103 protein-coding genes, 4 tRNA genes and 1 pseudogene (1 of these 108 only partly in view) are annotated in these 109,766 nt (G+C 72.9%); 47 read left to right on the top strand and 61 right to left on the bottom strand.

Going from position 1 to position 109,766, the window contains the following annotated elements; all coding sequences use genetic code 11:
- Positions 1 to 51: 51 nt before the first annotated feature.
- From secF to pgsA, 17 genes and pseudogenes are all read right to left on the bottom strand, one after another.
- Positions 52 to 1,032, bottom strand: coding sequence for a protein translocase subunit SecF (gene secF, locus CXR44_RS11235; RefSeq protein WP_101785194.1), 981 nt, complete (start codon positions 1,030 to 1,032; stop codon positions 52 to 54).
- Between the two features lies 1 nt (position 1,033).
- Positions 1,034 to 2,821 (bottom strand): protein translocase subunit SecD, encoded by a 1,788-nt coding sequence (secD, locus tag CXR44_RS11230; RefSeq protein WP_180903326.1) that lies wholly within the window; start codon positions 2,819 to 2,821, stop codon positions 1,034 to 1,036.
- Between the two features lie 127 nt (positions 2,822 to 2,948).
- On the bottom strand, positions 2,949 to 3,347 hold the full coding sequence (yajC, locus tag CXR44_RS11225) for a preprotein translocase subunit YajC (protein WP_245899065.1): 399 nt from the start codon (positions 3,345 to 3,347) through the stop codon (positions 2,949 to 2,951).
- 212 nt (positions 3,348 to 3,559) lie between these two features.
- Positions 3,560 to 4,591: a Holliday junction branch migration DNA helicase RuvB gene (gene ruvB, locus CXR44_RS11220; protein ID WP_101785192.1), complete on the bottom strand. Its 1,032-nt coding sequence runs from the start codon at positions 4,589 to 4,591 to the stop codon at positions 3,560 to 3,562.
- Between the two features lie 388 nt (positions 4,592 to 4,979).
- A complete protein-coding gene (gene ruvA, locus CXR44_RS11210) occupies positions 4,980 to 5,600 on the bottom strand; it encodes a Holliday junction branch migration protein RuvA (protein ID WP_101785188.1) in 621 nt (206 codons plus the stop codon).
- 416 nt (positions 5,601 to 6,016) lie between these two features.
- Positions 6,017 to 6,511, bottom strand: a pseudogene (ruvC, locus tag CXR44_RS11205) (crossover junction endodeoxyribonuclease RuvC); the annotation flags it as partial.
- Positions 6,512 to 6,727: 216 nt separating this feature from the next.
- Positions 6,728 to 7,939 (bottom strand): GNAT family N-acetyltransferase, encoded by a 1,212-nt coding sequence (locus tag CXR44_RS11200; protein ID WP_245899064.1) that lies wholly within the window; start codon positions 7,937 to 7,939, stop codon positions 6,728 to 6,730.
- Positions 7,940 to 7,951: 12 nt separating this feature from the next.
- Positions 7,952 to 9,691 (bottom strand): sugar ABC transporter permease, encoded by a 1,740-nt coding sequence (locus CXR44_RS11195; protein ID WP_144069926.1) that lies wholly within the window; start codon positions 9,689 to 9,691, stop codon positions 7,952 to 7,954.
- 70 nt (positions 9,692 to 9,761) lie between these two features.
- The gene (locus tag CXR44_RS11190; RefSeq protein WP_101785184.1) at positions 9,762 to 10,514 is read right to left on the bottom strand and encodes a YebC/PmpR family DNA-binding transcriptional regulator; all 753 of its coding nucleotides are present in this window, start codon (positions 10,512 to 10,514) and stop codon (positions 9,762 to 9,764) included.
- 3 nt (positions 10,515 to 10,517) lie between these two features.
- On the bottom strand, positions 10,518 to 11,096 hold the full coding sequence (gene pdxT, locus CXR44_RS11185; protein WP_144069925.1) for a pyridoxal 5'-phosphate synthase glutaminase subunit PdxT: 579 nt from the start codon (positions 11,094 to 11,096) through the stop codon (positions 10,518 to 10,520).
- A gap of 97 nt (positions 11,097 to 11,193) precedes the next feature.
- Positions 11,194 to 12,903, bottom strand: coding sequence for an alkaline phosphatase D family protein (locus CXR44_RS11180; protein WP_101785182.1), 1,710 nt, complete (start codon positions 12,901 to 12,903; stop codon positions 11,194 to 11,196).
- Positions 12,904 to 13,047: 144 nt separating this feature from the next.
- Positions 13,048 to 13,980, bottom strand: a complete 933-nt coding sequence (gene pdxS, locus CXR44_RS11175; RefSeq protein ID WP_101785442.1) for a pyridoxal 5'-phosphate synthase lyase subunit PdxS — start codon at positions 13,978 to 13,980, stop codon at positions 13,048 to 13,050.
- A 209-nt stretch (positions 13,981 to 14,189) separates the two neighbouring features.
- Positions 14,190 to 15,215, bottom strand: a complete 1,026-nt coding sequence (locus CXR44_RS11170; protein ID WP_245899063.1) for a DUF3048 domain-containing protein — start codon at positions 15,213 to 15,215, stop codon at positions 14,190 to 14,192.
- Between the two features lie 63 nt (positions 15,216 to 15,278).
- On the bottom strand, positions 15,279 to 15,821 hold the full coding sequence (locus CXR44_RS11165; RefSeq protein ID WP_101785178.1) for a hypothetical protein: 543 nt from the start codon (positions 15,819 to 15,821) through the stop codon (positions 15,279 to 15,281).
- A 34-nt stretch (positions 15,822 to 15,855) separates the two neighbouring features.
- The gene (locus CXR44_RS11160) at positions 15,856 to 16,986 is read right to left on the bottom strand and encodes a glycosyltransferase family 4 protein (protein WP_101785176.1); all 1,131 of its coding nucleotides are present in this window, start codon (positions 16,984 to 16,986) and stop codon (positions 15,856 to 15,858) included.
- Complete coding sequence (locus CXR44_RS11155) at positions 16,983 to 17,891, bottom strand: phosphatidylinositol mannoside acyltransferase (RefSeq protein ID WP_101785174.1); 909 nt, start codon at positions 17,889 to 17,891, stop codon at positions 16,983 to 16,985. Before CXR44_RS11155 ends, CXR44_RS11160 begins: the two co-directional genes overlap by 4 nt.
- Complete coding sequence (gene pgsA / locus CXR44_RS11150) at positions 17,888 to 18,490, bottom strand: phosphatidylinositol phosphate synthase (protein WP_180903308.1); 603 nt, start codon at positions 18,488 to 18,490, stop codon at positions 17,888 to 17,890. The genes CXR44_RS11155 and pgsA overlap by 4 nt, the downstream gene beginning before the upstream one ends.
- Positions 18,491 to 18,724: 234 nt before the next feature.
- Here pgsA and CXR44_RS11145 point away from each other — a divergent pair, with 234 nt between their 5' ends.
- Together CXR44_RS11145 and CXR44_RS11140 are read left to right on the top strand one after the other, a co-directional pair.
- Entirely contained in the window at positions 18,725 to 20,875 is a 2,151-nt protein-coding gene (locus CXR44_RS11145; protein WP_180903307.1) for an elongation factor G-like protein EF-G2, read from the top strand.
- A 120-nt stretch (positions 20,876 to 20,995) separates the two neighbouring features.
- Entirely contained in the window at positions 20,996 to 22,558 is a 1,563-nt protein-coding gene (locus CXR44_RS11140; protein WP_101785171.1) for a glycoside hydrolase family 10-like protein, read from the top strand.
- A 105-nt stretch (positions 22,559 to 22,663) separates the two neighbouring features.
- Here the strand turns inward: CXR44_RS11140 and CXR44_RS11135 are convergent, their stop codons facing one another.
- Positions 22,664 to 23,194 (bottom strand): HIT family protein, encoded by a 531-nt coding sequence (locus CXR44_RS11135; protein WP_342748537.1) that lies wholly within the window; start codon positions 23,192 to 23,194, stop codon positions 22,664 to 22,666.
- A gap of 225 nt (positions 23,195 to 23,419) precedes the next feature.
- Here CXR44_RS11135 and CXR44_RS11130 point away from each other — a divergent pair, with 225 nt between their 5' ends.
- The 3 genes from CXR44_RS11130 to hypF are packed head-to-tail and all read left to right on the top strand — an operon-like array spanning position 23,420 to position 27,245.
- On the top strand, positions 23,420 to 24,262 hold the full coding sequence (locus CXR44_RS11130) for a HypC/HybG/HupF family hydrogenase formation chaperone (protein ID WP_101785167.1): 843 nt from the start codon (positions 23,420 to 23,422) through the stop codon (positions 24,260 to 24,262).
- Positions 24,259 to 24,987, top strand: coding sequence for a D-sedoheptulose-7-phosphate isomerase (locus tag CXR44_RS11125; protein ID WP_245899062.1), 729 nt, complete (start codon positions 24,259 to 24,261; stop codon positions 24,985 to 24,987). The genes CXR44_RS11130 and CXR44_RS11125 overlap by 4 nt, the downstream gene beginning before the upstream one ends.
- A complete protein-coding gene (gene hypF / locus CXR44_RS11120; RefSeq protein WP_101785165.1) occupies positions 24,984 to 27,245 on the top strand; it encodes a carbamoyltransferase HypF in 2,262 nt (753 codons plus the stop codon). The genes CXR44_RS11125 and hypF overlap by 4 nt, the downstream gene beginning before the upstream one ends.
- 154 nt (positions 27,246 to 27,399) lie before the next feature.
- Here hypF and hypE read toward each other — a convergent pair whose 3' ends face one another.
- The 13 genes from hypE to CXR44_RS11060 are packed head-to-tail and all read right to left on the bottom strand — an operon-like array spanning position 27,400 to position 37,513.
- The gene (gene hypE / locus CXR44_RS11115) at positions 27,400 to 28,530 is read right to left on the bottom strand and encodes a hydrogenase expression/formation protein HypE (protein WP_101785164.1); all 1,131 of its coding nucleotides are present in this window, start codon (positions 28,528 to 28,530) and stop codon (positions 27,400 to 27,402) included.
- Entirely contained in the window at positions 28,527 to 29,654 is a 1,128-nt protein-coding gene (hypD, locus tag CXR44_RS11110; protein ID WP_101785162.1) for a hydrogenase formation protein HypD, read from the bottom strand. Before hypD ends, hypE begins: the two co-directional genes overlap by 4 nt.
- A gap of 9 nt (positions 29,655 to 29,663) precedes the next feature.
- Complete coding sequence (locus CXR44_RS11105) at positions 29,664 to 29,936, bottom strand: HypC/HybG/HupF family hydrogenase formation chaperone (RefSeq protein ID WP_101785160.1); 273 nt, start codon at positions 29,934 to 29,936, stop codon at positions 29,664 to 29,666.
- The gene (locus tag CXR44_RS11100) at positions 29,914 to 30,279 is read right to left on the bottom strand and encodes a hydrogenase maturation nickel metallochaperone HypA/HybF (RefSeq protein ID WP_101785158.1); all 366 of its coding nucleotides are present in this window, start codon (positions 30,277 to 30,279) and stop codon (positions 29,914 to 29,916) included. Before CXR44_RS11100 ends, CXR44_RS11105 begins: the two co-directional genes overlap by 23 nt.
- A gap of 6 nt (positions 30,280 to 30,285) precedes the next feature.
- Complete coding sequence (locus CXR44_RS42135; RefSeq protein ID WP_397019219.1) at positions 30,286 to 30,393, bottom strand: DUF6893 family small protein; 108 nt, start codon at positions 30,391 to 30,393, stop codon at positions 30,286 to 30,288.
- Positions 30,394 to 30,404: 11 nt separating this feature from the next.
- Positions 30,405 to 31,334 (bottom strand): hydrogenase maturation protease, encoded by a 930-nt coding sequence (locus tag CXR44_RS40815; RefSeq protein WP_245899061.1) that lies wholly within the window; start codon positions 31,332 to 31,334, stop codon positions 30,405 to 30,407.
- Positions 31,331 to 32,368 carry a hypothetical protein gene (locus CXR44_RS11090; RefSeq protein WP_101785156.1) on the bottom strand — a complete coding sequence of 346 codons (1,038 nt, stop codon included), beginning with the start codon at positions 32,366 to 32,368 and terminating at the stop codon, positions 31,331 to 31,333. The genes CXR44_RS40815 and CXR44_RS11090 overlap by 4 nt, the downstream gene beginning before the upstream one ends.
- The gene (locus CXR44_RS11085) at positions 32,368 to 33,024 is read right to left on the bottom strand and encodes a DUF6084 family protein (protein WP_219601736.1); all 657 of its coding nucleotides are present in this window, start codon (positions 33,022 to 33,024) and stop codon (positions 32,368 to 32,370) included. Before CXR44_RS11085 ends, CXR44_RS11090 begins: the two co-directional genes overlap by 1 nt.
- Before the next feature lie 4 nt (positions 33,025 to 33,028).
- The gene (locus CXR44_RS11080) at positions 33,029 to 33,253 is read right to left on the bottom strand and encodes a hypothetical protein (RefSeq protein WP_101785154.1); all 225 of its coding nucleotides are present in this window, start codon (positions 33,251 to 33,253) and stop codon (positions 33,029 to 33,031) included.
- A 12-nt stretch (positions 33,254 to 33,265) separates the two neighbouring features.
- On the bottom strand, positions 33,266 to 34,057 hold the full coding sequence (locus CXR44_RS11075; RefSeq protein ID WP_180903306.1) for a DUF5947 family protein: 792 nt from the start codon (positions 34,055 to 34,057) through the stop codon (positions 33,266 to 33,268).
- Positions 34,058 to 34,080: 23 nt separating this feature from the next.
- Positions 34,081 to 34,623: a nitrogen fixation protein NifU gene (locus CXR44_RS11070; protein ID WP_101785152.1), complete on the bottom strand. Its 543-nt coding sequence runs from the start codon at positions 34,621 to 34,623 to the stop codon at positions 34,081 to 34,083.
- Positions 34,624 to 34,629: 6 nt separating this feature from the next.
- On the bottom strand, positions 34,630 to 36,423 hold the full coding sequence (locus CXR44_RS11065; protein ID WP_245899060.1) for a nickel-dependent hydrogenase large subunit: 1,794 nt from the start codon (positions 36,421 to 36,423) through the stop codon (positions 34,630 to 34,632).
- A 16-nt stretch (positions 36,424 to 36,439) separates the two neighbouring features.
- On the bottom strand, positions 36,440 to 37,513 hold the full coding sequence (locus CXR44_RS11060; protein WP_101785150.1) for an NADH-quinone oxidoreductase subunit B family protein: 1,074 nt from the start codon (positions 37,511 to 37,513) through the stop codon (positions 36,440 to 36,442).
- A 209-nt stretch (positions 37,514 to 37,722) separates the two neighbouring features.
- Here CXR44_RS11060 and CXR44_RS11055 point away from each other — a divergent pair, with 209 nt between their 5' ends.
- Positions 37,723 to 38,439, top strand: a complete 717-nt coding sequence (locus tag CXR44_RS11055) for a PIG-L deacetylase family protein (protein WP_219601735.1) — start codon at positions 37,723 to 37,725, stop codon at positions 38,437 to 38,439.
- Positions 38,440 to 38,493: 54 nt separating this feature from the next.
- Here the strand turns inward: CXR44_RS11055 and thrS are convergent, their stop codons facing one another.
- The 3 genes from thrS to CXR44_RS11040 form a co-directional block, all read right to left on the bottom strand.
- Positions 38,494 to 40,458 (bottom strand): threonine--tRNA ligase, encoded by a 1,965-nt coding sequence (gene thrS / locus CXR44_RS11050; protein WP_101785148.1) that lies wholly within the window; start codon positions 40,456 to 40,458, stop codon positions 38,494 to 38,496.
- An 89-nt stretch (positions 40,459 to 40,547) separates the two neighbouring features.
- Positions 40,548 to 41,153 carry a glycoside hydrolase family 25 protein gene (locus tag CXR44_RS11045; protein ID WP_180903305.1) on the bottom strand — a complete coding sequence of 202 codons (606 nt, stop codon included), beginning with the start codon at positions 41,151 to 41,153 and terminating at the stop codon, positions 40,548 to 40,550.
- 61 nt (positions 41,154 to 41,214) lie between these two features.
- Entirely contained in the window at positions 41,215 to 42,108 is an 894-nt protein-coding gene (locus tag CXR44_RS11040) for a TIGR03564 family F420-dependent LLM class oxidoreductase (protein WP_101785144.1), read from the bottom strand.
- An 80-nt stretch (positions 42,109 to 42,188) separates the two neighbouring features.
- Here CXR44_RS11040 and pgm point away from each other — a divergent pair, with 80 nt between their 5' ends.
- The 4 genes from pgm to CXR44_RS40810 all read left to right on the top strand — a co-directional run bounded on the left by pgm (position 42,189) and on the right by CXR44_RS40810 (position 46,690).
- A complete protein-coding gene (gene pgm / locus CXR44_RS11035) occupies positions 42,189 to 43,820 on the top strand; it encodes a phosphoglucomutase (alpha-D-glucose-1,6-bisphosphate-dependent) (protein ID WP_101785142.1) in 1,632 nt (543 codons plus the stop codon).
- 108 nt (positions 43,821 to 43,928) lie between these two features.
- Positions 43,929 to 45,167 carry a hypothetical protein gene (locus CXR44_RS11030; protein WP_101785140.1) on the top strand — a complete coding sequence of 413 codons (1,239 nt, stop codon included), beginning with the start codon at positions 43,929 to 43,931 and terminating at the stop codon, positions 45,165 to 45,167.
- A 20-nt stretch (positions 45,168 to 45,187) separates the two neighbouring features.
- On the top strand, positions 45,188 to 45,889 hold the full coding sequence (locus tag CXR44_RS11025; protein WP_101785138.1) for a DUF2786 domain-containing protein: 702 nt from the start codon (positions 45,188 to 45,190) through the stop codon (positions 45,887 to 45,889).
- A gap of 39 nt (positions 45,890 to 45,928) precedes the next feature.
- Complete coding sequence (locus tag CXR44_RS40810; protein ID WP_101785136.1) at positions 45,929 to 46,690, top strand: HD domain-containing protein; 762 nt, start codon at positions 45,929 to 45,931, stop codon at positions 46,688 to 46,690.
- 21 nt (positions 46,691 to 46,711) lie between these two features.
- Here the strand turns inward: CXR44_RS40810 and CXR44_RS11015 are convergent, their stop codons facing one another.
- From CXR44_RS11015 to CXR44_RS11005, 3 genes are read right to left on the bottom strand one after another with little or no spacing between them, the layout of a single operon-like run.
- Positions 46,712 to 46,975 (bottom strand): DUF4031 domain-containing protein, encoded by a 264-nt coding sequence (locus CXR44_RS11015; protein ID WP_101785134.1) that lies wholly within the window; start codon positions 46,973 to 46,975, stop codon positions 46,712 to 46,714.
- The gene (locus tag CXR44_RS11010; RefSeq protein ID WP_101785132.1) at positions 46,972 to 47,742 is read right to left on the bottom strand and encodes an HAD family hydrolase; all 771 of its coding nucleotides are present in this window, start codon (positions 47,740 to 47,742) and stop codon (positions 46,972 to 46,974) included. Before CXR44_RS11010 ends, CXR44_RS11015 begins: the two co-directional genes overlap by 4 nt.
- A 19-nt stretch (positions 47,743 to 47,761) precedes the next feature.
- Positions 47,762 to 48,931 (bottom strand): cytochrome P450, encoded by a 1,170-nt coding sequence (locus CXR44_RS11005; protein WP_101785130.1) that lies wholly within the window; start codon positions 48,929 to 48,931, stop codon positions 47,762 to 47,764.
- A 188-nt stretch (positions 48,932 to 49,119) separates the two neighbouring features.
- Here CXR44_RS11005 and CXR44_RS11000 point away from each other — a divergent pair, with 188 nt between their 5' ends.
- The 3 genes from CXR44_RS11000 (at position 49,120) to CXR44_RS10990 (ending at position 53,219) form a co-directional block, all read left to right on the top strand.
- Positions 49,120 to 50,403 carry an alpha/beta fold hydrolase gene (locus CXR44_RS11000; protein ID WP_101785128.1) on the top strand — a complete coding sequence of 428 codons (1,284 nt, stop codon included), beginning with the start codon at positions 49,120 to 49,122 and terminating at the stop codon, positions 50,401 to 50,403.
- 110 nt (positions 50,404 to 50,513) lie between these two features.
- Positions 50,514 to 51,476, top strand: a complete 963-nt coding sequence (locus CXR44_RS10995) for an MBL fold metallo-hydrolase (protein ID WP_101785126.1) — start codon at positions 50,514 to 50,516, stop codon at positions 51,474 to 51,476.
- A 6-nt stretch (positions 51,477 to 51,482) separates the two neighbouring features.
- The gene (locus CXR44_RS10990) at positions 51,483 to 53,219 is read left to right on the top strand and encodes an FAD-dependent monooxygenase (RefSeq protein WP_101785124.1); all 1,737 of its coding nucleotides are present in this window, start codon (positions 51,483 to 51,485) and stop codon (positions 53,217 to 53,219) included.
- A 32-nt stretch (positions 53,220 to 53,251) separates the two neighbouring features.
- Here CXR44_RS10990 and CXR44_RS10985 read toward each other — a convergent pair whose 3' ends face one another.
- From CXR44_RS10985 to CXR44_RS10960, 6 genes are all read right to left on the bottom strand, one after another.
- Complete coding sequence (locus CXR44_RS10985) at positions 53,252 to 53,710, bottom strand: glycoside hydrolase N-terminal domain-containing protein (protein ID WP_245899059.1); 459 nt, start codon at positions 53,708 to 53,710, stop codon at positions 53,252 to 53,254.
- A 57-nt stretch (positions 53,711 to 53,767) separates the two neighbouring features.
- Entirely contained in the window at positions 53,768 to 53,980 is a 213-nt protein-coding gene (locus CXR44_RS10980) for a hypothetical protein (protein ID WP_101785120.1), read from the bottom strand.
- Between the two features lie 253 nt (positions 53,981 to 54,233).
- A complete protein-coding gene (locus tag CXR44_RS10975; protein WP_101785118.1) occupies positions 54,234 to 55,295 on the bottom strand; it encodes an alpha/beta fold hydrolase in 1,062 nt (353 codons plus the stop codon).
- Positions 55,288 to 56,697: an amidase gene (locus CXR44_RS10970; protein WP_101785116.1), complete on the bottom strand. Its 1,410-nt coding sequence runs from the start codon at positions 56,695 to 56,697 to the stop codon at positions 55,288 to 55,290. The genes CXR44_RS10975 and CXR44_RS10970 overlap by 8 nt, the downstream gene beginning before the upstream one ends.
- A 28-nt stretch (positions 56,698 to 56,725) precedes the next feature.
- Entirely contained in the window at positions 56,726 to 57,907 is a 1,182-nt protein-coding gene (locus CXR44_RS10965) for a hypothetical protein (protein WP_101785114.1), read from the bottom strand.
- On the bottom strand, positions 57,907 to 58,806 hold the full coding sequence (locus CXR44_RS10960; protein ID WP_101785112.1) for a nitrilase family protein: 900 nt from the start codon (positions 58,804 to 58,806) through the stop codon (positions 57,907 to 57,909). Before CXR44_RS10960 ends, CXR44_RS10965 begins: the two co-directional genes overlap by 1 nt.
- A gap of 124 nt (positions 58,807 to 58,930) precedes the next feature.
- On the opposite strand from CXR44_RS10960, the gene CXR44_RS10955 reads away from it, so the two are divergent.
- Entirely contained in the window at positions 58,931 to 59,947 is a 1,017-nt protein-coding gene (locus CXR44_RS10955) for a LacI family DNA-binding transcriptional regulator (RefSeq protein WP_101785110.1), read from the top strand.
- A 123-nt stretch (positions 59,948 to 60,070) separates the two neighbouring features.
- Here the strand turns inward: CXR44_RS10955 and CXR44_RS10950 are convergent.
- Positions 60,071 to 60,145: transfer RNA gene (locus tag CXR44_RS10950), tRNA-Val, on the bottom strand.
- 432 nt (positions 60,146 to 60,577) lie between these two features.
- Here CXR44_RS10950 and CXR44_RS10945 point away from each other — a divergent pair.
- Entirely contained in the window at positions 60,578 to 60,994 is a 417-nt protein-coding gene (locus CXR44_RS10945) for an SsgA family sporulation/cell division regulator (RefSeq protein WP_020547189.1), read from the top strand.
- 63 nt (positions 60,995 to 61,057) lie between these two features.
- On the opposite strand, the gene CXR44_RS10940 is transcribed toward CXR44_RS10945, so the two are convergent.
- A complete protein-coding gene (locus CXR44_RS10940; protein ID WP_245899058.1) occupies positions 61,058 to 61,666 on the bottom strand; it encodes a DUF305 domain-containing protein in 609 nt (202 codons plus the stop codon).
- 80 nt (positions 61,667 to 61,746) lie between these two features.
- Between CXR44_RS10940 and CXR44_RS10935 the strand changes: the two genes are divergently transcribed.
- Positions 61,747 to 63,138 carry an LVIVD repeat-containing protein gene (locus CXR44_RS10935; RefSeq protein WP_101785107.1) on the top strand — a complete coding sequence of 464 codons (1,392 nt, stop codon included), beginning with the start codon at positions 61,747 to 61,749 and terminating at the stop codon, positions 63,136 to 63,138.
- A gap of 12 nt (positions 63,139 to 63,150) precedes the next feature.
- Here CXR44_RS10935 and CXR44_RS40090 read toward each other — a convergent pair whose 3' ends face one another.
- The 4 genes from CXR44_RS40090 to CXR44_RS10915 form a co-directional block, all read right to left on the bottom strand.
- The gene (locus CXR44_RS40090) at positions 63,151 to 64,941 is read right to left on the bottom strand and encodes a serine/threonine protein kinase (protein WP_245899057.1); all 1,791 of its coding nucleotides are present in this window, start codon (positions 64,939 to 64,941) and stop codon (positions 63,151 to 63,153) included.
- An 87-nt stretch (positions 64,942 to 65,028) separates the two neighbouring features.
- A complete protein-coding gene (locus tag CXR44_RS10925; protein ID WP_101785105.1) occupies positions 65,029 to 65,859 on the bottom strand; it encodes an aminotransferase class IV in 831 nt (276 codons plus the stop codon).
- Entirely contained in the window at positions 65,860 to 66,861 is a 1,002-nt protein-coding gene (locus tag CXR44_RS10920; protein WP_425437407.1) for a chorismate-binding protein, read from the bottom strand. It lies immediately after the preceding gene.
- Positions 66,837 to 67,754, bottom strand: a complete 918-nt coding sequence (locus tag CXR44_RS10915) for a LysR family transcriptional regulator (RefSeq protein ID WP_245899056.1) — start codon at positions 67,752 to 67,754, stop codon at positions 66,837 to 66,839. The genes CXR44_RS10920 and CXR44_RS10915 overlap by 25 nt, the downstream gene beginning before the upstream one ends.
- 57 nt (positions 67,755 to 67,811) lie before the next feature.
- Between CXR44_RS10915 and CXR44_RS10910 the strand changes: the two genes are divergently transcribed.
- Positions 67,812 to 69,011 (top strand): Rid family hydrolase, encoded by a 1,200-nt coding sequence (locus tag CXR44_RS10910; RefSeq protein WP_101785099.1) that lies wholly within the window; start codon positions 67,812 to 67,814, stop codon positions 69,009 to 69,011.
- A gap of 16 nt (positions 69,012 to 69,027) precedes the next feature.
- On the opposite strand, the gene hutH is transcribed toward CXR44_RS10910, so the two are convergent.
- Entirely contained in the window at positions 69,028 to 70,578 is a 1,551-nt protein-coding gene (gene hutH / locus CXR44_RS10905; RefSeq protein WP_101785097.1) for a histidine ammonia-lyase, read from the bottom strand.
- A 14-nt stretch (positions 70,579 to 70,592) separates the two neighbouring features.
- A complete protein-coding gene (locus tag CXR44_RS10900; protein WP_101785095.1) occupies positions 70,593 to 71,306 on the bottom strand; it encodes an ArsR/SmtB family transcription factor in 714 nt (237 codons plus the stop codon).
- A 303-nt stretch (positions 71,307 to 71,609) separates the two neighbouring features.
- On the opposite strand from CXR44_RS10900, the gene CXR44_RS10895 reads away from it, so the two are divergent.
- The 9 genes from CXR44_RS10895 (at position 71,610) to CXR44_RS10855 (ending at position 79,092) form a co-directional block, all read left to right on the top strand.
- A complete protein-coding gene (locus CXR44_RS10895; protein ID WP_219601733.1) occupies positions 71,610 to 72,107 on the top strand; it encodes a hypothetical protein in 498 nt (165 codons plus the stop codon).
- A gap of 33 nt (positions 72,108 to 72,140) precedes the next feature.
- Positions 72,141 to 72,212: transfer RNA gene (locus CXR44_RS10890), tRNA-Gly, on the top strand.
- Between the two features lie 15 nt (positions 72,213 to 72,227).
- Positions 72,228 to 72,298 (top strand) — tRNA-Cys (locus CXR44_RS10885).
- Positions 72,299 to 72,304: 6 nt separating this feature from the next.
- A tRNA-Val gene (locus CXR44_RS10880) sits at positions 72,305 to 72,379 on the top strand.
- A 129-nt stretch (positions 72,380 to 72,508) separates the two neighbouring features.
- Positions 72,509 to 74,569 (top strand): ABC transporter ATP-binding protein, encoded by a 2,061-nt coding sequence (locus CXR44_RS10875; protein ID WP_245899055.1) that lies wholly within the window; start codon positions 72,509 to 72,511, stop codon positions 74,567 to 74,569.
- Positions 74,569 to 76,392: an ABC transporter ATP-binding protein gene (locus CXR44_RS10870; protein WP_101785093.1), complete on the top strand. Its 1,824-nt coding sequence runs from the start codon at positions 74,569 to 74,571 to the stop codon at positions 76,390 to 76,392. The genes CXR44_RS10875 and CXR44_RS10870 overlap by 1 nt, the downstream gene beginning before the upstream one ends.
- Positions 76,393 to 76,832: 440 nt before the next feature.
- Positions 76,833 to 77,069 carry a hypothetical protein gene (locus tag CXR44_RS10865; RefSeq protein ID WP_101785091.1) on the top strand — a complete coding sequence of 79 codons (237 nt, stop codon included), beginning with the start codon at positions 76,833 to 76,835 and terminating at the stop codon, positions 77,067 to 77,069.
- Positions 77,066 to 77,554: a Clp protease N-terminal domain-containing protein gene (locus CXR44_RS10860; protein ID WP_101785089.1), complete on the top strand. Its 489-nt coding sequence runs from the start codon at positions 77,066 to 77,068 to the stop codon at positions 77,552 to 77,554. Before CXR44_RS10865 ends, CXR44_RS10860 begins: the two co-directional genes overlap by 4 nt.
- A 425-nt stretch (positions 77,555 to 77,979) precedes the next feature.
- Complete coding sequence (locus tag CXR44_RS10855) at positions 77,980 to 79,092, top strand: serine hydrolase domain-containing protein (protein WP_101785087.1); 1,113 nt, start codon at positions 77,980 to 77,982, stop codon at positions 79,090 to 79,092.
- A 212-nt stretch (positions 79,093 to 79,304) separates the two neighbouring features.
- Here the strand turns inward: CXR44_RS10855 and CXR44_RS39345 are convergent, their stop codons facing one another.
- Genes CXR44_RS39345 through CXR44_RS10845 form a run of 3 tightly spaced genes read right to left on the bottom strand, consistent with a single transcriptional unit; the run spans position 79,305 to position 81,717 of the window.
- Positions 79,305 to 79,454 carry a hypothetical protein gene (locus CXR44_RS39345; RefSeq protein ID WP_180903304.1) on the bottom strand — a complete coding sequence of 50 codons (150 nt, stop codon included), beginning with the start codon at positions 79,452 to 79,454 and terminating at the stop codon, positions 79,305 to 79,307.
- On the bottom strand, positions 79,451 to 81,400 hold the full coding sequence (locus CXR44_RS10850; RefSeq protein ID WP_101785085.1) for a beta-galactosidase: 1,950 nt from the start codon (positions 81,398 to 81,400) through the stop codon (positions 79,451 to 79,453). The genes CXR44_RS39345 and CXR44_RS10850 overlap by 4 nt, the downstream gene beginning before the upstream one ends.
- Positions 81,397 to 81,717 (bottom strand): ABC transporter permease family protein, encoded by a 321-nt coding sequence (locus CXR44_RS10845; protein WP_101785083.1) that lies wholly within the window; start codon positions 81,715 to 81,717, stop codon positions 81,397 to 81,399. Before CXR44_RS10845 ends, CXR44_RS10850 begins: the two co-directional genes overlap by 4 nt.
- A gap of 165 nt (positions 81,718 to 81,882) precedes the next feature.
- Here CXR44_RS10845 and CXR44_RS10840 point away from each other — a divergent pair, with 165 nt between their 5' ends.
- The 7 genes from CXR44_RS10840 to CXR44_RS10810 all read left to right on the top strand — a co-directional run bounded on the left by CXR44_RS10840 (position 81,883) and on the right by CXR44_RS10810 (position 89,620).
- Entirely contained in the window at positions 81,883 to 83,370 is a 1,488-nt protein-coding gene (locus CXR44_RS10840; RefSeq protein ID WP_219601732.1) for a PhoX family protein, read from the top strand.
- A gap of 123 nt (positions 83,371 to 83,493) precedes the next feature.
- Entirely contained in the window at positions 83,494 to 84,474 is a 981-nt protein-coding gene (locus CXR44_RS10835; RefSeq protein ID WP_101785079.1) for a D-alanyl-D-alanine carboxypeptidase family protein, read from the top strand.
- A gap of 63 nt (positions 84,475 to 84,537) precedes the next feature.
- Complete coding sequence (locus tag CXR44_RS10830) at positions 84,538 to 85,212, top strand: NAD-dependent epimerase/dehydratase family protein (RefSeq protein ID WP_101785078.1); 675 nt, start codon at positions 84,538 to 84,540, stop codon at positions 85,210 to 85,212.
- A gap of 186 nt (positions 85,213 to 85,398) precedes the next feature.
- Positions 85,399 to 86,478 carry an LLM class flavin-dependent oxidoreductase gene (locus CXR44_RS10825; protein ID WP_101785076.1) on the top strand — a complete coding sequence of 360 codons (1,080 nt, stop codon included), beginning with the start codon at positions 85,399 to 85,401 and terminating at the stop codon, positions 86,476 to 86,478.
- A gap of 59 nt (positions 86,479 to 86,537) precedes the next feature.
- Entirely contained in the window at positions 86,538 to 87,176 is a 639-nt protein-coding gene (locus CXR44_RS10820; RefSeq protein WP_101785074.1) for an FMN reductase, read from the top strand.
- Between the two features lie 83 nt (positions 87,177 to 87,259).
- A complete protein-coding gene (locus CXR44_RS10815) occupies positions 87,260 to 88,030 on the top strand; it encodes a chitosanase (protein ID WP_101785072.1) in 771 nt (256 codons plus the stop codon).
- 126 nt (positions 88,031 to 88,156) lie between these two features.
- A complete protein-coding gene (locus tag CXR44_RS10810; RefSeq protein ID WP_101785070.1) occupies positions 88,157 to 89,620 on the top strand; it encodes a hypothetical protein in 1,464 nt (487 codons plus the stop codon).
- Here the strand turns inward: CXR44_RS10810 and CXR44_RS41655 are convergent.
- A complete protein-coding gene (locus CXR44_RS41655; protein WP_281260261.1) occupies positions 89,605 to 89,736 on the bottom strand; it encodes a hypothetical protein in 132 nt (43 codons plus the stop codon). The genes CXR44_RS10810 and CXR44_RS41655 overlap by 16 nt on opposite strands.
- 140 nt (positions 89,737 to 89,876) lie before the next feature.
- Here CXR44_RS41655 and CXR44_RS10805 point away from each other — a divergent pair, with 140 nt between their 5' ends.
- From CXR44_RS10805 to CXR44_RS10785, 5 genes are all read left to right on the top strand, one after another.
- Positions 89,877 to 90,164, top strand: coding sequence for a hypothetical protein (locus CXR44_RS10805; RefSeq protein ID WP_101785068.1), 288 nt, complete (start codon positions 89,877 to 89,879; stop codon positions 90,162 to 90,164).
- Positions 90,165 to 90,290: 126 nt separating this feature from the next.
- Entirely contained in the window at positions 90,291 to 92,222 is a 1,932-nt protein-coding gene (locus tag CXR44_RS10800) for a fumarylacetoacetate hydrolase family protein (protein ID WP_101785066.1), read from the top strand.
- Between the two features lie 17 nt (positions 92,223 to 92,239).
- On the top strand, positions 92,240 to 92,659 hold the full coding sequence (locus CXR44_RS10795; protein WP_101785064.1) for a DUF6463 family protein: 420 nt from the start codon (positions 92,240 to 92,242) through the stop codon (positions 92,657 to 92,659).
- 86 nt (positions 92,660 to 92,745) lie between these two features.
- On the top strand, positions 92,746 to 93,300 hold the full coding sequence (locus CXR44_RS10790) for a TetR/AcrR family transcriptional regulator (RefSeq protein WP_180903303.1): 555 nt from the start codon (positions 92,746 to 92,748) through the stop codon (positions 93,298 to 93,300).
- A gap of 6 nt (positions 93,301 to 93,306) precedes the next feature.
- On the top strand, positions 93,307 to 94,509 hold the full coding sequence (locus CXR44_RS10785) for an FAD-dependent oxidoreductase (RefSeq protein WP_101785060.1): 1,203 nt from the start codon (positions 93,307 to 93,309) through the stop codon (positions 94,507 to 94,509).
- Between the two features lie 28 nt (positions 94,510 to 94,537).
- Here CXR44_RS10785 and CXR44_RS10780 read toward each other — a convergent pair whose 3' ends face one another.
- The gene (locus CXR44_RS10780; RefSeq protein WP_180903301.1) at positions 94,538 to 94,978 is read right to left on the bottom strand and encodes a MarR family winged helix-turn-helix transcriptional regulator; all 441 of its coding nucleotides are present in this window, start codon (positions 94,976 to 94,978) and stop codon (positions 94,538 to 94,540) included.
- Between the two features lie 89 nt (positions 94,979 to 95,067).
- Here CXR44_RS10780 and CXR44_RS10775 point away from each other — a divergent pair, with 89 nt between their 5' ends.
- Positions 95,068 to 95,610 (top strand): GNAT family N-acetyltransferase, encoded by a 543-nt coding sequence (locus CXR44_RS10775; RefSeq protein WP_101785056.1) that lies wholly within the window; start codon positions 95,068 to 95,070, stop codon positions 95,608 to 95,610.
- A gap of 79 nt (positions 95,611 to 95,689) precedes the next feature.
- On the opposite strand, the gene CXR44_RS10770 is transcribed toward CXR44_RS10775, so the two are convergent.
- Genes CXR44_RS10770 through CXR44_RS10760 form a run of 3 tightly spaced genes read right to left on the bottom strand, consistent with a single transcriptional unit; the run spans position 95,690 to position 99,214 of the window.
- On the bottom strand, positions 95,690 to 97,744 hold the full coding sequence (locus CXR44_RS10770) for a bifunctional aldolase/short-chain dehydrogenase (protein ID WP_245899054.1): 2,055 nt from the start codon (positions 97,742 to 97,744) through the stop codon (positions 95,690 to 95,692).
- Positions 97,744 to 98,910: an L-rhamnose isomerase gene (gene rhaI / locus CXR44_RS10765; RefSeq protein WP_219601731.1), complete on the bottom strand. Its 1,167-nt coding sequence runs from the start codon at positions 98,908 to 98,910 to the stop codon at positions 97,744 to 97,746. Before rhaI ends, CXR44_RS10770 begins: the two co-directional genes overlap by 1 nt.
- A complete protein-coding gene (locus CXR44_RS10760) occupies positions 98,903 to 99,214 on the bottom strand; it encodes an L-rhamnose mutarotase (protein ID WP_101785050.1) in 312 nt (103 codons plus the stop codon). Before CXR44_RS10760 ends, rhaI begins: the two co-directional genes overlap by 8 nt.
- A gap of 209 nt (positions 99,215 to 99,423) precedes the next feature.
- On the opposite strand from CXR44_RS10760, the gene CXR44_RS10755 reads away from it, so the two are divergent.
- The 7 genes from CXR44_RS10755 to CXR44_RS10725 all read left to right on the top strand — a co-directional run bounded on the left by CXR44_RS10755 (position 99,424) and on the right by CXR44_RS10725 (position 105,038).
- Complete coding sequence (locus CXR44_RS10755; RefSeq protein ID WP_101785049.1) at positions 99,424 to 100,791, top strand: rhamnulokinase; 1,368 nt, start codon at positions 99,424 to 99,426, stop codon at positions 100,789 to 100,791.
- Positions 100,779 to 101,783: a LacI family DNA-binding transcriptional regulator gene (locus CXR44_RS10750; protein ID WP_101785047.1), complete on the top strand. Its 1,005-nt coding sequence runs from the start codon at positions 100,779 to 100,781 to the stop codon at positions 101,781 to 101,783. The genes CXR44_RS10755 and CXR44_RS10750 overlap by 13 nt, the downstream gene beginning before the upstream one ends.
- 38 nt (positions 101,784 to 101,821) lie before the next feature.
- Positions 101,822 to 102,418, top strand: a complete 597-nt coding sequence (locus CXR44_RS10745; protein WP_101785045.1) for a hypothetical protein — start codon at positions 101,822 to 101,824, stop codon at positions 102,416 to 102,418.
- Positions 102,419 to 102,588: 170 nt separating this feature from the next.
- Positions 102,589 to 103,308, top strand: coding sequence for a type 1 glutamine amidotransferase (locus tag CXR44_RS10740; protein WP_101785043.1), 720 nt, complete (start codon positions 102,589 to 102,591; stop codon positions 103,306 to 103,308).
- Positions 103,309 to 103,510: 202 nt separating this feature from the next.
- Positions 103,511 to 104,200: a YbaB/EbfC family nucleoid-associated protein gene (locus CXR44_RS10735; protein WP_101785041.1), complete on the top strand. Its 690-nt coding sequence runs from the start codon at positions 103,511 to 103,513 to the stop codon at positions 104,198 to 104,200.
- A gap of 26 nt (positions 104,201 to 104,226) precedes the next feature.
- Positions 104,227 to 104,562 (top strand): hypothetical protein, encoded by a 336-nt coding sequence (locus tag CXR44_RS10730; RefSeq protein ID WP_101785039.1) that lies wholly within the window; start codon positions 104,227 to 104,229, stop codon positions 104,560 to 104,562.
- Positions 104,559 to 105,038 (top strand): hypothetical protein, encoded by a 480-nt coding sequence (locus CXR44_RS10725; protein ID WP_144069923.1) that lies wholly within the window; start codon positions 104,559 to 104,561, stop codon positions 105,036 to 105,038. The genes CXR44_RS10730 and CXR44_RS10725 overlap by 4 nt, the downstream gene beginning before the upstream one ends.
- Positions 105,039 to 105,080: 42 nt before the next feature.
- Here the strand turns inward: CXR44_RS10725 and CXR44_RS10720 are convergent, their stop codons facing one another.
- Both CXR44_RS10720 and CXR44_RS10715 read right to left on the bottom strand, forming a co-directional pair.
- Positions 105,081 to 108,713: a putative adhesin gene (locus CXR44_RS10720; RefSeq protein WP_101785035.1), complete on the bottom strand. Its 3,633-nt coding sequence runs from the start codon at positions 108,711 to 108,713 to the stop codon at positions 105,081 to 105,083.
- Between the two features lie 318 nt (positions 108,714 to 109,031).
- Positions 109,032 to 109,529 carry a hypothetical protein gene (locus tag CXR44_RS10715; protein ID WP_101785033.1) on the bottom strand — a complete coding sequence of 166 codons (498 nt, stop codon included), beginning with the start codon at positions 109,527 to 109,529 and terminating at the stop codon, positions 109,032 to 109,034.
- Positions 109,530 to 109,628: 99 nt separating this feature from the next.
- Between CXR44_RS10715 and CXR44_RS10710 the strand changes: the two genes are divergently transcribed.
- Positions 109,629 to 109,766, top strand: the 5' portion of a protein-coding gene (locus CXR44_RS10710) for a catalase (protein ID WP_101785031.1). Its footprint extends 1,494 nt past the window's final position; 138 of the gene's 1,632 nt are visible here — the first part of the coding sequence; it begins with the start codon at positions 109,629 to 109,631; the stop codon falls past the right edge of the window.

Raw genomic sequence — 109,766 nt, 5'->3', positions numbered from 1 at the left:
GGGGGCGCCCCCCCGGGCCCCCCCCCGCCCTGCAACGCCCTGGTCTGTGGTTCAGCCCTTGGCCACGGCGGCGCTCTTGGCGCCCTTGCCGCTCTGCGAGGCCAGGCGCTTGGCGATGGCCTGGTACTTCGGCTCCCGCTCCTTGAGGGTGACCAGCAGCGGCGTGGCCACGCACAGCGAGGAGTAGGTGCCGACGATCATGCCGACGAACAGCGAGAGCGACAGGTCCTTCAGCGTGCCCGCGCCGAGCACGGTGGTGCCGATGAACAGGATCGCCGCCACGGGCAGGATCGCGACCAGCGAGGTGTTGAGCGATCGGATCAGCGTGTGGTTGAGCGCGTTGTTGGCCGCCATCGAGTAGGTCTGCTTGGACGTGGTGCCCAGCTTGGCCGTGACCTCCTTGATCATGTCGAACACCACGACCGCGTCGTAGAGCGAGTAACCGAGGATGGTCAGGAAGCCCAGCAGGGTGGCCGGGGTGACCTCGAAACCGGACCAGGCGTAGACGCCGGCGGTGATGACGAGGTCGTGCAGCAGCGCGACGATCGCGGCCAGCGCCATCTTCGGCTCGAACGCCATCGACAGGTAGAGGATGATCGCGAGCATGAAGACGCCCAGGCCGATCCAGGCCTTCTGCGACACCTCACCGCCCCAGGACGCGCCGATCGACTGGACGTCGACCTGGCTGACCGGGACGTTGTAGTCCTTGGCGATGGCGTTCTGGACGGCGAGGCTGGTGTTCTCGGGCAGGGTCTCGGTGGTGACCCGCCAGCGGTCACCGGCCGTCTGCACGATCGGCTGGTGCACGCCCTGGTCGCGGAAGCCCTCACGGACCTGCTCGATGGTGGCGGTCGGCGCCTTGAACGAGAAGACCGACCCGCCCTTGAACTCGACGCCGAGGTTGAGCCCGTTGATCAGCAACCCGGCGAGGGAGACGATCAGCAGGAAGCCGGACAGGCCGTACCAGAGCTTCCACTTGCCGACGAAGTCGACATCGATCTCGCCTCGGTAGAGGCGACGCCCCAGTCCCATGTCAGGCCTCCTGCGGGGTGGTCGGGCGGCTCGAGCCGGTCGGCTGCACGCTCATGCGTTCGGCGTCGATGCCGGACAGCGGGTGTCCCTTGGCGAAGAACTTCAGCCTCGCCAGCAGCGCGATGAACGGCTTGGTGAACATGAACACCACGACGATGTCGATCAGCGTGGTCAGGCCCATGGCGAACGCGAACCCGGCGACACCGCCCACCGCGAGGGCGTAGAGCACGACCGCGGCGATGAACATGACGGCGTCGGCGATCAGGATCGTGCGCCGGGCGCGGACCCAGGCCACCTCGACGGCCGCGCGCAGCGTCCGCCGCCCCTCCTTCATCTCGTCGCGGATGCGCTCGAAGTAGACGATGAAGGAGTCGGCGGTGATGCCGATCGAGACCACCAGGCCGATGATGTGCGGCAGCGACAGCCGGAACCCGGCGTTGTGACCGAGCACGACGACGGCCAGGTAGGTGAGGATCGAGGCGACGACGAGGCTCAGCACGGCCACGATGCCGAGGCCGCGGTAGTAGAGCAGGCAGTAGACGACCACGAGCGCCAGGCCGATGATGCCGGAGATCAGGCCGCCCATCAGCTGGTCCTGGCCCAGCGTGGAGGAGACGGTGTCGATCGAGCTGCGCTCGAACTTGAGCGGCAGCGCGCCGTACTTGAGCTGCTCGGCCAGGTCGGTGGCGCTCTTCTGGTCGAAGCCGCCGGTGATCTCGGCCCGGCCGCCCGGGATCGGGCTGATGATGTTGGGGGCGGTGATCACGACGCCGTCGAGGACGACGGCGACCTTGTTGCGCGGCTCCTGCGAGTTGAAGGCCGCCGAGGTGAGCTTGCTCCACTCGCCCGCGCCCTTGCTCTTGAAGTCGAGCTGGACCACCCACTCGGTGCTGCCCTGGCGCACACCGGCCGAGGCGGTGTCGATGTCGGTGCCGACGACCTTGGCGACGTCGAGCACGTACTTGAAGCTGCCGTCGCTCTCACACGCGGCGTACTGCTTGTTGGGGTCGTCCTGGACGCCCTGGCCGCGGCTCTTCGGGTTGGCGCAGTCGAGGCTGTTGAACTGCTTGAGCACCGCCGGGTCGACGCCCTCGGTGTTGACGCCGGGGTCCTGCTGCTGCGGCGTGGCCGTCGGGCTCGGGGTGGGGGTGGCCTTGGCGTCCTGACCCCGCTTCTGCCCGGTCTGCTGGTCCTCGGGCTGCTTCTGCTTCGGGTCCTGCTGCTTCGGGTCCTGCTGCTTCGGGTCCTGCTGCTTGGCGTCCTGCCGGGCGCGGGTGGCCGTCGGCGTGGGATCGGGCGCCTGCGCGGTCAGCGCCGACGACAGGGCCTTGCCCGTCGGGGAGGCGCTGGGCGTGCCCGCGGCGGGTGACCGGGGGCTCGACGGCTCCGTACGTGCCGACTTCGACGGCGAGGCCGCCGGCTCGGGCGACGCGGAGCCCGACGGAGCGGCGCTGGGTGTCGCCGGCTGCGTGGTGAGCTCCTGCGGAAGCTGCGTGGCCTCCATGGCGAGCACCTGGCGGAAACGCAGCTCCGCCGTGGTCGCGACCAGCTTGATGGCCTCGCTCTGCCCGACGCCCGGGATGGAGATGATGATGTTGTCGCCGGACTTGGCGACCTCCGCGTCGGAGATGCCGGTGCCGTTGACCCGGTCGCGGATGATGTTGACCGCGCGGTCCAGGATCTCCTCGGGGGGAGCCGCACCGTTCTGAGTCACGGGTGAGAGTGTCACCGTCGTGCCGCCGGCGAGGTCGAGTCCCAGCTTCGGCGTGAACGCCTTCTGCAGGAACATCGTCCCGCCCAGGGCGAGGATGAGCGCCAGGAGCAGCAGGAGCGTCCGCCCCGGCTTACTGTGGCTGCTGGTCGGTCGGGCCACTGGTCGTCTGTTCTTTCGGATAGAGGTTTGTCGCAGAGCCTAGTCAGGACTTCCTGGTGTCGTGTCCGTCGTTGCGCTCCGCGGTGTCGTCGTCCTTGCCACCGGTCTCACCGGCCGCCGGCTGGTCCGCGGCCAGGTCCGTGCTCTCACCGGCGGTCTCGTCGGCCGCCGCCTCGGGCTCGCCCGGCGTCACCACGCGGCCGATCGCGGCCTTCACCCAGCGGGTCTCGATGCCGGGGGCGACCTCGAGGACCACGTCCTCGTTGTCGACGGCGACCACGGTGGCGAACAGGCCGGTCGTGGTCATCACCCGGGTGCCGGGAGTGAGGCTGTTCTGCATCTTGACCGCCTCCTGCTGCCGCTTGCGCTGCGGGCGAATCAGCAGGAAGTAGAACACCACCACCAGAAGAATCAGCGGCAGGATACTTCCGAGTTGCTCCATGAGAGGCGACCTTCCAAAGTCGTTCAAGAGGTTGACACCGGCCTCGCGCCGGAAATTCCACGCGTAGCGTCGGGGCCGCGCCGCTCAGCCCATCAGCCTACACAGCCAGCCAAGCCACGGAGTGTAGGCGCTTGTTGCGAAACGCGGCAACGAGGCAGCGTTTCGGCGCGCGGAGAAGTTCCCTATTCGAAACGGTTGCAACCGTTCTGTAATCAGTCGAAAAGTGCCGCTCCGAACGCATCCGGTGGCGGCGTCATACCGAGATGGTGCCAGGCCGCCGCGGTGGCGACCCGGCCGCGCGGGGTCCGGGCCAGGAGTCCCTGCCGGACGAGGAACGGCTCGGCGACCACCTCGACCGTCTCCGGCTCCTCCCCCACCGCCACCGCGAGCGTCGACAGGCCCACCGGCCCGCCGCCGAACTTGCGCAGCAGCACGCCGAGGACCGCCCTGTCGAGCCGGTCGAGCCCTTCGGCGTCGACCTCGTACAGGTCGAGGGCGGCGGAGGCGATGTCGCGGTCGATGACGCCGTCGGCGCGGACGTCGGCGAAGTCGCGGACCCGGCGCAGCAGCCGGTTGGCGATGCGCGGGGTGCCGCGCGAGCGGCGGGCGATCTCGTGGGCGCCCTCGGCGGGCAGCGTCAGGCCGAGCAGCCTGGCCGACCGCTGGAGCACCTGTTCGAGCTCCGCCACCTCGTAGAAGTCCATGTGGGCGGTGAAGCCGAACCGGTCGCGCAGCGGCGCGGGCAGCAGCCCGGCGCGCGTGGTGGCGCCGACGAGGGTGAACGGCGCGATGTCGAGCGGGATGGCGGTGGCGCCGGGGCCCTTGCCGACGACGATGTCGACGCGGAAGTCCTCCATGGCGAGGTAGAGCATCTCCTCGGCCGGGCGCGCCATCCGGTGGATCTCGTCGATGAACAGCACCTCGCCCTCGGCGAGGGTGGACAGGATGGCCGCGAGGTCGCCGGCCCGTTCGAGCGCGGGCCCCGAGGTGATGCGCAGCGGGGCGCCCAGCTCGGCCGCGATGATCATGGCGAGGGTGGTCTTGCCGAGCCCCGGCGAGCCGCTCATGAGCACGTGGTCGGGTGGGCGGTTGCGCCGCATGGCGCTCTCCAGCACCAGCGACAGCTGCTCGCGCACCCGGCCCTGGCCGATGAACTCGCCCAGCCGCTTGGGCCGCAGGGCGGCCTCGATCTGCAGCTCGTCGCCCTCGGCGTCGGGGGACACCAGGTCCCGCTCCAGGCTCACGTCTCGTCCTTCCGCGTGTCTCTCCGGTTGCCTTGCCGGGCGTCCTCGGGGCCTCGCGGCCGGGCGTGTCCGCGCGTGTCCCGGCGGGGGCGCGCCGCCGCGCGGGGGCGGCGGCCCGGGGGCCCTGCGAGCGTACGGCACCCCGCCGCCGGACGGGTGCGGCCCCGCCCGCCCTCCGGCACGCCGGGCGGGACGGCCCGCGACGCTCCGGCCAGGGCGGCCCGCAGCGCTCCGGCCAGGGCGGCCCGCAGCGCTCCGGCCAGGGCCGCCCGTGCGCCGGTCGGCGAGGCGGTCCGTGAGCCGGTCGGCGGAGCGGTCCGTGCGCCGGTCGGCGGGGAGACCTGTGACGCGACCGCCGGGGCGGTCCGTGCGACGGTCGGCGGGGCGGTCATCGGACGCTGAGGGAACGCAGGGCGGACTTGAGGAGGGCGGCCACGCGCGGGGAACGGCCGGCCGACAGATCGGCCTCGGCCTCGTGCTCGACGGCGGCGACGGCCTCGTCGGCGTCCTTGGCGGAGTAGCCGAGGCCCACGAGGCCCGAATGCACCTGCTCGCGCCAGAGCTCCACCCCGCGGTCGCCGTCGAGCGCGGCGTCGACTGCCCCCACGGGGGCGCCGAGGCGGTCCTTGAGCTCCAGGACGATGCGCTGGGCGCCCTTCTGGCCGATGCCGGGCACCTTGGTGAGGGCCTTCAGGTCGGCGGCGGCCACGGCGACGCGCAACGCGTGGGGCGTGTGCACGGCGAGCATGGCAAGGGCCAGCTTGGGGCCGACGCCGCTGGCGGTCTGGAGCAGCTCGAAGACGGCCCGCTCGTCGTCGGTGGCGAACCCGTAGAGGGTGAGGGACTCCTCGCGGACCACGAGCGACGTCGACAGGCGCGCGTCCTCGCCCACCTTGAGCCGGGCGAGCGTGCCGGGGGTGCAGTGGGTGAGGATGCCGACCCCGCCGACCTCGATCACCGCGCCGTCGGGGGCGACGGCCGCCACCCGCCCGGCCACTGAAGCGATCACAGTGTCAGGTCCTTCCGGATGAGCGGTGTGGCCACAGTGTCACGTCCCCTTCCGTGCGATGCCATCGCGGCGTGGCCGTCCCAGCCTGGCACGATCCCCGCGGACGGCGCGACCACGGCGCCTCACGGCCTTCCGGGAGTGCGGGCCCGGCCGCCGCGCGATTCCGCCGCGTCTCGCGACGGAGGGGGCAGGCTTCCGGTCATGCCCGCCGGGTCGCCGCCCTGACCGTCAGGTGCGCCCCCCGTCGCGCCGCCCGTCGTGGGGTCTGTCGTGGGGCCCGTCGCTCTGGCCGTCGCAGGACCCGTCGCGCGACCGGTCGCGGTGCCTGTCGCAGGACCCGTCGCAGGACCCGTCGTGGGCGCCGGACGACGGCCCTGCGCGGTGACGGTCCTGGAACGCGCCTTGGCTGCGGCGACGGCCTCGGCGAGGCGGTGCTGGGGACCTCCTCGCCAGACGTGGCAGATGGCCAGGGCGAGGGCGTCGGCGGCGTCGGCGGGTCTGGGCATCTCGGTGAGGCGCAGCAGCCGGGTCACCATGGCGCCGATCTGCTTCTTGTCTGCGGTGCCGCTGCCGGTGATGGCGGCCTTGACCTCCGACGGGGTGTGCAGGGCGACGGGCAGCCCGCGCCGGGCGGCGCACAGGACCGCGATGCCGGCGGCCTGGGCGGTGCCCATGACGGTGCGGACGTTGTGCTGGCTGAAGACCCGCTCGACCGCCACGGCGTCGGGCCGCACCTCGTCGAGCCAGCGCTCGATGCCGGCCTCGATGCCCACCAGCCGGGCGCCCAGCTCCTCGTCGGCGCCCGTGCGGACCACGCCGACGGCGACCAGCGCCAGCGGCGCGCCGGGGCGGCCCTCGACCGCGCCCACACCGCATCGGGTCAGCCCCGGATCGACGCCCAGCACCCGCACTCGCCCGCCTCCGCCCGTGCCCGGCCGGCCCTCCGGCCGGCCGGCGTCGTGCCTGTCGCCACCGGACGGCTCCGGCGGCGGCGCGACACCGGGGTCGCGCCGAACAGGTGTTCGGCACGAGACTCTACCCCGGCCGGACGGACCACGCATCGCGAAACGCCCCGGGCCTCGGGGGTTTCGCCGGGAGGTGGCCCGGCGAGCGGCGTTCCGCCGGTGTCAGAAGTAGTCCAGCATGTACGGCCGGGCGGCGAAGGCCGAGTCGAGGGCCTCGTCGTGGCGGTCGTCGCCGGACAGGAGGCCGCCGAGGCGCAGGGTGGCCGTGGGGATGCCGGCGTACAGGGCCGAGAAGCCGTTGATCGTGAGCCTGGGGCTCCCGGAGGGGTCGGCGGGCACCGGAGTCGCGGCGCCGGTCGCCATGCCGTCAGTGGCCGGTGTGGCGGCCTCCAGGAGGGTCGCCGCGCCGTCGCCCCCGGAGACCTGGAGCCGCCAGCGGCCGGTGTTGCCGGGCCGCAGCGGATCGGTCACCTCGACCGTCGCGTCGAGGGCGACTCCGGCCGGGTAGCCCCTGCGGGCCACGGCCGCCGCCAGGTCCACCACCCGGAACATCCACCTGATGTCCGTGACCTTGTCCTTGGAGCGCTCGCGGGTCAGCCACAGCACCGGGTCGTCCGGCGCGAGGGGCGCGGTGACGTGCTCGGCGATCGAGGACGAGGAGCCGACCATCGACCACAGCGCGCGGGCGGTCGCCTCGGAGCCGGCGACGAGGTTGACGACGCGGATGTCGTCGCCGTCCCACTGGTAGACCAGGTAGCCGTCCTCGGCCAGGTAGAGGAAGTCGTCCTCCTCGGCCAGCCACAGCGCCCAGGTGCGCTCGTCCCACGAGACGGGTCCGGAGGCGCGGGCGGCGCCGTGGACGCGGTGCAGGACGGAGACGACGTCGGCGGCGTCGGCGGGGCCCATCCGGCGCAGCTTCACCGGGGCGGTGGGCCGGATGGAGCGCAGTGCCTCGGCGCGCAGGGTCGTCAGGTGCTGGGCGCCTGCGTGCTCGTAGCCCGCCGCGCGGTAGATGGGGGTGGTGGCCGGATACAGCGCCGAGACGGCGTCGCCCAGCTCGGCGGCCCGCTCGACGACGGCGCGCATGAGCCGGGTGCCGACGCCCCTGCCGCGGTACTCGGGGTTGACCGTGACCCCGGCGACGCCGGCCATCGGCTGGGGCCTGCCGTGCCACCACTGGGTGAATGCCCGGACGCGGGCGCTGGCGGCCAGGCGGTCGCCGTCGAGCACGCCGAGGTAGCGGCCTTCGGCCATCACGGGGGCGGCCGCCCGCCGCCACCGTTCGGCGTCGGCGGCGGACACCGGGCCGAACGACCGCTTGCGCAGGTCGAGGATGTCGTCGATGTCGTCAGGGGTCAGGTCGCGAATCTCCACAGTCGGACAACCCTATGCAGAAGTCTCCGGGACAGGCGAACGACTTTCGCCTCCCACGGTGAGCGTCAGCCGGTCGAGGTGGAGGATCTGGGCCGTGACCACGGCGAGCAGGGCGATCGCCACGACGGGCAGCGGGGTGGTCAGGGCGACGTCGGCCGCGGCCCTGCCGAACTGGGTGAGCTGGAGCATCTGGACGACGGGGGCGGTGGCCAGCTCGCGGTCGTGGGTGACCAGCAGGGGCCACAGGACGTCCTGGGCGTTGACCAGGGTGACCGCGCCGGTCAGGACCCCGGCCATGGGCAGCGACGGCAGGACCACCCCGCTGAGGAGGTCGCGGTCGGTCCGCTCGGCCAGCCCCTTGCACAGCAGGGTGAGCACGAACAGCGCCGGGACGCTGACGAGGAACGGCTGGACGAGCACGAGGAACGTGTCGAGCAGGCGCATGCCGCGGAAGTTGCTCCAACCGGCGACGCTGAGCGGGCCGACGCCGACGAACAGCCAGGGGGCGAACGGCAGCAGCAGCCACTCGCTGCGGCGGCCGAGCGGGCGCAGGCCGCCGATGCCGAGGGCGGCGAGGTAGGCGGTGCCCACGGAGATCACGGCGCCGATGAGGGCGGGCACCCAGGTGTTGACGTGGGTGCGCAGCCCGGCGCCCGTGGAGGTGGCGGGCTCGGTGAGGGCGGACAGCCAGGGCCAGGTGAGCACGAGGGTGACGGCGACGGCGACCACCAGGGCGGCCACGCCCAACGCGACCGCGACCGGCGAACCGGCCTTGGCGGCGCCGCCGGTCCTGGCGACACTGCCGGCCGTGGCGACACTGCCGGTCTTCGCGATGCCGCCGGACTTCGCGATGCCGCTGATCTCGCGTGGACCGCCGGGCGCCGTGGCGTCGTCGGCGGCGGGCGGGAGGTCCGCCCGGCGCGGGGTGATCGACAGGCGCATGCGGCTCGCCACCACGACGATCGCCGCGGCCACCCCCAGGAGGCCCAGGACGACCCCGGTGACCGTGGCCACCGCGGCGCCCATGCCGGGCTGGGCGGCGACGAACCCGTAGTCGTACTGCAGCCCGGCGAGCGTGCGGGTGGCGCCGCGCGGACCGCCGCGCGTCAGCGCGACGCCGATGGTGAACGCCTGCAGCCCGGCCGCCGGTATCGCGAGGGCGACGACGCCCGCCACCGCCAGGACGGCCCGGCCGGGGGCGCCGCCGCGCAGCGCCGGCAGGAACGCCGTCACCGCCAGGGCGCACACCACGCCGAAGGTCGCGGCGGCGACGATCAGCCGCAGCGCGCCGGGCGCGGTGGCGGGGTCGCCGAGTGACCTCGCCAGCGACGTCAGGCCCGGCTCGTCGGCCCGCAGCCCGCGCAGCCACGAGGCGGCCACGGCGGTGGGCGAGAACACGATCAGCGACAGCCACAGCACGACGGCGCCGGCCCGCCGCACGAGGCCGCCCGCCCGGTCGAGGGCGAGGGCCAGCAGCGGCCCGGCGACCAGGGCGACGAGCAGCGGCAGCAGCACCAGGGACAGCGAGAAGCCCAGCGCGGCCCAGTAAGGGCCGTCCGCGCCGAGGACGCGGTCGTAGTTGGCGAGACCCGCGGGGGTGCTGGGCGTCAGGGCCCCGCCCGATTCGAAGCTGAGCAGGACCGTCTGGACGCTGGGGAGCACCAGGGAGATCAGCGTGCCCGCGGCGGCGGGCATGAGGAGCAGCCAGCCCAGCGGGGGGGACGGGGGTCGAGGAGGGATGGGGGAGATCACGTCGCCCGACCCTACGCGGCCTGCCGCCGCCCTGCCACGGAACAACCATCTGTTGCCGTGGCGTGTCGCCTCAGGCGTCGAGCTTCTCCATGACCTCGTCGGAGACGTCGAAGTTGGCCCAGACGTTCTGCACGTCGTCGCTGTCCTCCAGGGCCTCGACGAGCCGGAACACCTTGCGGGCGCCGTCCTCGTCGAGCGGCACGCTCATCGTGGGCAGGAAGCTGGACTCGGCCGAGTCGTAGTCGATGCCCGCGTCCTGCAGCGCCTTGCGCACCGGCACCAGGTCGCCTGCCTCGCAGACGACCTCGAAGCCGTCGCCGAGGTCGTTGACCTCCTCGGCGCCCGCGTCGAGGACGGCCATGAGCACGGTGTCCTCGTCGAGGCCGTTCTTCGGCACGATGACGACGCCCTTGCGGTTGAACATGTAGGACACCGAGCCGGGGTCGGCCAGCGACCCGCCGTTGCGGGTCAGCGCGACGCGCACCTCGGAGGCGGCGCGGTTGCGGTTGTCGGTGAGGCACTCGATGAGCACGGCGACGCCGCCCGGCGCGTAGCCCTCGTACATGATGGTCTGGTAGTCGGCGCCGCCGGCCTCCAGGCCGCCGCCCCGCTTGCGCGCCCGCTCGATGTTGTCGTTGGGCACGGAGTTCTTCTTGGCCTTGTAGATGGCGTCGAAGAGGGTGGGGTTGGCATCGGGGTCGGGGCCACCGGTCCTGGCCGCCACTTCGATGTTCTTGATGAGCTTCGCGAACAACTTGCCGCGCTTGGCGTCGAGCGCGGCCTTCTTGTGCTTCGTCGTCGCCCATTTGGAGTGGCCGGACATTACCTAGAGCTCCCTCAGCATGTCTACGAAGTAACGGTGCACGCGCGTGTCCCCGGTCAGCTCGGGGTGGAACGAGGTCGCGAGCAGTGGCCCTTGGCGGACCGCGACGATCCTATCCCCAGGCTCGGCCCTGCCCAGCACTTCGACGTCCGCGCCGACGGACTCGACCCAGGGAGCGCGGATGAACACGGCGTGCACCCGCTCTCCCGCGAAGTCGAGGTCGGACTCGAAGGAGTCGACCTGGCGGCCGAAGGCGTTGCGCCTGACGACCATGTCGATGCCGCCGACGGTCTGCTGGCCGGCGATGCCGTCCTCGATCCGGTCGGCCAGCATGATCATGCCGGCGCAGGAGCCGTAGGCGGGCATGCCCTCCTTGACGCGCATCCGCAGGGGCTGGAGCAGCTCGAAGGTCTCGGCGAGCTTCCACATGGTGGTCGACTCGCCGCCGGGGATGACGAGCCCGTCGACGGCCTCCAGCTCGGCCGGCCGGCGCACGGGGACGGCCGTCGCGCCGGCCTCCTGGAGCATGCGCGCGTGCTCGCGCACGTCTCCCTGGAGCGCGAGTACACCGATCGTGGGCACGGTGATCCTTCCGTTCTGGTGCCGGGGTCGCCGACCATTCAACACCAGAACAGCACGGAGTCTTCCTTCAGGTGCCCGGGTGACGTGGAGGTGAACGTCAGGGGCGCTCGGTCTCCAGGCGGACGGTGTCCTCGGCCGTGATGCCGGGCAGGGCGCGCAGCGCGGGGTCGAGCGGGCGCAGGTAGGTCTGCTGGACGCCCGGCACTCGGTCCTCGATGACGTACGTGGCCCGGGTGTGGACGCCGGAGCCGGGCGTCCGCACGTGGGGCACCACCTTGAAGTCGGCGGTGAGCCGGTCGCGGTCGATGGTGGTCAGGACGTAGCCGCGCTGGTTGTTGTAGAACCTCAGGTGCGGGTTGATCTTGAGGAACGGGTGCGTCGCCGGGTCGGAGTCGGCGCCGTCGCCGCCGGTCGTGATGGACGTGGTGACCAGCTCGGAGCCGACCGTGGGGCCCGTCGGGTCGTCGTAGTCGAGCTTGAGGTCGGCGGCCCAGTGGGCGTGCACGTCGCCGGTGAGCACGACGGGGTTGCGCACGCCGGCGTCCATCCAGCCCTGGGTGATGCGGCGGCGGGAGGCGACGTAGCCGTCCCAGGCGTCCTGGCTGGTGACCTTGACGGGTCCGGCGTTGTTGTCGCGCTGGGCGAAGAACACCTGCTGGCCGAGGATGTCCCACTGGGCCCGGGAATGGCGGAAGCCGTCGAGCAGCCACGCCTCCTGCTCGGCCCCGGTGATGGACCGGGCCGGGTCGACGGCGGCGGGGCAGTCGCGGTAGCCGTCGCCGCAGCCCTGGTCGTCGCGGTACTGGCGGGTGTCGAGCATGTGGAAGGTGGCCATCCTGCCCCACCTGACGCGCCGGTAGAGCTGCATGTCGATGCCGCGCGGGATGGAGGTGCGGCGCAGCGGCATGTTCTCGTAGTAGGCCCGGAAGGCGGCCTCGCGGCGGGACAGGAAGTTCGGCTGCGGCACCTGGGGCTTCTCGGGCACCTCGTCGGCCCAGTTGTTGTCGAGCTCGTGGTCGTCCCAGACGACCAGCCACGGCGCGGCGGCGTGCGCGGCCTGCAGGTCGGGGTCGGTCTTGTACTGGGCGTGACGCTGGCGGTAGCCGGCGAGGGTCTCGGTCTCCGGGCCCTCGTGGTGGCGGACGTTGCCGCCGGGGATGGTGTAGGTGTCCCGGGTGTACTCGTACTGGTAGTCGCCGAGATGGAGCACCAGGTCGGGGTGCTCCTCGGCGAGCCTGCGGTAGGAGGTGAAGTGGCCGTGCTCGTACTGGGCGCAGGAGACGAACGCCATCGACAGCGCCCCGCCGTACGACAGGGGGTGCGGCGCGGTCCTGGCCCGGCCCAGGGGCGACAGGTACGGGCCGACGCGGAAGCGGTACCAGTAGTCGCGGTCGGAGCTCAGGCCGTCCACCTCGACGTGCACGCTGTGGCCCCACTCGGGGGCGGCGACGGCCACCCCGGCGCGCACCACACGGCGGGCGCGCTCGTCGGCGTACACCTGCCACTGGACGGGGAACGGGCGCTGCGGCATGCCGCCGAGGCCGTCCTCGGCGAGCGGCTGCTGGGCGAGCCGGGTCCAGAGCACGAAGCCGCCGTGGTCGGGGTCGCCGGAGGCGACGCCGAGCGTGAACGGGTCGGTGCGCAGGCCGCGCGCGGCGAGGCTGTGCGCGGTCTCGGCGGCGGGATCGGCGGGGCCACTGGTGGCGCCGGGGGTGGGCTCGGCCTGTGCCGCCGTGGCGGGCAGGGCCGCGGCGGCGCCGGCTGCCAGCCCGGTGACGAGGAAGTGCCGCCGGTTGAACTGGGACATGGGGGGCTCCTGGGGCGTAGGGAGAGTCGTCCCGTAGCCTGACGGAGTTTCATGACCGGCCCGTGAATATCATTCGACACGAAAAAGGCGACATCCTTGGCGGATGTCGCCCTTGTCGGTGTTTTTCGCCAGAAGGCGTGCCTGCTACCAGCCCCGCTCGGCGAGGCGGTGCGGCTGCGGGATCTCGTCGACGTTGATGCCGACCATGGCCTCGCCCAGCCCGCGGGAGACCTTGGCGATCACGTCGGGGTCGTCGTGGAAGGTGGTGGCCTTGACGATGGCGGCGGCCCGCTTGGCGGGGTCGCCCGACTTGAAGATGCCCGAGCCGACGAAGACGCCCTCGGCGCCGAGCTGCATCATCATCGCGGCGTCGGCCGGGGTGGCGATGCCGCCGGCGGTGAAGAGCACGACGGGCAGCTTGCCGGTCCTGGCCACCTCGGCGACCAGCTCGTACGGAGCCTGCAGCTCCTTGGCGGCGACGTACAGCTCGTCCTCGGGCAGCGAGGTGAGCCGCTTGAGCTCGCCGCGGATGGTGCGCATGTGCGTGACGGCGTTGGAGACGTCGCCGGTGCCGGCCTCACCCTTGGAGCGGATCATGGCCGCGCCCTCGGTGATGCGGCGCAGGGCCTCGCCGAGGTTGGTGGCGCCGCACACGAACGGCACGGTGAACTGCCACTTGTCGATGTGGTTGGCGTAGTCGGCCGGGGTGAGCACCTCGGACTCGTCGATGTAGTCGACGCCGAGCGACTGGAGCACCTGGGCCTCGACGAAGTGGCCGATGCGGGCCTTGGCCATGACGGGGATGGAGACGGCGTTGACGATGCCGTCGATCATGTCGGGGTCGCTCATCCGCGAGACGCCGCCCTGCGCGCGGATGTCGGCGGGCACGCGCTCCAGGGCCATGACGGCGACGGCGCCGGCGTCTTCGGCGATCTTGGCCTGGTCGGGGGTGACGACGTCCATGATGACGCCGCCCTTGAGCATCTCGGCCATGCCGCGCTTGACTCGGGCCGTACCGGTGACGGCGCCCGGCGCGGGGGCGGTGGTGGACGGGGCTTCGGGCGTGCTGCTGGACACGGTCTTCCTCACGAACTCATCGGCCTCATCGGTCGAGCCCGCCGCACCCGCGCCCCCGTCGCGTGGCGGACGTCGTCGCGCGCACGTGCGGGTGGCCGGTCCGGCTGCCTCTCCTCCGGCATGCTGTCAGTTATCAACCCCATGGTAGGTCCTGAGCGACCTCGCCCCCGACATACCACGATGTCATGATTTTCTGGCATTTTTGTACGTCACGGCGTGACGGGTGTGCGGCTGGCCAGCGCCACCCAGACCTGGCCGGGCGCGAAGTTCATCGGCTCGCCGCTCGGGGTGGTGAACGTGGTGCCGCTCTCCTCCGACTCGCGCTCCCAGCGGGCCTTGTAGGCCTTGCCGTCACGCAGCACGATCGCCGAGCCCTTGCCGACGGTGCGCACGAGCGGCGTGTAGCTCTGGTTCTTGTCGTGGAACTGGGAGCGCTCGGTCCGGGTGTACTGGACCACGACGGTGGGCGCGCCCAGCTGGCCGCCCTCGGCGGCCATGTCCTTCTTGCCGTCCTGCCAGATGAGCCACTGCTTCTTCGCCTCCGACCAGGTGAAGGTGAAGCGCGCGGCGGGCCACCGGACCGTGTACGACCTGCGCTCGACGCCGCCCTCGGCCGGGGCGTCGCCGAAGGTGAAGCCGATGTCCTTGGCCTTGCTCGCCTTGGGCGCCTTGGCCAGCAGCTGCTTGGTGTTGGCGAACAGGTTGTACGGGGCGACGCGGCCCGGCTGACGGAAGTAGGCGCCCGGGGCGCGGCTGTCGGAGACGTCGAAGAGCGACGCCTGCGCGATCAGCGGCAGCATCTTGGTCTGCGCGCCGGAGTAGGCGAAGGCCGGCTTGCCGAACTGCGGGGCGAGGTGCAGGTCGGAGACGCGGGCGCTGCGGACGGGGCCGATCTTGGCCGGGATCTTGGACGAGAAGACCGCGATCAACCGGGTCAGGCCCGCCTCGACCTGGGTGACGTAGACGATGTCCGCGCTCTTGAGCCCGAGCTGCGGCTTGCCCGCCGCGGTGTTCTCGATCTTCGCGGTGAGCACCGGCCTGAGCGGCGCCCCGGGCTCGCCGGTGAACGGGTGGGGCTCGCCGGCCGGGGTCTGCTCCTCGGCGGGAGTGGTGGGCGCCGCCGTCGCGGCCTGGGGAGCCTGGCCGGCGGCCGGCTCGTCCGACGAGCACGCCGCCGCGGGCAGCAGCACGGACGCTCCGGCAAGCGTCACGGCGATCATCCGGGGTAGGCGCACCTGCACAACTCCTCCGCGTTCAGCCCAGAAACGGAAGAAGCTTACCGGCCTGACCAAATGCGGTCATTCTGGAGCCATAGCCGCTGGTGGGTCGTCGTCGATCTCGAAGAAGCTCGGGTACTCCGTGTGGCCGGCCAGGCGCAGCGTACGGGCCAGCCAGCGCCGCTGAGCCGTCCGGGTGACGCCCACGGCGTTGTTGTAGAAGCGGCGGGAGTAGACGACCTTGGCCACCGCCGCGTCCAGCTCCTCCAGCAGGTCCTCGCCGCCCGGCGCCTCGGCCAGCTTCTCGCGGAAGCGTCCCTGGTCCACGGCGGCGCGCAGGGCGCGTGACAGGTCGCTCTCGGCGTGCTCGCGCTCCTCCGGCCCGGCCATCCTGGCCTCGTGGGCCGCCGCGGCGAGGACCAGCGAGGTCGCCGGGTCGAGCAGGCGGGAGCCGGCGAGTTCGAGCACCACGGCCCGGCGCCGCATCAGGGCGGCCTCCAGCGACTCGCGGGCCAGCTCCAGGCGGATGTGCAGCCGGTCGAGCCGGCCGGCCCGCCAGGAGATGTAGACGGCCAGGAGCACCATGACGATGCCCACGACCAGGACGATCAGGGTGGAGGTCACCGGGCCCCCTCCGGCCGCGCCGTGCCGCCGTGCCTCACAGGTCCTCCTCCACCCGGCCGGCGCCGCCGGCGGTCACCGTCTCGTAGACCCGGACCACGTCGCGCGCCACCGTCGACCAGTCGTACTTGCGGACCGCGACCAGCGCCTCCGCGGCCAGCTTGGCCCGCCGTTCGGGCGCGTCGAGCAGGGCGGCCGCCTCCCGCGCCAGCGAGGCGGCGTCGCCGTTGGCGAACAGCGCGCCGGCCTGGCCCTCGCCGAGGACCTTGCGGAAGGCGGGGATGTCGCTGGCCAGCACGGTCGCGCCGGAGGCCATGGCCTCGGCCAGCACGATGCCGAAGCTCTCGCCCCGGGTGTTGGGCGCGCAGAACACGTCGACCGAGTGGTAGGCGCGGATCTTATCGGCCTCGCTCACCATGCCGAGCACGGTGACGCGGGTGTGGAGCTCCCTGGGCACCCGGTCGTAGACGTCCTTGGCGTCACCGGGACCGGCGATCAGCAGTTTCAGGCCGGGCCGGTCGGGGGCGAGCCGGGTGAAGGCGTCGAGCAGGATGGGCAGGCCCTTGCGCTCCTCGTCCATGCGGCCGAGGAAGCCGAGCGTCGCCCCGTCGGGCCCCCAGCCGTCGAGCGGCTCGGCCTCGGCGTAGCGGGCCACGGTCACGCCGTTGGGGATGAGCACGGTGTCGCCGCCGAACTGCTCGACCAGGCTCTTGCGCGCGGCGTCGGAGACCGCGATGCGCCCGCTCAGCTTCTCCAGGGCGCTGCGCAGCAGCGGCTCGGCGACCGCGATGGCCCGCGAGCGCACCCACGAGGCGTGGAAGGTCGCCACGATCGGGCCCCGCGCGGCCCAGCAGGCGAGCACGCCCAGGCTCGGCACCAGCGGCTCGTGGATGTGCAGCACCTCGAAGTCGCCGTCGCGCACCCAGCGCCGCACGCGGGCCGCCGACAGGAAGCCGAACGACATGCGCGCCACCGACCCGTTGTACGGCACGGGCACGGCCCGCCCGGCCCCCACCACGTACGGGGGAAGCTCGTCGTCGTCGGCGGCGGGCGCGATCACCGACACGTCGTGGCCCTGCGCCATCAGCGCCTGGGCCAGGTCGTCGATGTGCTGCTTGACCCCGCCGGGCATGTCCCAGGAGTAGGGGCAGACGATGCCGACCTTCATCGGGGCAGGTCCTCCAGCCAGAGCCGCTGCAGCATGTGCCAGTCCTCGGGGTGCTCGGTGATGCCCTTCTCGAAGACGTGGCTCAGGCCCTGCGCCATGGCGGCCACCTTCTCCTGCCGGCTGCCGCCCTCGGGGACCGGGATCTCCTCGTGGATCTCGATGCCCCAGTCGTCGCCCGCGAAGTAGACGGTCGCCGGCAGCAGGGCCGCGCCGGTCTGCACGGCCAGCAGCGCCGGGCCGGCCGGCATCTTGGTCCGGGCGCCGAAGAAGTCGACCTCGACGCCGCTCCTGGTCAGGTCGCGCTCGGCGGGCAGGCAGACGACCCCGCCCCGCCGTACGCGCATGGCCAGGGCGGCGAAGGTGTGCCCGTCGCCGCCGGTGAGCGGCAGCACCTCCATGCCGAGCCCTTCGCGGAAGGCGACGTAGCGGCGGAAGAGCGCCTCCGGTCGCAGGCGTTCGGCCACGGTGGCGAACGGGTGGCCGACGGCGACCAGCCAGGCGCCGGCGGCGTCCCAGTTGCCCATGTGCGGCAGCGCCAGCACCACTCCCCTGCCGGAGGCGACGGTGTCGTGGATCAGCTCCGCGCCGCGCACCCGGGTGCGCCGGACGATCTCCTCGGGCGGCACGGACGGCAGCCGGAAGATCTCCTCGAAGTAGCGGAAGTAGGAGCGCATGCCGGCCCTGGACAGCTCCCGCAGCTCGGCCGAGCCCGGGTCGAGGCCGGTCACCCGCGCCAGGTTGGACTCCAGGCGGCGCACCGACTTGCCGCGCCGCGTCCACAGCCGGTCGGCGGCCAGGCGGAACGCCCCCCGGGTGAGCCGGGGCGGCAGCAGGGGCACCAGCTTCCAGCCTGCCGCGAACCCCGCCGCGACGGCGCGATCGGTGACGGACGGCTTGTCGCTCATCGCTCCCTCGTCTGCCGATGGACATGGACCACGCGCTGCACCACCGTGACAGCGCTGGCCGCCGCGAGCAACCACATCCCCGCGGGCAGCACGTACGGCACGCCGAGCCCGGCGAGGAAGGTGGCCACCAGCGCCACGACGAGCCGCTCGGGCCGTTCGGCCAGGCCCACGTCGCAGGTGAGGCCGAGCCCCTCGGCCCTGGCCTTGGCGTAGGACACCACAGCGCCCGCCACCAGGCAGAACATCGCGACCGCGGCCATCAGCACATCGTCACGGGAGATGAAATAAAGGATAAGCCCGGCGAAGATCGCCGCGTCGGCGACCCGGTCCAGCGTGGAGTCGAGGAACGCCCCCCAGGTGCTGCCGCCCTTGCCGCCGAGGCGGGCGACCACCCCGTCGAGCAGGTCGAACAGCACGAAGACCGTGATGACGACGACGCCCGCGGCCAGCAGTCCCAGCGGGAAGAAGACCAGGGCCGACACGACCGTGCCGAGGGTGCCGACCGCCGTGACGGCGTTGGGGCCGATGCCGCGGCGGACCAGGGCCCTGCCGAGCGGGGTGAGTATCCGGGTCATGGCCGGGCGCAGGAGTTTGAGCATCGCGGTCCGATCGTAGGCCATCCCGCGCCCGGCGACTTTCTTTGCCTCCGCCCCCTTGTGATATCCGCCACACGGGTATTTGGTGAACACACCGCGTCCATGCGGTGTCCACGTGGATCTGTGCACGTATGTACGGATTCGTGTGGGTTCATGCGGGTCCTGTGCGGCCCTGTGCACCCTCCGCGCGGGCGCGGCGCTGGAACCTCAACCTGTCCCACGAGGAGCGGAGGCGTTGTGGCGGAGAAGAACCCCGGTGGGGCCATGGGAGCCGCGGGCAGGGCACCAGCGGCCGACAGGGCGGACGCGATACGCAATGTCGTGCTGGTCGGCCATTCGGGAGCGGGCAAGACCACCCTCCTCGAGCACCTGCTGGCCGCCACCGGAACCATCCAGCGGCCGGGGCGGGTGGAGGACGGCAACACGGTCAGCGACTTCGACGAGGTGGAGGTGCGGCAGCAGCGCTCGGTCAACCTCGCGCTGGCCCCGCTGGTCCACAACGACATCAAGATCAATCTTCTCGACACCCCCGGCTACGCCGACTTCGTGGGCGACCTGCGCGCCGGGCTGCGCGCCGCCGACGCCGCCCTGTTCGTGGTGTCGGCCGCCGAAGGCATCGACGGGCTCACCCGGCTGCTCTGGGAGGAGTGCGCCCAGGTCGGCATGCCCCGCGCCGTCGTCATCACCAAGATCGACCACCAGCGAGCCGACTTCGACGAGGTGCTCGCCTCCTGCCAGGCCGCCTTCGGCGACGGCGTCGCACCCCTCTACCTCCCGGTCGTCACCAACGGCAACGTCAACGGCCTCATCGGGCTGCTGTCGCAGAAGTTCTTCAACTACGCCACCGGCACCCGTACGGAGAAGGAGCCGGGAGCCGAGTACGAGGCGCGGATCGAGGAGTACCGCGGGCCCCTCATCGAGGGCATCATCCAGGAGAGCGAGGACGAGTCGCTCATGGACCGCTACCTCCAGGGCGACCCGATCGACACCAAGGTGCTCATCGACGACCTGGAGAAGGCGGTGGCGCGCGGCAGCTTCTACCCGGTGCTGTGCACCGGGACGGGCGCCGGGCACGGCATCGGCACCCTGGAGGTGCTGGAGCTGATCACGCAGGGCTTCCCGTCGCCGCTCGAACACCCCATGCCCGAGATCACCACCCTCGACGGCAAGCCGGTCGACGGCATCGCCTGCGACCCCGACGGCCCCCTGGTGGCGGAGGTCGTCAAGACCACCAGCGACCCGTACGTGGGCCGCATCAGCCTGGTCCGGGTGTTCTCCGGGACGCTGCGCCCCGACATGACCGTGCACGTCTCCGGGCACGGCCTCGCCGACCGCGGCCACGAGGACCACGACGTCGACGAGCGCATCGGCACGCTGACCTGCCCACTGGGCAAGCAGCAGCGGCCCGCCGCCAAGGGCGTGGCCGGCGACATCGTGGCGGTGGCCAAGCTGTCGCGCGCCGAGACCGGCGACACGCTGTCGGAGGTGGACCGGCCGCTGCTGATGACCGCCTGGACGATGCCCGACCCGCTGCTGCCGGTGGCCATCCGGGCCAGGTCCAAGGCCGACGAGGACAAGCTGTCGCAGGCGCTGGGCCGGCTGGTCGCCGAGGACCCGACGCTGCGCCTGGAGAACAACGCCGAGACCCGCCAGCTCGTGCTGTGGTGCATGGGCGAGGCCCACACCGACGTGCTGCTCGACCGGCTCGCCAAACGCCATGGCGTCGAGGTGGAGCGGGTCGAGCTGCGGGTGCCGCTGCGCGAGACGTTCGGCGGCCGGTGCCAGGCGATGGGCCGCAACGTCAAGCAGACCGGCGGGCACGGCCAGTACGCCATCTGCCACATCGAGGTGGAGCCGCTGCCGTCCGGCGGCGGCTTCGAGTTCGTGGACAAGATCGTCGGCGGGGTGGTGCCCCGCCAGTTCATCCCGTCCGTCGAGAAGGGCGTACGGGCCCAGATGGAGCGCGGCGTGGTCGCCGGCTACCCGATGGTCGACGTCCGGGTGACGCTCTACGACGGCAAGGCGCACTCGGTCGACTCCTCCGACATGGCCTTCCAGATCGCCGGCCAGCTCGCGCTCAAGGAGGCCGCGGCCAAGGTGCCGACGCTGCTGCTGGAGCCGGTGGACGAGCTGTCGGTGCTGGTGGCCGACGAGTACGTGGGGTCGGTGATGTCCGACCTGTCGTCGCGGCGCGGGCGGGTGCTCGGCACCGAGCCGGTGGGCACCGGCCGCACCCTGGTCAAGGCCGAGGTCCCGCAGCTGGAGATCACGAGGTACGCCATCGACCTGCGGTCCATGTCGCACGGCACCGGATCCTTCCACCGTTCCTTCCTGCGCTACGAGCCGCTGCCGTCGCACCTGGCGGGCAAGCTGGCCGCCGCCGAATGACCCGGCGGGGTGCCGGGAGCGGCTCTCCCGGCACCCTGTGCCAACTTCACGCAAGTATCACGAACCGATTTCTTTTTTCTGGTCGGAGCACGTCAGGGGCGGTGTCACACTGGGGGCATTATGCGTACCGGACGCCCTCTGCTCGCCGCCGCCACCCTGGCCGTCCTCACCACCGGCGCCGCCTTCCTGTTCGGCCCCGGAGGCGCTGAGACACCGGCCTCGGGATCCACGACCAAGAAGCCGGCCGCGCCCGCGACCGCCGCCACGGAGTGCGTCGCCGACGCGCGCCACCCGAAGCGGCAGCTGCGCGGCGTCTGGATCGCCACGGTCAAGAACATCGACTGGCCCTCCCGCACCGGCCTGGCCGTCGCCCGGCAGAAGGCCGAATACGTCAAGATCCTCGACGCGGCCGTCAAGCGCCGGCTCAACGCCGTCTTCGTGCAGGTGCGCCCGGCCTCCGACGCGCTGTACAAGTCGTCGCTGGAGCCGTGGTCGGAATACCTGACCGGCACGCCGGGCAAGGACCCGGGCTGGGACCCGCTGCCGTTCCTCGTCGCCGAGGCGCACAAGCGGGGGCTGGAGTTCCACGCCTGGTTCAACCCCTACCGCGCCGCCCACGACACCGACCTGTCGCGGCTGCCCGCCTCGCACCCGGCGCGGCGCAACCCCGGCTGGATCGTGCGATACGGCGACCGGCTCTACTACAACCCCGGCCTGCCGCAGGTGCGCGAGCACGTCACCAAGGTCGTCACCGACGTGGCGCAGCGCTACGACGTCGACGGCGTCCACTTCGACGACTACTTCTACCCCTATCCCGAGCCCGGCCGCACGTTCGACGACCGGGCCGCCTTCGCCAAGTACGGCAAGGGCAAGAGCCTGGCCGCCTGGCGGCGCTCCAACGTCAACACGCTGATCGCCCAGGTCGACAAGGCCGTCCACGCGGCCAAGGGGCACGTCAAGTTCGGCGTCAGCCCGTTCGGCATCTGGCGCAACAAGGCCCAGGACCCGAGCGGCTCGGCCACCTCGGGCATGTCGGCCTACGACGCCATCCACGCCGACGCGCGCGCCTGGATCAAGGCCGGCACGGTCGACTACGTGATGCCGCAGCTCTACTGGCCGCGCGGGTTCCGGGCGGCCGACTACCGCGCGCTGGCCCCGTGGTGGGCCGGCGAGGTCGAGGGCGGCGACGTCCACCTCTACATCGGCCAGGCCCTCTACCGGGTCGGCGCCACCGACGACCCGGCGTGGACCAAGGCGGGCGAGCTGTCCGCGCACCTGACGCTCAACCGCAAGCACGAGCAGGTCGACGGCGACGTCTACTTCAGCGCCAAGAACCTCGTGGCCAACCCGCTGGGCGCCATGGACCGCGTCGTCAAGGAGCACTACTCCCGCCCGGCGCTGCTGCCGCTGATGAAGGAGCGCGGCGGCTCGGCCCCGCCCGCGCCCGCCGGGGTGAGGTCCGACGGCGCGAAGCTGACCTGGAACGCCACGCCGGGCGCCCGCTCGTACGCGGTCTACCGGCTGCCGAAGTCGGGCGCCGACTGCCACACCACGGACGCACGTGACCTGGTGGCGGTCGTCTCCAGCCCGTCGTTCGGGGCCGTCTCGCCGGGCACCTACCTGGTGACCGCGCTCGACCGGCTGCACCACGAGAGCAAGCCGGCCACGGTCAAGGTCGGCTGACCTGCGGCCGTCCTGGCCGTCCTCGCCGTCTGGGGCGTCCGGGGCGTCCAGGAGCCTCCGGGAGCGTCCTGGCCGTCCGGGCTCGTCCCGGCCGGGCGGTCGCGGTCAGTCCCAGGCGTCGGCGAGCAGGGCGCGGGTGTCGCGCAGGAGCTGCGGCAGCACCTTCGTCCGCGCCACCACCGGCATGAAGTTGGTGTCGCCGCCCCACCGGGGCACCACGTGCTGGTGCAGATGGGCGGCGATGCCGGCGCCGGCCACCTGGCCGAGGTTCATGCCGACGTTGAAGCCCTGGGCGCCGCTCGCCTTGCGCAGCGCCCGCAGCGAACGCTGGGTGAACTCGCCCAGCTCCGTCACCTCGGCCTGGTCGAGCTCGTCGTAACCGGAGACGTGGCGGTAGGGGACGACCATGAGGTGGCCGGAGTTGTAGGGGTAGAGGTTGAGCACCGCGTACACGTGCTCGCCCCGGGCGACGATCAGGCCGTCCTCGTCGCTCATCCTGGGGATGGCGTCGAACGGGCAGCCGTCGTCGGGCCCGGTGCCCGTCGGCTTGCCCTCGCCTTTGATGTAGGCCATGCGATGCGGGGTCCACAGCCGCTGGAAGTCGTCGGGCTCCCCTGCTCCTGCCTGATCGTGCATATCTAGCAGCATAGAGCCGGGTGTCCGGCCGCGACGACGGCGAGCGCCCCGTCGCCCGTCCCGCCCGCCCGCACGTCGTCCGCACGTCGTCCGCACGTCGTCCGCACGGTCGTCCGGGCGGAAAACGTGCCCCAACTTTGACCCGACGCCGCCGGGCGGGGTCGCGGTGCCGCGAGGTCGCCGGTGCAGCATGGCAGCGGGGACCAGCGGGCACGGGGAGGCGCGATGGCGGAGGCGGAGGGCGAGATGTCGTCCCTTCTGGAGGAGGCCGCCGCGCGCCGCGCCGCGCCCGGCCGGGCGCTCGTGCGGGACGCCGGCCTGATCGTCGGCGCGGCGCTCGACATGGCGGCGCGGTTCCGGCGCGACGGCAGGCTGCTCGCCTTCGGCGCCGGGGCGTCCGCGGCCGACGCGGGGCACCTGGCGGTCGAGTTCACCCATCCGGTGATCGTCGGCAAGCGCGCCCTGCCGGCGATCTCGCTGGCCAACGACGCCTCGGCGGTGAGCGGCATCGCGGTGTCACGCGGATACGGCGCCGTGTTCAGCACGCAGCTGCGGATGCTCGGCCGGCCGGAGGACATCGCGGTCGGCTTCGCCGTGGAGGACCGGTGCGGCGACGTGCTGGGCGCGTTCGCGGCGGCCCGCCAGCTCGGCATGCTGACGATCGCCCTGGTGGACGGCGCGCTCATGGACCGGACCCTGGTGGACGGGACACTCGTGGACCACGTGCTCGACGCGCGGTCCGGCGACCCCCGGATCGCCGGGGAGGCGCACATGACGACCTACCACCTGCTGTGGGAGCTGGTCCACGTCTTCCTCGACGACCCCGCCCCGCTCGACGGGCCCGGCACGGCGGCGTCCGGCTGCGCGGCCGACGCCACCTGCGTCACCTGCGCGGACACGGCGGTCCCGGTGCACGTCACCGAGCTGCGGCCGGGCGGCCTCGCCCTGGTCGACACGGGCGGCGGGACCGAGGAGGTCAGCGTGGCGCTGATCGAGGCGCGGGTCGGCGACACGGTGCTGGTGCACGCCGGAGAGGCCATCGCGGTGCTCGGCGGTGACGCCCCGTGACCGGCGCCCTCTACCCGTTCGCGGCGGCGGGCGGCGACACGACCCGCGAGGAACTCGTCATGTCCACCGCGGCCAAGGCCGCGGAGAGCGTCGAGCTGCGCCTGCGGGTGCTCGAACGGCTGGGCCCGTCGCTGGCCGCCTGCGCGCGGGCGATGGCGACCGCGTTCCGGGCCGGCGGCACGCTGCTGGCGTTCGGCAACGGCGGCAGCAGCACCGACGCCCAGTCCGTGGCGCAGCTCTTCCTGACGCCCGGCCGGGGCGGGCGGAGACTGCCGGCGATCTCGCTGACCGGCGACTCCGCGCTGCTGACGGCCCTGGCCAACGACGTGCACTTCGACGTGGTCTTCGCCCGGCAGCTGACCGCCCTCGGGCGGCGCGGCGACATCGCCCTGGCCCTGTCGACCAGCGGCGGCTCGGCCAACGTCCTGCGGGGGCTGGAAGCGGCCCGGCGCGCGGGCCTGGTGACCGTGGGCTTCGCGGGTTCGGGCGGTGGGCGAATGGCCGCGGAGCGACTCGCCGACCACCTGTTCGTCGTCCCGTCGTCGTCGGTGCACCGCATCCAGGAGGCTCAGGCCACGCTCTGCCACGTGCTGTGGGAACTGGTGCATCAGGCGCTGGCCGGCGCCGAGGCGGGCGGGGTGCAAGCAGGCGGGGAAGAAGCGAGCGACGGCGGGCTGGGAGCGGGCGGGGTTGGAGCGGACGGGGTAGGAGCGGGCGGGGCATGAACGGGCCGGTCCGGTCGCGGATCCGGGTCGAGGGGATCGTCCAGGGTGTCGGCTTCCGGCCGTTCGTGCACGCGCTGGCCACCCGGTACGGCCTGACCGGGCTGGTCGGCAACGACGCCGGCGGGGTCTTCATCGAGGCTGAGGGCCCGGCGACGGCGGTCGGCGCGCTGGTCGAGGCGGTCCGCCACCGGGCGCCCGCCCTGGCCGTCGTCGAGCGGGTCAGCGTGACACCGGTGCCGCCGACCGGCGCCCGCGGGTTCGAGATCGTGCCCAGCGTGGCCGGCCAGGCGACGCGGGCCGTCGTCCCCGCCGACGTCGCAACGTGCGCGGACTGCCTGGCGGAGCTGTTCGACCCGGCCGACCGCCGCCACCTGTACCCGTTCGTCAACTGCACGAACTGCGGGCCCCGGTTCACGATCGTCACGGCCGTCCCGTACGACAGGGCCGTGACGACGATGGCCGGGTTCGCCATGTGCGCCGCGTGCGAGCGGGAGTACCGCGACCCGCGCGACCGGCGCTTCCACGCCCAGCCGACCTGCTGCCCGGACTGCGGCCCGGCACTCGCGCTGACCGCTCCGGACGGGACGGCGGTGCCCGGAGATCCCGTCACGGAGGCGGCGACGCTGCTCGCGGCCGGGGCCGTGGTGGCGGTGAAGGGGCTCGGCGGCTACCATCTGGCCGTCGACGCGGCCGACGAGGCGGCCGTCGCGACGTTGCGGGCCCGCAAGGGGCGGCCGGACAAGGCGTTCGCCGTGCTGGCGCCGGACCTGCCGGCCGTCCGCGAGCTGTGCGAGGCCGGCGAGGACGCGGCCGGGCTGCTGACCGGCCCGCGCGCACCCATCGTGCTGCTGCCCCGCCTCCGGGGGGCGCCGGTGGCGCCTTCGGTGGCACCTGACAGCGGTGAGCTGGGCGTGCTGCTGCCGTACACGCCGCTGCACCACCTGCTCGCCCGCCGCCTCGCCCGGCCGTACGTGCTGACCAGCGGCAACGTGTCCGACGAGCCGATCGCCTACGACGACACCGACGCCCGGCGGCGGCTGGGCGGGATCGCCGACGCCTTCCTGTCCCACGACCGGCCGATCCGGGCGCCCGCCGACGACTCCGTCGTGCGGATGTTCCGCGGCGCGGCGCTGCCCGTCCGGCGGGCACGCGGGTACACGCCCGAGCCGTTCACGCTCCCATGGCCCGTCCGGCGCCCGGTGCTCGCCTGCGGGGCGGCGCAGAAGAGCACGTTCTGCCTGGCCAGGGGGCGGCACGCGGTCGTCTCGCAGCACCTCGGCGACCTGGAGAGCTACCGGACGCTGCGCGCGTTCGGCACGGAGATCGGCCGCTGGCGGCGGCTGTTCGGCATCGAGCCCGCCGTCGTCGCGCACGACCTGCATCCGGAGTACCTGTCGACGAAGTACGCCCTCGCGCTCGACGGCGTGGAGCATGCCGGCGTGCAGCACCACCACGCCCACATCGCCTCGTGCCTGGCCGACAACGGCGAGCCGGGGCCGGTCATCGGGGTGGCGTTCGACGGGACCGGGTACGGCGACGACGGCACGATCTGGGGCGGCGAGCTGCTGGTGGCCGACCTCGCCGGCTACGACCGGGCCGGGCATCTGGAGCAGGTGCGGATGCCGGGCGGCGTCACGGCGATCCGTCAGCCCTGGCGGATGGCGGCCGCCTGGCTGCACGCCGCGGCCGTGCCCCCGGCGGGCCTCGACGTGGCCCGCCGGAACGCCGCCGCCTGGCCCGCGGTGTCGGCGCTCGCCGCCGCCGGCGGCCTGGCCGCGCCCGTCACGTCGAGCGCCGGGCGGCTGTTCGACGCGGTGGCCGCGCTGCTCGGCGTCCGTGACACGGTGACGTACGAGGGGCAGGCCGCGATGGGCCTGGAGCTGCGGGTGGACAGGGACGTCCGCGACGGCTACCCGGTGACCGTGACGGGACCGTCGCCGGTCGTCATCCGGAGCACCGACCTGGTGCGGGCCGTGGCCGAGGACCTGCGGCGGGGCGTGCCGGCCGGGGTGATCGCGGCCCGGTTCCACCACGGGCTGGCCGGTGCGGTCGCGGCGGCGGTCGGCCTCGTCGCCGGCGCCACGGGCCTCGGCACGGTGGCCCTGTCGGGTGGCGTGTTCGCCAACACGGTGCTGCTCGGCGGCGTGGACGACCGGCTGCGCCGTGACGGGTTCCGGGTGCTGACGCACCGGCGCGTCCCGTGCAACGACGGCGGCATCAGTCTCGGCCAGGCCGTCGTGGCCGCCGCCCGCGACTGATCGCGAACGGCCCCGCCCGCGCCGCCCTTGCGGCCCGGCACGCCGCCCCGGCGACGCCCGCACACCGCCCGCGCGACGCCCGCACGCCTCCGCGCCGTCAGCAGGTCTGCGAGCCGTGCGGACCATACGAGCCGTGCGGTGCCGGGTGGGAGGGTCAGCAGATGCGCGGCAGAGGGTCGCCGACGAGCAGGTCGACGATGCGGGTGCCGCCGAACGCGGTGCGCAGCAGCACGAGCCCCGGCGGGTCGTCCCGGATGGTGCCGATGATGGACGCGCCCGCGCCCAGCGGGTGCCGGCGCAGCGCCTCCAGCGCGCGGCCGGCGTGCGCGCCGTCCACGACGGCGACGAACCGCCCCTCGCAGGCGACGTACAGCGGGTCGATGCCGAGCAGCTCGCACACGCCCGTCACCTCGGGCCGCACCGGCAGGGCCTTCTCCTCGATCACCACGGCGGCCCGGGAGGCCGTGGCCACCTCGTTGAGTATGGTGGCCACCCCGCCCCGCGTGGCGTCGCGCAGCGTCCTGACGTGGCCGGGCAGCGCGTCCAGCAGGGCGGAGACCACTCCGTGCAGCGGCGCGGTGTCGGACACGATCGGGGACTCCAGGTCGAAGTCCCCGCGCGCCACCATGATCGCGGCCCCGTGGTCGCCCATCGGGCCGGACACGATGACCGCGTCCCCGGGCCGCGCGCCGGAGGCGGACAGCTCCACGGGGCGTTCCACGACGCCGACCCCCGTCGTGGTGATGTAGCAGCCGTCGGCCTTGCCGCGCTGCACCACCTTGGTGTCGCCGGTGACGATCGAGACACCGGCCGCGGCTGCCGCGGCCGCCATCGAGGCCGCGATCCGCCGCACATCGGCTACGGGGAACCCTTCCTCCAGGATGAACCCGGCGGCCAGGAAGGCGGGCCGCGCCCCGCACATGGCCAGGTCGTTGACGGTCCCGTTGACGGCCAGGTCGCCGATGTCCCCGCCGGGGAAGAACAGCGGCGACACCACGAACGAGTCGGTGGTGAACGCCGCCCGGGCGTCGCCGAGCGGCAGCGTCGCCCCGTCCTCCAGCGGCGCGAGCAGCGGGTTGCCGAACTCCTCGAGGAAGACTGCCTGGATCAGCGTCTGCGTGGCCTTGCCGCCCGAGCCGTGCGCGAGCGTGATGCGCTCCTCCTTGACGACCGCCTTGCGGCGGCGTGCCCGGTCGATGCGGTCGAGGACCTGCTCCTCGCGGGTGCGGTGCGGGGTGCCAGGAGCGCCCCGCTGCGCCTGGTCCGCGGCGGGTTCGGATGTCATGAGCGGGTCGCCTCCTTCACCCGTTCGCGGCTGAAACGGCCGAAGTTGTAGTAGGCGGCGCAGGCGCCCTCGGAGGAGACCATGCAGGTGCCGATCGGCGTCTCCGGCGTGCAGGCCGTGCCGAACACCTTGCACTCCCACGGTTTGAGCACGCCCTTGAGCACCTCGCCGCACTGGCAGGCCTTCGGGTCGGCGACCCGCACCCCCGGCAGGTCGAAGATCCGTTCGGCGTCGAACTCCGCGTACGCGTCGGCCAGGCCGAGCGCCGAGTGGGAGATGAAGCCGAGGCCGCGCCACTCGAAGTGCGGCCGCATCCGCATGACGGTGCCGATGGCCGTCATGGCCGTCCGGTTGCCGCCCCACGGCACCACCCGCGCGTACTGGTTGGCCACCTCGGCGCGGCCCTCGGCGAGCTGGCCCAGCAGCATGTGGACCGACTGCAGGACGTCCAGCGGCTCGAACCCGGCCACCACGAGCGGCTTGCCGTAGTCGCGGGCGATGAACGCGTACGGCTCGCAGCCGATCACGGCCGATACGTGGCCGGGACCGATGAAGCCGTCCAGCCGCTGGTCGGGAGAGTCGAGGATGGCCTTGATCGCCGGGATGACGAGGACGTGGTTGCAGAAGACGGAGAAGTTCCGGACGCCCTCGGCGGCCGCCCGGAGCACGGTCATCGCCGTGGAGGGCGCGGTGGTCTCGAACCCGATGGCCATGAACACCACCCGCCGCCCCGGGTTCGCCTTGGCGATCTTGAGCGCGTCGAGCGGTGAGTACACCATCCGGATGTCGGCGCCCGCGGCCTTGGCGTCGAGGAACGACCCCTGCCCGCCGGGCACGCGCATCATGTCGCCGAACGACGTCATGATCACGTCCGGCTGGGAGGCGATGTGGATCGCGTCGTCCACCCGGCCCATCGGGATCACGCAGACCGGGCATCCGGGGCCGTGGACGAGGGTCACCTCGGGGGGAAGGTGGTCCTCCAGCCCGTGCTTGTAGATGGTGTGCGTGTGCCCCCCGCACACCTCCATGAACGTGTAGCGGCGGCCCGGCTCGCACCGGGCGGCGATGCCGGCGGCCAGGCTTCTGGCCCTGCCGCCGTCACGGTACTCATCGACGAACCGCACGGGTCCCCCTCATGTGATGTCCGATCCCCTGAGCGCGTCGAGCTCGTCGTCGTAGGCCGGGCCGAGCCCCTCCAGGTAGTCGAGGACGGCCTGCGCCTCCGACTCGGAGATCTTCGACAGGGCGAACCCCACGTGGACCAGCACCCAGTCGCCGACCTGGAGGTCCTCCTCCGTCAGCAGGGCCACGTTGATCCTGCGGCGTACGCCGCCGACGTCCACGACCGCCAGGTCGGGGTGGTCGGCGTCGGCGGCGACCAGCTCACCGGGGATGCCCAGGCACATCGGCCCGCTCCTGCCCGAAGTCGATCGACTCCAGCACCAGCTCGTCGCCGCCGGAGACGTCCACGTCCGCGCTGCCGCACCGCGCGCAGACGGCGAGCACGTCGAGGGACTCGTTCCGGCCGCCGCAGGAGTGGCAGGCGACGGTGAGGGGTGTGACGACCAGCTCGACCGCGGCGTCCTGCGCCGGGGTGCCCGCGGCGGCGATCGCGAAGGCCTGCTCGAACGCCTCCCCGACGACGGCGTGGCGGGTGCCGACGCGCACCCGCGCCCCCGTGATCCGCCTGCCGGCGGCTCGTTGCCCGATCAGCTCGACCAGGCCCTCACACATTCCGATCTCATGCATGCGGTGCTACATCCGTTTCATCGTCAGGTACCGGCGGATCCCCGGCCATTCGTGGACGATGACCGCGACCAGCGCGCAGGTCACGATCAGCCCTGCCACGTGCGACTTCCTCATGTCATGTCACCTCATTCCGGGTTCTGCGGCCGGGAGCCGGGCCCGGCGCTTTCCGCAATCATGTCCATCACCAGGCGGACGGCTTGGCCGGTGGCGGCGCGGACGGGTTCGCTCAGGTCGACCAGCACGTCCTCGTCGGCGCCTCCGGTCAGCACCGTGGCCGGCTCGCAGCACACGACGATCACCCGGTCCGGGACCCGGCCCAGTTCCCTGGCCAGCCGCAGGACCCGGACGGGGTCCATGCCGTGGGTCTCCACGCTGGTCTCGCCGAGGCTCGCGGCGCTGTCGGGCGTGTCGGCCTCCAGCACGGTGAGCGTGCCGGGCGGCTCGCCGCGTGGGGCGGCGTCGACGAGGATGGCCAGGTCGTAGTCGCGCTGCAGGGCGTAGACGAGGTCCATGCCGCGGATGCCGAAGTCGGTCACGTCCACGCCGCCGGGCAGCTCCGTACCGGCGAGCAGGCGGACCACCTCGACGCCGAAACCGTCGTCGCCGAGGAAGATGTTGCCGAGCCCGGCCACGAGGACGCGGGCGCCGGGCGGGCCGGCGGCCGGGCCCAAGGGTTCGATCTCCTGCGCGGTGTAGAAGAACCGGTGTCCGGGCATGCGGGCCTCGCCGAGGTCGCGGCCCGGGTCCTCGTCGAGGACGACCGCGACGTGGAAGGCGCCCTCGTCGTCCTGCTCGACCGACTCGACGACGGCGGTCCGGCCGTCGAGGAGGAGGTCCAGCACGTCGGACCGGCCGGCGGACGGCCGCAGCCGGACCCGGCTGCCCGCGCGCACCGGCACGCCGGCGACGACCACCTCGTCCGGGCCGCGCCGTTCCATCCGCGTCCAGAACTCCGCCCCGTCGGGGCCGGGTCGGCGCGCGGGTGTCCAGGAGGCCCACGTCTCCGGGCCGGAACGTTCCACGGGAGGGTCCGTCTCCTTCATGTCGTCCTTCATGTCGCCGGCTCCGTACGGGCCGGCGGCCGCGCCTCGACCGGCTCGGGGCGCAGGATGCCGTGCAGGCGCATGAGCTGCACGGCGGTGAGCGCGTCGCAGCGGTCGAGGATCTCCCGCCCGCGCGGGTCGCCGTCGCGGATCTCCCGCTTCTCCTCGTCGCTCAGCGCGAGCACGCTCAGGGTGAGCAGCTGGTCGATCTCCGTGGCGTCGAACAGGTCGCCGGGGCTCTCCGGCGCGACACGCGGGTGGTCGTACAGGATGATCGGCGCCGACAGCATCGTGTGCCGTTCGCCCTCGGGGCCGGCCAGCACCGGCCAGGTGCCCACGTTGCGGCAGCCGGCCGCGGCGGCGCGCAGCTCCTGCGGCGGGTCCATGAGGGAGACGAACCGTCCGCCCGCCGTGTGCAGCACGCTGTGCGCGGCGACGAACGTGCGCCGCATCGCCTCGGCGCGGACGTCGCCGTGCCAGGGGGTGGTGTTGACCACCCGCACGGTGAGCCGGAGGACGCCCGGCTCCGCCTCCTCGGCGCGCGCGTCGACGTGGCCGCGCAGCGCCTGGCGGGAGCGGAGCACCGCGCCGGCCCGCCGCCCGGCCGCGTCGGTCAGCCACTCGGTCTCCTCCTCGGCGGGCACCTCCACCGGGATCCGGTGCGTCTCCCCGAGCAGCGCGCCGAGGCTGAGGCCGCACGCCGCCACCTCCTGTTCCACCGCCTCCTCGCGCGGCAGGAAGCGCCGCTCCCCCACCGTCAGCTCGGGCACCCTGTCGAGGCGGTCGGGGGCGGCGCCGCGGGCGACGTCGCCGGCGACGATGTGCAGGAAGCGCACGCGGACGTCCACGGTGTCGGCCGGGCCCGCCTCGACGAGGCACTGGGTCTGCATGACCCACGGGTTGCCCTCGTGCGCCCTGCCGTAGGGCTCGGGGTGCACGCCCCCGATCGTCCAGCGGTGCTGGTTCTTCAACGCCGACCGGCGGTACGGCCACAGCAGGTAGCCCTCGTACAGCACGGCCCGCGCGATCCGGCGCAGCTCGTCCATCAGCCGCCGGCCTCCTTCAGCAGTCTGCCCACCACGTCGTCCCAGCCGGGCAGGACGTGGCGGGTCCGGTAGGCGTGGAGCCGGTCGAACGTGTCGCGGTCGAGCCGCAGCCACGCGCCGCCCGGGAAGTGCCGGTCCATCACGTCCTTCCACACCGTGACCGGCATGCGGAAGTCCGCCTCGGTGTCCCACGGGATGCGGGTGACCCGCAGCCGGCCGCCGGCCACGTACCAGGTGGTGCCGCTGAAGAGGAACTCCAGCGGCACCTCGCCGTCGGTGAGGCCGTGGAAGTACTTCGCCACCGCCACCTCGAAGTCGTAGGTGCACGGCACCCGGATCGTCGCCGCGGTGCCCGCGCCGAAGGCGGGCACCTGCGTGACGGTCTGCGCCCACAGCAGGCCGCGCAGGTTCCGGCTCCACGCCTCGGGTCCGCCGAACAGCTCGGCGAGGCGGCGCCGGCTGGGCTCGTCGTAGGCGCGGCGGGCGGCCGAGATGCGGATCTGGGTGTCGAGGGTGACCGAGCGCACCTCGGGGCCGCCCGGGTTGGCGATCCTGAGCGCGAACTCCAGCATCGGCACGGCCGCGAACTCCGCCGCCCGCACCTCCTCGACCGTGATCCGCAGGGCCGGCGCGCCGGCCGTCGTCGAGTCGTCCACGGGATCAGGCCGGCGACAGGTTGGGCATGTCGGGGTCGATCGGGTCGCGGTCGGCGGCGTTGATGCCGGTGGAGCGCGCGGCGGTCGACCGGGCGTCGGGCAGGTGGCCGGCCTGCTTGTCGTAGTTGCCGCAGGCGTTGCCCTCCTTGACCCCCTTGACGTGCGCGGGCGCGTCCGGGCGCACGTCGCGCCTGCCCGTCGTGATGTGGTCGCCGTCCTTCTTGGTCATGGCGGGATCCCTTCAGGTGCGCAGCGGATGGCCGGCCGAGGTCGTGGTGGACCTGCGGCGCAGCTCGGTGAAGAAGCCGGTGATCTCGTTCCGGACGTCGGGCCCGCCCGCGAGGCCCTTCCAGCGGGTTCTCAGCAGGCCGACGAGGGTGTAGCAGTCGTCGACGGGGACGATCCAGTGCTCGCGGGCGGTGCCGGTCCGGTTCACCAGGAGGGCCTCGACGTCGGGGGCGAGCCCGCGCAGGACCGGGTTGGTCTCCTCCAGGCGCCGCCAGGTCTCCTCCGCCGGCGGCGACTCGACGGCCCCGGCCGGGCTGGGATAGAACAGCGCCGTCCGTCCCTCGGCCGAGTCGTGCAGCGCGAACGCCATCTGGACCGGGATGCCGAGGTCGGCCCACGTGGCGTCGTCGAGGACGAAGTCCCGCAGGAACCACCGGTCGTCCGGCACCAGGCGGTAGCGATCGCCGCCCGCGGCGGCGTGGTCGAACAGCAGGGCGCAGGCGCGGCAGGCACAGCGCAGCTCCCGGTCGGCCAGGTCGAGCAGGTGCCGGTGCGCCGCACCGGCGGGCGCGCCGCACAGTTCGCACGTCTCTTCGGCCCCGCCGGCCGCCCCCGAAGCGTCCGGAGCGGCCGCACCCGGACCAGTCGCGCCCGGAGCACTGGCACCCGGAGCGACCGCACCCGGGCCGACCGCAATTGGGCCGGCCGCAACCGGGCCGGCCGCCCCCGGAGCGGCGTCTCCCGGCCGCTGCCGGCGGGTGATGAGCCTGCGCAGCGCGCTGCCGGCGGCCCGGCCGCCGGTCACGGCCGCTCCCGCGCCGTCCGGCCTCACGCCGGTGCCCCGGGCCGGTCGCGGGCGGGGGCCCGCAGCAGGCTCTCGACCGGGATCACGACCGGCGGCGACGGGCTCTCCACCACGTCGATCTCGACCCGTTCGATCTCCGGCGCGGCACGGAGTACGGCCTCCTCCACGACCGAGGACGGCGCCGCCGAGGAGCCGCAGCCCCCGCGTCGCGGCCGCAGCCGCAGCCGGGCCAGGTCGCCCTCGACCGCCACCAGCTCCGCGCTCGCCCCGGCGAGCCGCCCCCGCAGCCCGGGGAGCGCGCGCTCGATCCGGGTGGACGCGTCCAGCGGGTGCAGGTCGTGCAGCAGCAGCAGGTGCGCGACCAGCTCGTCGGCGGCGATCCGCTCGGCCAGCCCCTCGCCGCCGCCCGGCGGGTCCGCCGCGGAGACCGTGGCCATGATCCTGGCCAGCACCTCCCCGTACAGGTCGAGCAGCGCCTCGGCCAGCTCCACGGCATGGCCGTCGACGGCCCCGTCGAGCAGCTCCTCGACCCTGCGCACGCGCTCGGTCACATCACGGTCGTCCATGGCCGCCTACCCCGAGACGCTCGTGCCGAGGGTCGGCGAGTGCACCTGTCTGAGCACCTTCCCGCCGCCGAGGTACATGTGGACGCCGCACGGCAGGCACGGGTCGAAGCTGCGCACGGTGCGCATGATGTCGATGCCCTTGAACGTCTCGGGGCCGTTCTCCTCGAAGATGGGCAGGCCCTGCACGGCGTCCTCGTACGGCCCCGGCGTGCCGTAGACGTCGCGCGGGCTGGCGTTCCACGGGGTCGGCGGGTACGGATGGTAGTTCGCGATCTTGCCCTTGCGGATCACCAGATGGTGCGACAGGACACCGCGGACCGCCTCGTGGAAGCCGGCCCCGATCGCCTCCTCCGGCACCTCGAAGTCGGTGAAGACCTTGGTGAGCCCGGCCCGGACCTCGCCGAGCGCCTGCTCGACGAAGTAGAAGGCCATCGCCGCCGCGTAGGCCACGAAGTACATGCGGGCCCGGTTGCGCTCGATCGTGTTGGCCCACTTCGGGATCTGCCACTCGAACTGCATGTCGGGGAAGGCCGCGCTCTTCGGCAGGTTGATCTGCACGCTGTGCCCGGTGGAGCGGACGGTGCCGGTGTCGACGAGCCCGGCCAGCGCCGTGGCCCAGAGCCGGGCGAGGGGGCCGCCGCCGGTGTCGAGGGCGAGATAGCCGGCCGTGCGCTCGTCGTACCAGCGCGGGCTCATCACCCAGCTGTAGTTGCCGCCGTCGAGGTCGCGCTTCTGCGGCCGGGGCAGCGTCGTCTGGTTCCACGGGTGGCGCTGGTCGACCGGGTTGCCGAGCGGGTCGTGGGTGACGAAGGTCTCCTCGCCCTGCCAGTCGTCGTAGTAGGAGCTGCCCAGCAGGATGCGGATGCCGAGGTTGATGTCGACCAGGTTCGTGGTGCGCAGCTCGCCGTCGAGGACGATGCCCGGCGTGACGAACATCCGCCGGCCCCACTCGTTCATGGTGCGGTAGTCGTAGTCGACGACGCCCGGGTCCTGGAACGCCCCCCAGCAGCCCAGCATGACGCGCCGCCGGCCGACCTCCTCGTAGCCGGGCAGCGCCTCGTAGAAGAAGTCGAAGACGTCGTCGTTCATCGGCACCGCGCGCTTGATGAAGTCGACGGTGCGCAACAGGCGGACCAGGTAGTCGGTGAACACCTGCGGGGTGGCCACGGTGCCGACGCCGCCCGGGTAGAGGGTGGACGGGTGCACGTGCCGGCCCTCCATCAGGCAGCACATCTCCCGGGTGAGCCTGCTGACCTGGAGGGCCTCGCGGTAGACCGCGCCGGTGAACGGGTTGAAGGCGCGCATGATGTCGGCGATGGTCCGGTAGCCGTGGATGTCGCCCCGCGGCGCCTCGGTCGTCTCCGCGCGCCGTAGCAGGCTGGGGTTGGTCTCCTTGACCATCTGCTCGCAGTAGTCGACGAAGACCAGGTTGTCCTGGAAGAGCGTGTGGTCGAACATGTACTCGGCGGCCTCGCCGAGGTTGACGATCCACTCCCCCAGCGGGGGCGTCTTGACCCCGTAGGCCATGTTCTGCGCGTAGATGGAGCAGACGGCGTGGTTGTCACCGCAGATGCCGCAGATCCGGCTGGTGATGAAGTGGGAGTCGCGCGGGTCCTTGCCCTTCATGAACACGCTGTAGCCGCGGAACAGCGACGAGGTGCTCTTGCACTCCACGACCTGGTTGTTCTGAAAGTCGATCTTGGTGTAGATGCCCAGGTTGCCGATGATCCTGGTGATCGGGTCCCAGGACATCTCGACGAGCTGGCGCGTCTCCTGCTCCTGCGGTGATCGGATGGTCACGTCGGCGATCCCCCTTCTAGGCCCGCCAGCGGGGGTCGTATCCGCTGGTGAGTTTCGCGCCCCGGTGGCGCCACTTCGGCTCGGTGTTGACCGTCTTGTTGGTGATGGCGCGCAGGCGGCGGACCAGCCCGCCGTACACGGACGCCATGCCCGAGGACATGGACCCGCCGGGCGGCTCGTCCATGAACGGCATGAACTTGTCGGGGAAGCCGGGCATCGTGCAGCCGATGCAGATGCCGCCCACGTTGGGGCAGCCGCCGATGCCGTCCATCCAGCCGCGCTTGGTGACGTTGCAGTTGACGACCGGCCCCCAGCAGCCGATCTTCACCTGGCACTTCGGGGAGTTGTAGTCGCGGGCGAAGTCGCCCTGCTCGTAGTAGCCGGCCCGGTCACAGCCCTCGTGCACGGTCTTGCCGAACAGCCAGGTCGGCCGCAGTTGCCGGTCGAGCGGGATCATCGGAGCCAGCCCGGCCGCCTGGTAGAGCAGCCAGGTCAGCGTCTCCATGAAGTTGTCGGGCTGGACGGGACAGCCGGGCACGTTGACGATGGGCAGGCCGCCGGCGGAGCGGAAGTCCGCCCCGAGGTAGTCGGCCAGCCCCATGCAGCCGGTCGGGTTGCCGGCCATGGCGTGGACGCCGCCGTAGGTCGCGCAGGTGCCCGCCGCGACGACCGCCCACGCGCCCGGCGCGAGCCGGTCGATCCACTGGTTGACGGTGATGGGCTGACCGGTCGCCGGGTCGTTGCCCATCGAGGTCCAGTAGCCCTCGCCGTTGATGTTCTCGTTGGGGATGGACCCCTCCACCACGAAGATGTACGGCCCGAGGCTGCCCTCGGCCGCCCGGTGGAAGGCGGCCATGAACTCCCCGCCCACCTCGGCGGCCAGGACCTTGTTGTGCAGGTGCACCTTCGGCAGTCCCGGCACGAGCCCGAGGAGGACCTCCTCGATGCTCGGCAGCGTGGCGGCCGTGACGGACACGGTGTCCCCGTCGCAGCTCATGCCTTCGGACGTCCACAGGATGTGCACCTCGTCCAGCCCGGCATGGTCCGGCCCGGTCTGGTCCAGCCCGGTCTCCGGCTCGGCTGTGCTCATGGCCTTCGCCCCCTTGTCGGCCCGGCATCGCCTCGGTCTCACCACGCGGCGGGCGGGCGCGGATCGCCCCGCACCCGCCGTCCGGTAGTGAGTCGATTACTCTGCGTAAGAGCTACCGCCTACACGAAGGCCGCAAACCACTCGTACGACATCTTCGCCACGAGCCCGGCGGGACGGCACAGGAGATCGCCGCAGCCTAGGGTGAGGGCATGCTGGAACCGATGCCCGAAGACTGGCGGCGGGCCCTCGCCGTCGTGGCGCACCCCGACGATCTGGAGTACGGCTGCGCGGCGGCCGTCGCCGTGTGGACCCGCGCGGGGCGGGAGGTGTCCTACCTGCTCGCCACCCGCGGCGAGGCGGGAATCGACACCCTGGACCCCGAGAAGGCGGCGCCGCTGCGCGCACGCGAGCAGCGGGCCGGCGCCGCCGCGGTGGGCGTGTCGAGCGTGGAGTTCCTCGACCACGCGGACGGGGTGATCGAGTACGGGCCGCGGCTGCGGCGGGACATCACCGCGGCCATCCGCAGGCACCGGCCGGAGCTGCTGATCACGCTGAACTTCGACGACACCTGGCCCGGCGGCGTCGACTGGAACACGCCCGACCACAAGGCCGTCGGGCGGGCCACGCTCGACGCGGCGGCCGACGCGGGCAACCGGTGGATCTTCCCCGGTGCCGGCGGCGAGCCGTGGGACGGGGTGCGCTGGGTGGCCGTGGCCGCCACCCACTCCCCCACGCACGCGGTGGACGTCACCGCGGGGCTGGACCAGGGGGTGCGCTCGCTGCTGGAGCACCGCACCTACATCGAGGCCCTCACCGACGAGGACCCGGAGGCGTACGCGCGGTCGTTCGTCGAGAACGCGGTCCGGCAGGAGGACGGCCCGTTCGGCGACCGCCCGACCGTCACCTTCCGCCTCTACACCCGCTGAGGCACCGGCGGCGCCGCCGGCCCGCGCGGGGCCGGCGGCGCTCCACCGGCGAGGTCAGACCTGGATGCGGCGGGCGACCGCGTCGACGATCTCGGCGACGGCCTCGTCCACCGGCACGCCGTTCTTCTGCTCGCCGCTGCGGTAGCGGAACGACACCGCGCCGCCGGCGATGTCGTCGTCGCCCGCCAGCAGCATGAACGGCACCTTGGCCCGCTGGGCGTTGCGGATCTTCTTCTGCATCCGGTCGTCGGCCGTGTCGATCTCGACCCGGATGCCCCGCTCACGCAGCCGCTTGGCGACGTCGTGCAGGTAGGCCACGTGCGCGTCGGCGATCGGGATGCCGACGACCTGCACCGGGGCCAGCCACGGAGGGAAGGCGCCCGCGTAGTGCTCGGTCAGCACGCCGAGGAACCGCTCGATCGAGCCGAACAGCGCCCGGTGGATCATGACGGGCGTCTGGCGGCTGCCGTCGGCGGCCTGGTACTCGAGCTCGAACCGCTTGGGCTGGTTGAGGTCGAGCTGGATGGTGGACAGCTGCCAGGTTCGGCCGATCGCGTCCTTGGCCTGGACGGAGATCTTGGGGCCGTAGAAGGCGGCGCCGCCCGGGTCGTCGACCAGCTCCAGCCCCGACTCCTCGGCCGTCTGGCGCAGCGCCTCGGTGGCCGCCTCCCAGTCGGCCGGGTCGCCGATGAACTTGTCGGAGTCGTCGCGGGTGGACAGCTCCAGGTAGAACTCCGACAGGCCGAAGTCGCGCAGCACGCTGAGCACGAAGGTGAGCAGGCTCTTGATCTCGCCGGCCATCTGCTCGCGGGTGCAGTAGATGTGGGAGTCGTCCTGCGTCATGCCGCGCACCCGGGTCAGGCCGTGGACGACGCCCGACTTCTCGTAGCGGTAGACGGAGCCGAACTCGCACAGCCGCAGCGGCAGCTCACGGTAGGACCGCCCGCGCGCCCGGAAGATCAGGTTGTGCATCGGGCAGTTCATCGGCTTGACGCGGTACTCGACGCCCTCCAGCTCGAAGGGCGGGAACATGTCCTCGGCGTACCACGGCAGGTGACCGGAGGTCTCGAACAGCTGCGACTTGGTGATGTGCGGGGTGTTGACGAACTCGTAGCCCGCCTCGCCCTGCCGCTTGCGCATGTAGTCTTCCATCTCCTTGCGGATGATCCCGCCCTTGGGATGGAAGACCGGCAGCCCGCTGCCCAGCTCGGGCGGGAAGCTGAACAGGTCCAGCTCCGCGCCGAGCCTGCGGTGGTCGCGCTTCTCGGCCTCCTCCAGCAGCTTGAGGTATTCGTCCTGCTTGTCGCGCGACTCCCACGCGGTGCCGTAGATGCGCTGGAGCTGCGGGTTCTTCTCGCTGCCGCGCCAGTAGGCGCCGCCGGAGCGCATGAGCTTGAAGGCCGGGATGGACCGGGTGGACGGCACGTGCGGGCCGCGGCACAGGTCCTTCCAGCGCAGCTCGCCGCTCTTGGGGTCGAGGTTGTCGTAGATGGTCAGCTCGCCCGCGCCGACCTCGACGGACTCCTCCGCCGCCGCGCCGCCCTTGAGACCGATCAGCTCCAGCTTGTACGGCTCGGCGGCGAGCTCCGCGCGGGCCTGCTCGTCGGTGACGGGGCGGCGGGCGAACAGCTGCCCCTGCTTGACGATCTCGCGCATGCGCTTCTCGACGCGCTTGAGGTCGTCGGGCTGGAAGGCCTGGGCGACGTCGAAGTCGTAGTAGAAGCCGTTGTCGACGGGCGGGCCGATGCCCAGCTTCGCCTCCGGGAACAGCTCCTGGACCGCCTGGGCCATGACATGGGCGGTGGAGTGGCGGACGATCGCGCGGCCGTCGTCACTGGCGATGTCGATCGGCTCCACCACGTCGCCGTCGGCGAGCGGGTGGGCGAGGTCGCGCGGCTCGCCGTTGACCCGGGCGGCGATGACGGTGCGGCCGTCGGCCTCGAGCGCGTCACCGGCCGTCGTGCCGGCCGCGACCACACGCTCGGCTCCGGCGAGGGTGATGCGTAGCTCGGCTGACACGGTTGCTCCCTGTGGGTCGGTGTGGCGGGTGTGGTGGAATGCGCCGGCCGGTGGGCGCCCTGCGGCCCGTTCGCCGGTGAACATCGATGCTATCGCGGGTCGTAGCCCAGCCTCGTCAGCCCTTGACGGCTGCCGAGGAAGATGTTCCGGTCGAGCGGCTTGTGATCGTACTGGTGGATCGTCCACTCGCGCCACGGTCCGGGCGTCGCGGGGCGCCCGCGCGGCCGGTCCGGGTCGGCGATCCACAGCGGGTGGTCGCCGAGCCCGGCGCAGTGGCCGCCGCGGGCGAACGCCGGAAAGGTGTAGACGATCGGCCGGATGCCGGCGTGCCGCTCGACGTGGCGGCACCAGCGGCGGGCGTGCCGGGCGACCCGCTCGGGACGCAGGCCGTCGTTGGTCTCCAGGTCGAGCGCGACGAGGTCGCCGCGGCGCAGCCCGCCCGCCTCCTTGAGCACGCGCAGGAAGTGGTGCGCCTGCTCTGCCGCGTCACCCTTGGGGCGGGCGAAGTGGTAGGCGCCGCAGACGATCCAGTTCTCCCGCATGCCCTCCCAGTTGCGCGCGAAGTGCTTGTCGGTGAAGTCGCCGCCCTCGGTCGCCTTGGCGAAGGCGAAGGCGACCCCGGCGCGGGCGTGAGCGGCCCAGTCGACCCTGCCTTGCCAGTTGGACACGTCGATGCCGTGCAGCAAGCGTTTCACCTTGCGGGAGTTTATTCGGATGCCTCCCGATCAGGCCCCCGACGCGCCGGGCCGTCCCAGGTCAGAGCAGGCTGCGCAGCAGGTCCCTGGTGCGTTCGCGGCCGGAGTAGAGGGCGGCTCCGAAGTCGGTGACGCCGGTCTCGGCCAGCTCCGCGATCTGCGCCCGGACGCTCGCCTCGTCGCCGACGATCGCCACGTCCCCGGGCCCCGCCGCCCCCTCCCGGTCGAGCATGGCGCGGTAGGAGGGAAGCTGGCCGTACACGGCGAAGATCTCCTCGGCGCGGGCCCGGGCGGCGGCGGGGTCGTCGGTGACGCACACCGGCAGCATGCAGACGATGCGCGGCCGGTCGCGGCCGGCCTCCTCGGCCGCGGCGGTCAGGGCGGGCGCGACGTGCTCGGCGACGGTCCTGGGGCCGGTCATCCAGAGCACGGTCCCGGCGGTCCGGGAACCGGCGAGCCTGAGCATGCGCGGGGCGAGGGCGGCCACGAGCACGGGCAGCCCGGCTCCCGGCGTGGTCAGCCTGATGTTGGCCTTGAGCGTCTCGCCCTGGTAGCCGACCTGCTCGCCGCGGATCGCGGGCAGCAGGACGTCGAGGTACTCGGCCATGTGCCGGGCGGGACGCTCGTAGCTGTAGCCGTACATGTCCTCGATGACGAGCCGGTGCGACAGGCCGATGCCGAGCGTCAGCCGGCCGCCGAGGGCGGCGTTGGCGGTCATGGCTTGCTGGGCGAGCACGGCGGGGTGGCGCGGGTAGGTGGGCACGACGGCGGTGCCCAGCTCGATGCCGGGCGTCGCGGCGCCGGCGACGGCCAGCGCGGTGATGGCGTCGAGGCCGAAGATGTGGGACATCCAGGCGGACGCGAAGCCGTCGGCGCGCGCGGCGGCGATCGCGTCGGCCAGGTCACGCAGCGGCTCGGGACCGGTGGGTTCGTTGAGCAGCAATCCGATGCGCATAGATACCGAACTCCATTCTGGTTCGTGTCGGCGCGAGTCTAGCCGGAGGCGGCGTTTGCGGCGTTTGTAAGGTGGATCCCATGAGCCACGACCGCGCAGGACAGCCCGCCCAGCCCGCCGACCTGGTGGACGTCGCCCGGCTGGTGACGGCCTACTACAGCCTGCACCCCGACCCCGACGAGGTGGCGCAACGGGTCGCGTTCGGCACGTCGGGGCACCGCGGCTCGTCGCTCGCCACGGCCTTCAACGAGGACCACATCCTGGCCACCACCCAGGCGATCTGCGAGTACCGCGCCGGGCAGGGCGTCGACGGGCCGCTGTTCCTGGGCATCGACACGCACGCGCTGTCCGAGCCGGCCCGCGTGTCGGCGCTGGAGGTGCTGGCGGCCAACGAGGTGACCGTGCTGGTCGACTCCCGCGACGGCTACACGCCGACGCCGGCCGTCTCGCACGCCATCCTCACCCACAACCGGGGGCGCTCCACGGGCCTGGCCGACGGCGTGGTGATCACGCCGTCGCACAACCCGCCCGGCGACGGCGGCTTCAAGTACAACCCGCCGCACGGCGGCCCCGCCGACGCCGACGCCACGTCGTGGATCCAGGACCGGGCCAACGCGCTGCTGTCCGCCGGCCTGAAGGGCGTGCGCCGGACGCCCTACGCGCGCGCCGTCCGCGAGGCGGGGCGCTACGACTTCCTCGGCTCGTACGTGGACGACCTGCCGAACGTGGTGGACCTCGACGCCGTCCGCGCGGCCGGGGTGCGCATCGGGGCCGACCCGCTGGGCGGGGCGAGCGTGGCCTACTGGGGCGAGATCGCCGAGCGTCACCGGCTCGACCTGACCGTGGTCAATCCGCTGGTGGACCCGACGTGGCGGTTCATGACGCTCGACTGGGACGGCCGGATCCGGATGGACTGCTCCTCGCCGTACGCGATGGCCTCCCTGGTCGCGGGGCGCGACCGCTTCGACGTCTCGACCGGCAACGACGCCGACGCTGACCGGCACGGCGTCGTCACGCCCGACGGCGGGCTGCTGAACCCCAACCACTACCTCGCCGTGGCCATCGGCTACCTCTACGCCCACCGCGACGGCTGGCCGGCCGACGCGGGGGTGGGCAAGACGATGGTGAGCAGCGGCGTCATCGACCGGGTGGCCGGGTCGCTGGGGCGCCGGCTGTACGAGGTGCCGGTCGGGTTCAAGTGGTTCGTGCCGGGGCTGCTCGACGGGTCGCTCGGCTTCGGCGGCGAGGAGAGCGCCGGGGCGTCGTTCCTGCGCCGCGACGGATCGGTGTGGACGACCGACAAGGACGGCCTCATCCTGGCGCTGCTGGCGGCGGAGATCCTCGCGGTCACGGGCCGGTCGCCGAGCGCGCACTACCGCGAGCTGACCGGACGGTACGGCGAGCCCGCCTACGCCCGGGTGGACGCCCCGGCCACGCGGGAGGAGAAGGCGGTGCTGGGCAGGCTGTCGGCCGAGCAGGTGACGGCGACCACCCTGGCCGGCGAGCCGATCACGTCGGTGCTGACGGCCGCTCCCGGCAACGGCGCCGGGCTCGGCGGGGTGAAGGTCGCCACGGAGAACGCGTGGTTCGCGGCCCGGCCGTCGGGGACCGAGGACGTCTACAAGATCTACGCGGAGTCGTTCCGCGGGCCGGACCATCTGGCCAAGGTCCAGGAGGAGGCGCGCGCCCTGGTGTCGTCGGCTCTGGGGTGACACCTGCGGAAAATGGGGCTGGAGCGGCTGTTTGGCGTACAAGGTGGCGACATTCTGCGATGATCTGTCGCACCCAGCTGGAGTTCGAGCCCTCACGGATAGTGACAGATGCCGACATTCGAGGAAATCGCCACCTTCGTCACGGACAAACCGGCCGCCACGGCGGTCATCGCGCTGCTCGGCCTGGTCGCGCTCGCCCTGGCGTTCCTGCTGATCAGGATCGCCTGGCGGGCCGCGTGCTTCCTGTGGCGCCGCTACGTCACCCCCCGCCCGGTCGAGGACGTGCTGACGATCGTGGCCGCGTCCATCGCGACCGCCGTGTCGGCCCAGGGCATGTGGCTGTTCTCCGGTGACGTGCTCGGCCTGGACGGGCCGCTGCGGCTGCTGCTGTTCGCCTTCATCGAGGTGGCCATCATCACCTCGGCCGTCCGGGCCCGCCGCAACATGCGCGAGAACTTCTCCGCCGGCATCGACGGCGTCGCGGTCTGGGCGCTGACCTGCCTGACGGCGGTCCTGTCCAGCATGGACGCGCGCAGCCTGCCCGAGGCCGTCTTCCGGCTCGCGGCCCCGCTGGTCGCGGCCTGGCTGTGGGAGCGCGGCATGGCCATCGAGCGGCACCGCATCCGCGGCACCGGCCGCATCAACTGGCGGCTCACCCCCGAGCGGCTGCTGGTCCGGGTGGGCCTGGCGGAGGTGAGCGACCGCACCGCGAGCGAGGTCGACGCGCACCGCCGGCTGACCCGCGTGGCCCTGGCCGCCAAGAAGGCCAAGGCGCTGCGCGAGCAGGGCGCGCCCGAGCGGAAGGTCCGGGCCGCGCTGGCCAAGCTGGACAAGGCCATGGACCAGGCCGTGGAGCACACCGGCCTGGCCGTCGACCCGGCCCGCCAGGAGGCGCTCCTGGCGCAGATCGCCGCGCTCTACAACACCTCGGCGCTGATCGACGCCGACCCGCGCGTGCCATGGGAGCCGCACGCCGACCACCACCCCGTCCCGGCCCGCCCCGAGCTGCCGCCCGCGCTGGCCGAGCTGGTGGCGGAGGACGACGACGACGCCGCGGTGCTCGACACCACCCCGCAGGTCGTCGACACGGCGCAGCGCGCGGCGCTGATGCGGGCCGCCCGCGCCTACTGGGACCGGCAGATCGCCAAGGGCATCGTGCCGCGCACCGTGGACATCGCCCAGGAGATCGGCATCTCGCTGGCCACGGCCCGCCAGTATCGTGCCCTGTGGAAGCTGGAGCCCGAGGCGCACGCGCTCATCGAGGCCCTGTTCCAGCAGCACGGCATCGTCGACACGGGGGCCTTCCCGGTCATCAACGCCGACGGGCGGGTGCTGACCAAGTCCTAGGCGCGGGCGGAGGGCCGTAGGTGAGGGAGCGCACACTCGAGCGGGTCAGGAAGCTGCTGGCCAAGGCCGAGCGCACCGACAACGAGCACGAGCGGGCCACGTTCATGGCGGCGGCGTCGGCCCTGATGGCCAGGCACGGCATCGACTCCCTCGACCCGGCCGGCCCCCGCCAGACGCCGGGTGACCGGGTGGTGACGCTGCCGCCGCCGTGGGCGCGGGAGAAGGCCCGCCTGGTGAGCCTGGTGGCGCAGGCGCTGCGCTGCCGCCCGCTGCTGCTCGGCCGCGGTGACGGCGGGCAGCGGGTGCACGTCTTCGGGTTCGCCGCCGACCTGGAACGTGCCGACGTCCTGGCGACGTCCCTGCTGCTGCAGATGGCCTCCGGGCTGGCCCGGGTGCGGCCGCCGGAGGCGGGCGGCGGTCCGGCCCGGGCCTACCGGCGTTCCTGGCTGCTCGGGTTCACCGACGAGGTGTACCGGCTGCTGCGCGAGGCCGAGGAGCGGGCCGCGGCCGAGGCTTCGGTGACGGGGACCGCGCTCGTGCTGGCCGACCGTCGGGACGAGGTGGACCGGGCGGTGACGGCGCGCTACCCGCGGATCCGGCTCAGCGTGCCGCGCACCAGCGGCACCGGCTACCACGACGGCGCCGAGGCCGGACGGCGCGCCGACCTCGGCCGCACCGGCGTCCCCGGCCGCCCGAGCCCCGAACTGGCCTCCGGCGAGTAGACGTCGCCGGCCCCGGACCGAGGTGTCTAGGGTGGCGGCATGCAGACACGCTGGCTCGCCGTGGCGGGCCGCTCCCCCGCCGCTGCGGCCCTGGGCGCGGAGCTGGTCGCCCGCTGGTCGGAGCCGCACCGCCGCTATCACACGATCACCCACCTGGCCGCCGTCCTCGACGCCGTCGACGAGCTGTACGCCGGCGCGCCCCGCCCGTCGGACACCTCCGGCCCCACGGGCGACGCACGCGGTACGGGCGGGCCGACGGGCGACGCACGCGGCACGGGCGGGCCGACGGGCGACGACCCGGGCGTGGACCAGCAGCCGGCCGGCGGGGGCATGGGCGATCCGGTGGCGGTGCGGCTGGCGGCCTGGTTCCACGACGCCGTGTACGACGGGCGGCCGGGCTGGGACGAGGAGCGCAGCGCGTGGCTGGCGCTCGCCCGGCTGCCGCGCTGCGGAGTGCCGGCGGCGCGGGTCGCCGAGGTGGCCCGGCTGGTACGGCTGACGGCCGCGCACGACCGGGTGGCCGCCGACGACCTCGACGGGGCCGTGCTGTGCGACGCCGACCTGGCGGTGCTAGGCCGCGACGGCTACGGCGACTACGCGGCCCGGGTGCGTGAGGAGTACGCGCACGTTCCCGAGGACCTGTTCCGGCAGGGCCGGGCGGAGGTGCTGCGCAGGCTGCTGGCCACGCCGCGGCTCTACCGGACCGCGCGGGCGTACGAGCTGTGGGAGGCGCGGGCGCGGGCCAACATGAGCGCCGAGCTGACCGCCCTCACCACGTCCGCGCCGCACCCCGCCGGCTGACGCGCCACCCGGCGCGCCGGGTCAGCGGCGTTTGCGGCGGCGCAGTCCGGCGTCGATGAGGCGGCGCAGCAGCTCGCGCGAGCTGACCGCCTGCGCCCCCAGGGAGACGGCCAGCGCGTGCACGGTCTCCGGCACGTCGTAGTGGTCACGGTCGAACGCCCGCGCCGGCACGCCGAGCAGCCCCGCGAAGGCGTGCAGCTCGTCCAGGGAGTGGTCGCTGACCAGGTGCGACCACATGAGGCCGCGCGGCCCGGGCCAGTTCGGGGGGTCGATGAGCACCGTCACGGGCTCCAGGGTAGGACCCTGCCGCGCACCTCCAGTTCGCCGAGGTCGGACACCACCGCGTCGGCGCCCCGCTCGCCCAGTTCGGCGGCGCGAAGGGCGGCACCGGCCGGGCCCGGCCGGGCGACGGCGACGACCACGCCGAACCCGCCCTTGCGCGCCGCCTCGATCCCGGGCAGCGCGGCGTCGATCACGGCCGACCTGGCGGGCGTGATGTTCAGCCGGCGGGCCGCCTCCAGGAACAGGGCGGGGTCGGGTCTGCCGGGCAGGTTCATCAGGGCCGCGTCGCCACCGTCGACCACCAGGTCGAACAGGTGGGCCACACCCGCCGACGCGACGAGTTTGCGGCCGTGCAGGCTGGCCGAGACGGCGGCGGTGCGGGCGCCGCGGTGACGCAGCTCGTGCAACAGCGCCACGGTCGACGGGAACGCGGCCACGCCGTACTTGTCCACCTGCGCGACGAACAGGCGGTCCTTGGCCACGCCCAGCCCGTGGACGGTGGGCGAGCCGGGCTCGTCGTCCGCCGCGCCCTCGGGCAGCTCGATGCCGCGCGAGGCCAGGAACGTGCGGACGCCGTCGAGCCGCGGCCGCCCCTCGACGTGGCACAGGTAGTCGGCCTCGATGTCGAAGGGCGCGGAGCGGCCGCGCAGGAACACGTCGAAGACGTGCTTCCAGGCGGCCGCGTGGCCCCGCGCGGTGTCGGTGACCACACCGTCGGTGTCGAACACGACGGCGCTGATCGTGGTCAGGTCGATGACGGGTGAGTTCACACTTGTGAACGTAACCCTCTTACCACGCGACGGGTAGCTTCTCCACGCCGTAGACGATGGCGAGCTTGCGGAACGGCACCTCTCCCGCGACGCGCAGGCCGGGGAAGCGGCGCAGCAGCGCCGGGAAGGCGATGCGCATCTCCATCTGGGCGAGCGGCGCGCCGATGCACCGGTGGATGCCGTGGCCGAACGCCAGGTGGGAGCCGGCCGTGTCACGGTAGGGCTTGACCTCGTTCATGTCGCCGCCGAGGTTGGGGTCGCGGTTGGCGGCGGCGAGCGAGCAGAGGACCATCTCACCCTTCTTGATCAGCTGGCCGTGCAGCTCCAGGTCCTCGCGGGCGAACCGGGGGAAGGCCACCTGCACGACCGACATGTAGCGCAGCAGCTCCTCGACGACCTGCACGACGTAGCCGTCGACCTCGCGCACCTTGGCGGCCTGCTCGGGGTTGGCCAGCAGCCACAGCGTGCCGAGGGCGAGCATGCTGGTGCTGGTGTCGTGACCGCCGGTCAGCATGCCGTCGGCCATGCTGGCCAGCGTGCGGTCGTCGAGCTCGTCGCCGTGCTCGCGCAGGAGCTGCCCGAGCAGGCCGTCGCCGGGGTCGAGGCGCTCGCGGGCGACGAGGTCGGTGAGGTAGGTCATGGCGTCGTTGATGGCCTGCAGCGACGCCTCGGGCCCGGCGGTGAAGTCGAAGCGGTCGGTGCTCATCTTGAGGAACCCGGCGCGCTCCTCGTACGGGACGCCGAGCAGCTCGCAGACGACGAGCGACGGGATGGGCAGCGCGAACGACTCCACCAGGTCGGCCGGGGAGCCCTGGGCCTCCATCCGGTCGAGGTGCTCCTCGACCATGGCCTCGATGCGGGGCTCCAGCCGGCGCAGGCGGCGCATGGTGAACTCCGGCGTCAGGTACTTGCGCAGCCGGGTGTGCTCGGGCGGGTCGCGGAAGCCCAGCCCGCCCGGGTCCTCCTGGGTGGAGCCGAGGCCGATCACGTTGCCGAAGTCGTTGCTGAAACGCTCGTGGTCGCCGAGCACGTTGCGCACGTCGTTGTAGCGCGTGACCAGGTAGACCGTCTGGCCCCCGGGGATCGCCATGGGGAAGACCGGCTGCTCGGTCTGGATGCGGGCCAGCTCCGCGACCGGGTCGAAGCCCTCGCGCATGAACTGGACGAGGGGGAACTCTGAGTCTGACATCGTAATCCGTCCTGCTGGGATGCTCGGGGTTGAATCCCTGACCGATGGTCCCATCCCCGGGGGCCGGTCTTCATCAGACCTCGGGCCTACTTTCGCCTCGTCCCTGAGGACCCCCTTGGCAGTGTGACGGGACTCTCCTAGAGTCCCTGTGCAATGGCACATTTTACTGAAGGCTGGGAGGCCGCCGGGTGATCACGGCAAGCTACACGATCCCGGGCATGCGGGTACGCGACCACCTCGAGGAGGTGCCGCTCGACTGGTCACGGCCCGGCGGGGAGACCATCACGGTCTTCGCCCGCGAGCTGGTCGATCCCGTACGCGACCGGGAGGACCTGCCGTGCCTGCTCTACCTGCAGGGCGGCCCGGGCGGCAAGGGACCGCGGCCGGTCGGCACGGCCGGCTGGCTCGGCCAGGCGCTGCGCACCCACCGGGTGGTCCTGCTGGACCAGCGCGGCACCGGCCGCAGCTCCCGCGTCGACGGACGCCGGATGGCGGCCCTGGGCGCGCGCGGGGGCGCCGAGCTGCTGGCGCTGTTCCGCGCCGACTCGATCGTGGCCGACGCCGAGCACCTGCGCCGCACCGTCTTCGGCGGGCGGCGCTGGGCGACGCTCGGGCAGAGCTTCGGCGGGTTCATCACGCTGACGTACCTGTCGCGGGCCCCGGAGGGACTCAGCGAGTGCTACGTCACAGGCGGCCTGCCCGCGCTGGAGCCGGACGCGGCGGAGGTCTACCGGCGCACGTACCCGCGGGTCGAGGCGAAGAACGCGGCCTTCTACCGCCGCTACCCGCACCACGTGGAGACGGTCGCCCGGCTGGCCGACCGGCTGGCCGAGGGCGACGTGCGGCTTCCGGACGGCGACCCGCTGACCGTGCGGCGGCTGCAGAGCCTCGGCATCGACTTCGGCATGAAGCCCGGCTACGAGCGCATGCACTGGCTGCTCGACGAGGCGCTGGACGGCGGGCACGTGACCGGGACGTTCCTGCACCAGGTGCTGGCCCGCAGCTCCTTCGCCGACAACCCGCTCTTCGCGGCGCTGCAGGAGAGCATCTACGGCTCCGGGCCCGGCCCCACCGGCTGGGCCGCCGAGCGGGAGCGCGCCCGCCGTCCGCGCTTCGCCGAGACGGCGCGGCCGCTGCTGTTCACCGGGGAGATGATGTACCCCTGGATGTTCCAGGAGATCAGCGCGCTGCGCCCCTTCCGGCCGGCGGTGGAGCTGCTGGCCGAGCGCGCCGACTGGCCACCGCTGTACGACCCGGAGCGGCTGGCCGGCAACGAGGTGCCGCTGGCGGCGGCCGTCTACTTCGACGACATGTACGTCGACTCCGGCCTGCAGCTCGACACGGCGGCCCGGGTGGGCAACGCCCAGGCGTGGGTGACCAACGAGTACGAGCACGACGGCGTCGGCGACGACCGCGTCTTCGCCCGGCTGACCGAGATGGTCCGCGAGCTCGGCGGCGGCCTGCGCGACTGACGCGGCCGCACGGGGCTACGGCGCGCACGCGGGGGGAAGGCTTGGGGGGACACCGTCGCGCGACCGGCGCGGCGGGGCACGCATCCGCGACGACTTCCGGGAGGTGCGCCGTGGCGCGCAGGGCGTTCGCCTCGTCCGCCGATCTCGACGACAAGCCGCAGACCCTGGAGGTGCTCGGCGACGGCGTCTACGCGCTGACCGCCGAGGGCGACCCCAACGTCGGCGCCGTGGAGGGCGAGGACTTCCTCGTCTGCTTCGAGGCCATGGCGACGCCCGTGGCCGCCCGCGGCTGGCTCGACAGGCTCCGCGAGCACACCGGCAAACCGGTCAGATTTCTGGTCCTGTCGCACTACCACGCGGTGCGGGTGCTCGGCGCGAGCGCGTTCGGCGCCGAGGTGATCGTGGCGCACGACAACACGCGGGCGCTGATCGCCGAACGGGGCCGGCAGGACTGGGAGTCGGAGTACGCGCGCATGCCGCGCCTGTTCAAGGAGCCCGCGTCCATCCCCGGGCTGACCTGGCCCACCCTCACGTTCTCCGACCGGCTCGCCATCCATCTCGGCGGCGACCGGGGCGAGCTGGTGCTGCGGTACTGCGGGCGCGGCCACACCGAGGGCGACATCGTGGCCTGGCTGCCACGGCAGAAGGTGCTGTTCGCCGGCGACCTGGTGGAGACGCGGGCCGCGCTCTACACCGGCGACGCCTTCCACCGCGAGTGGGCGGCGGGCACGCTCGACCGGGTCGCCGCCTTCGGCGCCGAGACCCTGGTCGGCGGGCGTGGCGCGGTGGCGCGCGGGCCCGACGCCGTGGCCGCCGCCATCGGGCAGACCCGGCACTTCCTGCGGGTGCTGCTGCGCGAGGTGGGCGCGGTGCACGAGCGCGGGGGCACGCGCCGGGAGGCGTTCCGGGCCGCGCACGCCGCCCTGGCCGGCCGCTACGGCGGGTGGCCGATCTTCGAGCACTGCCTGCCGTTCGACGTGGCGCGGCTGTGGGACGAGTTGTCCGGCGTGGAGCGGCCCGCCGTCTGGACGGCCGACCGCGACCGCGCGGTCTGGGACGAGCTGCAGGAATGAGCCGCGATGACTGAGCCGGTGACACCCGAGCCGGTGACACCCGAGCCGGTGACACCCGAGCCGGTGACACCCGAGCCGGTGACACCCGGGCCAGTGCCGTCCGTCGCGGGGGTGCCGGTCGTGGAGGTGCCGGTCGTGGAGGTGCCGGTCGCGGTGGTCGGCAACGGGCCGGTGGGGCAGACGGCGGCGCTGCTGCTGGCCCGCTGGGGCGTGCCCACGCTGCTGCTGGACGGGCGGCCGCGCCGGGAGGCGGCCGGTTCCAGGTCGATCGTGCAGCAGCGCGACGTGCTGGACGTCTGGGAGGCGGCCGGCGTGGGCCGGCGCATCGCCGCCGAAGGGCTGACCTGGACGACGGCCCGCACCTTCCACCGGGACCGGGAGCTGTTCAGCCTCACCTTCGCCGAGGCTGGCCGGTCGGCGTTCCCGCCGTTCGTCAACATCTCCCAGTCGCGCACCGAGCGGCTCCTCGACGAGCGCATCGCCGCCGAGCCGTTGATCGAGGCGCGCTGGGACCACCTGGTGACCGGCCTCGCCCAGGACCCGGCCGGGGTGACGCTGACCTGCCTGACCGCCGCCGGGCGGGTGCGCGTACGGGCCGCGTACGCGCTGGTCTGCGCGGGGGCGAAGGCGGAGCGGCTGCGCGGGCTGCTCGGCCTGCGCTTCGCCGGGCGCTCCTTCGACGACCGGTTCCTCATCTGCGACATCCGTGCCGACCTTCCGGGGTGGGCCCGCGAGCGGCGCTTCTACTTCGACCCGCCGTGGAACCCCGGCCGTCAGGTGCTGATCCACCCGTGCCCCGGCTCGACGTACCGCGTGGACTGGCAGGTGCCGCCCGGCTATGACGAGGACCGGGAGCTCTCCTCGGGGGCGCGGGACGCGCGGATCCGCGCCGTCATCGGCGACCGCCCGTACGAGGTGGTGTGGAGCTCGGTCTACCGCTTCCACTCCCGGGTGGTGGACCGCATGCGGACCGGCCGGGTGCTGCTCGCCGGCGACGTGGCGCACCTCGTCGCGCCGTTCGGCGCGCGGGGGCTGAACTCCGGGGTGCAGGACGCGGAGAACGCCGCCTGGAAGCTCGCCTTCACGCTGAACGGCTGGGCGGGCGAGGAACTGCTCGACAGCTACCACACCGAGCGGCACGCCGCCGCCCTGGAGAACCTCGACGTGACCGCGGCGACGATGCGGTTCCTGGTGCCGGGCACCGAGGCGGAGCGCCGGTTCCGGCTGGCCGCGCTGGAGACGGCGGCCACCGACCCGGCGGCGCGGGCCGCCGTCGACTCGGGCCGGCTCGCCGAGCCGTTCTGGTACGTGGACTCGCCGCTGACGACGCCGGACCCGTCGCGGCCGTTCGCCGGGCGGCCGCCTCGCGGCTCCGTGCCGCCGGCCGCCCCCGGCGTGATCGTGCCCGACGCGCCGATCCGCGTGGCGGGCGAGCGGGTGGCGCGGCTGCGCGAGGTGGCCAGGGACGGGTTCCTGCTGCTGGCGGCCGGCGGCGTCGACGGCGCCGCCGCCGCGCTGGACGCGGCGCGGCGGGCCACGCGGGCGCCGGTCCGGCTGCTGCGCCTCGGTGACGTCGACGCCGCCGGGACGCTCACGCGGGCCCTGGCGGCGCGGCCGGGCGAGCTGTGGGTCGTCCGGCCGGACGCGCACGTCGCGGCGGTGCTGCACCGGCCGTCGCCTCCCGAGGTCGCGGCGGCCCTGTGCCGCGCCCTGGGCTCACCCGCGGGACCCCCGGCCGCCTGACCGTCTCAGCTCCGCCGCGCGGGCCCAGTGGTTCATGTGCAGGTTGATGTTGACGTGGAGGGGCCGCCGGTGCAGCGGCGGCGTACTCGTCGGTCGGCGCGGCGGGGGACGCGTCCGCCGAGGTCGAGCCGCACCCGGTCGAACAGCTCGCGGTAGTCGGCCAGGTGGGCCCGTTCGAGGTCGGCGTAGCTCGTGGCGGACGCCGCGTCCACGGCGGCGGGGACCTTGGCGTGCGGGTCGTCCCCCCGGTAGGCGGGGTGGCGGTCGGCGTGGCCGGTGCCGGCGGACAGCACGAGCACGGCGCTGTCGGCGCCGCTGACGGTCACCGTGTCGCCGTCGTCGGCACGGGTGCCGCCCTGGGCGACGACCTGCACCTGTGCCTCGAAGCGCAGGCCGTTGTCGGCGAGGGCGCCGCGGATGGTCAGCCGGCCGTCGCGGGCCGTGACGGTCTTGTCGTCACGGGGCGAGGTGTGGCGCAACGTGAACGACACCTGACCCGCCCGGTCGGCGGACAGTCGGGCGCCGATGTCTGCGGCGCGGGCGAGGTGTCAGCCCACCGGGCACATGTCGGCCAGCGCGTCGTCCATGGCGGCGCGGGGAGTCTCGGTCGCCAGCTCGCGGAGCTGGTCGGCGAAGGCGACGGCCTGCTCGGGCGTGAGCCGCGGCTCGGGGCCGACGTAGAAGACGACGATCTCGCCGAGCGGCGACCGGATCGCGGTGAACGGAAGTGACGGGGAGATGACCATGATGGTCATCATCATGCCGTGCCGCACCGACAAAAATCCCGTGGTTTTCCCCGGCCGGCCGTCGCGGCGCCGGTCGATCCGGCGCGGCCGTCGCCGCGGACGCGGGATGTCACGGACGTTACGGGCGGTCACACCCGACCGGGCGACCACCCGGCCCGGTCCGACAACCGGAACCAGTGCGACAACCGGAACCAGTGCGACAACCGGGCCCGGTGCGACGCCGAGCCTGCGTCGCACCGGGACGGCAGACGCCCGCCGGGACGGTCCGTCACAGACGGGCGGGCGTTTCGGCGCGCCTTTCGGCGGCCGGCCCGGCGGCGGGTACGGGGGCGGAGAGCAGGTCCCTGACGGCCGCGTCGATGAAGGCGGCGTCCTCGGGGTTGGCTCCGCTGCCCGCCATGTGGCCCCAGATTCCCGGGATCACGCGGACCTCGCCGTGCGGGATGTGCCGGGCGGCACGGACCTCGTCCTCCGGAGGGAAGTACAGGTCCCTCTCCGCGGGAAGGGCGACGACCCTGGCCGTGATGGAGCCCAGGGCTCGTTCGATGTCGCCGTCCAGGCCCGGCGTGGCCGAGACGTCGGCGTCCTGCCAGGTGCCGAGCATCGCGAGGAGGTTGTTGGCGTCCTGGCCGATGAAGTTGGCCTCCCAGAACCCCCTCACGAACTCCTCCCGTGACGCGAACCCGAGCCGCCGGTACTCCTCCTCCCAGTAGAAGGGCTGCGAGAACCCCCACCCGGCGTAGACGCGGGCGAACGCCCTGATGCCCGCCAGCGGCGGTGTCCGGTAGCGTCCGCCCTCGAAGGCGGCGTCCAGGGTGAGGGCCGCCCGCAGGCTCTCGATGAAGACCGCGTTGTGCGGCGACGTCCGCGGAGCCCCGCAGAACGGCAGGGCCCGCTCGACCATGTCCGGATGGCTGACCGCCCACTGGTAGGTCTGCAGCGCTCCCATGGAGCAGCCGAGGACGAGCTTCAGCCGCTCGACGCCGAGGTGCTCGGTGACCAGCCGGTGCTGCGCCCTGACGTTGTCGCGAATCGTGATCGCCGGGAAGCCGGCGGCGTCATGGGGCGCCGGGGTGTTGGAGGGCGAGGAGGACAGGCCGTTGCCGAACAGGTTGGGCACGATGACGAAGTGCTCGCGGGGGTCGAGTGCCTTGCCCGGGCCGATGAGCCACTCGTTGGAGGTGTGGTCCCCGGCGAACCACGTGGGGAAGAGCACGGCGTTCGTCCGGGTCGCGTTCAGCTCACCGTAGGTCCGGTACGCGAGCCTGGCCGGGTCGAGGACGGCGCCGCTGTCGAGCCGGAAGCCCGGCAGTTCGTAGATGTCATGCATGTGCTTTCTCCCTTGGTGTACAGAGTGCCGCGGCCCGGAAGAGCAGGTGCTCGTCACCGGGCCGGCAGATGAGCTGGAGCCCGACGGGCAGGCCGTCCACCGTCCCGGCGGGGATGCTCAGCGCGGGCAGGCCGAGCACGTTCCACGGGCTGGTCAGTGAGAGCAGCGCGTCTCGTACGGCGACGCGCGTGCCGTCGAGGTCCAGCTCCCGCCGGCCGAGGAGCGGCGCGGTGATGGGAACGGTCGGCGTGGCCAGCACGTCGTCATGGCCGAACAGCCCGCCGATCGCCGCGATCAGCCGGGTCCGGGTCCGCATCGCGGGGGCGTACCTCCGGGCCGGGACGGTCGCGGCGGCGCGCAGCCGCCCGAGCACCTCGGCGTCGAACAGGCCGGGATCGTCCGCCATGCGCCCGGCGTGCACCTCGATGACCTCGTGGCTCTGGATCGCCACGAAGGCCTGGCGGAGGTCGTCGGCGTCCTGCGGTGACAGCCGGCGCTCCGCCACGGACCCGGTCCCGGCCCCGATCGCCTGGCGGGCGGCGTGGACCACCCGCGGATCGCAGGCGAAGAGGGCGGCCGGGTCCAGCCAGCCGACGCGTGGCCGGGCGTCGGGCTGCTCGGAGGGGTGCTGTCCGGCCTCGGCCGGGACGGCCGGCGGCGGGCTGCCGCCGGCCAGGAGCGACCGGTAGGCGACCAGGCAGCTCTGGGCGTCGCCGGCCAGCACCCCCACGTGGTCGAGGGTCTTGGACAGGGGGAAGACGCCGTCCGCCGCGAGTGCCCCGTAGGACGGCTTGAAGCCGCTGACGCCGCACAGCGCCGCCGGGATGCGGACCGAGCCGCCGGTGTCGGTGCCGAGCGCGAGCGGGACCATGCCCGCCGCGACGGCGACCGCGCTGCCGCTGCTGGATCCCCCCGGCATGCGGGAGGTGTCCCTGGGGTTGAGCGACGGGCCGGCGGCCGAGCGGTCGCCGGTCGGGCCGTAGGCGAACTCGTGGGTGTTGGTCTTGCCGACGATGACGCCTCCCGCCTGGCGGAGAAGCGTCACGCAGGCCGCGTCGGCGTCGGGAACGTGGCCGGCGAAGTGCCGCGAGCCCATGGTCGCGGGCAGGCCCCTGACCATGATGACGTCCTTGACCCCGGCGGGCACGCCGTGCAGCGGACCCCGGTCGACGCCGCGGGCCAGCTCGGCGTCGGCCTGCCGGGCGGCGGCCATCGCGCCGTCGGCGTCCACGGTGATGAACGCGTTGAGCCGGGGGTCGAGCCGGGCGATGGCGTCGAGGGCGTGCCGGGTGAGCTCCACCGACGTGGTGCTCCCGGCTCGCAGGTCCCGGGCGAGTTCGGCGAGCGTACGGCCGGCGAAGTGCCCTTCGGGTGCGCGGCCGGAGCCGCTGGCCGTCGACATGAGTTCCCTTCTTGTCATGGTCGGCTGGTCAGGCCCGGTGGAAGCCGGGAAGCAGGTCGAGGACGGGGATGAGGGTCGCGGTGCACACGGCCATGGAGGCCGTGTAGGCGACCATGGGATGGACGTCGTTCGGCAACCGCCGGGCGAGCGCCGCGGCGAGTGGAGGGGCCACGGCGGCGCCCAGCACGGCTCCGGCCACGATCGAGTGCAGGGTGCCGCCGAAGGCCAGCACCGTGGCCGGCGTCACGGACACGATGGGGACGAAGGTGGGGTACCAGCCGCCGGCTTCCCACCGCCCGCTCCACAGCAGCAGCCCGCAGGCCGCCGTCAGGACCTGCGCCGCGATCAGGTGCGGGAGCAGGCCGGTGCCGTAGGCCGGTGCGGCCGGGTTGAGCAGGTAGTGCAGGACGCACCCCAACAGCAGCGCCGCTCCCGCCCACTCGTTGCCGAAGAAGTGCGCCTCGGTGAAATCGGCCAGGATGCGGCGCGGCACCCAGGACGCTCCGTACCGGACGGGCGCCGCCTCCGGCGACGCCGGGGGTGACGTACGCAGCGGCGGCATCCAGGGCAGCCTCCGGCAGAGCAGGAAGGCCCCGAACCCGCCGACGGACATGGCCAGCGTGCTGCCGACCACGGGCGACATGCCGAGGGGCGTGCACACCAGGTTGACGAGCACCAGGGCGAGCGGCGTGATGAGCGCCGCGCCGAGCGCCGCGCCGGTCGCCGCCACGCGCCAGCCGGGGCCGTACAGGATCACGAGAGCGGGCGGGACCGACACCATCGGGGCGAACGTGGGCTGCCAGCCGTCGAGCGTCCAGCCCCACAGCAGGTTGCTCGCCAGGACTCCCAGTCCCGCGGCGGCCAGCACCCACGGCCACAGCACGCCGGTGCCGCACGCCAGGGCGAAGCCCTGCCAGCGCTTCCCGCGGCGGCGGGCGGTGTGCGCCAGCCAGGCCCCCGCGATCATCAGCAGCCCGCCGAGCGCGGACTTGGCCAGCGTGGCCTCGGTGGTGTCGCCGATGATCCAGTACGCGTACCAGGTCGGGTCCGTATACCCCAGGCCCCAGGAGGCGTAGCCGGGCACGATCGCCGGCAGCGTGGGACGGATGGCCGTCAGCCACATCGCCAGAAGCGCGGTCAGGGTGACGACCAGGACCGCGGCGACAAGGCGTCGCACGCCGGTGCGGGCCGGTGCGTTGACGGTCGTCATCAGCGCGGCGCCACGTGGCCCAGCCCGTAGCCGAGCAACGGGTCGTACAGGTCGGTGCGCCGGTCGCGGATCAGGTCGTTGAGCTGGTTCCATATCGGTGCGCTGCGCGCGGAGACGACGTCGATGTCGGCCGTCAGGATGGTCTCCTCCTCCGCGCCCGCCACCCGGCCGATGGGCCAGCCGTTGGTCCCGGCGATGAGCGAGCAACCGAGGAAACGGGCGCCCCGGTCCGTGCCGACGCGGTTGGCGGCGGCGATGAACACGTTGTTGACGTGGGCGGCGGTCATGGTCAGGTACGAGGCCATGCACCTGCCGGTCTCGTCGAAGATCGGCGGAGGGGTCCACACCCAGTTGTTGACGCTGCAGATGATGTCCGCGCCCTGCTGGGCCAGGAGCCTCGGCACCTCGGGGAACCAGATGTCCCAGCAGATGAGCAGGCCGATGCGGCCGATCGGGGTGTCGAAGACCGGGAAGCCGAGGTCGCCAGGGGTGAACCAGAGCTTCTCCCGGTTCCACAGGTGGGTCTTGCGGTAGCGGCCCACGTACCCGTCGGGGCCGACGAGGACGGCGGTGTCGAAGAGGCGGACGCCCTCACGCTCGGCCAGGCCGGTGACGACGTGCACGCCGCGCTCGCGGGCGAAGGACTCCCAGGTGCGCACCGTCGCCCCGTCCGGGACCTCCTCGGCGTGCGCGTACGCCTCGGCGCGGTCGCGGAAGCTGTAGCCCGTGGCCGACAGTTCAGGCAGGACGATCAGCGTCGCGCCGTCGTCGGCCGCGCGTTCGGCGAGCGCGAGCGCCCGATCGGTGTTGGCGGCGCGGTTGTCCAGGCCGACCTGGGGGTCGAACTGGATCACCGCGACCCGTGCCGGGCTGACCGGATGGTTCTCTGCGTCGGTCATGTCACGCTCCTTGTGTTGCGCAAACGTTTGGGCCAAACGTTTGGGATAGCATGGACGCCGTATCGGGACGACGTCAAGAGGTCGTACCGTAGGAGCCGGCCCATCCGCGGAAAGCGAGGCGTTCGTGGCGCAGCCCAAGGCGCACCAGGTGACCCTGCGGTCCATCGCCGACCAGCTCGGCCTGCATGTCTCGACGGTGTCCAGGGTCCTCAACGGGCGCACCGGCGACGGCGTGCGGGCTGCGTCCGGTGACACCGCCGCGCGCATCCGCCGCCTTGCGGAGGAGCTGGGGTACCAGCCCGATCCCCACGGGAGCGGGCTGCGGACCGGGCGAAGCAGGCTCGTGGGCGTTCTCGTGCCGCGGTTGTCCGACCTCGTGCTGGCGATGATCTACGAGGGCATCGACGAGGCCGCGGGCGAGCTCGGCCTCACCACCATCACCGCCAACAGCCGCGACGACGAGCAGACGCGGCGACTGCGCACCAGGATGATGCTCGCCAGGCGGGTCGACGGGCTGATCTTCGGTGACGCCAGCCTCGACAGCGGCTTCCTCGACGAGCTGGCCGCGGACGGCGGGAAGTTCGTCCTGGTCAACCGGCGCGCCGGCGACCATCCCTCGGTGACGGCCGACGACGTGACCGGCGGGCGGCTGGCCGCCGAGCACCTGCACGGACTGGGGCACGTCGACGTCGCGGTCATCGCCGGGGAGCCGTACGCCAGCACCGGGACCGACCGCACCGCCGGGTTCGTCGGCTACTACCGCGACCGCGGCCTCGCGGCGCCGCTGGTGCTGCACTCGCCGTTCGACACGGCCGGCGGGCGCGCCGCCGCCGAGAAGCTCCTGTCGAGGCCGGACCGGCCGACGGCCATCTTCGCGGTGAACGACTTCGCGGCCATCGGCGCCATGGGCGCCGCACGCGACCATGGCCTGACGGTGGGCACCGACCTGTCGATCATGGGATACAACGACACGCCCCTGGCCGCGGAGCTGCCGATCCCGCTGACGAGCGTCACCGTGCCCACCCGCGAGATGGGACGCAGGGCCCTCATGTCACTGACCCGGCTCCTCGCGGGAGAGGCTGTCGAGTCCGAGCGCCTGGCCCCCACGCTGGTCGCCCGAGCCTCCACCGCCCGCCCCTGACGAGGCTGCGCCGCACCGTGGACCGCACCCGCCCGCGGCTCTGCTCGCGCTCGCACCGTCGGGGCCCGGACATGCACGAAGGGCCCCGGATCAGCTCCGGAGCCCTTCGTGACCTGCATACTCTGGTGGGCGATACTGGGATCGAACCAGTGACCTCTTCGGTGTGAACGAAGCGCTCTCCCGCTGAGCTAATCGCCCGCCCTGTGCGGCCCCTTGCGGCGCCGACGGGAAAACCATACCGCACTCTGGCACCTACTGGCGAAGCGAGCGGCGTCGGAGGAAGGATTCGGGGGAATGGATGTGGTTGCCCGTCGGCATGACGGGTCGGTGGCATACCATCGTCGTGTTCCGGAAGGGGCCGATCGTGATCCTTTCTCCAGAAACGTTCATGGCGGCCTCCCCCGGGATCGGTTCCGGAGCACGCAAAACCCTCGCAAATACGACCCAATTGATCCCCGTTTGACCAGATAGATGCCCGAATGTCCAGCTGTGATGTGTGTTACAGAAGGCCCCGAGGGCGGAATCTTTCCTACAGGTTTCTTCGTTCCGCGTCATAGCTCAGGACGAAGCCCGCACCGAGCAGCGAAAGCCCCGAAGAGGGGACCTACGACAAAAAAGGTTTGGCTGACGATGAACAGCACCACCGTCTCCGCCGAGCTTGGCCTTCGGCTTGTGGTCCCCGACCGAACGACCGTCCCCCTGCTCGCCGGACTGAGCTACACGGCCGACGACCCGTACGCCATCCGCATGGCCTTCCACGTGGGGAACGACGAGCCGGTCGAGTGGATCTTCGCCCGCGAGCTCCTGACCGTGGGCATCGTGCGGCGCGTCGGCGACGGCGACGTCCAGGTATGGCCGGCGCGCGCCGACGGCGAGCGCACACTGCACATCAGCCTGACGTCCCCGTTCGGTCAGGCGCTGTTCGAGGTGCCGCTGGCCCCGCTCACCGAGTTCCTCCACCGGACGTACGAGAAGGTGCCCGCCGGGCGGGAGACCGACTTCATGGACCTCGACGCCGAGCTGACCAACATGCTCTGGCCCTCCTGACGGCCGTGGCCGTCATGCTGTGGCCCTCCTGACGGCCGCGGCCGCTCGGTCCTCCGGCTCCCGTCAGCCCGGGATCCTCTCCAGCGCCCGGCGCATCCGGGCGATCTCGATGCTCTGCCCGGCGTAGACGTCGCGCGCCATGCGGCGCATGGACTCGTCCCGGCCGGCGGCGAGCTGCTCCTGGGCCATCTTCAGCGCGCCCTCGTGATGCCTGATCATGAGGGTGAGGAAGCGCCGGTCGAACGCCACGTCGCGCGCCGCGCGCAACGTGTTCATCTCCTCCGGCGTGGCCATCCCGTAGCCGCCGGGGCCGTGCTCGTGGCCGCCGGGCGCCGCGCGCCCCACGGCCGACAGCCACGACGACATCATTGTGATCTCGGGCCGCTGCGCCACCGCGATCTGCTCGGCGAACCTCCTGATCACCGGCGAGGTCGTCCGCCCGGCGACCAGTCCGGTCATCTCCAGGGCCTGGCGGTGGTGCGGGATCATGCCCTCGGCGAAGCGGACGTCGGCCGCCGCCGGCTCGGGTGACGGCCGCCCGATGCGCTCCCCGGGCGTCGCCGTACGTGCCGGGGCGCCGGGCCCGTCGGGGACGATCACCGGATTGTCACCCGAGACCGGCGACGGCACCTCGGCCTTCTGGGCACAACCGGCCAGCACGAAAGACGCCACAACTGTGACAAAGAACGTGCACGACCGGGATCGTACTGGCATAGCTTCCATACTGAGCCCACGAGAAGAGAGGTGCGCGCGTGATCTCTGCCAAGGTACGGGGGGCGGTGTTGTGCGCGGCGCTCCTGCTGGTGTCCGCGTGCTCAGGCGGCGGCTCACCGGCGACGTCGTCGCCTCGGGCCGCGGCGACGCCCGGCGGCACGGCGAGCGGCACAGCGAGCGGCACAGCGGGCCCCGCCGCCTCCGGGGACGTGAAGACCAGCGACAACGTCAAGCTCGTCACGAACGTGCCCCGGGCGGCCCCGCTCGACGGCGAGGACGACTGGAACACCGACCTGGCCTTCCAGGGCGACTACGCGTTCGTCGGCAACTTCGGCGGATTCACGATCTACGACATCAGCGACCCGACCCGGCCCAAGACGGTCAGCCAGGTGTCCTGCCCAGCCCAGCAGAACGACGTCTCGGTCCACGGCGACCTGCTGATCCTGTCGATCGACGAGCCGCGCAGCGACGAGAAGTGCTCCTCGACCTCCGACCGGCGGGCCTGGGAAGGGCTGCGCATCTTCGACATCAGCGACAAGAAGAGCCCGAAGTACGTCTCCGCGGTGCGCACCGACTGCGGCTCGCACACCCACACCATGGTGCCCAAGGGCGACACCCTGTACGTGTACGCCTCCTCCCCCGGTCCCGAGCCCGACTCTGCGACGTGCCCGCCGCCGCACCAGGTCATCCAGGTCGTCGAGATCCCGATGAAGGACCCCGAGTCCGCGAAGCTGGTGGCCAAGCCGGACATCTTCCCCGACCGGCAGAAGAACACCGGCGGCTGCCACGACATCACCGCCTACCCGGAGAAGAACCTCGCCGCCGCCGCCTGCTTCGGGGACGGCGTGCTGCTCGACATCACCGACCCGGTCAAGCCCAAGGTCCTGCAGCAGATCCGCGACGAGGAGAACTTCCAGATCTGGCACTCGGCGACGTTCAACAACGACGCCACGAAGGTGGTCTTCGGCGACGAGCTGGGCGGCGGCATGATGCCGACCTGCGACACCCGGACGCCCGCCACCAAGGGCGCCAACGCGATCTACGACATCGTGGACGGCAAGCTGGAGCGCCGCGGCTACTTCAAGATCTCCCGCGAACAGGAGCAGAGCGAGAACTGCGTCGCCCACAACGGCTCTCTGATCCCCGTCGAGGGCAAGGACGTCATGGTCCAGGCGTGGTACCAGGGCGGCGTGTCGGTCTGGGACTTCACCGACTCGTCGGCGCCGAAGGAGATCGGCTACTTCGAGCGCGGGCCGTTCGAGCGGGAGGGCATCGCCGGGTCCTGGTCGGCGTACTACTACAACGGCTACATCTACTCCAGCGACATCCGGAAGGGCCTGGACGTCATCGCCATCGACGACCCGCTGACGGACCCCGCCAAGCAGGTCGAGATGGACGAGTTCAACGTGCAGACGCAGCGGGCCTACTGAGGGGCCGACCGGCTACCGGGGGGCGGAGATCGCGCCGTCGCGCCAGTCCCGGTAGCGGGTCTGCCAGGTCGAGGTCAGCACGGTGCCCTCGATGGGGTACTTCCAGCTCAGCAGGAACATCGTCGGCCGGTCCTCGGGGTCGAGCTCCGTCTTCCAGACGAGCGTGGTCCTGGCGAGCTCCTCCTCCGTCCACCCGCCCGCGATCTTCATGAGCTCGTCGCGCATCGCCTGGTGGCTCTCGGTGGCCCGCAGCGACCCGCTGTAGGTCCGCTGCGAGCGGCGCGGCACCCGGGTCAGCGCGACGAGCTCGGTGAGCGTCGCCACCGACGCCATGAGGGCGATGTGCCCGGCGTGGTCGAGGAGCTCGCTCGCCTGCGCGCCGACCTTCCTGCCCCGCTGGTAGCAGCCGAGGTCCTCGCCGTGCTGGATCACGGTGACCTCGCCCTGCCGGCCGCTGATGCGGGGAGCGCTGATGGACAGCTCGAAGTTCACGGCAGAATCGGCCGCCGGCGTGCTCGCGTCGTAGGCGAGCCGGCCGGTGGCCTCGGCGTTGAACTCGCTCTGGTCGAGGCCGCCCTCGTAGTCGAGGTCGGCCATCGGCGTCGCGGCGAGGGCGGTCTGGATCGCCGACATGAGTGCCAGCCGCTCGGCGGCGGGAGGTGACGTCGTGCCCTCCGGCGTCCGGCTCGCGCCGGGCGTCGCGGTGCCGGGCGCCCCGGTGGCGGGCCGCGCCGTGACGGGCGCTCCGGAGGAGCGGGGGCCGGTGGAGGTGGCCGACGTCCGGGTGGCCGACTGCCAGAGCAGGCCGCCGGCCGCCGCCGCGAGGGTCGCCGTGGCGCCGCCGATCAGCAGCCGCCGGCGGGACACGCGCCACGTCGCGGGCCCGTCGTGCGGCTCCGCGGCCCACGGTCCGGCGCCCCCGCCGTCCGGCCGGCCGCCGTCCCGCCCGCCACGGCCCCGCCCGGCGTGGTCCGGCGCGGTGCCGCCGGGAGCGGTACGCCGCCACGCGGTACGGCCCGGCTCGACGTCCCCGCCCGGCACGGCGGCCGGGGCGGGGACTCGGGCGTCGCCGGCGGGCCGTTCCTCGCCGAGCAGGTCGAGCAGCACGTCACGGGCCGTCGGCCGGGCCGCCGGGTCCTTGGCCAGGCAGCGCGCGACGACGTCGCGCAGCGGCCCCGGCAGCTCGCCGAGGTCGGGCTCCCGGTTGATGATCCGGTGGATGATCGCCCCGATCGTGTCGCCGCCGAACGGGGGCCGCCCGGTCGCGGCGAACACCATCGTCGATCCCCAGGCGAACACGTCGGCCGGCGGGCCGGACGGCTCGTCGCCGAACTGCTCGGGCGCCATGTACGGGGGCGTGCCGGTCAGGCCGCTCCTGGTGGTGACGTCGGCGAGCCGGGCGATGCCGAAGTCGATGACGCGCGGGCCGTCGGGCCCCATCAGCACGTTGCCGGGCTTGAAGTCGCGGTGCACCACCCCGGCGCGGTGGATGGCGGTGAGCGCGGTCGCCGTGCCGATGGCCAGCCGCGTCAGCGTCGCCCCGCCCAGCGGGGCGACCGCCGCCAGCGGCGGGCCGTCGATGAACTCGCTCACCACGTACGGCGGGTCGTGGTCGAGGTCGGCGCTGATCACCCGGGCCGTGCAGAACTCGTCCACCTGGCGGGCGGCGGCCAGCTCGCGTTCGAAGGAACGGTCGATGGCGCCCGTCATGACCTTGATGGCGACCCGTTCGCCGGTGGGCGTCTCGCCCAGGTAGACGATCCCCTGGCCGCCCTGCCCGAGCCTGCCCACGACCCGGTGCACGCCTAACCGCTCCGGGTCTCCTCTCCGGAGCACGCCAGTGGCCAACCCGACCTCATCTCACACGGAACGTACGGAACCGGAACGCGCTCAGGGGTCGACGTCGGCGGCCGAACGCTCGGCGAAGACCCGCATCGCCTCGGTCGTGACGGGACCCGGCGCGACCGGCAGCGCCCGGTCGTCGACGAGCCGGATCGGCTGGACGTCGCGGGTGGTGGAGGTGAGGAACGCCTCCTCGGCCTCGTACAGGGCCGACAGGGGCACGTCGGCCTCCTCGCCGCCGCACCACTCCAGCACCAGCGCCCGCGTGACGCCGGCCAGGCAGCCGGAGGCCAGCGTGGGGGTGAGCAGCCGCCCGTCGCGCACGAGGAACACGTTGGAGCCGGTGCCCTCGCACAGGTCGCCGGCCAGGTTGCCGAAGACGGCCTCGCCGCCGCCGCGCGCCTTGGCGTAGGCGAGGGCCTTGGCGTTGTCGCCGTAGGAGGTGCTCTTGACGCCGGCCAGCGCGCCGCGCTCGTTGCGCGGCCAGGGGACGACGGTGACGGCGGCGGTGGCCGGGAACGGCTTCTGCTCGTCCACGATCACGACGGAGGTGGTGCCCTGGTCGCCGCGGTCGGAGCCGAGCGGGCCCGGGCCGCTGGTGTAGGTGATCCGGATGCGGCCGAGGGGCCAGCCCGGGGCCGCGGCCAGCAGCTTCTCGACGCCCTCGGCGATGGCGTCGACGTCGGGCTCGGGCAGGTCCATGCGCTGGGCGGAGAGCTTGAGCCGGTCGAGGTGGCGGGTGAGCGCGAACGAGCGGCCGTGCACGATCTTCACGGTCTCGAACACGCCGTCGCCGACCATCAGCCCGTGGTCGAACACCGAGACCACGGCCTGCCGGGGGTCGAGCAGCTCCCCGTTGACCCAGACAGGGATGTTCATTCAGATGCCTCCTGTGGATGCCAGTGAGATGAGCCTGGACGCCTTCAGCTCGGTCTCGAGCCACTCACGCCGCGGGTCGCTGCCCCACGTGATGCCCGCTCCCGTGCCGAACCGGATCTCCTCGGCGGAGATCTGGAATGTACGGATGCCCACGGCCAGCGCCGCCCTGCGACGGTCGGCGTCGACCCAGCCCACAGCCCCACAGTAAGGCCCCCGGGGCTCGGGTTCGAGTTCGTTGATGATGCGCAGCGCCGACGATTTGGGGGCACCGGTGACCGAACCGGGCGGGAAGGTCGCCTCGAACAGCTCCGCCCAACCGGCCTCGGGCAGCAGCCTGGCTCGTACGGTGGACACGAGGTGCACCAGGCCCGGATGCTCCTCGACGGCGCACAGCGAGGGCACCTCGACGGAGCCGACCTCGGCGACCCGCCCGAGGTCGTTGCGGACCAGGTCGACGATCATGACGTTCTCGGCGTAGTCCTTCTCCAGCAGGTCGGCGGCGGTGACGCCGGTGCCCTTGATGGGCCTGGACTCGATCACGTCGCCGTCGCGCGACAGGTAGAGCTCGGGCGACGCCGACACCACGGCCATGCCGGGCACCCGGACGACGGCGGCGTAGGGGGCGGGGTTGCCCTCGGCCAGGCGGGCGGCCAGGGCGAGCGGGTCGGCGTCGGGCGGCACGGGCGCGGACAGCACCCGGCACAGGTTGGCCTGGTAGACCTCGCCCCGCTCGATGTGGTCGCGGATGGCCCGCACGCCCCGCTCGTAGGCGGTCCGGTCGAGGGAGCTGCGCCACTCGTGCGGGCGGGGGCCGTGCCAGGGTCCGCTCGGGGCGGGCAGCGGCGCGGGCCGTACGTGCTCGAAGCGCGCGCACGTCACCTTGCCCTCGAAGTCGACGACCACGGCCCACCAGCCCCGTCCGTCGAGGGCGGACAGGTCGGTGGTGAGGTCGCGCAGGCCCGTGGCGAGAAGCCGGCCTACGTGGGCGTAGCCGTCGTGCACGCCTGCCATTCTCCCAGGAGCCGGACGAGCTCCAGCGCGGCGGGCAGCGGGGTGGGGGGCAGGGCCGCGTACACGGTGCGGGCGGGCGTCGTCCCGCGCAGCGGGCGCAGCACCACTCCGGCGGGTACGGCCCGCGCCGCCAGCTCGGGCACGAGCGTCACCCCGAGCCCCGCGGCCACGAAGCCGAACTTGCCCGACCACTCCGCCACCCGCAGCCCGCCGCGCGGCGCGAACCCGGCGGCGGCGCAGGCGGTGGACAGCAGCGTCGGCTGCCCGCGCGGCGCGGCCTCGATCCAGTTCTCCGCCGCCAGGTCGCCCAGCCGCACGCTGTCCTCGCCGGCCAGCCGGTGGGCGGCGGGCAGCGCCACCAGCAGCCGGTCCTCGCGCAGCCGGACCAGGTGCCCGGCCTCGGCGGGCAGGCCGGCGGGATAGTCGCTGACCACGGCGACGTCCAGCGCGCCGGCGGCGAGCCGTTCGAGCAGGCGGCCGGTGAGCCCCTCGACCAGCCGCAGCTCCACCTCGGGCCGCGCCGCGGCGAACCTGCCGAGCGCGACCGGCACGAGGTCCACGTTGGCGGTGGCGAACGCGCCTATTCGCAGCGTGCCGCCGCTGCCGCCGTGGATGGCGGCCAGCTCCTCCCCCGCCCGGTCGAGCCGGTCGAGGACGGCGACGGCGTGCCGGTGCAGCGCCAGCCCGGCGGGGGTCAGCCGGACGCCGCGGGCCAGCCGCTCGAACAGCGGTCCGCCGGCGGCCCGTTCGAGCGCGGCGACCCGCCGGGAGACGGCCGACTGGGTGTAGCCGAGCAGTTCGGCGGCGGCGGTGAAGGATCCGCTCCTGGCGACCTCGTCGAAGAGGCGGAGGGCAGCGGTGTCGAAGGCATGCGTTTCAGTCATGGCTGGCATGCAATCTAGTCGGTGGTGGAATCCGTCGGGGTGGGCTTCACTGCTCGCATGACGACGTATCAGGGCCGGATCGCGTTTCTCGGACAGGGCCGCATGGGCGTCCCCATGGCGCGGCGGCTGGAGGAGGCCGGGCACCGGGTGACGGTGTGGCGGCGCGGCACGGGGGCGCCGGTGGCCGGGGCGGTCGCCGGGGCCGACCTGGTGATCACGATGCTCCGCGACCCGGCCGCGGTGCGCGAGGTGCTGGCCGCGGCTCTTCCCGGGTTGCGCGCCGGGGCGACGGTGGTGGAGATGTCCACCATCGGGCCGGAGGCGGTGCGCGAGGTGCGCGCGCTGCTGCCCGGCTCGGTCGGCCTGGTGGACGCCCCGGTGCTGGGCAGCGTGGGACCCGCGGCCGAGGGCACGCTCACCGTCCTGGCGGGCGGCCTCACCGGGCCCGGCGTGGACACGCAGGGGTGCCGGGCGGTGCTGGCGACGTTCGGCACGGTGCGGGAGGCGGGGCCGCTGGGCGCGGGCGCGGCGCTGAAGCTCGCCGTCATGAGCGCGCTCGTCCCGGCCCAGGTGCTGCTCGCGGAGACGTTCGCGTACGGCGAGGCGCACGGTGTGCCGCGTGCCGCGCTGGCGGACGCGCTGGGGGACACGCCGCTGGGCGGGCTCGCCGAACGGCTGCGCGCCCCCGCCGGGCCGACGAGGTACGCGCTCGGCCTGGCGGCCAAGGACCTGTCCCTGGCCGCCTGGGACGGCGCGTCGCTGGCCACGGCCGCCCGCAGGCGCCTGCAGGAGGCGGAGGCGGCCGGTCTCGGCGACCGGGACCTGACGGCGATCGCCGCGCACCTGTCCGCCGGGCCGCCGGTCCGCCGCGGCCGGGCGGTGCCGCTGAACCTGCCGACCGTGCCCGCCACGAACGGCATGTACTCGCACGCGGTGCGGGCCGGCGACACGCTGTACGTCTCCGGTCAGGCCGCCCTCGACGAGCGGGGCGCCGTGGTGGGCGAGGGCGACATGACGGCGCAGGCCGAGCACGTCTTCCGGTGCCTGGCGCGCATCCTGGCCGACCAGGGCGCCGGGTTCGAGGACGTCACGTTCGTCAGGACGTACCTGACGGACATGGACCTGCGGGCCGAGTACGGCGCCGTGCGCCGCGCGTACATCACCGGCACGCCGCCGGCCAGCACCACCGTGGAGGTGCCGCGGCTGTTCATGCCGGGGCTGCTGCTGGAGGTGGACCTCGTCGTCGCCCTGCCCTGACCGGCGGCCGCGGGGATCAGGCGAGCGGGCCGGTGACGGACTCCACGGCCGCCACGACGGAGCCGTCCGCCACCAGGCGGACCGCCGACTCGATCTCCGGAGCCAGGAAGCGGTCGGGGCCGGGGCCCGGGACCGTCTCCCGCAGCGCCCGCACCACCGCGGCCGTGGCCGGGGCGGGGGTGAGCGGCGCGCGCAGGTCGATCGCGCGGGCGGCGGTGAGTACCTCGACGGCGAGCACGCGGGTGAGCCCGTCGACGGACCTGCGCAGCTTGCGCGCCGCCGACCAGCCCATCGAGACGTGGTCCTCCTGCATCGCCGAACTGGGGATCGAGTCGACGCTGGCCGGCACGGCCAGGCGCTTCAGCTCGGACACGACGGCCGCCTGGGTGTACTGGGCGATCATGTGACCGGAGTCGACGCCCGGGTCGTCGGCCAGGAACGCCGGCAGGCCGTGGTTGCGCGCCACGTCGAGGAACCGGTCGGTGCGGCGCTCCGACATCGAGGCCAGGTCGGCGGCCACGATCGCGAGGAAGTCCAGCACGTACGCCACGGGAGCGCCGTGGAAGTTGCCGTTGGACTCCACGCGCCCGTCGGCGAGGACGGCCGGGTTGTCCACGGCGCTGGCCAGCTCCCAGGTGGCGACGTTGGCGGCGTGCGCGATCGTGTCGCGGGCCGCCCCCGCCACCTGCGGGGCGCAGCGCAGGGAGTAGGCGTCCTGGACGCGGGTGCAGGAGCCCGGGTCGCGGTGGCTTTCCATGATCCCGGACCCGGCCAGGATCCTCGTCATGTTGGCGGCGGCCAGGGCCTGGCCGGGTTGCGGCCGCAGCGCCTGCAGCTCGGGGGCGAAGACGCGGTCGGTGCCGAGGAGCGCCTCGACGCTCATCGCGGCGCTGATGTCGGCGGTCCGCACGAGCCGGGTCAGGTCGTCGATGGCCAGGATCAGCATGCCGAGCATGCCGTCGGTGCCGTTGATCAGGGCCAGGCCCTCCTTGGCGGCCAGCTCGACGGGCTCGACGCCGGCCTGCTTGAGCGCCTCGGCGGCCGAGGTGAGCCGGCCCGACGCGTCGCGGACGACGCCTTCGCCCATGAGGGTGAGCGCGACGTGGGCCAGCGGCGCGAGGTCGCCGGAGCAGCCGAGGCTGCCGTACTCGTGCACCACCGGGGTGATCCCGGCGCTGATGAGCGCGGCGAGGGTCTTGGCCGTGGTCGGCCGGATGCCGGTGTGACCGGTGGCGAGCGTGTGCAGGCGCAGCAGCATGAGCGCGCGCACCACCTCCGCCTCCACCTCCGGGCCGCTGCCCGCCGCGTGGGAGCGGACGAGGGAGCGCTGGAGCTGGGCGCGCAGCGCCGGGTCGATGTGCCGGGTGGCGAGCGCGCCGAACCCGGTGGAGACGCCGTAGGCGGGGGTGGGGCTCTCGGCCAGCTCGTCCACCCGCTGCCGGGCGGCCGCGATCGCCGCGACGGCGTCGTCGGTGAGCTGGACGGCGGCGCCGTGCCGGGCCACCCGGATGACGTCGTCGAAGGTCAGGGGCTCTGGGCCGACGTTCACGACTCCGTTGTCGCGCATGGTGCTCTCTCTCACTAAGTAACCGGCGTATGCGATGTTAGCTCCTTACCGGAGAACAGCGCGGCCAGCCCTCCCCTGCCCTCGTCGGTCAGGGTCACCGCCCTCGGCACCGGCCCTCTGACGTACCAGCCGAGGTCCAGCAGGGCGCCGGTCACCGCCGCGCCGAGCGCGCCGCCGAGGTGGGCCCTGCGCTCGGTCCAGTCGAGGCACTCGGGGGCGAAGCGCCGCCTGGCTCGCCGCGCAGCCGTCACATCGACGCCGAGCCGCGCGAGCAGGCGTTCGCCCGCGGGCGTGACCTCCTCGCCGTCGAGGTGGCCGCCCGCGCGCAGCTGGTCCAGCAGGCCGACGCCGGCCCGCCCGGCCAGGTGGTCGTAGCAGGTGCGGGCCTCCTCCAGCAGGCGCGCCTGCCGGGACTGGCGCAGCGACCGTACGGGTGGTCGCGTGCCGACCCTGGCCAGCACCTCCAGCACCTCGGCCACCTCGTGCCCGGCGAGCCGGTAGTAGCGGTGCCTGCCCTGGCGCACGACGTCGACGAGCCCCCCGTCGAGCAGTCGGGACAGGTGGGCGCTGGCGGTGGCGGCGCTGACCCCGGCCAGCCGGGCCAGCTCGCCCGCGGCGAGCGCCCGGCCGCCGAGCAGTGCGGTCAGGATCGCGGCCCTGGTGGGATCGGCGATGAGTGCCGCCACCGGGGCGATGTCGGCGTCGCGTGCGACATGCTCTGCTGCCATGCCCCGACCCTAACGCGCGGACGTTTCGGGCCCCGTCGAAGCATGGCGCCGGACCCGACGCGGCCTCGTCGGGCCCGCCCCCACAGGCCCCGACGCGCCCGCGCCCGACGCGACCTGCCCGGGCCCGCCCGCAACCTGCCCGTGCCGGCCCGCTACATGCCCGCCCCGGACCCGACATGCCGACGCCGAGCCCGACGCCCGCCGCGCCGGACGCGACATGACGGCCGGGCACGACGTGCCCGGGCGGTCCGGCGCGGGCATCCTTCGACGCCCCCTTGAACGACCAGCCGCCAGAGTGCTGGCATGACGACCGACACGACTCCCGCCCCCGCCGACGACAACCCCGCCCTCCTGGTGGCCGCCGCGGTGGACCGGTGCCTCGAACTGGCCTCGACCTGGATGGCCTGGGACGGCAGGCCCATCACGACGGACGGCGCGAACCTGTGGACCCCGTCGAAGGCCGTCCGCCGCATCCAGGACCACCTGGTGGACCACCTGGCCGAGGTGGAGGCGCTGCTCGCCGGCGCCGCTCCGCAGCCCGACCTCTGGCACGGCCGGACGGTGACGCTGGAGGCCGACTGGGCCCGCCTCACGGAGACGGACCTGGCCGAGGCCAGGTCCCGCTGGACCCGCCTCGCCCAGGCGTACGTGAACCGGTACGCCACCGTCCCCGACGCCTGGGACGTGCCGCGCGACCCCAACTGGACGCTGCGCGCGATCGCCGAGCACGTCGCCGGCGTCACCTGGTACGCCGAACAGGTCGGCGACCTCCGGTTTGGGGACTCGGCCAGGATTCGCTAGAGTTCTCTCGTCACCGCATCACGCGGCGGCGACGCGGAAGTGGCTCAGTGGTAGAGCATCACCTTGCCAAGGTGAGGGTCGCGGGTTCGAATCCCGTCTTCCGCTCGGAGCTTCCGGCTCGGTGGAGTGGCCGAGAGGCGAGGCAGCGGCCTGCAAAGCCGTCTACACGGGTTCAAATCCCGTCTCCACCTCTGCGAGGACGATTAGCTCAGCGGGAGAGCGCTTCCCTGACACGGAAGAGGTCACTGGTTCAATCCCAGTATCGTCCACCATCCGAAGGCCCCGGCCCATGGCCGGGGCCTTCGTCGTTCCCGGGGGCGATAATCGTTGGCTTTCTGTCGGTGCCGGATGCTAGAAAAAAATTTCGATAATCCTCCGGCCCGACGTCAGGGAGCCCGCACGTGACCGCCAGCAGTTCGGAGTTCTCCGTGGCCGGGCCGCGCCACGACCGACGGGGCCCGGTGCGCTGGCTCTGGTCGCACCTGCGCCGCCATCCCGTGCACCTGCTCGGCTTCCTCGGCGGGTCGCTGGTGATGGTGGTCCTCAACGCCATGGTGCCCGACCTGACCGGCGACGCCTTCGACGCCGTCCTCGGCGAGCACGGCGATCCGGCCGCGGCGCTCGGGCTGGTCGCGCTCGCGCTGCTGGCCATCGTGCTGGCCCGCGGCGTCTTCGACCTGGTCGCCCGGCTGTCGAGCGAGGTCCTGGCCAAGCGGCTGGAGCGTGACGCCCGCGACGAGCTCTACGTGAGCCTGCTGGGCAAGAGCCAGACCTTCCACAACCGCCAGCGGGTCGGCGACCTGATGGCGCGGGCCGCCAACGACATCCGCCAGCTGTCCATCATGATCACTCCTGGGATCGACCTGATCGTCGACTCCGGGCTGACCGGGCTGGTGCCGCTGTTCTTCATCGGCGCGATCGACCCGCGGCTCCTGCTCGTGCCCGCCGTGTTCGCGGTCGTGTTCGCCGCCGCCCTGTGGCAGTACATGCGCCGGCTCAACCCGGTGGCGAGCCGGATGCGCGAGGAGTTCGGCGACCTCAACGCCGGCCTCAACCAGGCCGTCCGCGGCATCGAAGTGATCAAGGTGACCGCGCAGGAGGAGCAGGAGCGCCGGCGGTTCCGCACCCTCGCGCGCCGCTACCGCGACTCCTTCGCCCGCAACGGCCTGGTCCAGGCCCGCTACCTGCCGACGCTGCTGTTCGCCTGCACCATGGCGGCGGCGCTGTGGCACGGCCTCCACCTGCACGGCACGGGCGTGATCACCGTGGGCGAGCTGGTGTCGTTCATGGGCCTCATGGGCATGCTCGGGTTCCCGGCGCAGATGTCCATCTTCACCTTCTCGCTGGTGCAGATCGGCATCGTCTCCTCGCGCCGGATCCTCGCTCTGATGACGTCCGAGGACGAGCTGGAGCAGCGCCCGGACGGCCACACCGCCGCGATCAAGGGCGAGATCGTCTTCGACGACGTCACGTTCGGCTACGAGGGCGGCGAGCCGGTGCTGCGGGGCGTCTCGTTCACCGTGCGGCCCGGCGAGACCGTCGCGATCGTCGGCGAGACGGGCTCCGGCAAGAGCACGCTGACCAAGCTGGTCCCCCGCATCTACGACGTCACCTCGGGCCGGATCCTGGTGGACGGCGTCGACGTGCGCGAGTGGCGGCTCGACTCGCTGCGTTCGCAGATCTCGACGATCGAGCAGGACATCGTGCTGTTCTCCCGCTCGGTGGCCGAGAACATCGCCTTCAGCCTCGGCCAGCGGGCCGACCGGGAGGCCGTGGTGCGGGCGGCGGAGGACGCGCAGGCGGCCGAGTTCATCGCCGAGCTGGGCGACGGCTACGACACCGTCATCGGCGAGCGCGGCGTCACCCTGTCGGGCGGGCAGCGCCAGCGGCTGGCCATTGCGCGGGCGCTGCTGACCGACCCGGCGATCCTCGTGCTGGACGACTCGACCAGCGCCATCGACTCGGCCACCGAAGACCTCATCCAGCAGGCCATCGGCCGCATCCTCGACGGGCGCACCACGCTGCTGATCACCCACCGGCTGTCGCAGATCCGGTGGGCGGACAAGGTGCTGCTGCTGCGGCGCGGCGAGCTGGTCGACTGCGGCACGCACGACGAGCTGATCGCGCGCAGCCCTCTCTACCGGCGGATCTTCTCCCACTACGACGAGGTGGACCTGCACCGCGACCCGCCGTCCGGAGACGCGGCCGGAGACGCGGCCGGAGACGCGGCCGGAGACGCGGCCGGGGACAGCTCGGGGGCTGACGGGACCGGCGGCTCCCGAGTTGAAGCCTCAGGACCCGACGGGACCGACGGGGCCAGGCCTGACACCCCCGAAGACGACGCGGACGACGGGGCCATGCCTGACGCCCCCGAAGACGACGCGAACGACGGGGCCAGGCGTGACGGCAGGATGACGGCCGTGGCGAGCGTCCGTGCGGGCGAGCGGGGAGGGGTGGCCTGATGGGCTTCATCATGGACGGCCTCGACGCCGAGGACTACGACCGCACCTACAGCGACCGGGTCCTGTTTCGCCGGATCATGTCCTACTTCCGCCCCAAGCTGCGCGTCATGGTCCTGGTCGCCGTCATGATCGTGCTCGGCTCGGTCAGTCAGGCCGCCCTGCCGTTCCTGGGCAGCCAGGCGGTCGACGCCATCCAGCAGGGCACCATCGCCGACGTGGGCTGGCAGGTCACCCTGGGGATGCTGCTGGCCGGGGCGCTCGGGTGGGGCTTCAACTTCATCCGGCAGTGGCAGAGCGCGCGCGTCACCGGCGACGTCGTGCTCCGGCTCCGGGAGGACGCGTTCGACGCCGTGCTGGAGCGGGACCTGTCGTTCTACGACGAGACCCCCTCCGGCAAGATCGTCAGCCGGGTGACCTCCGACACCGACGACTTCGCCACGGTCTCCACGCTCACGATGGACCTGATCAGCCAGGTGCTGATGGTCGGCCTGGTCACCGGGCTGCTCTTCCTGCGCAGCGCGGAGCTGGCCCTGCTGACCCTGCTCATGGTGCCGGTCATCGTGGGCATCGCGCTGCTGTTCCGGCGGATCGCCCGCACCAGCACCCGCCGGGCGCAGCGGTCGCTGAGCCGGGTCAACGCCAACCTGCAGGAGACCATGGGCGGCATCACGGTGGCCAAGAACTTCCGCCAGGAGCGGCAGGTCTACGACGAGTTCCGGCCGATCAACCAGCAGAGCTACCGGGTGACGCTCGGGCAGGGCTTCGTGTTCTCGTCCATCTTCCCCGTGCTCTTCCTGGTGGCGGGGCTCGCCACGGTGGCCCTGGTGCAGCTCGGCGGCACGCGGGCGCTCGACGGCAGTCTGACGGCGGGCGACTGGTTCCTCTTCCTGCAGGGCGTGGCGCTCTTCTGGTTCCCGCTGACGTCCATCGCCGCCTTCTGGTCGCAGTTCCAGCAGGGCCTGTCGGCCTCCGAACGGGTCTTCGCGCTCATTGACGCCCCGCCCCGGGTCGTGCAGATCGACCCGCAGCCAGTGGGCCGGCTGGCGGGGCGGATCGAGTTCCAGCAGGTGACCTTCGGCTACGTCCCGGGCAACCCCGTGCTGCGCGACTTCGACCTGGCGATCGAGGCCGGGGAGACCGTGGCGCTGGTCGGCCACACCGGGGCCGGCAAGTCGACGCTCAGCAAGCTGATCACCCGGTTCTACGAGTTCCAGGAAGGCCGGTTGCTCATCGACGGTCGCGACATCCGCACCCTCGACCTGGCCGGCTACCGCAGGCAGATCGGCGCGGTGCCGCAGGTCCCGTTCCTGTTCAGCGGCACGGTCGCCGACAACATCCGCTACCCGCGCCCTGAGGCCACCGACGAGGAGGTAGCCGCCGCGGCGGCGGCGGTGGGCGGCGGCGACTGGGTCGACGCCCTGCCCCAGGGCCTGCGCACCGACGTCGGCGAGCACGGCCGTGCCCTGTCCATGGGCCAGCGCCAGCTCGTGGCCCTGGCTCGCCTGCTCATCCAGGACCCGGCGATCGTGGTGCTGGACGAGGCCACCGCCAGCGTCGACCCGCTGACCGAGGCGCAGATCCAGGAGGGGCTCGACGTGGTGCTGGCAGGCCGCACGTCAATCGTCATCGCCCACCGCCTGTCCACGATCGAGCACGTCGACCGGATCCTGGTGCTGGACCACGGCCGCGTCGTCGAGGAGGGCGACCACGCGACCCTGCTGGCCCGCGGGGGCCGCTACTGCCAGGTCTACAACACCTACTTCCGCCACCAGTCCCCGCACTACCGCGCCGGCTCGGGCTTCGTCGCCGTCGGCGAGGGCTGAGCCCGGCCCCGGGCCCTGAGGACACAGAGGCGCCGCCCCGGAGAGGGCCGGGACGGCACTCTGCCACGATACGCGGATCCACCCGCGCCGATCACTCACACCGAGGCAACGGGCGGCTGCCCTGACCTCGGCGAGCTTCAGGGGCGGTGCGTTGTCGTCCGTCAGGCCGGTCCGCCGGGGGCTCCCCCTTCCCGCCCCGACGCGGGCGGGGCGGGCGACGGGGCTTCGCCCACGACGCATCGGCGGCCCCCTTGAGCCGGACCGGGTCGAGACCCGAGTGGGGCCGCACGCAGGCCAGCCGCAGGGGAGCGGGGCCGGCGTGCCGCCTTCGGGCGGGGCGTACTCCCCCTTGCAAGCCGGCCGCGTTCCCTTCCGAGTCGGGCCCTCGCATCAAGCAACTTGTGTTGACTAAGCCGGATTAGTCAATTAATGTTGCTTACATGTCCGACAGCGACATCCCCGTCCACCAGGATCCCGCCGACGCGCTGGCTGCCGTGGTGGCCATGCGGCGGCTGGCCGACCAGCTGGAGGACGCCGCCGTCGAGCAGGCGATGCGCGCGGGCTGGAGTTGGCCGCAGGTCGCCGAGGCGCTCGGCGTGACCCGCCAGGCGGTCCACAAGAAGCACGCCAAGCGACTCATCGTCGCCGGCGTCAAGCTCAGGAGACGTGCACCATGAAACCGTTCGACGCCTACCTGCACACGATCCTCACCGAGGGAGGCATGGAGGCACAGAGGCACGGATCATCCACGGTCGAGGCGCAGCATCTTCTGCTGGCCGTCGCGGCGCAGGAGGGCACCGCGCCGCAGCGCATCCTGGCCTCCTTCGGCCTCGACTACCCGGCGGTCCGGGCCGCTCTCGAGGCGGAGACGCAGCACAGCCTGAGCATGGTGGGGGTGTCCCCTTCCTCGTTCGGCCTGCCCCGGCCGAACACCGTCACGCCGAGCCATCAGCCCAGGATGGGCGAGACGGGCAAGCTCGCCATCGAGCGGGGCTTCGCGTCGGCATCCCGCAAGAGGGACCTGAGGCCTGCGCACGTGCTCCTCGGCATCCTGCGGGCCGAGGTCGGCACGGTGCCCCGCGCGCTGGCCCTGGCCGGCGTCGACCGCGCCGAGCTGCTGGCCCGGGTCCAGAGTTCCATCACCGACGACGGCATCGCCTGACGAGCACACCCGCCTCCCGTACCCTCACTTCGCCCACCCTGAGGCGTCGTCTCCCGCTTCGCTGACCGGCACCTGCGCCGATGAGCGCGTCTCCCGTGGGCCTTCGACACCGTCCGCGAGACGGTCGCACCAGCCCGGCCGCGCCCCCACGCGTGCCCGCCGTGCCCCCTTGACGCCGGCCTCGCCCGCGTGCGCCCGCTCTGCCCACTGACGCCGGATCCCCCGCCCGCGTCCGCTCTGCACCCCGGACGCCGGGACCTCCTTCGTGCGCCCGTTGTGCCCTGACGCCGGGAGCACACGTCCCGGCCGGAGCTTCCTCTCCGGTCCCCACGCCCACCAAGACGACCACCCTCTGTCCAGGCACAGCCATGCCTGGATCCATCCGGCCGACCTCCGGCCATTCCGTCATGCCCAAGGAGGCATTCATGTCCGTGTTCCGTGCCCATGCCGGTCTGCTCGTCGCCGCCCTCACCGTGGCGGGAAGCGCCATGACGGGCCCCGCCGCCGCCTCCGCGGCCGAGCGCGCCCCACGCCACGCCGCGCTCCAGCGCGTGCTCGACCGGGCCGCGGGTGAGGGTGGCGTCCCCGGCATCGTCGCCGAGCTCAGGGACGGTCACGCGAAGCCGTGGTTCGGCACGGCGGGGGTGGCCGACCTGAAGAGCCGCCGCGAGCGCCGGCCGGGGGAGCACTTCCGCATCGGCAGCTTCACCAAGGCGTTCACCGGCACGGTGGTCCTGCAGCTGGCGGCGGCGGGGAAGCTGAGCCTGGACGACACCGTGGCCAAGTGGCTGCCCGGCATGGTGGAGGAGCATCTCGGCGGGGACGGCACCAAGATCACCATCAGGCGCCTGCTCAACCACACCAGCGGGCTGCCCGACGCCGTCCCCGGGCAGCCGACCCCGCGCCCGGAGGAGCCCGGCAGGCGCTTCATCTACTCCAAGGTCAACTACACCCTCGCGGGGATGATCGTCGAACGCGCGACCGGCTCCACCCTCGCGGAGGAGATCGACCGCCGCATCGCCCGGCCGCTGCGCCTGACGGGTACGTACCTGCCGGACGCCGACAACACGATGCGCGATCCGCACGCGCGCCACTACTCGAAGTTCGACCAGGCCGGTCGTCCCACGGAGATCCACGACGTGACGGACGCGGACCTGAGCTGGGCGGGCGCCGCCGGGGGCATGGTGTCGACGACCTCTGACCTGCACCGGTTCCTGCGGGCCCTGCTGCGCGGCCGGCTCCTCCCGCCGGCCCTGCAGAAGGAGATGTTCACCACCGTCTCGACGGAGGGCGCGGACTGGGTCCCGAACACCCGGTACGGCCTCGGCGTCTACTCGCAGAACCTGTCGTGCGGGGTCACGCTCTGGGGCGGCGGCGGGTACATCCAGGGCTCGGTGACGTACGCGATGGGCGACCGCAAGGGCGCCCACACGCTGGTGAGCAACATGAACGGCGACTGGAACGACCACCTGAAGACCTTCCACCAGCTCTTCGAGGCCCGCTTCTGCCCGGCCGCCTCCCAGCGCCCCGCCCGTTGACCCGACCCGTTGACCTTTGCCAGCTCATCTGCCGGGCCGGCAGGTGAGCTGGAGCCCGGCCGGGAGCCGTGCACCGTCCCGCCGGGACGCAGCCGCCGGGCGACGGGTCGGGTCCTGCGCCGGGCCGGACGTCGTCAACGGGCGACGGCGGGGCGAGACCGACGACCAGGACGGTGGCACGCCAGGCGGTCAGGCAATGGCACGCCAGGCGGTCAGGCGGTGGCACGCCAGGCGGTCAGGCGGTGGCACGCCAGGCGGTCAGGCGGTGGCACGTCAGGCGGTCGGGCGGTGGCCGTGGCCGCGCCGGCGCCGGGCGCGCCGCCCGTCACGACGGCGCGCCTGCCGGTGATGCGGTCGCTCACGCGCCCTTCCCGGGGTCGTGGCGGAGCGGCAGGACGGCGACGTCGAGCGGCGCGAGGTCGGCGCCGGCCGCGTGGACGGGGTGGTCGTTGTGGTTGAGCAGGAACAGGCGCGAGCCACGGCGCACGGCCTCCACCCCGGCGGGCAGCCCCGCCACGACGGGGGCGACGCCCGCCAGCCGGAGGGTGTCGGCGACGAGGTCGCGCATGGCCTGCTCGTCGGGCCGGGTGCCGAGGTAGGTGGCGGTGCCCGCGCCGTAGGCGTGCCGGGTCACGGCGGGCAGGCCGGCCAGCGGCCCGCCGGTGTAGGCGGCCAGCACCTCGGCCCCTTCGGGCACGATGTGGTCGGCCCACAGGTCGGCGCTGCCGCCGGAGCTGAGCCCGGCCCGCTCGCCGTCGCTGAGCGGCCAGAACTCCTCCACCCGCAGCCCGAGCAGCTCGCGGAAGGCGCCCGGGTAGCCGCCCAGCCGGATCCGGTCGCACTCGTCGGCGATGCCGCTGAAGAACGACATGAGCAGGTGACCGCCGTCCTCGACGTGGCGCCGCAGCCCGTCGGCCGCCGCGTCGGTGCACAGGTAGAGGTTGGGCACGACGACCAGCTTGTACGCAGAAAGGTCGGCCTCGGGCGGCACCACGTCGACGGTGACGTTGGCGTGCCACAGCGGGGCGTAGTGGGCGCGCACCCGGTCGGGGATCCTCAGCTCGCCGGGCCGGGCGTCCAGCTCCAGCGCCCACCAGTTGGCGTAGTCGTGCACGACGGCCACCTCGGCGGGCACCCGGCCGCCGGCCACGTCGGACAGGGTGGCGAGCTCGGCGCCGAGGGCGGCGGCCTCGCGGAAGATCCGGTTGTCGGAGCCGCCGTGGGAGACGACGGCCGAGTGGAACTTCTCCGCCCCGCCGGCCGAGGCCCGCCACTGGAAGTACATGACCGCGTCGGCGCCGCGCGCCACCGCCTGGTGGCTCCACAGCCGGTTGAGGCCGGTGCGCTTGGGACGGTTGGGCGGGCGGTAGCTGATGGCGCTGGTGGCGGTCTCCATCATCATGTAGGGCCGGCCGCCGCCGAGCGAGCGCATCTGGTCGTGGAAGAAGGCGGCGTCGATGTGGGCGGCGGGGTCCTTCGGCTCGGGGTAGATGTCGAGGGCGACGATGTCGAAGTCGGCGGCCCAGGAGGCGTAGTCGGCGACCGGCTCCCACATGCCCATGATGTTGGTGGTGACGGGCACGTCGGGGGTGAGCTCCTGGAGCACGGCGCGTTCGGCGCGGTAGCAGGCGAGCAGCGCGTCGGAGCTGAAGCGGCGCCAGTCGAGCTCCTGGGCGGGGTTGCGCAGGGTGGGCGCGGTGCGCGGCGGCAGCACGTCGGCCCAGTCGGTGACGCGCTGGCTCCAGAACGTGGTGGACCAGGCGGCGTTGAGCGCGTCGAGGTCGCCGTATCGCTCGCGCAGCCAGTCGCGGAAGTCGCCGGCGGAGACGTCGCAGTAGCACTCCTGGACGTGGCAGCCGTACTCGTTGCCGACGTGCCACAGCTTGAGCGCCGGGTGGGCGCCGTAGCGCTTGGCCATCTGGACGGCCAGGCTGACGGCGGCCTCGCGGTAGACGGGCGAGCTGGGGCAGTAGTGCTGGCGCGAGCCGGGCGAAAGGCGCACGCCGTCGCGGTTGACCGGGAGGGTCTCGGGGTGCCGGCGCGATAGCCACGAGGGCGGGGAGGCCGTGCCGGTGGCCAGGGAGACGTCGATGCCGGCCGCGCCGAGCAGGTCCATGACCTCGTCGAGCCAGCCGAAGTCGTGGCGGCCCGGCTCCGGCTCGACGGTGGCCCAGGAGAAGATGCCCAGCGTGACGATGGTGACCCCGGCCTCGCGCATGAGACGGATGTCGTCGCGCCAGACCTCGGGTGACCACTGTTCGGGGTTGTAGTCGGCGCCGAAGCCGAGCCGGTCGCTCAGGAAGTTCATCCTTTAACGCTCCCTGCGGTGTGCCCCGCCCGCCGGGCGACGCCGGGGCGGTTGATGACGAGGAGGAGTGCGGACACCGCCGCGCCCGTGACCGTCGGCTCGAGGAAGGCCGGGTCACGGAACGTCTGGGAGTTCCACAGCGCCAGGCCGAGCGTGACGGGGTAGAGCTGTTGGTCCGACAGCATGACCGGGGGCAGGAAGTCATTGTTCCAGATGCCGATGAAGTGGAATCTGGTACTCGCCCGCCCCGTCGAGCCGGGCCGGCTCCGGCAGCGCGCCGGGGTGGCGGCGTGGTCCTGGCCGCGGGCGAGGCGCACCCCGATCCGGCCGATGCTCGCCGGACGGGCGCCGGCGGTCAGCGCGTGACGTGGTCACCGGGCCCGCGCGCGACACGCGCCAATTGGGCCTCCTGGCGATCCGGGGTCGCGCCTACGCTGGCGGCAGCCCCGTTCATCCCCATGGACGTCCCCGAGGAGCAGCCCATGACCGCGCTCGACCGACGATCCTTCCTCGGCGGCACTCTGGCGACCGGCCTGGCGAGCGGCCTGGCCGTGCAGACGCTGGGCGCGCACGCCGCCTGGGCGGCGGACGGCCGCAGGCCGTCCCGTCCGGGTGAGGCGGGATACGGCGCGCTGCGCCGCGTCGCGTCACGCAACACCGGTGAGGAGCTGCTGGCCCTGCCCGCCGGCTTCTCCTACTCCGTGCTCGGCCGCACCGGCACCCCCATGTCCGACGGGGTGCCGACGCCCATCGCGCACGACGGCATGGCGGCCTTCCCCGGCACCCGCCGCCACACCGTCCGGCTCGTCCGCAACCACGAGGTGCGCACCGGCCCCGGCTCGCCGACCGGCCGCGTGCACGTGCCGGGTTCGGCGCGCTACGACGAGCTGGGCGTCGGCGGCACCACCACGCTGGAGGTCGACTTGCGCAGCGGCGAGGTGGTGCGGCACTTCGTCAGCCTCAACGGCACGATCGTCAACTGCGCGGGCGGCATGATGCTGCACCGGCGCGGCTGGCTGACCTGCGAGGAGACCACGGCAGGGCCCGCCCAGGGCTGGCAGCGCAAGCACGGCTACATCTTCGAGGTGCCGCTGGACGGCCCCGAGCCGGGCAGGCCGGCCGCGTCGATGCCGCTCACCGCGATGGGCCGCTTCTCGCACGAGGCCGTCGCCGTCGATCCGCGCACGGGCTACGTGTACGAGACCGAGGACGACGCGGGCCGGCCCGACGGCTTCTACCGGTTCCGTCCCCGCGACCCGCGTGACCTGTCCGCCGGCGGCGTGCTGGAGATGCTCAAGGTCAGGGGCGTCGACGGCTACGACTGCCGGGAGGGCCAGACGATGGGGGCGCGACTGCCGGTGGAGTGGGTGCGGATCGACGACCCCGACCCCGACCTGGAGGGCGGCGCGCCGACCTGCGCCCAGCAGGGCCTGGCCAAGGGCGCGGCGAAGTTCAACCGTCTGGAGGGCTGCTGGTACGGCGACGGCGGCGTGTTCTTCAACTCCACCAGCGGCGGCGACGCCAAGAACGGCGACGCGCCCGGCGCGGACGGCTACCGGGAGGGCTACGGGCAGGTCTGGCGCTACGTCCCCGGCCGCCGCGACGGAGGCACCCTGGTGCTGGTGTACGAGTCGCCGGGGCGCAAGGAGCTCGACTCGCCGGACAACCTCACGTTCACGCCGCGCGGCGGCATCGTCCTGTGCGAGGACGATGCGGGCTCGGCCGACGCCGACCCCCATCCGCTGGCGCCGGGCCTGGTCAACGTCAACCGCCTGATCGGGCTCGACCCTCGCCGGGGCGAGCCGTTCGAGTTCGCGGTGAACGTCGCCGACGACAGCGAGTTCGCCGGGGCCTGTTTCAGCCCGGACGGCTCCACCCTGTTCGTCAACCAGCTCGGCGCGACGGCGTCGCTCGACCCGCCCGGCCGGACGTACGCGATCCGCGGGCCCTGGCGGCGGGGGCCGCTGTGAGCCGCGCCGTCGCAAAGATTTACCTTCGTGAAACCCCAGGTGGAGGGCCGAGAAGCAACGCTTAAACCAGACAAATCGCCCAAAACGGTCAACAGGGCATCAATTTTCCGGCAGGCTGTGCGCATGCATGACCGGAAAGCTCCCCTGCTGCTCTGCGCCGGCGCCCTGGCGCTGCTCACGGGCTTCGCAGCGCCCGCGCATGCCCGGACCGCGGCGCCACAGCCCGCCTCCGCGGCCACCCTCGCGGCCACCTCCGCGGCCATCGCGTCCTCCACCGCGTCCTCCACCGCCTCCTCCGCCGCGCCCGCGACCGCCCTGCCCGTGGCCGGGTCACGGGCCGCCGCCGAGCCGCCCACCGTGTACGGCAAGGCCGCCATCCTGGTCGACGCCGAGACCGGCGCCGTCCGGTTCGGCGAGGCCGAGAACCGGCGCATGCCGATCGCCAGCCTCACCAAGACCATGACCGCCTACCTGGTGCTCAAGTCCGCCCGGCCGGGCGACCTGGTGGAGGTCAGGCCCGAGGACGCGCGCTACGCCCGGGAGGGCGGCGGCACCACCGCCTACCTGCGCCCCGGCGACCGGCTCCCGGTCAAGGACATGCTGTACGCGCTCATGCTGCCCTCGGGCGCCGACGCCGCCCACGCGCTCGCCCGCACCTACGGCCCCGGAGTGGCCGGGTTCGTGGCCAGGATGAACGCCACGGCCAAGCAACTCGGCATGAACGACACCTTCTACGTCAACGCCGACGGCCTGCCCATGCCGGGCAGCGACGGCTACTCGACCGCCAGGGACCAGGCGGTGCTCGGCGTTCAGGCGCTGCGCGACCCGCTGCTGCGCCAGGTGACCAGCACCCGCCGGTACACGACCGCCAGGACGGGCACGCACCGCTCCTACACCTGGTCGAACACCAACAGGCTGCTCGGCAGCCCGGGCGCGGTCGGCCTGAAGACCGGGTTCACCCGCGCCGCCGGGTTCAGCCTGGCCTTCGCGGGCGAGCGTGACGGCAGGCTGCTGGTGGGCGTGCTGCTCGGCGAGTCGGTCTCCAGCCGCCGCTTCGACACCGCCCGCGCGCTCCTGGACTGGGGCGGGCGCGTCGGGGTCTGATCCCGCCCGGGGAGAGCCGCCGGCCGATCATGGGTAGCATGCGGGCCAGGAACGGAGCCTGACATGCGAGTGATCATTTTCGGCGCCACCGGCATGGTCGGGCAGGGCGTGCTGCGCGAGTGCCTGCTCGACGACCGCGTCGAGCGGGTGCTCACGGTCGGCCGGTCGCCCACCGGCCGACCGCATCCCAAGCTGCGCGAGCTCGCCCACGCCGACCTGCTCGACCTGGCGCCCCTGGAGGGCGAGCTCGCCGGCCACGACGCCTGCTTCTTCTGCCTCGGCGTCTCCTCGGCCGGGATGGCCGAGCGCGACTACCGGCGGATCACCTACGACGTCACGCTGGCGGCGGGCACCACGCTGGCCCGGCTGAACCCCGGCTCCACGTTCGTGTACGTCTCGGGGGCGGGCACCGACGCGCACGGCCGGGCGATGTGGGCCAGGGTCAAGGGCGCCACGGAGAACGCGCTGCTGGCGCTGCCGCTGGAGGCGTACATGTTCCGGCCCGGCTACATCCAGCCGCTGCACGGCATCACGTCGCGGACCAGGTGGTACCGGCTGGCGTACGTGGTGACGGCGCCGTTCTCCCCGGTGCTGAGGCGGCTGTTCCCGGCGGCGGTGACCACGACCGAGCAGATCGGGCGGGCCATGATCGCGCTCGCGGAGCACGGGGCGCCGGAGCGGGTGCTCGGCCCGGCCGCCATCAACGCCGCCGCCGCGGGGGCGCCTGGCGACCGCTGACGCCCCGTACCGCGCTCCGGGCGACCGCTGACGCCCCGTACCGCGCTCCGGGCGACCGCTCACGCCCCGCGTTCGGCACGGGAAGGGCGCCGGGCCACCGGCCGCGACCGCTTTGTGGAATAAAGGAGGGGCGATCAACGCTGGAGTGGATGTTCAACTTTCAATAGTCAAGGATGGTGACCAAAGATGCAGTTCGGAATCTTCAGCGTCGGGGATGTGACTACCGACCCCACGACGGGCCGGACCCCCAGCGAGCGCGAGCGCATCAAGGCCATGGTGACGATCGCGCTCAAGGCCGAGGAGGTCGGGCTCGACGTGTTCGCGACCGGCGAGCACCACAACCCGCCGTTCGTCCCCTCCTCCCCCACCACCATGCTCGGCTACATCGCCGCCCGGACCGAGCGGCTCATCCTGTCCACGGCCACCACGCTGATCACGACCAACGACCCGGTCAAGATCGCCGAGGACTACGCCATGCTGCAGCACCTGGCCGACGGCCGGGTGGACCTCATCCTGGGCCGGGGGAACACCGGGCCGGTCTACCCGTGGTTCGGGCAGGACATCCGGCAGGGCATCCCGCTGGCCATCGAGAACTACGCGCTGCTGCACAAGCTGTGGCGCGAGGACGTCGTCGACTGGGAGGGCCGCTTCCGCACGCCGCTGCAGGGCTTCACCGCCACGCCGCGCCCGCTGGACGGGGTGCCGCCGTTCGTCTGGCACGGCTCCATCCGCAGCCCGGAGATCGCGGAGCAGGCCGCCTACTACGGTGACGGGTTCTTCGCCAACAACATCTTCTGGCCCAAGGAGCACTTCATCCGCCTCATCACCCTCTACCGGCAGCGGTACGCGCACTACGGGCACGGCACTCCCGAGCAGGCCATCGTGGGCCTCGGCGGCCAGGTGTTCATGCGCAAGAACTCCCAGGACGCCGTCCGCGAGTTCCGCCCGTACTTCGACAACGCCCCCGTGTACGGCCACGGTCCCTCGCTGGAGGACTTCATGGCCGAGACGCCGCTCACGGTCGGCAGCCCGCAGCAGGTGATCGACCGGACGCTCACCTTTCGCGAGCACTTCGGCGACTACCAGCGCCAGCTGTTCCTCATGGACCACGCCGGGCTGCCGCTGAAGACGGTGCTGGAGCAGCTCGACATCCTGGGGGAGGAGGTCGTGCCCGTGCTGCGCCGCGAGTTCGCCAAGAACCGTCCCGCCGGCGTGCCGGACGCCCCCACGCACGCGGCCCGCACGTCGGAGCCTTCCGCGGCGTGACCGCGAACCTGGGACCACACCCCGAGACCGACAGTCCGAGACCGAAGAGGAGATCGTCCATGAAGCTCGTCGCCGTGTCGGCGGGGCTCAGCCAGCCGTCCTCCACCCGCCTGCTCGCCGACCGCCTCGTCCAGGCCACCCGCGCCCGCCTGGAGGAGCCGGCCGCCGGCGCACCCGTCGAGGCGCGGGTGATCGAGCTGCGCGACCTCGCCGGCGACATCGCCAACGCCCTGGTGACCGGGTTCCCCAACACGAGGCTGCGTGAGGCGGTCGACGCGGTCACCGGCGCCGACGGCCTCGTCGCCGTCACCCCGGTGTTCACCGCCTCCTACAGCGGCCTGTTCAAGTCGTTCGTGGACGTCCTCGACCCGGACGCGCTGGCCGGCGTGCCCGTGCTGGTGGCGGCGACCGGCGGCACGGCCCGGCATTCGCTGGTGCTGGAGCACGCCATGCGCCCGCTGTTCGCCTACCTGCGGGCCGTGGTGGTGCCGACGGCCGTGTACGCGGCGTCGGAGGACTGGGGCGGCGGCGGCGACGCGTTCACCGAGGGGCTCGCCGAGCGGGTGGGGCGGGCGGGCGCCGAGCTGGCCGGTCTCATGACGGGTCAGGCCGCCACGCGCCGCCGGCCCGCCGGGCCCGGCGATGATGTGGAGGCGGTCGTCCCGTTCGAGGAGCAGCTGGCCGCGCTGCGGCCGTGAGCGGGTTTCGCCGGATTCGCCCCCCGGCACCCGTCGAGGAGAGTACCGTTCGTTAGGAAAGTTTCCTAACGAACGGAGCCTCCATGTCGCCGACGGCCCTCACGTCCCTCGCCCTCGTGCTGTCCTTAACGGGACAGGCGCCCGTGGATCTCACCGACCCGCACAAGAAGGACATCGCCATGCGACTGGTGTCCAGCGCCGAGAACTCCTCGCTCGACTGGAAGGCGCAGTACGGCTACATCGAGGACATCAAGGACGGCCGCGGGTACACGGCGGGCATCATCGGGTTCTGCTCCGGCACGGGCGACATGCTCGCCCTCGTCGAGCTCTACACCGCGCGCCGGCCCGGCAACGTGCTGGCCAAGTACCTCCCCGCGCTGCGCCGCGTCAACGGCACGGCCTCCCACAAGGGCCTGGACCCGCATTTCACCCGGGACTGGAAGCAGGCCGCCAAGGACCCCGCCTTCCAGCGGGCGCAGAACGACGAGCGCGACCGCGTCTACTTCGACCCCGCGGTCGAGCAGGCCAAGAAGGACGGGCTGCGGGCGCTCGGCCAGTTCGCCTACTACGACGCCCTGGTCATGCACGGCCCGGGCGGCGACCGGCTCAGCTTCGGCGGCATCCGCAAGTCGGCCCTGGCCAGGGCGAAGACCCCGGCGCAGGGCGGGAACGAGACCACGTACCTCAACGCCTTCCTCGACGCCCGCAAGGCGGCCATGAAGGCCGAGGAGGCGCACGAGGACACCAGCCGCGTGGACACCGCGCAGCGGGTCTTCCTCAGGAAGGGCAACCTCGACCTCGACCCGCCGCTGACCTGGAAGGTGTACGGCGACAGCTACACCATCAAGCGGTAGCCGGCCGCCCCGGCCGGGCGCGCGCCGCCCGGGCGCACCGATGCAACGTCATGACTGCGCATCCCTTACGGCAAGTCTCCTCGTCGCGGCCGCGTCCGCGAGGGCGCCGGCGCTAGGAAAGGCGCCATGAGACCAAGCGCGTCGACGCACTCGTGGCTGCGAGCCGACCCCTGGCGGGCCCTGCTGGCGCTCGTGGCCGTCTGCTACGGAACCGTCCAGCTGGTCGCGGCCGGCCCCGGCATGGGGCTGGGGTGGGACGAGGTGGTCTACGTCAGCCAGGTCGATCCCCGGGTGCCCGCGGTCGAGTTCATCGCGCCTCGCGCCCGCGGGATCACGCTGATCGTCGCGCCGGTGGTGCTGGTGACGTCCTCGACGGAGGCGCTGCGCGTCTACCTGTGCCTGCTGTCGGCCCTGGCGCTCTACGCGTCGTTCGCGACCTGGCTGCGGCTGCGCCCGGGAGCCGTGGCGCCCGTGGCCGCGCTGCTGTTCGCCTCGCTGTGGCTGGCGTTGTTCTACGGCAGCGAGGCGATGCCCAACATGTGGGTGGCGTTCGGGGCGGTGGGCGCCGTCGGGTTCTTCCTGCGCTGCCTGCGGCCGGACGCCGGGCGCGGCTGCGTGATCGGGCTGGCGCTGTGCGTGGCCGCGGTCGCCCTGGTGCGGCCGCCCGACAGCCTCTGGCTCGTCCTCCCGCTGGGGCTGGCGCTCGTCCGGCCGGGCGGGCGACGGCCCCGGGTGGCGGTCGCGCTGGTCGCCGGTCTCGCCGCCGGATGGGCGGACTGGGTCGTCGAGGCGTACGTGCGGTTCGGCGGGCCGCTCGCGCGCTGGCAGGCCGCCGGCGCAGCCAACGAGACCGGGCTGCACTTCTCGCTGTACGAGCACGCGCGGGCGCTGAACGGCCCGCTGCTGTGCCGGCCTCCCGCGCACTGCGGCCCCGCCATGCCGTCCTGGGTGCTGTGGTGGAGCGCGATCCCGGTGCTCGTCCTGCTCGGGCTGTACGCGGCCCGGCACCGTGGCCGCCTCGCCGAAGCCCTCATGCCGGCCGTGGCGGGCGTGTCGTCGGCCGTGCCGTACGTCTTCCTGGTCGGGTACGCGGCCCCCCGCTTCCTGCTCCCCACGTACGCGCTGCTGGCGTTCCCGATCGCGCACGGCGCGCTCGCGCTGCTGGAGGGCGCGAGGGGGACGGCGCGGCGCCGGGCCGGCGCCTGCCTGGCCGCCGCGGGCTTCCTCGCGCACCTCACCCTGCAGGGCGTCACGCTGGACAAGGTCGTCGCGCCCCGGCTGGCCAAGCGGGAGGCCCACGTGCGGGTCGCCCGGGAACTGCGGGACCTACGCGTCCACCCTCCCTGCCTGGTGTACGGCGAGCACGCGGTGATGATCGCCTACCGGATGGGCTGCGACGGGCACACCGTGCTGAACTGGGCGGGGCTGAACGACGTGCCCGCCGCGGTGCGCGCCGCCGAGGCCGCGGGGAAGCAGGTGGTCGCCGTGGACAGCGGCCGCGCGGTTCCGGCGCCGTTCCTGCTGGCCTGGGAGCGGCGGCCGCTGCAGGGCGTCCGTCCTGGACGATGGTCCGCCTACCTGCCGCGCTGACGGCACGGCCCGCCGCCGTCGCCCGGCCCCACGGTCGTCACGCCCTGCCTGACCGGTCGCCGCTCGGGCAGGTCGCGCTCGATCGGCACGACTGCGTCGGCTGTGACCTTCCCCATCGCTCAGCTGCCCGGCTCTGTCCGGGTGGGGGTCTTCGCCGTTGAGGTGGGTCGGTACCGTACGTCGACGATCACGGCGGGGTCGCTCCGGCCGACGGTCGTCCCGGGCACTCACCTCCGATCTCCAGATCACCCGCGATGTGGTCGTCGCGGCCTACCACCAGCTCACCGCCGAGGGCTACCTGACCTCCCGGCAGGGCTGGGGCACCGTCGTCAACGCGATCTCCACACCCGAGGGGCCGAAGCTCCGCCACCCGCCGCCCGTCGTCCGGTACGACTTCCGGCCCGGAGCCCCGGACGTCGGCCTGTTCCCCCACGCCGCCTGGGCGCGCGCGACCCGCACGACCGGTCAGCGCAGCGCGGTTTCCAGGGCGAAGCCATGCAGGAGGCCTCGCCTGGCTTCGTGCGCGCTGACCCTCTTGGCATGACGTGCCCCGAGGAAATGTCGCCGGTCGGTCCTTCGGTCGATCACGCCGCTGCGGACTTGCCGGACGACAGAGCGAATGCTGACTGGTATATCCTGTGTCGGCCAACATAGAACGAGGAGGTTCTCCATGCGTTGGGTGACTTACGCGACGGGTACGGGAGACCGCGTCGGCGTCATCGGCGACGACCGGATCCACCCGGTCGCCCCAGGCGTCGCTCTGATCGAGCTCGTCGGCCGGGGCGCGGCGGAGTTGCGGGCGGCCGGGGAGGCGGCCCTGGCGTCGGAGGCGGAGGCCGTCCCGCTGGCCGGGGCCAGGCTGCGCGCGCCGATCCCCCGTCCGCCCTCGGTCCGCGACTGCCTGTGCTTCCTGGACCACATGCGCAACTGCCGGCAGGCGACCGGCTCCCCCCGCACGCTCGACGACGCCTGGTACCAGATCCCGGCCTACTACTTCGCCTGCCCCTCGACGATCGCCGGTCCGGACGACGAGGTGACGATCTCGCCCGGCAGCGCCTGGTTCGACTTCGAGCTGGAGATCGCCGCGGTCATCGGGCCGGGCGGCCGGGACCTCACCCCGGAGCAGGCCGAGGAGCACATCATCGGCTACACCATCTACAACGACTGGTCGGCCCGCGACCTGCAGCTGCGCGAGGCGCCGCTGGCGATCGGCCAGGCCAAGGGCAAGGACGGCGCGACCACGCTCGGCCCGTTCCTGGTCACCCCGGACGAGCTGGCCCCCTACCGCCGCGACGGCAGGCTCGCCCTGCGGGTCGAGGCGAAGGTCAACGGCAGGTCCATCGGCTCGGGCCGTACCGACGCCATGGACTGGAGCTTCGGCGAGGTCATCTCCTACGCCTCGCGCGGCGTGGACCTGATGCCCGGCGACGTCTTCGGCTCCGGCACGGTCCCCGGCTGCTGCCTCGTCGAGCACCTGTCCCTCGGCGACCCGGCCGCCTTCCCCGGCTGGCTGCGGGACGGCGACGTCGTCGAGCTGACGGTCGAGGGGCTCGGCCGTACCCGGCAGACCGTCCGCGCGTCCGCCGCGCCGCACCCGCTGCCGCCCCGGCCCGACCCGGACCGGCGGCCTCCGCGGCCGCGGGTCAACCGCGCCCCGGCGAAGCTGCCCTACACGCGCGGGCTGCACGAGGTCGGCGCGGGCGTGTGGGCCTGGCTGCTGCCCGACGGCGGGTACGGCTGGAGCAACGCGGGCCTGGTCGCCGGCGAGGGGGCCTCCCTCCTGGTCGACACCCTGTTCGACCTGCCGCTGACCGCCGAGATGCTCGACGCCATGCGCCCGGTCACGGACCGGCACCCGCTCACCCACGCCGTCATCACGCACGCCAACGGCGACCACACCCACGGCAACCAGCTGCTGGGCGAGCACGTCCGGATCGTCGCCGCGGAGGCCACCTGCTCCGAGATGCGGCACGAGATGCCTCCGGAGATGCTGACCGCCACCCAGGTCGTGGACCTCGGCCCCATGACCCCCTACTTCCGCGAACGCTTCGGCGCCTTCGACTTCAGCGGCATCCGCCTGCGGCTGCCCGACCTGACCTTCGAGGGGGAGCTGACCTTGGAGGTCGGCGGCCGCGAGGTGCGGGTGATGGATCTCGGCCCCGCCCACACCGGCGCCGACTCGGTCGTGCACGTGCCGGACGCGGGCGTGCTCTTCGCGGGGGACCTGCTGTTCGTCGGCTGCACCCCGATCGTGTGGAGCGGCCCGATCGGCAACTGGATCGCCGCCTGCGACCGGATGATCGACACCGGCGCGCACACGATCGTCCCCGGCCACGGCCCGGTCACCGACCCGGACGGGATCCGCGCGGTGCGCGGCTATCTCGCCCACGTGGTCGAGCAGGCGGACGCCGCCCACGCCCGCGGCCTGTCCTTCGCCGAGGCGGTGGAGGCGGTGGACCTGGACGAGTACGCCACCTGGCTGGACTCCGAGCGGATCGTGGTCAACCTGCACCGCCGCTACCGCGAGCTCGACCCCGCCGCCACGCCCGACCTGGACCAGATGACGCTGCTGGCCATGATGGCCGGAAGGGCCCTCTCGTGAGCCCGGAGGAGACGAACATGGGCACGATCCGCACCGGAGCCAGGCCCGCGTCCCTGACGATGTGGGGCGGCTGGGGGTGCGTGGCGATCGGCGTCGGGCACAGCGCTCTCGTCGCCGCGATGACCTGGCGGCACTGGGCGGGCTGGATGGCCGGGGAGCTCCACTGGGGTCTGGGGTCTCCGGAGCTGCCGCACTCCAAGCTGGCCTTCTGGGCCATGCCCGGCAGCTTCGCGGTCCCGCTGATCCTCCTCGGGCTGATGGCCGTGGGACGTGCCCGCGAGGGCCGCGCGCTTCCCGCCTATGTCGGGTGGGTCCTGCTGGCGTGGGCGGTCTTCGGCGCCTACGTGCTCTTCCCGACCTTCGGCTTCTTCCTCGTCCTCGTCCCGGTGGCCCTCTTCCTCCTCGACGGGTGCCGGGCCGCCGCCGTTCCCCGATGACGGGCGAGGCGACCATGGACCCCGCCGTTGCGCCCGGCGCCCCGCCCTCCTATGATTGAGTAAACGTTTATTCAATGGATGGGGCGATGGCGAGGACCCGGAAGGAACAGGCCGAGTGGCGGCGTGAGCGGCTTCTCGACGCGGCGTTGCGGACTTTCGCCGGCAAGGGCGTGGACGGCGCCTCGGTCAAGGACATCGCCGAGGCGGCGGGGGTGACGCCCGGGCTGCTGTACCGCTACTTCGAGAGCAAGGAGGCCCTGGTCGAGACGCTGCTGGCCGAGCGGGGCTTCCTGCCGCGCCTGCGCGAGCTGCTGGCGGCCGACCACCAGGAGCGGCCCGCCACCGAGGTGCTGACCGAGCTGCTGGGCGCGTTCGACCGGCTGCTCGCCGACAACGCCGACCTCGTGGCCGTGTTCTTCGGCGCCACGCAGGCCCGCGCGGCGCTGGCGGAGCTGGTGGGCGAGGGCCGGCGGCTCATCGCCGGCTTCCTGGCCGCGCGGGTCGCGGCCGGCGAGCTGCGCCCGCACGACACGGCGACGGCGGCGACGACCCTGTTCGCCGCCGTGGCCATCGGCCGGAGGACCGGGTCCCCCGTCGACGTGGCGGGCCTCGTCGACCTGCTCTTCCCCCACGGAAGGTGAGACACCATGCGCACCGAGACCACCCGATGCGTCGTCGTCGGCGGCGGCCCTGCGGGGATGATGGCCGGCCTGCTGCTGGCCCGTCAGGGCGTCGACGTGATCGTGCTGGAGAAGCACGCCGACTTCCTCAGGGACTTCAGGGGTGACACCGTCCACCCCTCCACGCTGGAGCTGATCGCCGAGCTGGGCTGGATCGAGGAGTTCCTGCGGCTGCCGCACACCACGATGCCCTCCGTCACCGTGAACCTCGGCGGCCGGGCCGTCACCTTCGCCGACTTCACCCGGTTGAAGGTCCGGTGCCCCTACATCGCCTTCATGCCGCAGTGGGACGTGCTCGACTTCCTGGCCGGCAAGGCCGCCGCGTATCCCTGCTTCCGGCTGCTGCGCAGCACCGAGGCGACCGAGCTCGTCACCGAGGACGGCCGGGCCGTCGGGGTGCGGGCGGCCACCGCCGACGGGCCGGTCGAGGTGCGGGCCGACCTGGTGATCGCCGCGGACGGCCGCCACTCCACGATCCGGGCGCGGGCCGGGCTGAGGCCCGTCGCCGGCTCGCCCCCCATGGACGTGCTGTGGTTCCGGCTCCCCCGCCACGACGGCGACCGCGTGCCCTTCTTCCAGGGCGGCAAGGGGGCGCTGATCTCCATCGACAGGGGCGAGTTCTGGCAGCTCGCCTACGCGATCCCGGCCGCGGCGTTCGCCGAGGTCAAGGAGGCGGGCCTGCCCGCCTTCAGGGAACGGGTCGCGGAGCTGGCGCCCGCCCTGCGCGACCGCCTCGGCGAGATCATCGGCTGGGAGCAGGTGCACCAGCTGACGGTGCGGGTCGACCGGCTGCCGCGGTGGCATCGGCCGGGGTTGCTGTGCATCGGAGACGCCGCCCACGCCATGTCGCCCGCGGGCGGCGTCGGCATCAACCTGGCGGTCCAGGACGCGGTGGCCACCGCCAACCTGCTCGGCCCCGCCCTCCTGCGCCCCGGCGTGCCCGGCGAGGGCGACCTCGCCGCGGTCCAGTCGCGCAGGCAGCTCGCCGCCAAGGTGACCCAGGCCTTCCAGGTCGGCATCCTGCGCGACCTGTATCCCAAGGACCTGTCCGACGACACGACCGAACACGTACCGCCGATCTTCACCGCGTTCAGGGCCCTGCCGCCGCTGCGTCACGCCATGGGTCGTTTCATCGGCCTCGGCGTGCGACCGGAGCACATCGCGGGCTGACCGGCGCAGGCGGGGCAGCGTGGCGCGGTCAGCCGCCCTCGGTCGCCCCGCGCAGGCGGCCGGCGTGCCGGGCCTGGTTGTCCAGCGCGCGGCGCAGGAACGTCTCGATGACGTCGAGCTCGGTGTCGGTGAACCGGAGAAGCTCGGCCTGCGCGTCGGCGGCGATCGGCCCCCAGATCTCCCGCACGGCTCTCCGGCCGCGTTCGGACAGGCGCACCAGCACGCGGCGCCGGTCCGCCGTGTCGCGGACCCGTTCGCCGAGGCCGGTCCGCTCCAGCCGGTCGATGGCGGTGGTGGCGGCGCCTCCGGTGAGACCGGCGGCGGCCGCCAGCTCGCTCGCCGTGAGCGGGCCGCGCGCGGTGAGCCGGCTCAGGCATCTCAGGTCGGTGCGGTTGACACCGAGGCGCCGGGCGGCCAGCTCGTCGATGAGGTCGGTGGCGTCCTGCAGCTCCTGGACGGCCCGGGTCACCGCCTGGATCCTGGATTGCTTTGACAATCTAACCCTTAGAAAATTGAATCAATGGCGTCGTGCGAAGTGTAACTCCCACGGAGGCCTCCATGCCACGCTCTTCCCTCGCCCTACGGCCGGCGACGGTCGCCGACGTCACAGCCCTGCTCGCCCTGATGGACTCCGTCCAGGCGTGGCTCGTCGCCCGAGGCCGGCCGGAGCAATGGGGCACGGTCCCGTTCTCCCGCATCCCCGGCTTCCCCGGCCGGGTCGCCGGCTGGGCGCGGGAGGGTGTCATCACCCTGGCCGAACGGGACGGCCGCTGCGTCGGGATGCTGGCCGCGGCACCCGGTGTCCCGCCGCGGATCCCCGCCGGGACCGTGCCCGGCGGATCGATGTTCATCCACACCGTGCTGACCGACCGCGGCGCCGACGGCCGCGGCGTCGGCACGGCCCTGCTGGCGGAGGCCGAACGGCTCGCCGTGGCCCACGGCGCTCCCGCGCTGGCCCTCGACCACTGGGCGGGAAGCCCCGAGCTGGGCCGCCTCTACGACGAGCGCGGCTACGTCAAGGTCACCGAGTACACCGGCGAACAGGCGGGCGAACCGGTCCGCAACGCCGTGCGCGTCCGCCCCCTGCGCGCCTCCGGCTGATCGGCTCGGGGGTGCCGCCGGTGCTCACGCACGGAGCCGGGGGCGCGGGTGCCGCGCCCCCGGCGGGTGTGTGCCGTCCCTAGCGGAGGAAGGCGGCCGCCACGCCGGCGTCCACGGGGATGTGCAGGCCGGTCGTGTGCGACAGCTCGCCGCACGTCAGGGCGAACACCGCGGCCGCCACGTGTTCCGGCAGCACCTCCCGCTTGAGCAGGGTGCGCTGCGCGTAGAACTCGCCGAGCCGCTCCTCCTCGACCCCGTACACGGCCGCGCGGTTGGCTCCCCAGCCGGAGGCGAAGATGCCGGAGCCGCGCACCACGCCGTCGGGGTTGATGCCGTTGACGCGGACGCCGTGGCCGCCCAGCTCCGCCGCGAGCAGGCGCACCTGGTGGGCCTGGTCGGCCTTGGCGGCGCCGTAGGCGACGTTGTTGGGCCCGGCGAAGACGGCGTTCTTGGAGGAGATGTAGACGATGTCGCCGCCCATCGCCTGGTCGATGAGCACGCGGGCCACCTCGCGGGAGACGAGGAAGGAGCCGCGGGCCATCACGTCGTGCTGCAGGTCCCAGTCGGCGAGGGTGGTCTCCAGCAGGGACCGCGACAGCGACAGGCCGGCGTTGTTGACCACCAGGTCGATGCCGCCGAAGGCGAGGACGGCCTGCCGTACGGCCTCGGCGACCTGCTCCTCGGAGGTGACGTCCACCTCGGCGGCGATCGCGACGTCCTCCGCGCGCAGCGCCTTGGCGCCGAGCTCGGCCGCGACCTTGCCGGCGGCGGCGACGTCGCGGTCGGCGACGACCACGCACGCGCCCTCGGCGGCCAGCCTGCGCGCGGTGGCCGCGCCGATGCCGGAGCCGCCGCCGGTGATCAGGGCGACGCGCCCGGCCAGCGGCTTGGGCGCGGGCAGACGCCGCAGCTTGGCCTCCTCCAGCTCCCAGTACTCGATGCGGAACTTCTCCGACTCCGCGATCGGCCGGTAGCTGGACAGCGCCTCGGCGCCGCGCATCACGTTGATGGCGTTGACGTAGAACTCGCCGGCCACCCGCGCGGTCTGCTTGTCCTTGCCGAAGCTGAACATGCCGACGCCGGGCACCAGGACGATCGCCGGGTCCGCGCCGCGCATCGGCGGCGAGCCGGCCGTGGCGTGCCGGTCGTAGTAGGCGGCGTACTCCTCGCGGTAGGCGAGGTGCAGCTCCCGCAGCCGGGCCACGGCCTCCTCCAGCGGCGCGTCCGGGGTCAGGTCCAGCACGAGCGGGGCGACCTTGGTGCGCAGGAAGTGGTCCGGGCAGGACGTGCCGAGCGCGGCCAGGCGCGGGTGCTCGGCGCGGGCGAGGAAGTCGAGGACCTCCGGCGAGTCGGTGTAGTGGCCGACCTGGCGGGCGTCGGTGCTCGCCAGGCCGCGGATCACCGGGAACAGCTCGGCGGCGCGGCGCCGGCGGGCCTGCTCGGGCAGCGGCTCGTGGATCACGGGACCGAACGGGTCGGGCCGGCCGTGCTCGGCGATGTACCGCTCCGCGGTGCGGATGATCTCCAGGGAGTTGGCCTGGCACTCCTCGCTCGTCGCGCCCCAGGCGGTGATGCCGTGGCCGCCCAGGATGCAGCCGATGGCCTGCGGGTTGGCCGCCTTGATGGCGGAGATGTCGAGCCCGAGCTGGAAGCCGGGGCGCCGCCAGGGCACCCACACGACCCGGTCGCCGAAGATCCGCTCCGTCAGCGCGGGACCGTCGGCGGCGGTGGCGATGGCGATGCCGGAGTCGGGGTGGAGATGGTCGACGTGGGCGGCGTCGACGAGGCCGTGCATGGCGGTGTCGATGGACGGCGCGGCGCCGCCCTTGCCGTGCAGGCAGTAGTCGAACGCGGCGACCATCTCGTCCTCGCGCTCCTCGCCCGGGTAGACGCCGGTCAGGGCGCGCAGCCGGTCGAGGCGGAGCACGGCGAGGCCGCCCGCGGTGAGGGTGCCGAGGTCGCCGCCGGAGCCCTTCACCCACATCAGCTCGACGTCGTCACCCGTCACCGGGTCGGTCGCCGCGGCCTTGGCGGAGGTGTTGCCTCCCGCGTAGTTGGTGTTGCGCGGGTCGGCCCCCAGCGCGTGCGATCGTTCCAGCAGCTCCTGTACGGCCTGCGGTTGTGCGGCGTGCATCAGGCTCCCCATCCTGCCTGCGTGCCACCGACCCGCTCGGTGGCGATCGTGTCGAAGTATCCGGACCTTGCGTAGGCGGCCATCGGGTCCGGGTCGAGCCCCATCTCCTCGCGCAGCTCGGCGAGCAGGGGGCGGACGTCGGTGTTGTAGGCGTCCATGAACACGGCGTTCGCGCCGAGCACGTCACCCTCGCGCTGGGCGGCGGCCAGCGCGTCGCGGTCCACGAGCAGCGCCTTGGCGGTGGCCTCCTGGACGTTCATCACCGACCGGATCTGGCCCGGGATCTTGGGCTCGATGTTGTGGCACTGGTCGAGCATGAACGCCGTCTCCTCGGTGTACCCGCCGCCCCGGATCACCTCGTACATGATCCGGAAGAGCTGGAACGGGTCGGCCGCGCCCACCATGAGGTCGTCGTCGGCGTAGAAGCGCGAGTTGAAGTCGAACCCGCCGAGCTTCCCCTCGCGCAGCAGGAACGCCACGATGAACTCGATGTTCGTGCCGGGCGCGTGGTGCCCGGTGTCGACCACGACCTGCGCCTTGGGGCCCAGCTTGACGCAGTGGGCGTAGGCGGTGCCCCAGTCGGGCAGGTCGGTGGTGTAGAAGGCCGGCTCGAACAGCTTGTACTCCAGCAGGAAGCGCTGGTCGTCGCCGAGCCGCTCGTAGACGGCGGCCAGCGCCTCGGCCAGCCGGTCCTGCCGGGCGCGGATGTCGTCCTGGCCGGGGTAGTTGGTGCCGTCGGAGAACCACAGCTTGAGCGTGTCGGACCCGGTCCGGTCCATGATGTCCACGCATTCGAGCAGGTGGGCCAGCGCCTTCTTGCGGACCGCCGGGTCGGGGTGGGTCACGCTGCCGAGCATGTAGTCGTCGTCCTGGAAGACGTTGGAGTTGATGGCGCCGATGCGCACGCCCAGCTCGGCGGCGTGCCTGGCCAGGTCGGCGTAGTCGTCGACCTTGTCCCACGGGATGTGCAGCGCCACGGTGGGGGCGACGCCCGTGAACCGGTGCACCTGCGCGGCGTCGGCCAGCTTCTCGTACGGGTCGCGCGGCACGCCCTTCTGCGCGAACACCTTGAACCTGGTGCCTGAGTTGCCGTAGGCCCAGGACGGCGTCTCGATCCGCTGCCGCCGCAGCTCCTGCTTGATCACGTTCTTCCCCGATTCAGTCAATGTGGAACACTTCCTCCAGCGTGGGGAAGCCCTCGTCGGGCCGTCCCGCCTCGAAGAACGGCGCCATCTCGGCCTGCCACCTGTCGTTGACGTCCGTCTCGGCCATCCGCCGCTGCGCGGCCCCGAAGTCGTCGGTCTCCAGGTAGCCGACGAGCAGCCCGTCCTCGCGCAGGAACAGCGAGTAGTTGCCCCAGCCCGCCTCCCGGAGAGCGTCGATCATGTCGGGCCACACGGCCCGGTGGCGTTCGCGGTATTCGTCGAGGCGCTCGCTGCGCACTTTCAGCAGGAAGCACACGCGTTGCATGGCGACTGTCCCTCGCTTCGGTCACGGGAGGATCTTCGGCCGGGTGGGTCTCGCGCCGCCGCCGCCGGGAGGGTGAGCACCCTCATCCGTCCTCCGTGCGACAAACGTTTTAACAGGATGTTTCCGGAATCTAGGCGCTACGGCCAGCAGGCGTCAATGGGGCGACCGGGCGTATGGCGCGATTGTGATTGATACGTTTTAATCGTAGGATGCGATTCACCGCTGTGGACATGGGCGCTTCGAGCGGGCGGGTGATGACCGCCGACATCACGGACGAGAAGGTCGAGCTGACCGAGGCGCACCGCTTCGCCAACCGGCCGGTCCGCGTGGCGGGCACCCTGCACTGGGACGTGCTCGGCCTGTACCGGGAGATCCTCGACGGGCTGCGCCGCGCGGGGCCGGCCGAGTCGATCGGCATCGACTCCTGGGCCGTGGACTACGGGCTGCTCGACGGTGACGGCAGGCTCGTCGGCAACCCGGTGCACTACCGCGACGGCCGCACGGCGGGCCTCACCGAACGGGTGGACCCCTACGAGGTGACCGGGCTGCAGTTCCTGCCGTTCAACACGGTCAACCAGCTCCTGTGCGACAGCCGCGACGGGCTGCTCGACCGGGCCGCGACCCTGCTGATGATCCCCGACCTGCTCGCGTACTGGCTGACCGGCGACATCGGGGCCGAACGGACCAACGCCTCCACGACCGGCCTGTACGACGTGACGCGCCGCGACTGGGCGTGGGACCTCGTCGACCGGCTCGACCTGCCCCGCCGCGTCCTGCCGCCCGTCACCGAGGGGCCGGCGGGGCCGCTGCGCCCGGACGTGGCCGAGGAGACCGGTTACACCGCAGCGGTGGCCCGGGTCGCCTCGCACGACACCGCCTCGGCCGTGGTGGCCGTGCCCGCCTCCACGCCCGCCTTCGCCTACATCTCCTGCGGCACCTGGTCGCTGGTCGGCGTGGAGCTGCCGGCTCCGGTGCTCACCGAGGAGAGCCGCGTGGCGAACTTCACCAACGAGGCCGGCGTCGACGGCACCACCCGCTACCTGCGCAACGTCATGGGCCTGTGGATCCTGCAGGAGTGCCTGCGCGTCTGGGGCTCCCCCGACCTGGGGCCCCTGCTGGCCGAGGCCGGGCGGGCCCGGATCGACACGGTCATCGACCCGGACGACCCGTCGTTCCTGCCGCCCGGCGACATGCCCGCCCGGATCGCCGCCTACTGCGCCCGCACCGGGCAGCCCGCACCGCGCGACCGGGCGCAGGCCGTACGATGCATCCTGCAGAGCCTCGCTCTCGCCTACCAGCGGGCCGTCGCCGACGCCACCCGGCTGAGCGGGCGGCGGGTCGAGGTCGTGCACCTGGTCGGTGGCGGGTCACGCAACGAGCTGCTGTGCCGGCTGACGGCCGACGCGACAGGGCTGCCGGTGGTCGCCGGGCCCGTCGAGGCGACCGCGCTCGGCAACGCGCTCGTGCAGGCACGGGCGCGCGGCCTGGTCGGCGACCTGGCGCAGATGCGGGATCTGGTACGGCGGAGCGCTGACGTGCGCACCTACGAACCACGGGAACGGCGATGGGGACAGTGAGCATCAAGGACGTCGCGGCCAGGGCCGGGGTGTCCCCCGGCACCGTGTCCAACGTGCTCAACCGCCCCGAGAAGGTGGCCGGCGACACCCGCGCCCGCGTCGAGGCGGCGATCAGGGACCTCGGGTTCGTCCGGCACGGCTCGGCCTCCACGCTGCGGGCCGGGCACAGCCGCACCATCGGACTGTCGGTGATCGACATCGGCAACCCGTTCTTCACCGACGTGGCGGCCGGCGTGGAGGACGTGGCCAGCGAGCGCGGCTACGCCGTCATCCTCGGCAACTCCTCCGGCAGCAGGATGAAGGAGGAGCGCAACCTGCTCGTCTTCGCCGAGCAGCGGGTGCGCGGCGTGCTCATCACCCCGTCCGACGAGGACGGCGCCCGGCTCGACCGGCTGCGCGAGCGCGGCATCAGCGTGGTGCTGGTGGACCATCCGGCCGAGCGGTCGGGCCAGTGCGCCGTGGCGGTCAACGACGTGACCGGCGGCGCGATGGCGGTCTCCCACCTGCTGGGCGGCGGGGCCGACCGCCTCGGCTACGTCGGCGGCCCGGCCGCGATCCGGCAGTGCCAGGACCGGCGGCGCGGCGCCGAGCAGGCACTCGCCGCCGCCGGCCGCGACCCCGGCGACCTCCTCGAACTCGCGATGCCGGCGATGACGGCGAGGGCGGGCCAGCAGGCCGCCGAGAAGCTGCTCGCCGACCGTTCGCTGCCCGACGCGCTGTTCTGCGCCAACGACCTGCTCGCGCTGGGCGTGCTGCGAGGGCTGCTGCAGGCGGGGGTGAGGGTGCCCGACGACGTCTCGCTGATCGGGTACGACGACATCGACTTCGCCTCGGCCTCCACGGTGTCGCTGTCGTCGGTGCGGCAGCCCACGTACAAGCTGGGACGGGTGGCCACCGAACTGCTGCTGGACGAGTGCGACAATCCTGACACGCACGCGCACCAGCAGATCATGTTCCAACCGGATCTCGTCGTCCGGGAGTCCACGCGGTAGGTTGGTGGCCCGCAACCGGATGACGGGGGTCGGCAACGATGTCCAACAGCGTGCGTCACGTGCTCGGCCTGGTCGCCGGCGTCCTGCTGCCGCCCCTGGCCGTCCTCGCGCTGATGTACGGCGTCGGCGAGGTGACCCTGTCCTACCAGCGGTCCCTCCAGCTCTCCGCACCGGGCTTCGCCGGGCTCGTGGTCGCCGCGGTGCTGCTGGCGTTCCTGCTGGGCTCGCGGCTGTCGCCCGTGGCCTCGCTGCTGGGCGGGCTGGCCTGCACCGTCGTCGGGTTCGTGCCGCTGCTGGAGCTGTCGGGCGTGCGCGTCATGCCCGACGAGGTGTTCACCGGCGTGCTCGGGCTCGGCTTCCGGACGCTGCTCTACACGTGGATGATGCTGGTGCTCGGAGTGGCGCTGCTGGTGGCGTCGGCGTTCCCGGCGCGCTGGCGGGCCGCGCGGCCCCCCGTCGTCACGCCCGGACACGGCTACGGGGCTCCCCACGGGCCCGCGCCCGGCTACCGGAGCGGTCCGCAGAGCGTGATGCCGCCGGGTGGCCCCACGGGCGGGCCCGGCAGCGCGCCGCCACCGCCGTACCCGTCGTCGCCGGGGTCCGAGGACGTCACCCGGCCGATGCATCGCGAGTGACGGCGGAGCAGGCCTGGCAACCCGCCGCGGGCACGGCCGGACGGCGGGTCCGCTCCCCCGCCCCGGCGCGGTCCGCCACGAGATCCCCATGGGCCCGACCATGCGGTCCATCACGGGAGCGGTACCCGCGACGAGGGCCGGTACGGACACCGGCAGGTTGGAGAGCTGTGATGGGTGAGGTCCTGGTCGTGCAGAACAGCCGCAGCGGCGGCCCCGGCCGGTTCGGCGGCTGGCTGGAGGAGGCGGGGCTGCGGCTGGACGTGGTCCACGCCTACGACGGCGCGGCCGTGCCCGGCACCCTCCGGCACGACGCCATGATCATGATGGGCGGCGGCTACCTGCCCAGCGAGGACGACCGCGCGCCCTGGCTGGCGCCGACGCGCACCCTCGTGGCCGAGGCGCTGGCCCGTGACGTCCCGTTCTTCGGCATCTGCCTGGGCGGGCAGATGGTCGCCGAGGTGGCGGGCGGCGCGGTCATGGGCGACGCGGGCGCGCCCGAGAACGGCAGCGTGCCGGTCACCCTCCGGCCCGAGGCGGCGGACGACCCGCTGTTCCGCGACCTGCCCGGCGTGGTCCCGGCCATCGAGCACCACGTGGACGCGATCACCGCGCTGCCGCCGGGGGCGGTCTGGCTGGCCGAGACGGCCGCCTGCCCGTACCAGGCGTTCCGGGTCGGCGCGCGGGCCTGGGGGGTGCAGTTCCACCCGGAGGTGCTGCCGGAGCGCATCCGCACGTGGGAGGTGGACGGCTTCGACCCGGACGAGGTGTACGCGCGGGCGGTGGCGGACGAGCCCGTCTCCACGCCGGTCTGGCGGGAGGTGGCGGCCCGGTTCGCCCAGGTCGTCCTGCACGCGGGCGAGCCGTACGCGGCGGCCGGGTCCGCGCCCTGACCGGCGGCCGGGGTGGCGGGGATCCCGGCAGGGGAGGCGCGTGCTCCGGTTACGGCCCAAGATTATTTCCCTTACGCTACGAGCGGCAGTTCGTCCAACGACTGGGTGGAGCCGGAAGGTGCTTGGTTCGCATGGGCCGCAGGCCCCTCAGCCGCGCGGTCACGTGCACACCGGCGGTGAGGCCAATCGAAGCGGCGTCACCGTGGCCGTGGCGACGAACCGCATCGCGTCGGTGAGCGTGCCGCCCCGGCTGTTGCGCTCGGACCCGCGCGAGCTCGCCGAGTCGCTGACCGTGGCGACCAATGCGGCGCTGGAGGACTTCCGCGCCGAGCAGGCCGGCGAGGCCGCCCTCCCGGACGTCGATCCGCTGGCGCTCGCCCGCGAGATGCGGGAGATCGGCGAGGATCTGAGCCAGCGGATGAGCCGGGCGACGAATTCGATCGCCGGCAGCGTGACCGAGCTTCAGCGGCACGCCGGGATCTCCGCCCACGTGCCCACCATGGAGTTCGGCGGCATGTTCGGCAAGCTGGCCGATCTGCTGGAGGCCATCGGCGCGGCCGGAGACGCTCACGCCGAGGCGGTGGTGAGCGAGGCGGCCTCACCCGGCGGCTGGGTCAGTGCGTCCTGCTCGGCGGGACCGCGAGTGGTCTCGCTGTCGATCCGCCCGCAGGCCATGCGTGGGACGCCGGAACTCGAGGATCACGTTCTGGCGGCGGTGAACGCGGCCCTGGACCGGCTGGACGACGGACTTCGCGAACGGCGCAAGGCTGCGGGGCTCGACCCTGAGGTGGTCGACGCCCGGATCAGCGAGCTGTGGACGGACACCATGGCCCAGCTGCGTGCCTACGGTGAGGGGATCAACGATCTGATGGGAAGCATCCGGCCGCGGTGAGCGCCGGGACAGGAGGCTGAGAAGGCATGGGCACGCGACTCAAAACCGACTGGGGACGTCTGGCCCGGTCGGGCGAAGACGTCGGTATGGCGCACGGCAGGGCCCTGGCGGAGTTTCGCGACTTCCAGGCGCGGATGGCGTCCTGCGGAGTGCCCTGGGGCGTCAACAACCAGCTCGGGCAGGCGATCGGCGCATGCTACGCGGCCATAGCCGCCATCCACGCATCGTGTCTGGAACAGAATCTGGCCACCTACACCGGATATCCCCACGGCATGAGACAGATGGCCGCCACGGGCCGTGCCGCGGAGGAGGCGACCGCCAAGGACCTGCAGTCACTGCGAGCGGAGGGAGAGGCGTCATGAGCATGCAGCTCCCCGCGAGCCTGACCCCGGTCTGTCTGTTCCTCGGCCCGCCATTCCCCGACGGGGACGAGGACGTCCTCGACCAGATGGGCTGCGCCTACGACCAGCACGGCGCCCGCATGAGAGAACATCTGGCAGCGGCGAAGTCGGAGGTCGACCGGGTGGTCGTCACCAGCGAGGGCGACGGCGTCACCGCCATGCACGAGCACTTCACCCGGCCCGACGGACCGCACGGCAACCTCGGCGACGCCAGCACCGGCAGCCAGGTCGTCGGACTCGCGCTGAAGATCTCCGGCGGGATCGTGCTCGCACACAAGGGCGTCACGATCCTGCAGTACGGTCTCACGGCCGCGGCGCTCGCGCAGTCCCTGGCGGCCGGAGGGCTGGGCGCGGCACTGGCCCCCGCCATCCGGCAGGCCGCCCTGCGCGGGCTCGACCAGGCGACGCTCATCGCCACGAGCTCCGTCATGAGCTGACCTGATGCGGCGAGGTGGAGAGGCTGAGGCCGGGAACGTGCGTCACAGGTCCACCATGTGCTTCCGGCCGGCGTTCGGGTGGCCCCTCTCGTACTGGCACGCCGCCCAGTGCACCCGGCCCATGTTGGGCTGCAGCAGCTCGGAAAGGGTCTTGGAGAAGAAGACGGTCTGCGGTGTTCCCTTGATCTCCAGCTCTCCCGGCCAGTGAAGCGTGTAGTTGGGCACCTGATCTCCCGCCACGTAGGCGGTCACCGGCTTGACGCCGGGTCGCCCCGTCTCGATGGCGTTCCCCAACCTGTCGGTGATGGAGGCGCCGTGTGGCGCGTAGAAACAGATCGTGGTGCCCCGCGGGACCGTCGTGTCCCCGTTCTTCTTCTTGTACGAACCATGGCCGCTCAGGACGAGTTGACCGTCGGGGCGAGGGGCGGCGCAGGGGAGGAGGCCGAGGGGATCGATCGTGTGGAAGGGGTTGCCGACGTACGCGTACGGGTTGGGTGAGGCTTCCAGGCCGAGGGGGTCACCGCTCAGGTAGCGGGCGGTGGCCGGATCGTAGTAGCGATGGTAGTTGTAGTGCAGGTCCGTCTCGGGATCGTGATACTGGTTGGCGAAGCGCAGCGGGCAGTCGACGCCGTCGTCTCGCGTCCCGGTGGCGACGCCCCACAACGATGAGTCCTCCCGCCGCCAGACGATCTCGCCGGTGGGGTCGACCATGTCCGTCGGGGTGCCGGCCGTGTCGGTGACGATGGCGTAGAACCGCTGATCGGCCCACTCCTGTGACGCATCACGCGATTCGTGGCGGTCGGCCTGCGCCAGCGGCCGGAAGCTGCCGGGCTCGTACTCCCAGCTCGTGGTCCGGCGCTCCGTACCGGTCCCGCGCCAGACGGTGCGAGTCTGCTCGGCCAGGACCACGTCGTCCCAGGCGAAGTCGATCCGCTCTGCGACGGCTCGACCGTCCTCGGCGAGCCGCTGCTTGGCGATGCGCCGTCCGAGCGGGTCGTACACGTATCGCCAGCACCGGCCCTCGGGAGTGATCACCTCGACGAGCCGGTCGTCGGCGTCCCAGGCGTACCGCCATTCACGGACCTGCCCGGACGTCCCGTCCCGGCGACGCACCACCCGGCCCTGCTCGTCATGGTCGAACACGGCTCGGCCGGCGCGGCGGAGAAGGGTGCCCGAGTACTCCCGGGCGCCGATCAGCTCGGCCTCGGCCGTGCCTTCGCCGGCGCCAGGCCAGGTCGCCTGAGTCAGGTTTCCCGCCGCGTCGTAGGAGTAACGCTCGGTTCCCCGGCGGGCGCGAAGGACGGTGATCCGGCCGGCGTCATCGAGCTCGAAGGTCTGCGAACCGGTCCGTTCGTCGTGGATGCCGACCAGGAGGCCGTCCGATCGGTAGGCGTAGGTACGGTGGAGACGCCGGGGCGCCGCTCCGGTCTGCTGAGCGCCCGTGGCGGCGGGCACCGCCCCCCACAACGTCTGCGCGCCGAGGCGGTGGTCGGCGTCCCAGTGCCGCGTCAGCGTGGCGCCATGGCCGATGGCCTGCGAGGTCTCGCGGCCGGCTCCGTCGTGGCGCCACCGGAGTTCGAGTGGCCCGAGGTGAAGTGCCACCGGCTGATGGGTGCGACCGTAGTGCCACGTCGTCTCGGCACCGGACGGGGTGCGGCGCCAGGTCCGCCGCCCGAGGCTGTCATAGCGGGCGTGCAGGGCTCGGCCGTTGCAGATCTCGGTGAGGACCTGCCCCAGCGCGTCGCGGTGCAGAACCAGGTCCGCCTCGGCGTTGCCGGCGTGGACGAGGCGGCCCATCAGGTCGTACGCGAAAACCGTGTCCGCGCCGTCGTCGCCGGCTCGCCGGACGACGTTGTCCAGCACGTCATAGGTGTAGCGGATGGTCTGCCCGGCGCCGTTGGCCCTCGCCGTGACCCGGCTGGCCGCGTCGAGGGTGTAGGTGAGCTCCCGGCCGTTGAAGTCGATCTCCCGGGTCAGGCGCCCGGCCGCGTCGTACTCGTAGCGCCAGACCTGGCCCTTCGGGTCGGTGACCGAAGTGAGCCGCAGCTCGCTGTCGTAGGAGAACTCCAGCCGCGCACCGTCGGCGGAGACGAGCGCGGAGACCAGCTCGAAGTGGGTGTACTCGGTGCGGGTCACCCGGCCTTGGGCGTCCACATGTGAGGTGACGTTCCCCTCGGGGTCGTGGCTCCATCGTTCGGTGGCACCGCCGGGAGACGTCTGCCAGGAGAGCTTCCCCTCGATGGTCCACCCGTATCGGGTGACACCTCCGACGGGGTCCGTCACCGCCGACAGGCGCCCGAACTCATCGTAGGTGTACCGGGTGACGGCTCCGGCCGGGTCAGTCACGACGGTGGGCAGACCCGCGTCGTTGACGGTCACCCGCGTCACGTTACCCAGTGCGTCGGTGACATGGACCAGACCACCCCGCTCGTCGTAGCCGTAGCGGGTGACGGCGCCGAGCGCGTCGATCCGCGCGACCAGATTGCCCCGATGGTCGTACTCCTGCCGCCAGACGGATCCGTCGGCCTCAGTGATCACGGTCGGGAGATCGAGTGCGTTGTGGGTGACCTCGGCCCGGCGGCCGTCGGGCCTGGTGATCGCGGTCAGGTTGCCGCGTTCGTCGTACGCGTGGCGAACAGTCCGGCCCAGCGGATCGGTGGCGGCAAGCAACCGATCACGTCCGTCCCATTCGCGGTGGACGGAATGGCCCAGCGGATCCGTGACGGTGACCACCTGGCCACGGTCGTTCAGGTCGAACGTCGTGATGTGGCCGAGCGAGTCGGTCATCACCGTTCGAGAGTCGGCATAGGCGAAAGCGGCGTTCAGGCAGTCGCCCGACCCCTTGGTGCGCACGCACCGCCCGTCGGCGTCGTAGCGATACCGGTACCAGCAGCCGTCCCGGTCGGCCCAGCCGGCGAGGCGTCCTTCCGGGTCATAGGAGAAGCGCAGCGGCAGCCCGGAGGAGTTCGTCACCTCGGACAGCCGGCCTTCCTCGTCGTACCCGTAACGGACGAGGACGTGGTCGACCGCTTCGGCGTTCAGCCCCGACACCAGGCGCAGCACGCGGACGCGTCCCTGCTCGCAGTCCACGGCTATCCGGTGACCGGACGAGCTGCGAATGTGGGCCGGCGAGCCGTCGTCGCGATGGTCGATGTCGATGCGATGCCCGTTGCGGTCCGTGACAGCGATCAGGGGCAAGGTACGCGCACCTGCCCCGGCGCCCTCGTATCCCGGCCTGGGCGCGAAGTGCAGCAGGTGGCCCGACTCCGGATCGGTGATGGTGAAGGCGTCACCGGCCCGTGCCAGCGGCATCCGGGGGCCCTCCTCGGACACGGTCGTCGATCCGGCGGCCGGAAGAGGATAGAGGAGCACCATGCCGTCAGCCGAGGCGTAGAGGACCTCGCCCTCGCCGACCACCAGACGCTGGTCGACGGTGGACGCCCACGAGCGGCCGAACCATCCCCCGCCCCGGTACGAGGACACGTGTGTACGCCCCAGCACCAGAGGCACGAATCCCGGTAACTCCACGTCGGTCTGCGTCAGCACCACCTCTCCAGACGCGACGTCGACCGGATCGGCCCTGGTGATCCGGCGCTTGATCGGTTTCGTGACATAACGCCACGGCCGGTAGATCATCCAGATCAGTGCGTTGACGCTGGCCAGAGTGATGAACATCGCGTCCCGGCTGGACGCTCCGCGGAAGAATCCGTTGGCGGCCTTGAAAAGACCCAGTCGCCCAGCGGCGCCGCCTGCGCCGACGCGAATGCCCACGGCTGTCTCCGTCCCTGTACGCGCATCCGAAATCGAATGATCATAGCCGTAGGACGGTGTCACGCGCGGATCCCGGGCGCGAGGCGGAACCCCCTTGCCGGGGTGGTCAGCGTGGGGAGTCGGGGGTTTCGCCGAGGACGGCTCGGGCGGTGGCGTGCCAGATGGGGGTGCGAGGGTCGATCACGGCGAAGTGGTCGCCGGACATTTCCAGAAATGTCACGTTCACGGGGACGTCCAGGCCGTCCAGGGCGCGCAGTCCCGCGGCCACGTCGGCGGTGGTGGCCTGCCAGCCGTGCAGGTCGGGACGCGGCGGCGCGGCCAGGCGAGGCGGCCGACGGCGTGCCTGATCGCCCAGGGCAGCCCCTCGATGCCGAGCCCGTGCAGGTGGGAGCCGCCCTCCCCCGCCTCGGCGTCGTCCACCCGGGCCAGGTCCAGCCACACGACCGGGCCCATCGCCGCCGTCATGAGGGACCGCGCCCCGGGGACGGGCCCGGGGACGGCCACGACCGCCCGGCCCCGCGAGCCGCGCGGACCGCCGGGGGTCGTCGCCGGGTCCGGGGACGTGGTGGCGCGGACGTGCGCCAGGAACTGAGCCGCGTCGGCGGCGTGCGCGACCGTACCGCGGACTCCGAGGGCCGCGAACTCGCGTCCGGCCGTCTCGTCGAGCAGGGCCGGATCGGCGGTCAGACCGGGCCCGACGACCACCACGGCGTGCCTCACGGCCTCGACCCTACAGAAGATCTCCCATCGCGACCTTTAGCGACCTTCATACGGGATACGTATGCGCGGAACGCCGCCACAAGGAGGGAGCCGGAACCCATGACCACCGGCGAACACGACCGGCCGACGCTGACCACGAGACAGGGACACCCCGTCTCCGACAACCAGAACCAGCGCACCGTGGGAGCGCGCGGCCCGGCCACGCTCGAGAACTACCACTTCCTGGAGAAGATCAGC

This window comes from Nonomuraea indica (assembly GCF_002850745.1).
Classification (GTDB): Bacteria; Actinomycetota; Actinomycetes; order Streptosporangiales; family Streptosporangiaceae; genus Nonomuraea; species Nonomuraea indica.
Note: the sequence above shows the minus strand (reverse complement) of the source record. Positions and strands in the feature narration are given on the sequence as shown.

Excerpts from the sequence above, each read along its gene's own strand:
- CXR44_RS41655 (WP_281260261.1), bottom strand. The coding sequence starts at position 89,736 with ATGGGGAAGGTCACAGCCGACGCAGTCGTGCCGATCGAGCGCGACCTG.
- CXR44_RS10815 (WP_101785072.1), top strand. The coding sequence starts at position 87,260 with ATGTCGCCGACGGCCCTCACGTCCCTCGCCCTCGTGCTGTCCTTAACG.
- CXR44_RS11080 (WP_101785154.1), bottom strand. The coding sequence starts at position 33,253 with ATGACCAAGAAGGACGGCGACCACATCACGACGGGCAGGCGCGACGTG.
- CXR44_RS10945 (WP_020547189.1), top strand. The coding sequence starts at position 60,578 with ATGAACAGCACCACCGTCTCCGCCGAGCTTGGCCTTCGGCTTGTGGTC.
- CXR44_RS10970 (WP_101785116.1), bottom strand. The coding sequence starts at position 56,697 with ATGTCGACGGCCAGCGGCTCCGGCCGCGCACCCGAAGGGCACTTCGCC.
- secD (WP_180903326.1), bottom strand. The coding sequence starts at position 2,821 with ATGTTCCTGCAGAAGGCGTTCACGCCGAAGCTGGGACTCGACCTCGCC.
- CXR44_RS10800 (WP_101785066.1), top strand. The coding sequence starts at position 90,291 with ATGCGTTGGGTGACTTACGCGACGGGTACGGGAGACCGCGTCGGCGTC.
- CXR44_RS11030 (WP_101785140.1), top strand. The coding sequence starts at position 43,929 with ATGCCGACATTCGAGGAAATCGCCACCTTCGTCACGGACAAACCGGCC.
- CXR44_RS10720 (WP_101785035.1), bottom strand. The coding sequence starts at position 108,713 with ATGTTCATCACTCTGGCCAGCGTCAACGCACTGATCTGGATGATCTAC.
- CXR44_RS10825 (WP_101785076.1), top strand. The coding sequence starts at position 85,399 with ATGCAGTTCGGAATCTTCAGCGTCGGGGATGTGACTACCGACCCCACG.
- CXR44_RS10745 (WP_101785045.1), top strand. The coding sequence starts at position 101,822 with ATGTCCAACAGCGTGCGTCACGTGCTCGGCCTGGTCGCCGGCGTCCTG.
- CXR44_RS10990 (WP_101785124.1), top strand. The coding sequence starts at position 51,483 with ATGACTGAGCCGGTGACACCCGAGCCGGTGACACCCGAGCCGGTGACA.
- CXR44_RS10860 (WP_101785089.1), top strand. The coding sequence starts at position 77,066 with ATGAAACCGTTCGACGCCTACCTGCACACGATCCTCACCGAGGGAGGC.
- CXR44_RS10960 (WP_101785112.1), bottom strand. The coding sequence starts at position 58,806 with ATGACCGACGCAGAGAACCATCCGGTCAGCCCGGCACGGGTCGCGGTG.
- CXR44_RS10865 (WP_101785091.1), top strand. The coding sequence starts at position 76,833 with ATGTCCGACAGCGACATCCCCGTCCACCAGGATCCCGCCGACGCGCTG.
- CXR44_RS10915 (WP_245899056.1), bottom strand. The coding sequence starts at position 67,754 with ATGACTGAAACGCATGCCTTCGACACCGCTGCCCTCCGCCTCTTCGAC.
- CXR44_RS40815 (WP_245899061.1), bottom strand. The coding sequence starts at position 31,334 with ATGAAGGACGACATGAAGGAGACGGACCCTCCCGTGGAACGTTCCGGC.
- yajC (WP_245899065.1), bottom strand. The coding sequence starts at position 3,347 with ATGGAGCAACTCGGAAGTATCCTGCCGCTGATTCTTCTGGTGGTGGTG.
- CXR44_RS10790 (WP_180903303.1), top strand. The coding sequence starts at position 92,746 with ATGGCGAGGACCCGGAAGGAACAGGCCGAGTGGCGGCGTGAGCGGCTT.
- pgsA (WP_180903308.1), bottom strand. The coding sequence starts at position 18,490 with ATGCTCAAACTCCTGCGCCCGGCCATGACCCGGATACTCACCCCGCTC.
- hypE (WP_101785164.1), bottom strand. The coding sequence starts at position 28,530 with ATGACATCCGAACCCGCCGCGGACCAGGCGCAGCGGGGCGCTCCTGGC.
- CXR44_RS10835 (WP_101785079.1), top strand. The coding sequence starts at position 83,494 with ATGCATGACCGGAAAGCTCCCCTGCTGCTCTGCGCCGGCGCCCTGGCG.
- CXR44_RS10755 (WP_101785049.1), top strand. The coding sequence starts at position 99,424 with ATGCGATTCACCGCTGTGGACATGGGCGCTTCGAGCGGGCGGGTGATG.
- CXR44_RS10855 (WP_101785087.1), top strand. The coding sequence starts at position 77,980 with ATGTCCGTGTTCCGTGCCCATGCCGGTCTGCTCGTCGCCGCCCTCACC.
- CXR44_RS10895 (WP_219601733.1), top strand. The coding sequence starts at position 71,610 with ATGACGACCGACACGACTCCCGCCCCCGCCGACGACAACCCCGCCCTC.
- CXR44_RS11060 (WP_101785150.1), bottom strand. The coding sequence starts at position 37,513 with ATGAGCACAGCCGAGCCGGAGACCGGGCTGGACCAGACCGGGCCGGAC.
- CXR44_RS42135 (WP_397019219.1), bottom strand. The coding sequence starts at position 30,393 with ATGAGGAAGTCGCACGTGGCAGGGCTGATCGTGACCTGCGCGCTGGTC.
- CXR44_RS10775 (WP_101785056.1), top strand. The coding sequence starts at position 95,068 with ATGCCACGCTCTTCCCTCGCCCTACGGCCGGCGACGGTCGCCGACGTC.
- CXR44_RS10795 (WP_101785064.1), top strand. The coding sequence starts at position 92,240 with ATGGGCACGATCCGCACCGGAGCCAGGCCCGCGTCCCTGACGATGTGG.
- CXR44_RS10910 (WP_101785099.1), top strand. The coding sequence starts at position 67,812 with ATGACGACGTATCAGGGCCGGATCGCGTTTCTCGGACAGGGCCGCATG.
- CXR44_RS10750 (WP_101785047.1), top strand. The coding sequence starts at position 100,779 with ATGGGGACAGTGAGCATCAAGGACGTCGCGGCCAGGGCCGGGGTGTCC.
- CXR44_RS10730 (WP_101785039.1), top strand. The coding sequence starts at position 104,227 with ATGGGCACGCGACTCAAAACCGACTGGGGACGTCTGGCCCGGTCGGGC.
- secF (WP_101785194.1), bottom strand. The coding sequence starts at position 1,032 with ATGGGACTGGGGCGTCGCCTCTACCGAGGCGAGATCGATGTCGACTTC.
- CXR44_RS10725 (WP_144069923.1), top strand. The coding sequence starts at position 104,559 with ATGAGCATGCAGCTCCCCGCGAGCCTGACCCCGGTCTGTCTGTTCCTC.
- pgm (WP_101785142.1), top strand. The coding sequence starts at position 42,189 with ATGAGCCACGACCGCGCAGGACAGCCCGCCCAGCCCGCCGACCTGGTG.
- CXR44_RS11040 (WP_101785144.1), bottom strand. The coding sequence starts at position 42,108 with ATGCGCATCGGATTGCTGCTCAACGAACCCACCGGTCCCGAGCCGCTG.
- CXR44_RS11055 (WP_219601735.1), top strand. The coding sequence starts at position 37,723 with ATGCTGGAACCGATGCCCGAAGACTGGCGGCGGGCCCTCGCCGTCGTG.
- CXR44_RS10740 (WP_101785043.1), top strand. The coding sequence starts at position 102,589 with ATGGGTGAGGTCCTGGTCGTGCAGAACAGCCGCAGCGGCGGCCCCGGC.
- CXR44_RS11135 (WP_342748537.1), bottom strand. The coding sequence starts at position 23,194 with ATGCACGATCAGGCAGGAGCAGGGGAGCCCGACGACTTCCAGCGGCTG.
- CXR44_RS10770 (WP_245899054.1), bottom strand. The coding sequence starts at position 97,744 with ATGCACGCCGCACAACCGCAGGCCGTACAGGAGCTGCTGGAACGATCG.
- CXR44_RS11090 (WP_101785156.1), bottom strand. The coding sequence starts at position 32,368 with ATGGACGAGCTGCGCCGGATCGCGCGGGCCGTGCTGTACGAGGGCTAC.
- hutH (WP_101785097.1), bottom strand. The coding sequence starts at position 70,578 with ATGCGCGACAACGGAGTCGTGAACGTCGGCCCAGAGCCCCTGACCTTC.
- CXR44_RS11180 (WP_101785182.1), bottom strand. The coding sequence starts at position 12,903 with ATGTCCCAGTTCAACCGGCGGCACTTCCTCGTCACCGGGCTGGCAGCC.
- CXR44_RS40810 (WP_101785136.1), top strand. The coding sequence starts at position 45,929 with ATGCAGACACGCTGGCTCGCCGTGGCGGGCCGCTCCCCCGCCGCTGCG.
- CXR44_RS10980 (WP_101785120.1), bottom strand. The coding sequence starts at position 53,980 with ATGATGATGACCATCATGGTCATCTCCCCGTCACTTCCGTTCACCGCG.
- CXR44_RS10760 (WP_101785050.1), bottom strand. The coding sequence starts at position 99,214 with ATGCAACGCGTGTGCTTCCTGCTGAAAGTGCGCAGCGAGCGCCTCGAC.
- CXR44_RS10850 (WP_101785085.1), bottom strand. The coding sequence starts at position 81,400 with ATGAACTTCCTGAGCGACCGGCTCGGCTTCGGCGCCGACTACAACCCC.
- CXR44_RS10925 (WP_101785105.1), bottom strand. The coding sequence starts at position 65,859 with ATGAACATCCCTGTCTGGGTCAACGGGGAGCTGCTCGACCCCCGGCAG.
- CXR44_RS10840 (WP_219601732.1), top strand. The coding sequence starts at position 81,883 with ATGACCGCGCTCGACCGACGATCCTTCCTCGGCGGCACTCTGGCGACC.
- CXR44_RS10830 (WP_101785078.1), top strand. The coding sequence starts at position 84,538 with ATGCGAGTGATCATTTTCGGCGCCACCGGCATGGTCGGGCAGGGCGTG.
- CXR44_RS11155 (WP_101785174.1), bottom strand. The coding sequence starts at position 17,891 with ATGAGCGACAAGCCGTCCGTCACCGATCGCGCCGTCGCGGCGGGGTTC.
- CXR44_RS10975 (WP_101785118.1), bottom strand. The coding sequence starts at position 55,295 with ATGCATGACATCTACGAACTGCCGGGCTTCCGGCTCGACAGCGGCGCC.
- CXR44_RS11190 (WP_101785184.1), bottom strand. The coding sequence starts at position 10,514 with ATGTCCGGCCACTCCAAATGGGCGACGACGAAGCACAAGAAGGCCGCG.
- CXR44_RS11005 (WP_101785130.1), bottom strand. The coding sequence starts at position 48,931 with ATGTCAGACTCAGAGTTCCCCCTCGTCCAGTTCATGCGCGAGGGCTTC.
- CXR44_RS11100 (WP_101785158.1), bottom strand. The coding sequence starts at position 30,279 with ATGCATGAGATCGGAATGTGTGAGGGCCTGGTCGAGCTGATCGGGCAA.
- CXR44_RS10870 (WP_101785093.1), top strand. The coding sequence starts at position 74,569 with ATGGGCTTCATCATGGACGGCCTCGACGCCGAGGACTACGACCGCACC.
- CXR44_RS11070 (WP_101785152.1), bottom strand. The coding sequence starts at position 34,623 with ATGGACGACCGTGATGTGACCGAGCGCGTGCGCAGGGTCGAGGAGCTG.
- CXR44_RS11105 (WP_101785160.1), bottom strand. The coding sequence starts at position 29,936 with ATGTGCCTGGGCATCCCCGGTGAGCTGGTCGCCGCCGACGCCGACCAC.
- CXR44_RS11130 (WP_101785167.1), top strand. The coding sequence starts at position 23,420 with ATGGCGGAGGCGGAGGGCGAGATGTCGTCCCTTCTGGAGGAGGCCGCC.
- CXR44_RS10900 (WP_101785095.1), bottom strand. The coding sequence starts at position 71,306 with ATGGCAGCAGAGCATGTCGCACGCGACGCCGACATCGCCCCGGTGGCG.
- CXR44_RS10965 (WP_101785114.1), bottom strand. The coding sequence starts at position 57,907 with ATGACGACCGTCAACGCACCGGCCCGCACCGGCGTGCGACGCCTTGTC.
- CXR44_RS11140 (WP_101785171.1), top strand. The coding sequence starts at position 20,996 with ATGCGTACCGGACGCCCTCTGCTCGCCGCCGCCACCCTGGCCGTCCTC.
- hypF (WP_101785165.1), top strand. The coding sequence starts at position 24,984 with ATGAACGGGCCGGTCCGGTCGCGGATCCGGGTCGAGGGGATCGTCCAG.
- CXR44_RS10810 (WP_101785070.1), top strand. The coding sequence starts at position 88,157 with ATGAGACCAAGCGCGTCGACGCACTCGTGGCTGCGAGCCGACCCCTGG.
- CXR44_RS10785 (WP_101785060.1), top strand. The coding sequence starts at position 93,307 with ATGCGCACCGAGACCACCCGATGCGTCGTCGTCGGCGGCGGCCCTGCG.
- CXR44_RS10820 (WP_101785074.1), top strand. The coding sequence starts at position 86,538 with ATGAAGCTCGTCGCCGTGTCGGCGGGGCTCAGCCAGCCGTCCTCCACC.
- CXR44_RS11160 (WP_101785176.1), bottom strand. The coding sequence starts at position 16,986 with ATGAAGGTCGGCATCGTCTGCCCCTACTCCTGGGACATGCCCGGCGGG.